At 61.2% G+C, this 109,424-nt stretch carries 106 protein-coding genes, 6 pseudogenes and 1 riboswitch (1 of these 113 running past the window's edge); of the genes and pseudogenes, 44 read left to right on the forward strand and 68 right to left on the reverse strand.

Annotation, left to right across the window (positions count from 1 at the left end; translation table 11 throughout):
- The 4 genes from BLQ92_RS30325 to BLQ92_RS30340 all read right to left on the reverse strand — a co-directional run.
- A protein-coding gene (locus BLQ92_RS30325) for a substrate-binding periplasmic protein (protein WP_090690808.1) crosses the window boundary here: on the reverse strand, positions 1-783 show its 5' portion. 75 nt of this gene lie to the left of the window's left edge; 783 of the gene's 858 nt are visible here — the first part of the coding sequence; the start codon lies at positions 781-783; the stop codon falls past the left edge of the window.
- A gap of 33 nt (positions 784-816) precedes the next feature.
- The gene (locus BLQ92_RS30330; RefSeq protein ID WP_090690811.1) at positions 817-1,605 is read right to left on the reverse strand and encodes an amino acid ABC transporter ATP-binding protein; all 789 of its coding nucleotides are present in this window, start codon (positions 1,603-1,605) and stop codon (positions 817-819) included.
- On the reverse strand, positions 1,602-2,324 hold the full coding sequence (locus BLQ92_RS30335; RefSeq protein WP_090690815.1) for an amino acid ABC transporter permease: 723 nt from the start codon (positions 2,322-2,324) through the stop codon (positions 1,602-1,604). The genes BLQ92_RS30330 and BLQ92_RS30335 overlap by 4 nt, the downstream gene beginning before the upstream one ends.
- 99 nt (positions 2,325-2,423) lie before the next feature.
- Positions 2,424-3,194: an IclR family transcriptional regulator gene (locus tag BLQ92_RS30340; RefSeq protein WP_175772156.1), complete on the reverse strand. Its 771-nt coding sequence runs from the start codon at positions 3,192-3,194 to the stop codon at positions 2,424-2,426.
- A 356-nt stretch (positions 3,195-3,550) separates the two neighbouring features.
- On the opposite strand from BLQ92_RS30340, the gene BLQ92_RS30345 reads away from it, so the two are divergent.
- The 3 genes from BLQ92_RS30345 to BLQ92_RS30355 all read left to right on the forward strand — a co-directional run bounded on the left by BLQ92_RS30345 (position 3,551) and on the right by BLQ92_RS30355 (position 6,058).
- On the forward strand, positions 3,551-3,760 hold the full coding sequence (locus tag BLQ92_RS30345) for a hypothetical protein (RefSeq protein WP_143016696.1): 210 nt from the start codon (positions 3,551-3,553) through the stop codon (positions 3,758-3,760).
- Positions 3,761-4,063: 303 nt separating this feature from the next.
- The gene (locus tag BLQ92_RS30350) at positions 4,064-5,152 is read left to right on the forward strand and encodes an asparaginase (RefSeq protein WP_090690827.1); all 1,089 of its coding nucleotides are present in this window, start codon (positions 4,064-4,066) and stop codon (positions 5,150-5,152) included.
- A 375-nt stretch (positions 5,153-5,527) separates the two neighbouring features.
- The gene (locus BLQ92_RS30355; protein ID WP_090690833.1) at positions 5,528-6,058 is read left to right on the forward strand and encodes a hypothetical protein; all 531 of its coding nucleotides are present in this window, start codon (positions 5,528-5,530) and stop codon (positions 6,056-6,058) included.
- A gap of 30 nt (positions 6,059-6,088) precedes the next feature.
- On the opposite strand, the gene BLQ92_RS30360 is transcribed toward BLQ92_RS30355, so the two are convergent.
- On the reverse strand, positions 6,089-7,390 hold the full coding sequence (locus BLQ92_RS30360; protein ID WP_090690839.1) for a UDP-N-acetylglucosamine 1-carboxyvinyltransferase: 1,302 nt from the start codon (positions 7,388-7,390) through the stop codon (positions 6,089-6,091).
- Positions 7,391-8,054: 664 nt separating this feature from the next.
- Here BLQ92_RS30360 and BLQ92_RS30365 point away from each other — a divergent pair.
- On the forward strand, positions 8,055-8,882 hold the full coding sequence (locus tag BLQ92_RS30365) for a response regulator transcription factor (protein ID WP_175772157.1): 828 nt from the start codon (positions 8,055-8,057) through the stop codon (positions 8,880-8,882).
- 19 nt (positions 8,883-8,901) lie between these two features.
- Here the strand turns inward: BLQ92_RS30365 and BLQ92_RS30370 are convergent, their stop codons facing one another.
- The 5 genes from BLQ92_RS30370 to BLQ92_RS30390 all read right to left on the reverse strand — a co-directional run bounded on the left by BLQ92_RS30370 (position 8,902) and on the right by BLQ92_RS30390 (position 13,590).
- Positions 8,902-9,954 (reverse strand): phytoene/squalene synthase family protein, encoded by a 1,053-nt coding sequence (locus BLQ92_RS30370; protein WP_090690846.1) that lies wholly within the window; start codon positions 9,952-9,954, stop codon positions 8,902-8,904.
- A gap of 127 nt (positions 9,955-10,081) precedes the next feature.
- Positions 10,082-11,119 (reverse strand): phosphogluconate dehydrogenase (NAD(+)-dependent, decarboxylating), encoded by a 1,038-nt coding sequence (gene gnd, locus BLQ92_RS30375; protein ID WP_090690851.1) that lies wholly within the window; start codon positions 11,117-11,119, stop codon positions 10,082-10,084.
- A gap of 78 nt (positions 11,120-11,197) precedes the next feature.
- A complete protein-coding gene (locus BLQ92_RS30380) occupies positions 11,198-11,914 on the reverse strand; it encodes a dienelactone hydrolase family protein (RefSeq protein WP_090690855.1) in 717 nt (238 codons plus the stop codon).
- A gap of 101 nt (positions 11,915-12,015) precedes the next feature.
- Positions 12,016-13,062 (reverse strand): AraC family transcriptional regulator, encoded by a 1,047-nt coding sequence (locus BLQ92_RS30385; RefSeq protein ID WP_143016698.1) that lies wholly within the window; start codon positions 13,060-13,062, stop codon positions 12,016-12,018.
- 36 nt (positions 13,063-13,098) lie between these two features.
- Entirely contained in the window at positions 13,099-13,590 is a 492-nt protein-coding gene (locus BLQ92_RS30390) for an Lrp/AsnC family transcriptional regulator (protein ID WP_090690863.1), read from the reverse strand.
- A 157-nt stretch (positions 13,591-13,747) separates the two neighbouring features.
- Between BLQ92_RS30390 and glmS the strand changes: the two genes are divergently transcribed.
- Complete coding sequence (gene glmS, locus BLQ92_RS30395; RefSeq protein WP_090690867.1) at positions 13,748-15,577, forward strand: glutamine--fructose-6-phosphate transaminase (isomerizing); 1,830 nt, start codon at positions 13,748-13,750, stop codon at positions 15,575-15,577.
- Positions 15,578-15,729: 152 nt separating this feature from the next.
- On the opposite strand, the gene BLQ92_RS30400 is transcribed toward glmS, so the two are convergent.
- Complete coding sequence (locus BLQ92_RS30400; protein WP_090690872.1) at positions 15,730-17,022, reverse strand: D-amino acid dehydrogenase; 1,293 nt, start codon at positions 17,020-17,022, stop codon at positions 15,730-15,732.
- A 215-nt stretch (positions 17,023-17,237) separates the two neighbouring features.
- Positions 17,238-17,576: a hypothetical protein gene (locus BLQ92_RS30405; RefSeq protein ID WP_090690875.1), complete on the reverse strand. Its 339-nt coding sequence runs from the start codon at positions 17,574-17,576 to the stop codon at positions 17,238-17,240.
- Positions 17,577-17,716: 140 nt separating this feature from the next.
- Between BLQ92_RS30405 and BLQ92_RS30410 the strand changes: the two genes are divergently transcribed.
- Positions 17,717-18,790 carry a hypothetical protein gene (locus tag BLQ92_RS30410; RefSeq protein ID WP_143016699.1) on the forward strand — a complete coding sequence of 358 codons (1,074 nt, stop codon included), beginning with the start codon at positions 17,717-17,719 and terminating at the stop codon, positions 18,788-18,790.
- 89 nt (positions 18,791-18,879) lie between these two features.
- On the opposite strand, the gene BLQ92_RS30415 is transcribed toward BLQ92_RS30410, so the two are convergent.
- The 10 genes and pseudogenes from BLQ92_RS30415 to BLQ92_RS30460 all read right to left on the reverse strand — a co-directional run bounded on the left by BLQ92_RS30415 (position 18,880) and on the right by BLQ92_RS30460 (position 24,331).
- Positions 18,880-19,548: a pyridoxamine 5'-phosphate oxidase family protein gene (locus BLQ92_RS30415; RefSeq protein WP_090690882.1), complete on the reverse strand. Its 669-nt coding sequence runs from the start codon at positions 19,546-19,548 to the stop codon at positions 18,880-18,882.
- Positions 19,549-19,648: 100 nt separating this feature from the next.
- Complete coding sequence (locus BLQ92_RS30420) at positions 19,649-19,954, reverse strand: 4Fe-4S dicluster domain-containing protein (protein ID WP_090690886.1); 306 nt, start codon at positions 19,952-19,954, stop codon at positions 19,649-19,651.
- Complete coding sequence (locus BLQ92_RS30425) at positions 19,951-20,271, reverse strand: hypothetical protein (protein WP_090690891.1); 321 nt, start codon at positions 20,269-20,271, stop codon at positions 19,951-19,953. The genes BLQ92_RS30420 and BLQ92_RS30425 overlap by 4 nt, the downstream gene beginning before the upstream one ends.
- A 10-nt stretch (positions 20,272-20,281) precedes the next feature.
- Positions 20,282-20,863 (reverse strand): RNA polymerase sigma factor, encoded by a 582-nt coding sequence (locus tag BLQ92_RS30430; protein WP_090690897.1) that lies wholly within the window; start codon positions 20,861-20,863, stop codon positions 20,282-20,284.
- A gap of 66 nt (positions 20,864-20,929) precedes the next feature.
- Complete coding sequence (locus BLQ92_RS30435) at positions 20,930-21,646, reverse strand: GNAT family N-acetyltransferase (protein WP_090690901.1); 717 nt, start codon at positions 21,644-21,646, stop codon at positions 20,930-20,932.
- Between the two features lie 74 nt (positions 21,647-21,720).
- Positions 21,721-22,140 carry a hypothetical protein gene (locus BLQ92_RS30440; RefSeq protein WP_090690904.1) on the reverse strand — a complete coding sequence of 140 codons (420 nt, stop codon included), beginning with the start codon at positions 22,138-22,140 and terminating at the stop codon, positions 21,721-21,723.
- Between the two features lies 1 nt (position 22,141).
- Positions 22,142-22,531 carry a VOC family protein gene (locus BLQ92_RS30445; protein ID WP_090690908.1) on the reverse strand — a complete coding sequence of 130 codons (390 nt, stop codon included), beginning with the start codon at positions 22,529-22,531 and terminating at the stop codon, positions 22,142-22,144.
- A gap of 250 nt (positions 22,532-22,781) precedes the next feature.
- Positions 22,782-22,997, reverse strand: coding sequence for a hypothetical protein (locus BLQ92_RS30450; protein ID WP_090690911.1), 216 nt, complete (start codon positions 22,995-22,997; stop codon positions 22,782-22,784).
- A gap of 287 nt (positions 22,998-23,284) precedes the next feature.
- Positions 23,285-23,383: pseudogene (locus BLQ92_RS39635) on the reverse strand (peroxidase-related enzyme); the annotation flags it as partial.
- Between the two features lie 90 nt (positions 23,384-23,473).
- Positions 23,474-24,331, reverse strand: a complete 858-nt coding sequence (locus tag BLQ92_RS30460; protein ID WP_090691187.1) for a LysR substrate-binding domain-containing protein — start codon at positions 24,329-24,331, stop codon at positions 23,474-23,476.
- Between the two features lie 116 nt (positions 24,332-24,447).
- Between BLQ92_RS30460 and BLQ92_RS30465 the strand changes: the two genes are divergently transcribed.
- Positions 24,448-25,653, forward strand: a complete 1,206-nt coding sequence (locus BLQ92_RS30465; protein ID WP_090690918.1) for a 2-aminoethylphosphonate--pyruvate transaminase — start codon at positions 24,448-24,450, stop codon at positions 25,651-25,653.
- 101 nt (positions 25,654-25,754) lie between these two features.
- Positions 25,755-26,558, forward strand: a complete 804-nt coding sequence (gene phnX / locus BLQ92_RS30470; RefSeq protein ID WP_090690922.1) for a phosphonoacetaldehyde hydrolase — start codon at positions 25,755-25,757, stop codon at positions 26,556-26,558.
- A gap of 70 nt (positions 26,559-26,628) precedes the next feature.
- Here the strand turns inward: phnX and BLQ92_RS30475 are convergent, their stop codons facing one another.
- From BLQ92_RS30475 to BLQ92_RS30490, 4 genes are all read right to left on the reverse strand, one after another.
- Complete coding sequence (locus BLQ92_RS30475) at positions 26,629-28,362, reverse strand: IlvD/Edd family dehydratase (RefSeq protein WP_090690925.1); 1,734 nt, start codon at positions 28,360-28,362, stop codon at positions 26,629-26,631.
- Between the two features lie 281 nt (positions 28,363-28,643).
- A complete protein-coding gene (gene araH, locus BLQ92_RS30480; RefSeq protein WP_090690929.1) occupies positions 28,644-29,654 on the reverse strand; it encodes an L-arabinose ABC transporter permease AraH in 1,011 nt (336 codons plus the stop codon).
- Positions 29,655-29,675: 21 nt separating this feature from the next.
- The gene (gene araG, locus BLQ92_RS30485) at positions 29,676-31,184 is read right to left on the reverse strand and encodes an L-arabinose ABC transporter ATP-binding protein AraG (RefSeq protein ID WP_090690933.1); all 1,509 of its coding nucleotides are present in this window, start codon (positions 31,182-31,184) and stop codon (positions 29,676-29,678) included.
- A 70-nt stretch (positions 31,185-31,254) separates the two neighbouring features.
- Complete coding sequence (locus BLQ92_RS30490; protein ID WP_090690938.1) at positions 31,255-32,259, reverse strand: arabinose ABC transporter substrate-binding protein; 1,005 nt, start codon at positions 32,257-32,259, stop codon at positions 31,255-31,257.
- 255 nt (positions 32,260-32,514) lie between these two features.
- Here BLQ92_RS30490 and BLQ92_RS30495 point away from each other — a divergent pair, with 255 nt between their 5' ends.
- The 5 genes from BLQ92_RS30495 to yjfF all read left to right on the forward strand — a co-directional run bounded on the left by BLQ92_RS30495 (position 32,515) and on the right by yjfF (position 38,418).
- Complete coding sequence (locus BLQ92_RS30495) at positions 32,515-33,495, forward strand: LysR family transcriptional regulator (protein WP_090690942.1); 981 nt, start codon at positions 32,515-32,517, stop codon at positions 33,493-33,495.
- A 239-nt stretch (positions 33,496-33,734) separates the two neighbouring features.
- Positions 33,735-34,703: an ABC transporter substrate-binding protein gene (locus tag BLQ92_RS30500; protein ID WP_090690945.1), complete on the forward strand. Its 969-nt coding sequence runs from the start codon at positions 33,735-33,737 to the stop codon at positions 34,701-34,703.
- A gap of 66 nt (positions 34,704-34,769) precedes the next feature.
- The gene (locus tag BLQ92_RS30505; protein ID WP_090690949.1) at positions 34,770-36,287 is read left to right on the forward strand and encodes a sugar ABC transporter ATP-binding protein; all 1,518 of its coding nucleotides are present in this window, start codon (positions 34,770-34,772) and stop codon (positions 36,285-36,287) included.
- Positions 36,284-37,321 (forward strand): ABC transporter permease, encoded by a 1,038-nt coding sequence (locus BLQ92_RS30510; RefSeq protein WP_090690952.1) that lies wholly within the window; start codon positions 36,284-36,286, stop codon positions 37,319-37,321. The genes BLQ92_RS30505 and BLQ92_RS30510 overlap by 4 nt, the downstream gene beginning before the upstream one ends.
- Complete coding sequence (gene yjfF / locus BLQ92_RS30515; RefSeq protein ID WP_090690956.1) at positions 37,318-38,418, forward strand: galactofuranose ABC transporter, permease protein YjfF; 1,101 nt, start codon at positions 37,318-37,320, stop codon at positions 38,416-38,418. The genes BLQ92_RS30510 and yjfF overlap by 4 nt, the downstream gene beginning before the upstream one ends.
- 82 nt (positions 38,419-38,500) lie before the next feature.
- On the opposite strand, the gene BLQ92_RS30520 is transcribed toward yjfF, so the two are convergent.
- Entirely contained in the window at positions 38,501-39,421 is a 921-nt protein-coding gene (locus tag BLQ92_RS30520) for a dihydrodipicolinate synthase family protein (protein ID WP_090690959.1), read from the reverse strand.
- A 155-nt stretch (positions 39,422-39,576) separates the two neighbouring features.
- Here BLQ92_RS30520 and BLQ92_RS30525 point away from each other — a divergent pair, with 155 nt between their 5' ends.
- The gene (locus BLQ92_RS30525; RefSeq protein WP_090691190.1) at positions 39,577-40,485 is read left to right on the forward strand and encodes a LysR family transcriptional regulator; all 909 of its coding nucleotides are present in this window, start codon (positions 39,577-39,579) and stop codon (positions 40,483-40,485) included.
- 45 nt (positions 40,486-40,530) lie between these two features.
- Here the strand turns inward: BLQ92_RS30525 and BLQ92_RS30530 are convergent, their stop codons facing one another.
- Complete coding sequence (locus BLQ92_RS30530; RefSeq protein WP_090690963.1) at positions 40,531-41,703, reverse strand: porin; 1,173 nt, start codon at positions 41,701-41,703, stop codon at positions 40,531-40,533.
- 454 nt (positions 41,704-42,157) lie between these two features.
- Here BLQ92_RS30530 and BLQ92_RS30535 point away from each other — a divergent pair, with 454 nt between their 5' ends.
- The 3 genes from BLQ92_RS30535 to cuyB all read left to right on the forward strand — a co-directional run bounded on the left by BLQ92_RS30535 (position 42,158) and on the right by cuyB (position 46,075).
- Positions 42,158-43,066 carry a LysR substrate-binding domain-containing protein gene (locus tag BLQ92_RS30535; RefSeq protein ID WP_090690967.1) on the forward strand — a complete coding sequence of 303 codons (909 nt, stop codon included), beginning with the start codon at positions 42,158-42,160 and terminating at the stop codon, positions 43,064-43,066.
- Between the two features lie 217 nt (positions 43,067-43,283).
- A complete protein-coding gene (locus BLQ92_RS30540) occupies positions 43,284-44,567 on the forward strand; it encodes a dicarboxylate/amino acid:cation symporter (RefSeq protein WP_090690971.1) in 1,284 nt (427 codons plus the stop codon).
- Positions 44,564-46,075, forward strand: a complete 1,512-nt coding sequence (gene cuyB, locus BLQ92_RS30545; protein WP_090690974.1) for a cysteate racemase — start codon at positions 44,564-44,566, stop codon at positions 46,073-46,075. Before BLQ92_RS30540 ends, cuyB begins: the two co-directional genes overlap by 4 nt.
- A gap of 16 nt (positions 46,076-46,091) precedes the next feature.
- Here cuyB and BLQ92_RS30550 read toward each other — a convergent pair whose 3' ends face one another.
- Positions 46,092-46,565: an NUDIX domain-containing protein gene (locus BLQ92_RS30550; RefSeq protein WP_090690978.1), complete on the reverse strand. Its 474-nt coding sequence runs from the start codon at positions 46,563-46,565 to the stop codon at positions 46,092-46,094.
- 156 nt (positions 46,566-46,721) lie between these two features.
- On the opposite strand from BLQ92_RS30550, the gene fabV reads away from it, so the two are divergent.
- Complete coding sequence (fabV, locus tag BLQ92_RS30555; protein WP_090690981.1) at positions 46,722-47,918, forward strand: enoyl-ACP reductase FabV; 1,197 nt, start codon at positions 46,722-46,724, stop codon at positions 47,916-47,918.
- A 39-nt stretch (positions 47,919-47,957) separates the two neighbouring features.
- On the opposite strand, the gene BLQ92_RS30560 is transcribed toward fabV, so the two are convergent.
- Positions 47,958-48,992, reverse strand: coding sequence for a S66 family peptidase (locus BLQ92_RS30560; protein WP_090690985.1), 1,035 nt, complete (start codon positions 48,990-48,992; stop codon positions 47,958-47,960).
- Between the two features lie 275 nt (positions 48,993-49,267).
- Between BLQ92_RS30560 and cobF the strand changes: the two genes are divergently transcribed.
- The 3 genes from cobF to BLQ92_RS30575 all read left to right on the forward strand — a co-directional run bounded on the left by cobF (position 49,268) and on the right by BLQ92_RS30575 (position 51,299).
- Positions 49,268-50,035 carry a precorrin-6A synthase (deacetylating) gene (cobF, locus tag BLQ92_RS30565; protein ID WP_090690989.1) on the forward strand — a complete coding sequence of 256 codons (768 nt, stop codon included), beginning with the start codon at positions 49,268-49,270 and terminating at the stop codon, positions 50,033-50,035.
- 214 nt (positions 50,036-50,249) lie between these two features.
- Positions 50,250-50,765 carry a hypothetical protein gene (locus BLQ92_RS30570; RefSeq protein ID WP_175772159.1) on the forward strand — a complete coding sequence of 172 codons (516 nt, stop codon included), beginning with the start codon at positions 50,250-50,252 and terminating at the stop codon, positions 50,763-50,765.
- A gap of 108 nt (positions 50,766-50,873) precedes the next feature.
- On the forward strand, positions 50,874-51,299 hold the full coding sequence (locus BLQ92_RS30575; RefSeq protein ID WP_090690993.1) for a RidA family protein: 426 nt from the start codon (positions 50,874-50,876) through the stop codon (positions 51,297-51,299).
- A gap of 7 nt (positions 51,300-51,306) precedes the next feature.
- Here the strand turns inward: BLQ92_RS30575 and BLQ92_RS30580 are convergent, their stop codons facing one another.
- The 4 genes from BLQ92_RS30580 to BLQ92_RS30595 form a co-directional block, all read right to left on the reverse strand.
- Positions 51,307-51,831 (reverse strand): chromate transporter, encoded by a 525-nt coding sequence (locus tag BLQ92_RS30580; protein WP_244106114.1) that lies wholly within the window; start codon positions 51,829-51,831, stop codon positions 51,307-51,309.
- Positions 51,831-52,472 (reverse strand): chromate transporter, encoded by a 642-nt coding sequence (locus BLQ92_RS30585; RefSeq protein ID WP_090691000.1) that lies wholly within the window; start codon positions 52,470-52,472, stop codon positions 51,831-51,833. The genes BLQ92_RS30580 and BLQ92_RS30585 overlap by 1 nt, the downstream gene beginning before the upstream one ends.
- 68 nt (positions 52,473-52,540) lie before the next feature.
- On the reverse strand, positions 52,541-55,162 hold the full coding sequence (locus BLQ92_RS30590; RefSeq protein ID WP_090691004.1) for a penicillin-binding protein 1A: 2,622 nt from the start codon (positions 55,160-55,162) through the stop codon (positions 52,541-52,543).
- Between the two features lie 105 nt (positions 55,163-55,267).
- On the reverse strand, positions 55,268-56,191 hold the full coding sequence (locus BLQ92_RS30595; protein WP_090691007.1) for a LysR family transcriptional regulator: 924 nt from the start codon (positions 56,189-56,191) through the stop codon (positions 55,268-55,270).
- 102 nt (positions 56,192-56,293) lie between these two features.
- Here BLQ92_RS30595 and BLQ92_RS30600 point away from each other — a divergent pair, with 102 nt between their 5' ends.
- Entirely contained in the window at positions 56,294-57,169 is an 876-nt protein-coding gene (locus BLQ92_RS30600; RefSeq protein ID WP_090691011.1) for an aldo/keto reductase family oxidoreductase, read from the forward strand.
- Positions 57,170-57,198: 29 nt separating this feature from the next.
- Here the strand turns inward: BLQ92_RS30600 and BLQ92_RS30605 are convergent, their stop codons facing one another.
- Both BLQ92_RS30605 and BLQ92_RS30610 read right to left on the reverse strand, forming a co-directional pair.
- Positions 57,199-57,591 carry a hypothetical protein gene (locus BLQ92_RS30605; protein WP_244106115.1) on the reverse strand — a complete coding sequence of 131 codons (393 nt, stop codon included), beginning with the start codon at positions 57,589-57,591 and terminating at the stop codon, positions 57,199-57,201.
- 123 nt (positions 57,592-57,714) lie between these two features.
- A complete protein-coding gene (locus BLQ92_RS30610) occupies positions 57,715-58,548 on the reverse strand; it encodes an SDR family oxidoreductase (protein ID WP_090691015.1) in 834 nt (277 codons plus the stop codon).
- A gap of 98 nt (positions 58,549-58,646) precedes the next feature.
- On the opposite strand from BLQ92_RS30610, the gene BLQ92_RS30615 reads away from it, so the two are divergent.
- On the forward strand, positions 58,647-59,537 hold the full coding sequence (locus BLQ92_RS30615) for a LysR family transcriptional regulator (protein ID WP_090691020.1): 891 nt from the start codon (positions 58,647-58,649) through the stop codon (positions 59,535-59,537).
- Between the two features lie 23 nt (positions 59,538-59,560).
- Here the strand turns inward: BLQ92_RS30615 and rsgA are convergent, their stop codons facing one another.
- A complete protein-coding gene (gene rsgA, locus BLQ92_RS30620; RefSeq protein ID WP_090691024.1) occupies positions 59,561-60,664 on the reverse strand; it encodes a ribosome small subunit-dependent GTPase A in 1,104 nt (367 codons plus the stop codon).
- 256 nt (positions 60,665-60,920) lie between these two features.
- Here rsgA and BLQ92_RS30625 point away from each other — a divergent pair.
- Positions 60,921-61,103, forward strand: a pseudogene (locus BLQ92_RS30625) (GFA family protein); the annotation flags it as partial.
- Between the two features lie 13 nt (positions 61,104-61,116).
- Here BLQ92_RS30625 and BLQ92_RS30630 read toward each other — a convergent pair.
- Together BLQ92_RS30630 and BLQ92_RS30635 are read right to left on the reverse strand one after the other, a co-directional pair.
- On the reverse strand, positions 61,117-62,883 hold the full coding sequence (locus BLQ92_RS30630) for a CPBP family intramembrane glutamic endopeptidase (protein WP_244896689.1): 1,767 nt from the start codon (positions 62,881-62,883) through the stop codon (positions 61,117-61,119).
- Positions 62,884-63,177: 294 nt separating this feature from the next.
- Positions 63,178-63,744 carry a cysteine hydrolase family protein gene (locus BLQ92_RS30635; RefSeq protein WP_090691027.1) on the reverse strand — a complete coding sequence of 189 codons (567 nt, stop codon included), beginning with the start codon at positions 63,742-63,744 and terminating at the stop codon, positions 63,178-63,180.
- A 411-nt stretch (positions 63,745-64,155) separates the two neighbouring features.
- On the opposite strand from BLQ92_RS30635, the gene BLQ92_RS30640 reads away from it, so the two are divergent.
- Together BLQ92_RS30640 and BLQ92_RS30645 are read left to right on the forward strand one after the other, a co-directional pair.
- Complete coding sequence (locus BLQ92_RS30640) at positions 64,156-66,582, forward strand: penicillin acylase family protein (RefSeq protein ID WP_425194902.1); 2,427 nt, start codon at positions 64,156-64,158, stop codon at positions 66,580-66,582.
- Positions 66,583-66,893: 311 nt separating this feature from the next.
- Positions 66,894-67,712 (forward strand): hypothetical protein, encoded by an 819-nt coding sequence (locus BLQ92_RS30645; protein WP_143016701.1) that lies wholly within the window; start codon positions 66,894-66,896, stop codon positions 67,710-67,712.
- A 4-nt stretch (positions 67,713-67,716) separates the two neighbouring features.
- Here the strand turns inward: BLQ92_RS30645 and BLQ92_RS30650 are convergent, their stop codons facing one another.
- Both BLQ92_RS30650 and BLQ92_RS30655 read right to left on the reverse strand, forming a co-directional pair.
- On the reverse strand, positions 67,717-68,763 hold the full coding sequence (locus tag BLQ92_RS30650; protein ID WP_090691038.1) for a glycoside hydrolase family 191 protein: 1,047 nt from the start codon (positions 68,761-68,763) through the stop codon (positions 67,717-67,719).
- 103 nt (positions 68,764-68,866) lie between these two features.
- Entirely contained in the window at positions 68,867-70,027 is a 1,161-nt protein-coding gene (locus BLQ92_RS30655) for an iron-containing alcohol dehydrogenase (RefSeq protein WP_090691041.1), read from the reverse strand.
- A 241-nt stretch (positions 70,028-70,268) separates the two neighbouring features.
- Here BLQ92_RS30655 and BLQ92_RS30660 point away from each other — a divergent pair, with 241 nt between their 5' ends.
- The 6 genes from BLQ92_RS30660 to BLQ92_RS30685 all read left to right on the forward strand — a co-directional run bounded on the left by BLQ92_RS30660 (position 70,269) and on the right by BLQ92_RS30685 (position 75,721).
- Entirely contained in the window at positions 70,269-71,165 is an 897-nt protein-coding gene (locus tag BLQ92_RS30660) for a LysR substrate-binding domain-containing protein (protein ID WP_090691196.1), read from the forward strand.
- Between the two features lie 126 nt (positions 71,166-71,291).
- On the forward strand, positions 71,292-72,041 hold the full coding sequence (locus BLQ92_RS30665; protein WP_090691044.1) for an SDR family NAD(P)-dependent oxidoreductase: 750 nt from the start codon (positions 71,292-71,294) through the stop codon (positions 72,039-72,041).
- A 116-nt stretch (positions 72,042-72,157) separates the two neighbouring features.
- The gene (locus BLQ92_RS30670) at positions 72,158-73,486 is read left to right on the forward strand and encodes an MFS transporter (RefSeq protein ID WP_090691048.1); all 1,329 of its coding nucleotides are present in this window, start codon (positions 72,158-72,160) and stop codon (positions 73,484-73,486) included.
- 38 nt (positions 73,487-73,524) lie between these two features.
- Positions 73,525-74,370 (forward strand): transketolase, encoded by an 846-nt coding sequence (locus BLQ92_RS30675; RefSeq protein WP_090691051.1) that lies wholly within the window; start codon positions 73,525-73,527, stop codon positions 74,368-74,370.
- Complete coding sequence (locus BLQ92_RS30680) at positions 74,367-75,368, forward strand: transketolase family protein (protein WP_090691054.1); 1,002 nt, start codon at positions 74,367-74,369, stop codon at positions 75,366-75,368. Before BLQ92_RS30675 ends, BLQ92_RS30680 begins: the two co-directional genes overlap by 4 nt.
- 68 nt (positions 75,369-75,436) lie before the next feature.
- On the forward strand, positions 75,437-75,721 hold the full coding sequence (locus BLQ92_RS30685) for a hypothetical protein (protein ID WP_090691058.1): 285 nt from the start codon (positions 75,437-75,439) through the stop codon (positions 75,719-75,721).
- 18 nt (positions 75,722-75,739) lie between these two features.
- On the opposite strand, the gene BLQ92_RS30690 is transcribed toward BLQ92_RS30685, so the two are convergent.
- Positions 75,740-76,453: a YceH family protein gene (locus BLQ92_RS30690; protein WP_090691061.1), complete on the reverse strand. Its 714-nt coding sequence runs from the start codon at positions 76,451-76,453 to the stop codon at positions 75,740-75,742.
- A 194-nt stretch (positions 76,454-76,647) separates the two neighbouring features.
- Here BLQ92_RS30690 and BLQ92_RS30695 point away from each other — a divergent pair.
- From BLQ92_RS30695 to BLQ92_RS30705, 3 genes and pseudogenes are all read left to right on the forward strand, one after another.
- Positions 76,648-77,061: pseudogene (locus BLQ92_RS30695) on the forward strand (RidA family protein); the annotation flags it as partial.
- A 49-nt stretch (positions 77,062-77,110) separates the two neighbouring features.
- Positions 77,111-78,307: an aminotransferase class V-fold PLP-dependent enzyme gene (locus tag BLQ92_RS30700; RefSeq protein WP_090691067.1), complete on the forward strand. Its 1,197-nt coding sequence runs from the start codon at positions 77,111-77,113 to the stop codon at positions 78,305-78,307.
- A 93-nt stretch (positions 78,308-78,400) separates the two neighbouring features.
- Positions 78,401-78,886: a cupin domain-containing protein gene (locus BLQ92_RS30705; protein ID WP_090691070.1), complete on the forward strand. Its 486-nt coding sequence runs from the start codon at positions 78,401-78,403 to the stop codon at positions 78,884-78,886.
- An 82-nt stretch (positions 78,887-78,968) separates the two neighbouring features.
- On the opposite strand, the gene BLQ92_RS30710 is transcribed toward BLQ92_RS30705, so the two are convergent.
- Genes BLQ92_RS30710 through BLQ92_RS30720 form a run of 3 tightly spaced genes read right to left on the reverse strand, consistent with a single transcriptional unit; the run spans position 78,969 to position 80,727 of the window.
- Positions 78,969-79,553, reverse strand: a complete 585-nt coding sequence (locus BLQ92_RS30710; RefSeq protein ID WP_090691073.1) for a YceI family protein — start codon at positions 79,551-79,553, stop codon at positions 78,969-78,971.
- Between the two features lie 30 nt (positions 79,554-79,583).
- Positions 79,584-80,144: a YceI family protein gene (locus BLQ92_RS30715; RefSeq protein WP_090691077.1), complete on the reverse strand. Its 561-nt coding sequence runs from the start codon at positions 80,142-80,144 to the stop codon at positions 79,584-79,586.
- Positions 80,145-80,172: 28 nt separating this feature from the next.
- A complete protein-coding gene (locus tag BLQ92_RS30720) occupies positions 80,173-80,727 on the reverse strand; it encodes a cytochrome b (protein ID WP_090691080.1) in 555 nt (184 codons plus the stop codon).
- Between the two features lie 315 nt (positions 80,728-81,042).
- On the opposite strand from BLQ92_RS30720, the gene BLQ92_RS30725 reads away from it, so the two are divergent.
- The 4 genes from BLQ92_RS30725 to BLQ92_RS30740 all read left to right on the forward strand — a co-directional run bounded on the left by BLQ92_RS30725 (position 81,043) and on the right by BLQ92_RS30740 (position 85,100).
- On the forward strand, positions 81,043-82,206 hold the full coding sequence (locus tag BLQ92_RS30725; RefSeq protein ID WP_090691083.1) for a porin: 1,164 nt from the start codon (positions 81,043-81,045) through the stop codon (positions 82,204-82,206).
- Between the two features lie 244 nt (positions 82,207-82,450).
- A complete protein-coding gene (locus tag BLQ92_RS30730; protein WP_090691087.1) occupies positions 82,451-83,245 on the forward strand; it encodes a MipA/OmpV family protein in 795 nt (264 codons plus the stop codon).
- Between the two features lie 202 nt (positions 83,246-83,447).
- On the forward strand, positions 83,448-84,218 hold the full coding sequence (locus BLQ92_RS30735) for a DUF4118 domain-containing protein (RefSeq protein WP_090691089.1): 771 nt from the start codon (positions 83,448-83,450) through the stop codon (positions 84,216-84,218).
- Positions 84,219-84,272: 54 nt separating this feature from the next.
- Positions 84,273-85,100, forward strand: coding sequence for an alpha/beta hydrolase (locus tag BLQ92_RS30740; RefSeq protein ID WP_090691092.1), 828 nt, complete (start codon positions 84,273-84,275; stop codon positions 85,098-85,100).
- A 42-nt stretch (positions 85,101-85,142) separates the two neighbouring features.
- On the opposite strand, the gene BLQ92_RS30745 is transcribed toward BLQ92_RS30740, so the two are convergent.
- The 7 genes and pseudogenes from BLQ92_RS30745 to BLQ92_RS30775 form a co-directional block, all read right to left on the reverse strand.
- Entirely contained in the window at positions 85,143-85,859 is a 717-nt protein-coding gene (locus BLQ92_RS30745; protein ID WP_090691095.1) for an RES domain-containing protein, read from the reverse strand.
- Positions 85,860-85,871: 12 nt separating this feature from the next.
- Positions 85,872-86,555 carry a hypothetical protein gene (locus BLQ92_RS30750; RefSeq protein WP_090691099.1) on the reverse strand — a complete coding sequence of 228 codons (684 nt, stop codon included), beginning with the start codon at positions 86,553-86,555 and terminating at the stop codon, positions 85,872-85,874.
- 11 nt (positions 86,556-86,566) lie between these two features.
- A complete protein-coding gene (locus BLQ92_RS30755) occupies positions 86,567-87,112 on the reverse strand; it encodes a hypothetical protein (RefSeq protein WP_143016702.1) in 546 nt (181 codons plus the stop codon).
- Between the two features lie 158 nt (positions 87,113-87,270).
- Positions 87,271-88,098: a 4'-phosphopantetheinyl transferase family protein gene (locus BLQ92_RS30760; RefSeq protein WP_090691105.1), complete on the reverse strand. Its 828-nt coding sequence runs from the start codon at positions 88,096-88,098 to the stop codon at positions 87,271-87,273.
- An 11-nt stretch (positions 88,099-88,109) separates the two neighbouring features.
- The gene (locus BLQ92_RS30765) at positions 88,110-88,589 is read right to left on the reverse strand and encodes a hypothetical protein (RefSeq protein ID WP_090691108.1); all 480 of its coding nucleotides are present in this window, start codon (positions 88,587-88,589) and stop codon (positions 88,110-88,112) included.
- A 283-nt stretch (positions 88,590-88,872) separates the two neighbouring features.
- Positions 88,873-89,418 (reverse strand): GNAT family N-acetyltransferase, encoded by a 546-nt coding sequence (locus tag BLQ92_RS30770; protein ID WP_244896687.1) that lies wholly within the window; start codon positions 89,416-89,418, stop codon positions 88,873-88,875.
- Positions 89,419-89,426: 8 nt separating this feature from the next.
- A pseudogene (locus tag BLQ92_RS30775) lies at positions 89,427-89,692 on the reverse strand (class I SAM-dependent methyltransferase); the annotation flags it as partial.
- A 271-nt stretch (positions 89,693-89,963) separates the two neighbouring features.
- Between BLQ92_RS30775 and BLQ92_RS30780 the strand changes: the two are divergent.
- The 3 genes from BLQ92_RS30780 to BLQ92_RS30790 are packed head-to-tail and all read left to right on the forward strand — an operon-like array spanning position 89,964 to position 91,431.
- Positions 89,964-90,515, forward strand: coding sequence for a hypothetical protein (locus tag BLQ92_RS30780; protein ID WP_090691113.1), 552 nt, complete (start codon positions 89,964-89,966; stop codon positions 90,513-90,515).
- On the forward strand, positions 90,516-90,812 hold the full coding sequence (locus BLQ92_RS30785; RefSeq protein ID WP_090691116.1) for a winged helix-turn-helix domain-containing protein: 297 nt from the start codon (positions 90,516-90,518) through the stop codon (positions 90,810-90,812).
- Positions 90,799-91,431 carry a DUF7010 family protein gene (locus BLQ92_RS30790; RefSeq protein ID WP_090691119.1) on the forward strand — a complete coding sequence of 211 codons (633 nt, stop codon included), beginning with the start codon at positions 90,799-90,801 and terminating at the stop codon, positions 91,429-91,431. Before BLQ92_RS30785 ends, BLQ92_RS30790 begins: the two co-directional genes overlap by 14 nt.
- 50 nt (positions 91,432-91,481) lie before the next feature.
- Here BLQ92_RS30790 and BLQ92_RS40840 read toward each other — a convergent pair whose 3' ends face one another.
- The 6 genes and pseudogenes from BLQ92_RS40840 to BLQ92_RS30815 all read right to left on the reverse strand — a co-directional run bounded on the left by BLQ92_RS40840 (position 91,482) and on the right by BLQ92_RS30815 (position 94,211).
- Positions 91,482-91,910, reverse strand: a complete 429-nt coding sequence (locus BLQ92_RS40840; RefSeq protein ID WP_090691122.1) for a rubredoxin — start codon at positions 91,908-91,910, stop codon at positions 91,482-91,484.
- Between the two features lie 111 nt (positions 91,911-92,021).
- On the reverse strand, positions 92,022-92,507 hold the full coding sequence (locus BLQ92_RS30800) for an SRPBCC family protein (RefSeq protein ID WP_090691125.1): 486 nt from the start codon (positions 92,505-92,507) through the stop codon (positions 92,022-92,024).
- Entirely contained in the window at positions 92,504-92,845 is a 342-nt protein-coding gene (locus BLQ92_RS30805; RefSeq protein WP_090691128.1) for an ArsR/SmtB family transcription factor, read from the reverse strand. The genes BLQ92_RS30800 and BLQ92_RS30805 overlap by 4 nt, the downstream gene beginning before the upstream one ends.
- Positions 92,846-92,849: 4 nt before the next feature.
- Positions 92,850-93,311 carry a VOC family protein gene (locus BLQ92_RS30810; protein ID WP_090691130.1) on the reverse strand — a complete coding sequence of 154 codons (462 nt, stop codon included), beginning with the start codon at positions 93,309-93,311 and terminating at the stop codon, positions 92,850-92,852.
- Between the two features lie 129 nt (positions 93,312-93,440).
- Positions 93,441-93,587, reverse strand: a pseudogene (locus BLQ92_RS41270) (DUF817 family protein); the annotation flags it as partial.
- A gap of 135 nt (positions 93,588-93,722) precedes the next feature.
- Positions 93,723-94,211 (reverse strand): GFA family protein, encoded by a 489-nt coding sequence (locus tag BLQ92_RS30815; RefSeq protein WP_090691133.1) that lies wholly within the window; start codon positions 94,209-94,211, stop codon positions 93,723-93,725.
- Positions 94,212-94,483: 272 nt separating this feature from the next.
- Here BLQ92_RS30815 and BLQ92_RS30820 point away from each other — a divergent pair, with 272 nt between their 5' ends.
- Positions 94,484-95,317, forward strand: a complete 834-nt coding sequence (locus BLQ92_RS30820; RefSeq protein WP_090691136.1) for a class I SAM-dependent methyltransferase — start codon at positions 94,484-94,486, stop codon at positions 95,315-95,317.
- An 81-nt stretch (positions 95,318-95,398) separates the two neighbouring features.
- Here the strand turns inward: BLQ92_RS30820 and pip are convergent, their stop codons facing one another.
- The 3 genes from pip to BLQ92_RS30835 all read right to left on the reverse strand — a co-directional run bounded on the left by pip (position 95,399) and on the right by BLQ92_RS30835 (position 101,402).
- Positions 95,399-96,331, reverse strand: a complete 933-nt coding sequence (pip, locus tag BLQ92_RS30825; protein WP_090691141.1) for a prolyl aminopeptidase — start codon at positions 96,329-96,331, stop codon at positions 95,399-95,401.
- Between the two features lie 113 nt (positions 96,332-96,444).
- Positions 96,445-99,051: a valine--tRNA ligase gene (gene valS, locus BLQ92_RS30830; protein WP_090691142.1), complete on the reverse strand. Its 2,607-nt coding sequence runs from the start codon at positions 99,049-99,051 to the stop codon at positions 96,445-96,447.
- A gap of 482 nt (positions 99,052-99,533) precedes the next feature.
- Positions 99,534-101,402, reverse strand: a complete 1,869-nt coding sequence (locus BLQ92_RS30835; RefSeq protein ID WP_090691145.1) for a M3 family metallopeptidase — start codon at positions 101,400-101,402, stop codon at positions 99,534-99,536.
- Positions 101,403-101,663: 261 nt separating this feature from the next.
- On the opposite strand from BLQ92_RS30835, the gene BLQ92_RS30840 reads away from it, so the two are divergent.
- Positions 101,664-102,302: an HAD hydrolase-like protein gene (locus BLQ92_RS30840; protein WP_090691149.1), complete on the forward strand. Its 639-nt coding sequence runs from the start codon at positions 101,664-101,666 to the stop codon at positions 102,300-102,302.
- Positions 102,303-102,364: 62 nt separating this feature from the next.
- Here the strand turns inward: BLQ92_RS30840 and BLQ92_RS40235 are convergent.
- From BLQ92_RS40235 to BLQ92_RS30880, 7 genes and pseudogenes are all read right to left on the reverse strand, one after another.
- Positions 102,365-102,532, reverse strand: a pseudogene (locus BLQ92_RS40235) (DHCW motif cupin fold protein); the annotation flags it as partial.
- Positions 102,533-102,541: 9 nt separating this feature from the next.
- Entirely contained in the window at positions 102,542-103,927 is a 1,386-nt protein-coding gene (gene cysS / locus BLQ92_RS30850) for a cysteine--tRNA ligase (protein ID WP_090691151.1), read from the reverse strand.
- Between the two features lie 234 nt (positions 103,928-104,161).
- Positions 104,162-105,034, reverse strand: a complete 873-nt coding sequence (locus tag BLQ92_RS30855) for a tetrahydrofolate dehydrogenase/cyclohydrolase catalytic domain-containing protein (RefSeq protein WP_244106118.1) — start codon at positions 105,032-105,034, stop codon at positions 104,162-104,164.
- 22 nt (positions 105,035-105,056) lie between these two features.
- Positions 105,057-105,139: riboswitch (ZMP/ZTP riboswitch) on the reverse strand.
- Positions 105,140-105,224: 85 nt separating this feature from the next.
- Positions 105,225-106,487, reverse strand: a complete 1,263-nt coding sequence (locus BLQ92_RS30860) for an NAD(P)/FAD-dependent oxidoreductase (protein ID WP_090691154.1) — start codon at positions 106,485-106,487, stop codon at positions 105,225-105,227.
- An 83-nt stretch (positions 106,488-106,570) separates the two neighbouring features.
- Positions 106,571-106,729, reverse strand: a complete 159-nt coding sequence (locus BLQ92_RS41275) for a helix-turn-helix domain-containing protein (protein WP_208449346.1) — start codon at positions 106,727-106,729, stop codon at positions 106,571-106,573.
- A gap of 304 nt (positions 106,730-107,033) precedes the next feature.
- Positions 107,034-107,492, reverse strand: a complete 459-nt coding sequence (locus BLQ92_RS30875) for an ASCH domain-containing protein (protein WP_090691157.1) — start codon at positions 107,490-107,492, stop codon at positions 107,034-107,036.
- A 94-nt stretch (positions 107,493-107,586) separates the two neighbouring features.
- On the reverse strand, positions 107,587-109,424 hold a 1,838-nt coding region (locus BLQ92_RS30880; RefSeq protein ID WP_244896688.1), incomplete at its 5' end, for a hypothetical protein.

Here is a 109,424-nt window from a genome sequence, read left to right on the forward strand (position 1 = left end):
GTCCGCACGTATTTCATCGAGCGCGCGCGACACGGCGTTGTTCAGATCCACATCGCCCTTGCGCAGCGCGTAGCGGGCATAGCCGTATTCCTGCGGCAGCGGCTTGTAGTCTGTCACCATCTCCATCGCGGCCGTGGGATGCTGCTTGAGGAACTGCGAGATCTTGATGTCGTCTTCCATCGCCACGTCGATGCGTCCGGCGATCAGGTCGGAGAACTCCGCCTCGTTACTCGTATAGAGCTTGAGTTCCTTGAGGTCTTTGCGTTCGCTCAGCAACTGGTGATTGATGGTGCCGCGCAGTGTCCCCACGGTATGGCCGGCAAAGTCCGCCCAATCGTGAATCTTCGCCGGGTTGCCGCGCTGCACGGCAATGCCCGAACCGTACCAGTAGGCAGGGCTGGTAAACGCCACGGCCCGCAAGCGCGCTTCGGTTTCGTGCAGGTTATCCACGATCACGTCGGCGCGACCGGAAAGCAGCGTGGGGATCATTGCGTCGAAGGGCACAATGTTCCAGCTCACCTTGGTAATGCCGAGCCGTTTGGCGACCTCGCGAAAGATGCGTACGTCAGCGCCGTCGAAGCTGTTGGTCTTGTTGTCCTGAAAGGTCGAGGGCGGGTCGGCGGCGATCACGAAGGTAATGCCCTTTTCGACCGCGCGCTGGTATGAACCATCGCCGCCGTCGAAGCGCACGCCGCTAAGCGCAGCGTCGTCTGCGGCCGAGGCGTTGGTACAAGCAAGCAACCCCGCCAGCAGCGAAGCGAACATCAGCGATACCATTCTCATGGAGAGCTCCCGAATCGTTGGTTTTCAGTGTTATTAAAGGCCGACTGCGCCGCCCAGTTGCCTGTTTCGTTCCCACAGCGAGCGCAGAAAATCGCGGGTTCGCGCCTGCTGAGGTGCTGCGAAAAACGCCGCCGGTTGCCCCTCTTCGACAATCCGTCCATCCGCCATGAATACGATGCGGTCGGACACTTCACGTGCGAAACCCATTTCATGCGTGACGACCACCATCGTCATGCCTTCGTCGGCCAGCGTGCGCATTACGCGTAAGACCTCGCCGACCAGTTCCGGATCGAGGGCCGAAGTGACTTCATCGAACAGAATGACTTCCGGCTGCATGGCCAGCGCCCGCGCGATCGCGACGCGTTGCTGCTGCCCGCCGCTCAACTCGTGCGGGTAAGCGTTCGCCTTTGCTAGCAAACCGACCTTGTCGAGCAATGTCTCGGCTATGCAAATTGCATCGGACGACGAAATACCACGTACATGGATGGGCGCAACCGTAATGTTATCGATCACGCTCAAATGCGAGAACAGGTTGAAGGATTGAAACACCATGCCGATCTTCGCGCGCATTGCTTCAACCGTCCAGTCGTTATCGACACGCGGCTTGCCGTTCTTGAGGCTTTGATAAACGGGGACTTCATCAAAGTAGATCGTGCCGCTGTCGATAGTCTCGAGATGGTTCATGCAGCGAAGCATGGTCGACTTGCCCGAACCGGACGGCCCGACCACGCACAGCACCTCACCTTTGGCGACGTTCAGCGAGACGTCCTGCAGCACATGCAGGTCGCCGAAACGCTTGTTGACCCGCTCGAGACGAATCATGGCGTCGCCGCCGTAGCCTGCGGCGAGCTACCCACCGGCCTCACTGCGCTGCCCACGCTCATACGGCGTTCGAGCCAGCGCACCAGCAACGCGCTGGGATAGGAAAACGCCAGATAGATCGCACCGATGATCGTGAACACGGTGACGTACTGGAAGTTGGTCGAGGAGATGATTTGCCCCGTGAAAATCAGTTCTTTGACTGTGACGATCGACACCAGCGAGGTGTCCTTGAAGAGCGAAATGCCGTAGTTGCCGAGCGGCGGAATCACCACGCGGATCGCCTGCGGCAGAACGATGAGACGCAGCATCTTGCGACGCGACATGCCAAGGGCTTTGGCCGCTTCGATCTGGCCTTGCGGAACTGCGGCGATACCAGCGCGATAGACCTCGGCCAGATACGCCGAGTAGTTGATCGAAAGTCCGATCACGCCAGCCATGAACGGATCGAAACGAATGCCGAACGAGGGCAGCACGAAGTAGATGTAGAACAGTTGCAGCAGCGCGGGCGTGCCGCGAATGACTTCGATATAGATCGACGCCAGCGTGTGCAGGATTCGCGAGCGGCCCAGTTTGGCAAGCGCGATGACGAGCCCCAGCGGCAGGCTGATCGACATGATGCAAACGGTCAGCGCCAGGCTGGTCGCGGCGCCTTTGAGCAGCACGGGCAGATAATCGCCTGCGCCGTGCAGATCGAACAGTTCAGAAAATGGCGTCAGCATGAGGTTCCTTCGTGCTTGTGCCTGACGCGCGCAGCCATCCCCCACTCCCACGGGTGCTGTCGCGCGAAGGCAAGTCGCTCGATATATGGCCTGGGTTGTTTATAGCGTGCAGACTTCCGGATCCACCTCTGCGCCCAGCATCCGGCTCACGCGGTCCGCATGTTTGCGAATGGTGCGCCCCAGCTCATGCAGGTCGTCGTCGCTCAAGCCGCTTTTCAGCGTGGTCACGCTGATGGCTGCGACGCCTTCGCCCTCGCGATTGGTAATGGCCGCGCCGATACAGACCACGCCGATGTTGTCCTCTTCGTTATCGAACGCATAGCCGCGCTCGGCGACCAGCAGCAGGTCGGTCATCAATTCGGACGGTGTCACGAGCGTGTGTTCGGTGCGGCGCGGCATGCCGGTTTGCGCCAGCAGCTTGACGACCCGCGCCGGTGGCAGCAGCGCCAGCAGCGACTTGCCGAGCGCCGAGCAATGCGGCAATTCGCGTTGCCCCAGCGCCGAAGCGATCCGCAGGATGCCGGGCGCGTCGACCCGGCTGATGGCCACGGCGTAGCCGTGATCGAGAATCGCGAGACGCGAAGTCAAGCCGGTTTGCTCGGTGAGTTCGCGCAGCACCGGCAGCGCGAGTTGCGACACGCCGATGTCTTCGGCCGCACGATCGCCCAGGTAGACGAGCGAAAGCCCAAGGCGGTAACGGCGCGAGCCTCCGAGTCGCACATCCGTCACGAAATTGCGTAACAGTAGGGTTTGCAACAGCGCGAAGGCCGTGCTTTTCGACACGCCAATCTGTTCGGCCACGGCCGCGACGGTCATGCCGTCGTTGGCTGCCTTCCCCAAGGCCTCGAGGACATCAAGCGCGCGATTCACGCTTCGCAACGCGTATCGGTCCTCGGTAGTTTGAGCTGCATCTGTCATTTTCTATTCTGATTCCGTCAGATTGATGAAGCTACCCCGCTAGCATCCCACATCTCATATTGACAGTCACTAAAGCGGAAATTAACATGAATCTATTACCGAACGAGGTTCGGTATAGCCGAACGATTATTTAGTCAGCATCTGGCGTTCCAGATTTGCGGCGCGCCTCACCACGAATAACAGCGAGAGGAGGCCGATTTCGGGCAGACGGCGCGTTCCGGGGCTTTTGCGCGGCGTCACCCGCCCGGCGGCAAGCGACAATGGGAATAATCTCCGAACGGGGTTTGTGCATTGGCGACCAGTCGAAAATGTCTGGCGCCCATTCTGCGAAACTCGTACACAGCGAAATCATGCACATCCGGCTGGTGATCGAACGCCTGTCCGCGGCGGACCTGAGCCGTTCCGGGCTGCCGCGCGAGTACTGGCGCAAGCGCCTGCAAGCCGTCATGCAAAACCATCAATTATCGCCCGCACAGTTTGACGAAATTGACCGGATTCTCGCGGCGCTAAACGACTAGCGCAAACCCGTGAATTCCTCAGTCTAAAACCCGCAACAATCTTTCCTCGCATTCCATTTCTTTTCATTTCGAAGTCAGTAAATAATACCGCATCCGTCATATGAAATGGCGGCGTAACGGACTTCGCTTCAAGAATGCAGCGCGGCTGCTGACATTTTTAGGTCTGCTCGCTGACATGTCGATGACACAGCGAATTCAACCGTGCCCGCCAAGGTTTCGTTTGGTTGGCGCCATATAAAACCGTAAAATCCGCTGCATTCCAACGCTATCCAGCAACCACGTTGCATGGGACCGGAGACAGAGATGACAGCGCACGCCACCGGCCCCATTGCGGCCACCACCTATCGCGGCGAGGCGATCGAAAACACCCATCGGGCGCATGTCGCGGTAGTCGACGCTCAAGGCCGCCTGCTGTACCAGTTTGGCAACCCGGCACGCCTGACGCTGGCGCGCTCGGCGGCCAAGCCGGCGCAGGCGCTAGCTGTGCTCGAAACCGGCGCGCTCGAACGCTTTGGCTTCGACGAAGCCGATCTCGCCCTGATGTGCGGCTCGCACAACAGCGAGGAACGGCATATCGACCGCGCTCGGCAGATGCTCGCCAAAACGCAGGCGAGCGAAACCGACCTGCGCTGCGGCGGCCATCCCCCTTTGTCGGACGACGTTTACCGGGCGTGGATCAAGCGCGATTTCACGCCAGGCGCGGTATGCAGCAACTGCTCGGGCAAGCATGCCGGAATGCTCGCGGGAGCCCGGGCGATCGGCGCAGCCTTGCAGGACTATCACCTGCCTGAGCATCCGCTGCAGTTGCGCGTGAAGCATACGGTGGCTGAGGTCTGCGATCTGCCGGATGAGGCGGTGCAATGGGCCATCGACGGCTGCAATCTGCCTACTCCGGCCTTCCCGCTCGAGCGCCTCGCCAGGCTCTACGCCAAGCTCGCGGATGCCGCCGCACACTCCACTGAAGCGGCGGGGTCTACCTCTTCACGCACCGCCGCGCTGGCCCGCATCTATCGCGCGATGACTACCTACCCCGAGATGGTCGCGGGCGAAGGACGCTTCTGTACTGCGTTGATGCGCTGCTTCGACGGGGCGCTGGTCGGCAAGGTCGGAGCCGAAGCAAGCTACGGGATCGGCGTACGGCCCAACGAGCAGACGGACCGGCTTGGCGCCAAGGGCGCGCTGGGGATTGCCGTCAAGGTCGAGGACGGTAATAAGACGGTGCTTTATGCGGTGGTGGCGGACCTGCTCACACAACTCGAGATCGGCACGGTTGCGCAGCGTGCCCAGTTCGAATCGTTCCGTGCCCCGCCGATGCTCAACACGATGGGCGTGGAAACTGGACGCATGGTGTTGTCGGTCGCGCTGGAAGCGGTGGGCGACAAGACGGCCTAAGCGTAGCCCAATCGCAACCTAAGCGCGGGTCCGAGTCTGCACCAGGCACTCCGAAGAAAGTGCATGCGCTCAGACGGCGCTACCCTCGCCTCGCGCCTCGCGCGCGAGTAGCGCCGGCATCATTGCTCAGGCCGACGCGCCGGGCAGAAGCACCAGATCGCCAGATCGCCCGACCACCTGCCCCAATTAAGCTTCAGAATGGCCGACAGAGCCGATATTTGGCGCCGCTCGCAGGCAGGTCACGGTGTTACGCTCAAGTGATATCTATTGCCGGTCGAGCGCAAGCCGCAAGGTGGGGGTTGGCTTTACGTCGCAGCAGGCCTTCGGGCAGTAGAGCCAGACTCGGATTGCAGCAAGACCGCAGGAGGCGCCGCGATGAAAATGACCATCCCTTTGGGCCTGACGCTGCTCGCCGTGACCAGCGCCGCCTCAGCATGGCAGCCCGTGGTCTATCCGGTCCGCAGCCAGAGCGCGTGGCAGCAAAGCGCCGATGCTGCCGCCTGCTACGGCGTGGCGAGCCAGCAGACCAAGGTCAACATCACCCAGCAGGCCCAGTCGCCGATGCCGCCGAAGTTCGCATCGGGCGTAACGCTGATTGGCGGAGCACAGGTTTCGCAGCCGCCGCTGCCCGCAAGCGGCGCAGCGTCAGCCAGCGCGACGATGACGGGGGCGGCTCCGGCGGGCGCGATGCCGACCAGTGCCGCTGCAGCAGCGGCCATGGCACAGGCCAGCGAACCGATGCCGAAGACCGACAAGAACGGCATACCCGAGTTGGGCGGCGCCAGCGAACCGCAAACCGCGGCCGAAGTGAAGCCACCGCCCATGCCGCCACCCGAACCGCCGATGACGCGCTACTGGCGCGCCTACGGCGTCTGCATGCAAGGCCGCGGCTACGCGGTGCAGTGACGGGAGGGCGCGCTCAGCCCGCGCATCCGGTCATTCGCCGCTGGTCCACTCCACGTTCGCGCCAACCGAACGCAGGTTCTCCACGAAGTGCGGATGCGCACGGCGAATCGGCAGTGCATTCATGATTTCAGAACGCCCTTCGATACTCGCTGCAACCATCAGAAGCGCGATCGCCACGCGGATGATGTAGGGGCTTTCGACCCGTGCCGGACTCAACGGCAAGCCGCCGAACGTGATCAGCCGGTGCGGGTCGGACAAGAACACGTGCGCGCCGAACTTGGAAAGCTCGACCGACCAACCCATCGCGCCGTCATACACCTTGTTCCAGAACATCGCGCTGCCTTCCGCCTTCACGCCGAGGGCGATGAAGATGGGCAGCAGGTCCACCGGCAGATACGGCCATGGCGCCGCTTCCACCTTGGTGAGGATGTTCTGCGTGAACGGCCGGCGCACGCGCAACGGACCGTCACGCAACGCGCGCGACCAGCCGTCGCGATGCACCACCTCCACACCGAATTTCGCGAAGGTCCGATCGATCAGCGGAAACTGTTCGGGGGCGGTATTGCGCACCACGATGTCGCCGCCCGTGATCGCACCCAACGCGAGGAAGGTGGCGATTTCGTGGAAATCCTCACTAAAGCGAAATTCGCCGCCACCGAGTTTGTGACCGCCCGACACGCTCAGACGCGACGTGCCGATACCCTCGATCGCGACGCCCAGCATGGCGAGGAAACGGCAAAACTCCTGCACGTGCGGCTCGGATGCCGCGTTGACGAGCGTGGACGTGCCGTTGGCCGACGCCGCACACAACACGAAGTTCTCGGTGGTCGTCACCGACGCATAGTCCAGCCAGTGGTGATTCGCGTTCATCTGCGTTTCCGCGCGCACAATCAGCGAGTCGGCGGTGCGTGCCACGCGCGCGCCGAAGCGCTCGAACACCTCGACGTGCGGATCGATCTCGCGCACGCCGAGCGTGCAACCCTTCACGTCGTTCTCCAGACGCGCCACGCCGAAACGCGCCAGCAGCGGCGGCACGAGCATGATCGACGAGCGCATCTCCTCCGGCAACTTGTGCGTCACGGGATCGAAGGTGGTGGCGTGATGGTGCAGATCGAGAACGCCGGTGCTGAAATCCATCGACACTTCGCTGCCGAGCATGCGGAAGATTTCGAGGATCTTTTTGACGTCGGTGATCTCAGGCACGCCGATCAGACGCAACGGCTGACTGGTCAGCAGCGTGGCGCAGAGAATCGGCAGGACAGCGTTTTTGTTGGCAGATGGTTCGATCTCCCCGCGTAGCGGGAGACCGCCATGTACGATCAGGTTCGACATGTTCGGGAAAGGCAGATAGAGGGGGACGTAAGGCCGATATCATGCCACCGCGCGAGGCGCGCAGACGATCGGTTCAAGCTGATTTTTGCGGGGGGGTGGTGGGAGCAGCGCCCTTGCGGCGTGTTCATTTGTCTCTGGCGCCATCGGCCAGAGATGAGACCCGGCTCGCCAGGTAATCCGGTTCTTGCAGCACTGAAACCATCGTTGCATCCACCTTGATTAAGCCACGCATTGCATCGACCGCTATGCGAGCGATGCTCCGCTATCCGAATTAATTTTCAATGGCCAAATAGCAGAGACTTATGCTGAATGCCCCACCCAGCATGCCTTCGATGCACAATGGATTTTAGATTTTACATTCGATATTTTTCGACAAATAATCACAAAAGTCGACAAACAATTTTTTAACGCGTGATAATTTCACGGACATAAAGATATGCAGTTTGGGGAAGGTGGATAAATGGTTCGACAACATACGTCGACGGTTTATCTGAAAGAATTGTAAACCTGAAGATCGAGCGCTCTCGTGAATAGGGGCGCCATGATCTGCGCGGAAGGAGCAGGTATACGATGGACCACCCAGTCTGCACCCGTGACGGGCCGATCAATCCAGCCAAGCACTGGCGATCGCGCTAAAGCACTGTCGCCCCCATTTGTCGCCTATATGAGCAGCGCCTTCGCCAATCTCTGGCGAAGCGTTGAACCTATGTCGCGCAGCCTCTGCACGGCACATAGGCCGCATGGCGTGAAGCCACGCCTGAACCGGCAGAAAATCATTCCGTTGACGGACGCAAAAATGAGAATCGCCATACTGACCGCCCTTGCAGCCGAGGCGGAATTTCTGAAACTTCATCTGGAGGCAGGTCACCACGAGTGCCACCTGATCCAGTCTGAGCATGAGCTGTACTCGACGGCGCTGAAGTGCCCATTCGACCTCCTCATACTTGGCCGCAAGACCGAGGACATGAATCTGGTCGCGATGCTCACACGAATTCGCATCAATCTGCCGACCGGCTTGCCGGTGCTGGTCTGCTCCGACCAGGAAGTTGCGCCCGATCTGCTTTATCTCTCGACTTCGGGGGCGGCCGACGTGCTAGGTCTGCCGACCACGCCTGAGGGGTTGATTGCCCAGGTTGCCGCGATCCTGGGCCGCACGCAGCCGCTTGCGAGAAGCGGCCCCGAGGAGAGCTTCGGTGAGTACCGTTTCGATCAGTCCGGCCAGGGGGTTTTTCTCGCCGGGAATTTTATTGGCTTGACGAGAAAACAGTATGACTTTTCCTTGCTGCTGTTCAGGAACATGTCGCGGCCGGTTTCCATTTCGCATATCCGGCAAGTGGTATGGAATCAGAAAGCCGCACTCGTATCGCGGACCATCGATAGCCACGCCTCCATGATCCGCTCGAAGCTCAATCTTCGGCCGGACAATGGTTACATCCTGAGCAGCGTCTATCGCTATGGCTACATCCTGGAGCAGGTCGGCGAGCTGGTATAGCGTCAAGCGCGCGGCGCGCTCAGCCTCTCAAGCGCGCTTCGATTTGCCCCATCAGCCGCTCGGTCCGGCGGCGCAACAAAGCATTCGAAGCCACCAGCGCGGTTGAGTACGTCATCACCTCGTACACCTTGCTGCGCTGGATCTTCGAGACCTTGGCCGGGTCAAGCCATGCCTCGTTATGCACCAGCAGCACCAAAGTCTCGAGACCAATGAGCACCGGCCACAAACAGGCGAGCCGCAAGCGAACCGAGAAGCGAGGAATCGCCAGCGTGTATTCGACTGCTGCGCGGAAATGGTCCAGGCTCAGCCGCACCAGCTCGAACAGCAGCGGTTGCGCACGCAACGAATTCCCCGGTACCAGCAGGTCTTGCGCCGTCAGATCAAAGCGCTCCAGCAGCGCCACGGGAAGGTAGCAGCGGCCGATCCGCAAATCCTTGCTGCAGTCGCGCAGAACGTTGGTCATCTGTAGCGCTTTGCCGAAACGAACCCCGCGAGCAAGCATGGTTTCGGGGGCGTCTTTGAGCGTCCCCGGCATGTGCGCGTATGTCATCCGCGTCCAGAACTCGCCCACACAGCCCGCCACCAGATAGGTATAGCGGTCGAGTTCAGCCAGATTCTGAAGCGCCACGATCCGACCGGAACGCTCGTCCGGAAACGTACGGAGATCGAACTCCATGCCTTCCGTCAGTGTCGAGACAATGTCGCGGACCGCCTCATGGTCCGCGTCGCTCAGTTGGGCGAGGATCGCCAGCGCCGGTCCGAGCGACTCGAGCAGTACCTTCTCGTCCGACTGCATCTGCTGGCCCGCAACCTCGCCGGACATCCGCTGCAGGAACGCGCCTTCATAGGGCACGCCGTTGACCTGCGCGCGCAGCGACAGTAGCAACTCCAGGCGTTGCTCCGGGGGAATCAGCGAGGTGTCCGCGATCGTATCGGCTGCACGCGCGAGCAGATACGCGAGGCCGATGGGGTCGCGCATGCCGGCGGGCAGGATACGCAGGGTGAGGTAGAACGAACGTGAGACGCCTTTCAGCAGCGGACCCAGAAGGTAGGTCCGAGTAGGATTGAGCATGGATCGATGAGGTCGGTTTGGGACAATTTTGGCGCTGCCCGATTGTATCCTGCCAACCCCGCTCGTCCTGCTGCGGCCCGGCATTCGCCGCAAAGGCCCAACGGGCCTCGCGGCGCACGCCGGTCTTTCAATCCAGCGGTTTGCCCATCTTGGCGGCGGCCTTTTCCATATGCCCGCCGAAATCGTGCCGCATCGCCGACAGCACGCGGTTGGCGAAATCCCCGTCGCCACGCGAACTGAAGCGTGCGAAGAGCGCCGCGCTCAAGACTGGGGCGGGCACCCCTTCGTCGATGGCCGCCTCGACCGTCCAACGCCCCTCGCCCGAGTCCGATACGCGTCCTGTGTACTGTTGGAGGCCCGCATCGCCGACCAGCGACGCAGCGGTCAGGTCGAGCAGCCACGAACCGATCACGCTGCCGCGGCGCCAGACCTCGGCGATCTCAGGCAAATCAAGGTCGTACTGGTAGTACTCAGGGCCGTGCATCGGCGAGGTTTCGGCATCGATTTCGCGGGTCTTTTTGCCTGCGTTGGCATTGTGGAGGATATTCATGCCCTCGGCGTAAGCCGCCATGATTCCGTACTCGATGCCGTTGTGAACCATCTTGACGAAGTGACCAGCACCTTGCGGACCGCAATGCAGGTAGCCGTGATCGGCGGTGCCCGCGTCCGCGCCTCGCCCCGGCGTCGGCACAGCCGCCCCCGGTCCCGGCGCCAGCGTCGAAAAGATCGGTCCGAGCCGCTCGACCACCGCCGCCTCGCCGCCGATCATCAGGCAGTAACCGCGCTCGCGGCCGAACACGCCACCGCTCGTTCCGACGTCCACGTAGTGCAGTTGCTTGCCGGCCAGTTCCTTGCCGCGGCGGATGTCGTCGCGATAGAACGAGTTACCGCCGTCGATCACGATGTCGCCCGGTTCGAGCAGGGGTGTCAGTTGCGCGAGCGTCGCATCGACTACGGCCGCCGGCACCATCAACCACACTGCCCGTGGCTTGGCCAGTTGCTTGACCAGATCGTCGGGCGAAGCGGCGCCCGCGACACCGCTCTGCTTGAGCTTCTCGACCGCCGCCGGCTGGACGTCGTAGACCACGCAGGTCTGACCACCGGCGGTCAAGCGCCGTACCATGTCGGCGCCCATGCGCCCCAATCCAATCATGCCTAGCTGCATCATTCACTCCTTAAGTGCGATACCGCGAGCGATGGCGGGGGCGCAGGTGACTCGCTAGCGCCCGTGAGTCAGTTCAGACTAAGTACGTTGCGGCCACATCGTGCGGCCGAAGAAGGTCAACGTGCGGTCCCAGGCCAGTTGCGACCAGACCGGATCGAACTGGGTGCCTTCGATACGGCCGGGTCCGACTGCCGTTTCGTTAGCGAAGGCGTGATGCGCAAGGTAATGATGCGATTCGAGCTCGACTTTCGCGTCGCGCAGCTTGGCTTCGACTGCCTCGACGGCGGCAGGGGGAAAGAAGACGTCTTGCTTGGCCCAGTGGGCGAGCACCGGAACCTTGATCTTGTCTGCCTGAATGTACTCCAGCGGCGGGCAGCCGTACCACACGACGCCGGCCGACAGTTCGGGAATCTGGCCGAGCGCCAGCAGCGTCAGCGCACCGCCCATGCAGTAGCCGGTCACGGCGACACGGTCCGTCTGTTGCTTCAGGTACTGCACGGCGCCGCGAATATCCTGAGCGGTAGCGTCGCCAAAATCGAGCCCGCTCATCAGATGATGCGCTTCTTCCTGCTCGACCGTCATTTTGCCGCGGTAGAGATCGGGCACAAGCGCGAGATAGCCGGACTGGGCGAGCCGGTCGGCGACGCCGCGAATCTGGTCATTCAAACCCCACCACTCCTGAATCACGACAATGGCGGGTGCGCCCACGGGGTTCTGCGGCTTGGCGAGATAGCCTTCAACGTCCTTTCCATCGGGGCGCTTGAAGCTAATCATGGATCCTTGTTGCTGTTTCATGAGACGGTCCTCGTTTGGGCGAAACGGATAGCATAGCGGTTGTTATCGGCCGGTGCTGGCGGGCCGCGCAGACCATTCGGATCGCAGAAAGAGCGGAGCCGCTAGACAAGCGGCAACCAGATCTCCGTGCGCAGCAGGTCCGGCGGGGTCGCCTCCGCTCTGCTCAGGTTGAGCTCGAGCGGCGGCTCATCGCGAAGCCGCTCGCCGGATGCCGGAAGCCAGTCGCGATAGATCGACTTCCACGTGAGATGCAGCGTGGTGTAGGGGCCAACGTGCGTAAAGACGGCATAGCGGCCACTCGCAACCGCTTGCCACGCCAGCGAACCCGAAAGCTTCACACCGGCAGGCTGCTCGACGTTTCCGCTGCACGTCGCCAGCGAATAGCCGAATACGAGACCGGCAATAAAACGGCAGTGCGGGTCGTCGGGGCCGCGGGGATCGTCGGGCACCAGCGACAGATAGCTCTTGATGTGCTCGCGAAGCCCGGCTCGATCGGCTTCCTGCAGCACTTCGCCATACGCTTGCTGCGCGGCGCGCATCATTGTGTTGTCCACCATGCCGCGCGCCGTGGCGGTCAGCGCGACGATGCCCGCAGGCAAATGGGTCAGACGGGTGACTTGCATGTTGATCGCTCCATTAGCGTTTTTTCGTAAACCCGCTCCCCTGCCGGGGTTCAGCAGATCTTCAAAAGCAGGCGCACCACCTTGGCGCACTGCCGTGGGGGTCGTTCCAAAGTCCCGTCGCATGGCTTTTGCCAGTGCCTGGGCGGACTCGTAGCCGACTGCCGCGGCAATCTCAGCAACGGGCTCGTCTCCGCTCACCAACAGCGCAAACGCGCGTCGCAAGCGCAACCAGGTGACGTAGTCCGCCACGCTGCAATCCATGTAGGCACGAAATACACGGTGGAAGTGGTGCCGCGACATGGCAGCCCGATCCGCAAGGATCTCGGCAGTCAGGGGGCCGTCCAGATGCGTCTCGGCGTAGGCGAGCGCACGAGCGATCAGCTCGCTGTGACGGTCGGGGGTTGAGCGTGGATTGGTTGATGACATGCCGGCAATTCTAGGGGGCGGTGACCAACGCCCGCGTGTCCGGAAGTGCTCGATTGCGGGGACTGCTGCGGAGACGGCTTCGTGGATGCCGAGCGTCACGGCTTCAGGGCAGCGTGCGTCCGCTAATCCGCCCGGCTACTGACTTTTGTCTATCACAGCACGCACCGGTGCATTCGCCTCGAACTTGGCGCGATGCGTCGAGAAGAACGTACGGACGTTGCGAATGTTGGACGAAGCTTTGAACAACCGCCGTGCGAGTTCGTCGTATTCGGGCATGTCCTTCACATCGGCGACGACCACGAAGTCCGGTCCGGGCGAGACCCGATAGCACTGCGTTACCGCAGGTTCAGCGCAGATATAGGCTTCGAAGGCCGCGAAATCCTCGGTCGTCTGACGGTCGAGACTGACCTCGATGATCGCAATCAGCGTGGGGCCGATTTTGGCCTGATCGATGATCGCGATCTGCCGCTGGATCACCCCCACGTCCTTGAGACGGCGCACCCGCCGCAGACACGTAGGCGGCGACGCATGCACTTGCGCCGCCAGTTCGAGATTCGACACCGACGCGTCCGCTTGCAGGACGCCGAGAATTCTCAGGTCGAGATCATCCAGATAAATACCGCTCACCGTCTCTCCATATCAGCCTAGTGTGAAATTAAATTTCACCATGTTCCGTGGATGGCGTCAAATTTCATTTTCTTTATAATTTTGCAATTTAATTTCTTACGGCCACCCCTAACATCGCACCACTGATTCCTGCCACGAACACCTACGGAGAGACGTTATGTGTGGAATTGTCGGTGCGGTCGCACAGCGCAACATCCTGCCGAACCTGGTCGACGGCTTAAAACGCCTCGAATATCGCGGCTATGACTCATGCGGCGTCGCGCTTTATCACGATCGCCAGTTGCTGCGCTCGCGCAGCGTCGAGCGTGTGGCGAACCTGCAGGACGAGATCGCCCGGCGCGGTCTGTCCGGCTACACCGGCATCGCTCACACCCGTTGGGCCACGCACGGCAGACCCATTACTGACAATGCACACCCGCACTTCTCGCCGAATGCAGAAACGCCGCGCATTGCACTCTCGCACAACGGCATCATCGAAAATCACGAGGAGCTGCGCGCAACGCTCAAGCAACGCGGCTACGCCTTTGCGAGCCAGACCGACAGCGAGGTCATCGCCCACCTGATCGACCATTTGTACAACGGCGATCTGTTCGAGGCGGTTCGAGAAGCGGTCGTCCAGTTGCGCGGCAGCTACGCGATCGCCGTGCTGTGCCGCGATGAACCGCATCGCCTGGTCGGCGCTCGGGACGGCATGCCGCTCGTGGTCGGAGTGGGTGACGGAGAGAACTTCCTGGCCTCGGATGCCATTGCCCTCGCTACCGTCACCGATCAAATCGCTTACCTGGAAAACGGCGATGTAGTCGATCTTCAACTGCATCGTTACTGGATTGTTGATGCGGCCGGTCAGCGTGTGGAACGTCGCGTGCACACCGTGGCTGCGCACAGTGGAGCCGCCGATCTCGGCCTCTATCGCTATTACATGCAGAAGGAAATCTTCGAGCAGCCGCGTGCGGTCGCGGACACGCTGCAGGATGTCACGTCGATCATGCCTGAACTGTTCGGCGACAATGCGTGGCGTGTGCTGAACACCGTCGATTCAGTGCTGTTGCTAGCGTGTGGCGGCAGCTATCACGCGGCGCTCACCGCCAAGTACTGGATCGAAGGTCTCGCTGGGTTACCCGTGAGCGTCGAGATTGCTAGCGAGTATCGGTATCGCGATAGTGTGCCCAATCCGAATACGCTCGTGGTTGCGGTTTCACAAAGCGGGGAAACGGCGGACGTGCTCGGCGCCGTGCATGTCGCGCAGCAGTCGGGCATGCATCACACGCTTGCCATCTGCAACGTGCCAACCAGTGCGCTTGCCCGTGAATGCGCCTTGACGTTCTTCACGCGCGCCGGTATTGAAATCGGCGTGGCGTCGACGAAGGCTTTCACCACGCAGCTCGTCGCACTGTTTCTCCTCGCGCTCACGCTTGCTCAATGCCGGAAACGTCTTTCCGAGCAGGAGGAGCAGCAACATCTGCGTGCGCTGCGACACCTGCCGGATGCCATGGCGAAGGTACTCGCGATGGAGCCGCAGATTATGGCTTGGGCCGAGCAGTTGACCCGGCGGCAAGACATCCTGTTCCTGGGGCGTGGCATGCATTACCCGGTTGCAATGGAAGGCGCGCTGAAAATGAAGGAGATCTCTTATATTCACGCGGAAGCTTATGCGGCCGGGGAATTGAAGCACGGTCCGCTGGCGCTTGTCAGCGATCAGATGCCCGTTGTGGCAGTGGCGCCTAACGACCGTCTGCTCGAGAAGCTCAAGTCGAATATGCATGAGGTCAGCGCACGCGGCGGCAAGCTCTATGTGTTCGCCGATATGGACTGTGGCATTGCGGTTAGTTCGGATATCGAAGTCATTCGTCTCACTGAGTACTACGGCTTGCTCTCGCCGATTCTGCATACCATCCCGATGCAGTTGCTGGCTTTTCATGCTGCGCTGGCAAGAGGGACGGATATCGATAAGCCGCGCAATCTTGCTAAGTCGGTGACGGTTGAGTAGGGGGAGTGCCGCCGTTATCGCGGTCTTTGAGAAAAAGAAGCGTGTATGCGTTCATCATGCGGCACTCCGCAGCCCCCCCGCCTTCACAAGGACTTCGCTCGTGAGTCAGTACCGTGCGACAAACATGTCGAGCGGAACCAGCACCACGGTGCCTAATTGAGGTCAAAGTCGGCCGGAACCGGAGCTTCCTTGGCGTAGCGAAAAACGTTCAGATCATCGTGCTGGATAGCAGGCTCCTTTCCGGATACCAGATCCGCGAGAAGCTGTGCCGAGCCACATGACATGGTCCAGCCGAGCGTGCCATGACCTGTGTTGAGATAAAGATTGGGCACCGCAGTGATGCCAACAATCGGCGTGCCATCAGGGGTCATGGGCCGCAGTCCGGTCCAGAAAGTGGCATTCGATGTGTCGCCACCACCAGGGAACAGGTCGTTCACACACATTTCCAACGTCTCGCGGCGAGCCTCGCGCAGACGCTTGTCAAAGCCGACGATTTCGGCCATTCCACCGACACGAATGCGCTTATCGAACCTTGTAATCGCTATTTTGTAAGTTTCATCAAGGACGGTCGAAACCGGCGCACGTGCCTCGTCGATGATAGGCGCGGTGATTGAGTAACCTTTGAGCGGATAGACAGGAATCTTGACGATTCCGGAAAGAAAGTTCGTCGAATATGACCCAAACGCCACCACGAACGCATCGGCATGAATGAGTTTGGCACCATGCCGCACACCAGTAACCTTGCCGCCCTCGACAACGAGACCATCGACCTGAGTGTTGTAGCGGAACGTGACGCCAGCTTGCTCAGCCAAAGCCGCAAGCCGAGTGGTGAATAATTGACAATCGCCGGTCTCGTCGCCGGGCAAGCGTAATCCACCCGTCAACTTATGTGCAGTAGCAGCGAGAGCGGGCTCGATCCGGGAGAGCTCTGCTCCGGTCAGTAACTCGTATGGAACATGGGCCTCTTCAAGTACGGCGATATCCTTGGCCGCACCATCGAATTGCTGCTGCGTGCGAAAGACTTGCAGAGTGCCGCCCGTACGCCCCTCATATTCGATACCTGTCTCGGCTCGCAGAGCCTTCAGGCAATCGCGGCTGTATTCCGCAAGTCTGACCATGCGATTCTTGTTCACAGCGTAGCGTTCGGCAGTGCAGTTCTGCAGCATCTGCCACATCCATTGAAGCTGAAACTGCTTGTCTTCGTCGTCTGGCCTGATTGCGAGCGGCGCGTGCTTCTGAAACATCCACTTTACTGCCTTAAGTGGTACGCCAGGTGCTGCCCATGGTGCTGCGTAGCCAGGCGATATCTGCCCCGCGTTTGCGAAGCTCGTTTCAAGCGCAGGACCTGCTTCGCGGTCGATGACGGTCACCTCATGGCCGGCACGCGCGAGGTAGAACGCGCTCGTCACGCCGACGACACCGCTGCCCAATACGACGACTCGCATAAGTACAGACTCCGCAGCCAAGGTGAACACAAAACAGCTCGAAAATGCTTCAGAGACCCGCCAACCGAGGTTGATACATGGATACTATCTGCGATGTGGCAGTAATCTTTATTGTTTACTGGAACATTTTTGGTCGAATCAACTATCGCCCGGTTGTGCGAGCGTGCTCAGCGTTTCAGAATCGGTAGCGTGAAGTACGACCAACCGGTGTCAACCTACGCTGGGGCGAATATCACCGCGCCAACATCGGCGATGTTCGTGAAGCTTCGAAAAAACCGGTACGTCTGGCCTCCGACTGTCATCCGGTTGACACCCACCTGAGTCAACTCAAGTATCTCGTTGGCCTCGGTCGCCGTGATGGTCCCGAGACTTTTCAGATCCTCCTCCTCGGCCGCCGGGTCGCCCACGTAGACGGAAAAGACCTCCCTATCGCGGCGCATCATGACGACGGACTTTCCCACATCGAGCGAGCGTTCGAGGTATTTGCTTAGCGTCAGCAGCGACCCGCGCACCTCGTCCTGCGGACTGTTAGCGAAACTCGAATCGGTTGTCATCTTGCCCCCGTCATATATGACCGTCCTCAGAAGGAAATCCGCCCACAGGCGACTCCGCTTCCACTATAGGCGTCCTTCGGCGAATTCGGAACTGGCTGGTTGGGATTGAGCGATAAGTCGCCCATGGTACGCTGTGACCTGTGCGGCCTGAACAATGGAATGCGCCCTTATCCGAACAACTAAAAAAAACGGTGGCATCGACGATGTCCAGAATACCGAATGACGGCAACTACAGTGCGCCCCTGAAGACCTACAAAGGGCGCACCACAGGAACCGCGGCCTGTAACGTAAAGGGGGCGTTAAGCTTCGCTCGCGCGAGGCACAGCGGATTCTTTTACAGTCTCGCGAGGTTATTGCGCCTCAAAATGCCGGAGCAATTTACCTACGACGTCGACGTCTATGGCACCAACGGCGCCACGCTAGAAACGTTGAAGCGCGACAGTGCCCTGAGGAATGCCGTAGAGACGTTGCTCACGAGCGGCGCGACCAACGTTTCTCTTGGCGGCTCAAAGATTCGCGCGGAATTTCCGCGGCGCGGTTCCCCGGAGAACGCGGACCAGGTCAAGACGGCTCTCGTTCGTGTGGCACAAAGTCTTGAAATGCAGAGCGGCGGAGTAGTCAACGCCGAAGCCAGCATCGCCAAAGTCTCGCTGCCGTTCATGCTATTCGCCGCGGCTGGGTTTGCGGCGCTGATGGGTTCCGGGTTTTTGAACCGTGGCGCCAGTCTGATAAACATGTTCGACCTACTCCCGGCGGTTCTGGTGACCGCACTTGGACTACTGGCAATCGCCGGGTTAGCAGGTTCGTCCTTCCTGCGAAAACACGCACTGGCAGCGGCAGCACTACCGGTGGCGCTGACGCTGACATGTTTTGCCGTACCGCTGCTGGCCATGGCCGCGTGCTCAATGATCAATATATCGCTGGGGCGCGCACGTCTTCCCGACAGCATCGAACGCGTCACCGGGTATGTCGCACAGTTGCACACCAAAGGACACCCCTGCGTGCTGGAATTCATGCGGCCGTCCGCCCTGGATCTGTATGGAAGGGCGGTCAGGCAAGTCCCGATATCGTGCCTCGGCTACCACGGGCTCAGCGGCGGCGTCACCGCTCTCCACCTCTATGAATTGAGGACGAATCCGGGCTTTCTGGGCGCGCCGTTTGTCGACAGGGAAGAGCAATTGCCAGACGAGTCCGAAGGAGCAGACCCGAATTGAGCGCGAGCTAGTGCCCGAGTTAAGCGCTGCCCGCTCGCTTGCAATCAGGACGGAGACCGCCGGCTGATTGCAAGCACGACGCGAACAACTCAACCAGCGCTACCATCCCGCCATTCCCGCACATACCCCGGCGTTTCTATATCCGCCGCCGCTTCATCCACGATGGGCGCAAGCGGCGACAACGCCATCGGCAGCACGCCTGCCCATACCGCCAGGTCCATATCTTCCTCGTCGTCCTTCGGGCCACCCGTGCGAGTCTTGCAGGCCGCCTCGGCAAGCGAAATACGCAACATCGTCGTTGCCGCCAGTTCTTTAGCGTTGCCTGCCCGCACTTCCTGTGAGCGCCCCGGCGTGATGCCTTCCAGAAAGACATCCAGCGCGGCGGCTTTATGGTCATCGGACACCGCTTCGAAACTGCCGTAAATCACGGCTGAGCGATAGTTCATCGAGTGATTGAACGCCGAGCGCGCCAGCACCAGTCCATCGAGATGTGTGACCGTGACGCAAACCTGTGCGCCGCTTGCCGCCAGCTTTAGCATGCGGCTGCCGTTCGAACCGTGGATATACAGGTAGTCGCCTTCGCGCCAGCAAGCGGTGGGAATGCAGTGCACACCGTGCTCGTCAGAAAACGCGATGTGACACACGTAGGCTTCATCGAGTAGCGCGTGCAGGGTCACGCGGTCATACTGACCGCGATGAGCAACGCGGCGCACGCGAGTGCGCAGCGAGGGAGGGACGTTCGTTTCGGCAGGGGTCATGTTGAGCGCCTTGTTGTTTTTTTAGGAAAGGCGCCTACGATAAATAAAATCGAGGCTCCATGTGTAGACCCACGGAGCGTCACGTTTTTAGAGCCAGCGACTACACTGGCATGCTGCGGGCCAAGGTAATGGCGCGTTCCGGACATGCGGTCACGCACAACCCACAAGACCGGCACGCATCGGCATTCGGCGTGTACGCGACCTTCAAGCCATGCACACGCAGCTTTAATTTATTCAACATACCTAAACTATTGTAGTCTTCGGCGTCGATCTTGCGAATCTCAAACACGTTCTCGGGGCACACGTCCGCACAATCGCCCTTGCCTTCGCAACGCTTGAGGTTGACCACCGGCACAATCACGCCCGGCGCTTGCTTGCAGGCAGCGGCTGTCGAGGCTGTTTTCATGGCTTGTCATCCTGCGGTTTGTCGCGAAGAGGTGCGACGCCCTTCAGGAAATTCTCGCGTTCTTCCGGCGTCATGCGCTCCCAACGGCGCCAATGCCGGGGCCCGCCTCCGTGCCAACCGCCACGGCCGCGAAAGCCGCCAAACAGGATCCGGCTGAGCACCAGCAAGCCAATCGCGTGCAGATAATCAATCGAGCGGCCACCAACGAATACCGCCGGAATCACCCAGTTCCATAGTGCCATCACGATCCATCCAAGCAGCGCAATTGCGACCGGGACCAGAAGCGCTTTGCCGAAGCATCTCATTCTGAATTTCATCGAAACTCCTTTAAATATCCAGTTCGTCATATACGGTCTGCAGGCTGGCGCGCAGGTGCAGCACCGCATAACGCTTGCGTGCCAGCAGCGTGTTCACGCTCACCCCGCTCTCCGCGGCCAGTTCCTTAAAGCTGCGTCCTTCCAGTTCGTGCGCAATGAAAACCTCGCGCTGGTTGGCCGGCAATTCGTCGAGTGCGGCTTGCAGGGCATCAAGCAGCACTGATCTCGCGTAGACCGCTTCCGGCCCGGCATCGTATGAAGGCAAGGCGAGATCCAGCCGGTACTCGCCGGGGTCGTCGTCGGATTCGACGGCGTCCTCAGCGAGCGGCAGTTCACGTTTCTTGCGAAACACATCGATGATGCGATTACGCGCCACCCGGAACAGCCAGGCGCTGACCTGTTCGATCGGCGCAGGGAGCCGGTAGGCCTGCACGAATTCGTGAAGGACATCCTGCAAGATGTCCTCCGCTTCACTCGGATCGCGCACGCGGCGCCGGATGAAATGCCCAAGCTTGCTACGCTCACGCAAGATGGTTGCAGTGAGGTCGCTGTCTCGTTCGAGCATCGGGTCCGGGGTCGGTGGCGGTTCCATACATCGGTAGACGATTCAGGAGCGGGGATATTGTGTCCGGCTCGAAATATCGAGCGGGCCGCTCTTTCAGGCCGCCGGCGGGGTGTGCGGAGTGTTGCGTACGGCCAGCAAGGCCTCGCGATCTTCCTGGAGCAAGGCAAACAGACGCACGTCGTGAAATGCGTCCTTCCAGTAGCCCCATTGCCGCATGACGCCTTCTTCGACGAACCCGAGACTCTTTAGCAGGCCAACCGACGCATCGTTATCGAGGTTCGTCGTCGCCTGGATGCGATTCATCCGCAGGTGGTCGTAAGCGTAGGTGAGCGCGGCATCGAGCGCTTCGCGCATCAGGCCCTGGCGCCAGCATCGGCGTTCCAGTTCGAAGCCAAGACTGGCCGACCTGAAAGCAAAATTGAGCCTGAGCCCGCAGGTGCCGATCACGCGCGCGTCGGCTTTAGCAACGATTGCCCAGCGAATCCCCGTTCTTTCTGCAGTGTCGTGCAGGAGCGTGGTCACTACCTGCTCCGCCTGTTCGATACGCGTCAGCGGCGCCAGGTCGTAGAAACGCATCACCTCCGGATCAGACCAGATTTCGAATATTCGCTGCGTGTCGGCAACGTCGAGCGGGCGTAACTGCAGGCGGCCTGTCGCCGGGAGGTCGAGTGGGGGGAAGGGTTCGGTCATCGGGTCGTCGGACTGGGTGGGGTTGAGAGCACACTCGACCGGCAGTCTGCGGGCGCCCTTCGCCAACGATAACAAAAAAGGCGCCTGAAGCGCCCTAGTCGTAGCGAACTTGCGAGCCATGTTCGCCTTTGTGCTGGCCCGACGAAGCGCGCGAGCTTGCCGCCCTGCTCCCCCACCGCGTCTTCGATACCACGTTACCGCGTCGGCGGCTGCGGGTTATTCGCCGGGTTGGTATCGAACTTGACGACGCTCTCGATTCCCGTGTCCCCGACCAGCGCCAGGAGTTCCGCGTGCAGCGGGTCGGCAAGCGCCTTGCTGTAAACCTCTTCGCCATCAACCCGAAGCGTGAACGAGCGCAGATAGCGCGCCTTCTTCTCCGGCTTCTCGATCGTATCTTTGGTCCACTGATACAGCGGATAGTCGCCGGGGACGAGCCGCTCGGCCTCGCTCACATAGTCGGCGAACGCGTCGAACTGGCACTTCAACGACGCGTTGTGCCTGCGCAGCAGATCCCCCAGCGGCTCATACGAAGTACCCGCGGGATCGCCGCGCAAGCGTTCTGCGAGCTCCGCTGAAACAGCGATCCTGAGTTGATATTGCCAGGTATCCGCCATTTCAGACATCGCCCTTGGCAAAATTCAACTCAACCCCGTTGCCTGCCGGGTCCGAAAAGAACAACTGTTCTTGCCCGGTCACCGGGACATAGTCGTGTGTATAGCGAACCTCGAACTTACGCAAACGTTCTTCAAACGCGGCAAGGTTGCTGCACGAGAGCGCCACGTGATCGAAGGTGTTGACCACATGTGCGGGACGCGTTTCGTCCGGCCGCGCTTCGCTTAAGTGCAGTACGGCTTGTTCGCCGATATAAAGCCAGTAGCCAAAGCTCTGAAACGGCGGTCGATAGCCGGATTGCATTCCGACCACCTCGACATAGAAATCGCGCAACGTATCGAGCATGGCGCGGCTAGCGCGAAGGTTGTAATGACTGAAGCCAAGTAGCGACATGGAATCTCCTGACGGACTGCGATGCACTCGAAGTGTAAACCGAAGGTGCAAACATCGCTTCAGACGAAGCTCGTCGCATTGGCGGCTATGCAGAGAGTAGGGAGTGGGAAGGGATATTACGACAACCGCGAACTATGCGGTATGCGGAGGGATGCGACGATTGACTTGCGATACAGCGTGCTTGATAACCACCTTGCTAAACCAACACCAGACCAACCACTCGCGCGACTGGTCCGGCCACAACTCGAACTCAGGCCTGCGGTGCGGCGTTGTCCGTATCCGACGCTTGCTCGCTGCTTTCGTCTTCTTTCTTCTCGACGAGCGATTCCAGCGCGCCAGCGCCCTTGAAGCCGGCGACTGCGGCGATGCCCTTCGTCAACAGCCCAGCATCCGGATCGACCTTCTCAGTTGCTTCCACTGCTGCAACTGCGCCTGCGATCTCACCTACCGTATCCAGAATTCCCATAACAATCACCGTATATGTTGAACGTCGAAATGAAGTACTTCGCAACCATTAAGGAGGAGTGCCGTAGCAAGCTCCAGCGGCGTGTTGAGCCGGCGATAAGCCTTCACGTGCCAGTCTCGTCGTTAAGCAGCTACCGGGTAGCGTGCCGCGAACGAACCATGACGCGCGCTGATGGCAGGTCGCCGCTCGCCATCCCCGACGACAATAGCATCTCAGAATTGGTGAAGCTGTAAAACATTGTCAAATTCCGACGTTTTAGCCGGTGACCCCTAGACTCTCGCAGACCGTTAAGCCTTCGGGACCCGCCCCATCAGATAGAACTCATCGTTTGGCCGCATCGAGATTACATTTGCCATTCGATTCGACAAGCCAAAGAACGCGGCGATGGGCGTGGCGGTTGTCATGAATGTCTCCGTTCTCGATTAGTCTGCACAATCGATTGTAGCGAGTCGGATTGCGGACGACGGCAAGCGCCGCTAGTCGAGTTCGGTCGCAAACAGCGCGTTCAGCAGATTCGATGCGGGCCGCTCGGCGAGGCGTGTGAGCGACTCGATCATTTCGACCTGGCAATCCTGCAGCGGAATCATTCTGATGCGGCGCGACTCGTTGAACTCGGCGTAGGCGATCACCCCGACGCCCATGCCCTGCGCGATCGCTTCCTCGAGCGCCTCGCGGCCGTCCACATACATCACCGGTTCGACCTGCAACGACTGCCGCACCAGTTCGTTTTCGAGCAACTGCTGGGTGACCGACTGAGCCTCCCGAAAGATCATGGGCTGTTTGACGAGTTCTGCGTAAGTCAGCTTGCGCTTCTTCGCAATCGAACTCGTGGCCGGCACCATCGCCACCAGCGGATCGCGCCGCAACACGCGCGACTCAAGCCGGCTGTGGACCTGCGGCGCGGCGGTAATCGCAGCGTCCACCGTGCTCGACAGGACACGCTGCATGCACTCGGCCGCGTTCGCAATAGAGAGCGTTACGACGATGCCCGGATGCCGCTTGCGAAACGCCCCGATCAGTTTGACCGCGAGGTCGGGTGCGTCCGCCGCGAGCGAGAGTGTGCCGGATGCGAGGCCGCTCGCCGATTCGAGCAATTGCCGGGCATCGCGCTCGCAACTGAGCATCTGCCGCGTCACGCTGAAGAGACGCCGGCCCAGTTCGGTCGGCTCGACGCCACGCGGGCCGCGCTCGAAGAGCTTGACCCCAAAATCCTGCTCGAGCCGCCGCACGTGGTCCGAAATGGCAGGCTGCGTCAGCGACAACGCCTGCGCCGCCTTGGAAAACCCGCCGTGTTCGGCGACCGCATGAAACGCCCGCAATTGCGCGTATTGCATCTGCGCCCCACCTTGCTGATAAGTTTCACTGATACCCACATCGATTATATCGATTTTACCGATGCTCGCGGATTCTGTACTGTGGCAACCACTGAGACCTTCATTGGACATCCAGCATGGACACCGCAGTCGATCATTCCGCTACTTCGTGCGCTGCTCCCGCCAAAGGCGAGCCGTATCTGCTGACGCCGGGGCCGCTCACCACGGCGCTCTCGACCAAGGAAGCGATGCTGCGCGACTGGGGATCGTGGGACGGCGATTTCCGTGCGATGACCGCACAACTGCGCCGCAGCCTGCTGGAGATCGCGGGCGACACCGCCGGCGACTACGATTGTGTGCCGTTGCAAGGCAGCGGCAGCTACTGCGTCGAAGCCATGCTGGGCAGCCTGGTTCCGCGCGGTGGACACGCGCTGGTGCTGGCAAACGGCGCCTACGGTAAGCGCATTGCCACCACGCTCGGTTATCTGGGTCGCCGCCACACCGTGCTCGACAAGGGCGACTACCTGCCACCGCGCGGCAGCGAAGTCGAACGCATGCTCGACGCCGATCCGAGCATCACGCACGTGGTCGCGGTGCATTGCGAAACCAGCTCCGGGATTCTGAACCCGATCGAAGAAATCGCCGCCGCCACCGCAAAAAAGGGCCGCAAGCTGCTGATTGACTCGATGAGCGCCTTCGGCGCCGTCCCGCTAGACGTACGGCACCTGCAGTGCGAAGCGTTTGTGTCGTCGGCCAACAAATGCATCGAAGGCGTGCCGGGCTTTGGCTTTGTGATTGCGCGCAAGAGCGCCTTGCAGGAGGCCAAGGGCCGCAGCCATTCGCTGAGCCTCGACGTGTACGACCAATGGGACGTGATGAACCGCACCGGGCAGTGGCGCTTCACGCCGCCCACGCATACGGTGGCGGCCTTTATCGAAGCACTCCGGCTGCATGCGCTCGAAGGTGGCCAGCCTGGCCGGCTCGCACGCTACGCACACAACCGCGACGTGCTGGTCGCCGGCATGCACGAACTTGGCTTCGAACCGCTGCTCGACGCACACTGGCGCTCGCCGATCATCGTGACGTTTTTTGCGCCCGCGCATCCGGCGTTTCGTTTCGAGCAGTTTTACGAACTGATGAAACAACAGGGTTTCATCATTTACCCGGGCAAGCTGACGGTGGTGGACAGCTTCCGCGTGGGGTGCATCGGCCAGGTAGATGCGGATGTCATGCGGCGCGTGGTGGCGGCTTGCGCTCAGGCGCTGCGCACGATGGGCGTGGAACACGCCGCGCCGCCGAGCGCGGCGCTCGAAGAACGCAAGTTGCTCGCCGAGCCAGTTTGAAATCGACGCCAGCGTTTAAGGCACGACACACGAATCCCACGGCGGACGCGACTCGACAGGTGTTACGTCGCCGCCCAGACTCTTCTCAGGATGCGAAGTAAATGAAACACGTAAAAGCAGTGATTTTCGATTGGGCCGGCACGGTGGTCGACTACGGTTCGCTGGCGCCGATGGGCGCGTTTGTTGAGACGTTCGAACAGTTCGGCGTGTCGATCACCATCGACGAAGCGCGTGGGCCCATGGGCATGGCAAAGCGTCCGCATATCGCGGCGCTGATGGCGCTGCCGCGGGTAGCGCAGGCATGGGCCGACAAGTACGGCCGGGCCCCGAGCGAGCAGGATATCGATGCGGTATATGACGTCTTCGTACCCAAGAACATCAAGGTAGCAGCGAGCTATAGTCAGGTGATTCCGGGCGTTGCGGAAGTGGCGACAACGTTGCGCTCCGAGGATATCCGGATCGGCACGACGACCGGCTATACGCGCGAGATCATGGCCGAGATCACGCCGGGCGCGGCTGCGCAGGGCTTTGCACCGGACAGCCTCGTTTGCACCGGCGATACGCCCGAAGGTCGTCCTTCGCCGTACATGATCTACAAGACGTTGCCGCAACTGGGCGTGTGGCTCGCGAAGAATGCGATCAAGGTCGACGATACGGAAGTCGGCATTGAAGAAGGAATTAACGGCGGGACATGGGCGGTTGGTGTGGCGGTAAGCGGTAACGCGTTCGGGATGGCCGAGGCGGACGTGAAGGCGCTGCCCGCCGAGGAATTTGCGCAGCGGCGTGCGGCGGCAGCGCGGCGGTTGACCGCTGCCGGGGCGCATTATGTGGTCGATAGCGTCGCGGATTTGATGCCGGTGGTGTATGACATCGAAGGCCGCTTGGCACGTGGCGAGCGGCCTTAAGCTCGTGGGGAAATGAGTGGGGCGATACGCGGCGAGACCGGGATGCAGGTCTCGCCGCGACGAGTCTGGTTCAATGCGAATGCCGGGGCACCGCCGCCCCTCGGCATCCAACCAGAAAGTCCAGATCGCAGCCCTCATCCGCCTGTAGCACGTGATCCACATAGAGGCGCTGATAACCGCCGCCCGAAGGAACCACAGGTGGCGTGCGGGCCTCTAGACGCCGGGCCAGTTCCTCATCACTGATATCGACACGCAGCGTGCCCGCATCGCAATCAAGTTCGATCCAGTCGCCGTCCTGCACCGCTGCAAGTGGACCGCCGTCCGCAGCCTCCGGCGTCACGTGCAACACCACCGTGCCATAAGCGGTGCCACTCATCCGCGCATCCGAAATACGCACCATATCCGTCACGCCCTGGCGCAACAGCTTGGGCGGCAATCCCATGTTGCCCACTTCGGCCATGCCCGGATAACCCTTCGGTCCGCAATTCTTCAACACGAGAACGGAGTCCGCGTCGACATCCAAAGCCTCGTCGACGATACGCTCCTTGTAGTGCTCCAGGTTTTCGAAAACCACCGCGCGACCACGATGCTTGAGCAGCGCCGGCGTCGCGGCGGACGGCTTCAGAACCGCACCACGCGGCGCAAGGTTCCCACGCAACACGCGGATACCGCCATCAGCAACAAGTGGCTTGTCTAGCGGCCGAATCACTTCGTCATCCGTAATAGGCGCATCCTTTACGTTTTGCCAAAGCGTTTTGCCGTTGACAGTGATCGCATCCGGATAGGGCAACAGATCGGCTTCACCGAGCCGGCGCAACACAGCAGGCAGACCACCCGCGTAATAGAACTCTTCCATCAGGAACCGGCCGGACGGCATCAGATCCACGATGGTCGGCGTATTGCGGCCCGTATGCACCCAATCGTCGAGATCGAGATTCACACCAATGCGCCCTGCAATCGCCTTCAGATGAATCACCGCATTCGTCGAACCGCCGATAGCCGCATTCACCCGGATGGCGTTGAGGAACGCCTCGCGCGTCAGGATCCTGGAGAGCGTCAAGCCTTCGTGCGCCATCGCAACAATGCGGCTACCCGACATGTGTGCGAGCACATAGCGGCGTGAGTCGACAGCCGGAATCGCCGCGTTATGCGGCAGCGACGTGCCCAGCGCCTCTGCCATGCACGCCATGGTCGACGCCGTCCCCATCGTATTGCAGGTGCCCGCCGAGCGCGACATCCCAGCTTCCGCCGAGAGGAAGCGATGCAGATCGATCTCGCCGGCTTTCAGCGACTCGTGCAGTTGCCACACGGCCGTACCCGAGCCGATGTTCTTGCCGTCGAGCTTGCCGTTGAGCATCGGACCACCCGTCACGACGATCGCGGGCACATCGCAGCTCGCCGCGCCCATCAGGAGCGCGGGCGTGGTCTTGTCGCAACCGGTGAGCAGCACGACCGCATCAATAGGATTGCCGCGAATCGCTTCTTCGACATCCATCGCCGCCAGGTTGCGCGTGAGCATCGCGGTCGGACGCAGGTTCGATTCGCCGTTTGAGAACACCGGGAACTCAACCGGAAAGCCGCCCGCCTCGTAAACACCACGCTTGACGTGTTCGGCGATCTTGCGAAAGTGCGCATTGCAGGGCGTGAGTTCCGACCACGTATTGCAGATGCCGATGACCGGCCGGCCGTCGAACTCGTGATCCGGAATACCCTGATTCTTCATCCAGCTTCGATACATGAAGCCGTTCTTGTCTTGCGTGCCGAACCATTGGGCTGAACGCAGCTTCGATTTCTTGTCGGACATGCTGACTTCCTGAACGCAAACTCTTGAACAAAGGCGTCGACACCAGCTCATCCACCTATGCGTCGACGATCCACCGCGCATCGAGGCGAGAACGCGCCGGCCTGTGCCGTGCGCCGTGTCGCTTGGTGATCGCGGTCCATCTGAGAAAAGTGTACCGGCTGGCCCAATATCCTTCTAATGTTAATTTTTAACCACTACATATCGCTATTGTTATGCTGCGGCGCGGCGTTCATCAGACCCACTCGCCGCCGATTTCAGCAGCGAGCGTGTTCCAGCGTGTCTTAGTGGATGCGCTTGCTGCGACGGTATTGGTCGAACAGCACTGCGAGCAGCAAAATGCCGCCGCGAATCAGGTATTGGTAAAAGGTCGGCACGTTCAGCAGGCTCATTGCATCCTGCACGGAGCCCATGATCAGTACGCCCACCAGCACGCCGGAAATCGTCGCGACGCCACCGGTCAGCGACACGCCGCCGAGCACACACGCGGAGATCACGCCGAGTTCCAGACCGACCGAGGTTTTCGGGTCACCGAGGCTCATCCGCGAGGCGAGCATGACGCCGGCAAAACCGGTCACCAGTCCCTGCAGCACAAACACGGTGATCTTGATCCGGGTAACTGGCAAACCTGCGAGCAGGGCCGCTTCGCTGTTGCCGCCAACGGCCAGCACGTTCTTGCCGAATACGGTTTTCTTCAGCAGAAAGCCGAACAGAACGAAGCCGACGATATTGCTCCAGATCGGGTACGAAATGCCGAGAAACGCGCCGCCGCCCAGCTCGAAGAAACGTTCTTCGGAGATCATCACTGCGTCGCCGTTCGATGTGATGAACGCCAGACCACGCACCACTTCCATCATCGCGAGCGTGACGATCAACGAATTGATCTTGTAGCGCGCCACCAGCACGCCGTTTACGAGCCCGACCGCGCCGCCCGCCAGAATGCCGGCGAGCACACCGAACAGCACGCTATGCGTCGCGGTGATCAAGGTGGATGCAACCACACCCGCAAACGCGACGATCGAGGCCACCGACAGATCCACCTCGCCGAGCGCCAGCACGAACATCATCGTCACCGAGATCGAACCGATCAGCGTTACCGAGAGCAGCAGCCCCTGGATATTGCGTGCGCTGATGAAGTCCGGCACCGTGAACGACAGTGCGGCGAACAGGATGATGAACACCATCACGATGCCGGACTTGTTGATCAGATCCCAGGTTTGCGCGGCACGCGAGCGGGCGCTGACCGTTTCCTTCGGATTGGGCTGATTAGTGACGGGAGTATTAGTGGTTTGCATGTTGTGGCTCGTTACATTCGATTAGCTTGGCAGTGCAAGCTTGATCAGTTGATCGGGCGACGCTTCGGCTTTCGGCAGATTGCCGACGATCCGCCCTTCACGCATGACGATGACGCGGTCCGCGACGCCGATCACCTCTGCCAGGTCGCTCGATACGACAATGACGGTACGGCCTGCTTCGGCGAGTCCGTACAACAAGCTATAGATTTCACTGCGCGCGCCGACATCGATGCCGCGGGTCGGCTCGTCCATCAGAAAGACATCGATCTCCTCCGCGAGCCAGCGCGAGAGGATCACCTTCTGCTGGTTGCCGCCCGAGAGCGTGCCGATTGGCGTGTTGCCGTCACGGGTCTTGATGGCGAGCTTGGCAATGAAACTCGTGGTAGTGGCCGCTTCCTTACGGGCATCGAGGATATGCAGCGCGTTGTGATGGCGGCGGCAACTCATGTTCAGGTTGTCCGACACCGAGGCGATCGCGACAATGCCCTCCTGCTTGCGATCCTCGGGGCACAGGGCGACACCCGCGCGCACCGCATCGCGCGGCGAGCGGAATTTGCGCGCCTCGCCCTTCAATACGATCTCGCCCGCGACCGGCTTTACCGCGCCGTAGATCAGCTTCATCAGTTCGGAGCGTCCCGCGCCCACCAGGCCGAAGAAGCCGACAATCTCACCCTTGCGCGCATTGAACGAGGCAGGCTCCGCCAGGCCCGGCCCCAACAGCCCTTTCACGTCGAGCTGCACAGCGCCGATCTCGCGGGTCCGGTAGCCGTACACATCGCGAATCGAGCGCCCCACCATGCAGCTAATCAACCGGTCGCGCTCGAGCCCGTCGACTTCATCAAACGTCTCGATACGCCGGCCGTCGCGAAACACCGTCACGCGGTCACACAACTCGTAGACCTCATCCATCCGGTGCGTCACGTAGATAATCGCGCGGCCCTCGGCGCGCAACGTGCGGATGATCTTGAACAGTTGCTCAGTTTCACGCGACGAAAGCGAACTCGTCGGTTCATCGAAGGCGATCACGCGCGCATCGCGCATCAGCGCCTTGCCGATCTCGATCATCTGCCGCTGGCCGATCGAAAGATGCTTCACCTGCAAATTCGGATCGATCTTCTCGCCAAGCCGGTCAAGCTCGCTGATCGCGCGGTTCACCAACTGCTTCTCGTTGAGCACACCGAAGCGGTTCGGCATCGCTCCGAGCATCAGGTTCTCCGCGACCGTCAGTTCCGGCACCAGATGCAGTTCCTGATAGATGATCGCAACGCCCGCCTCGATGGCCGCTTTGGTCGTCGTGAACTGCTGCACCGCGCCGCCCAATGTCAGGCTGCCGCCGGCCGGTTGATTGACGCCCGAGAGCACTTTCAGAAGTGTCGATTTGCCCGCGCCGTTTTCGCCCATCAGGCCGTGGACTTCGCCCGTCCGGACGCCGAGCGACACGCCGTCCAACGCGAGCACGCCGGGAAAGCGCACGGTGATATCGTCAAGCAGAAGATAGGGATCGGCGAGGGCCGTGGCGGTGTCCATCATGGGTCAAGCCTCGTGGCAGAAACAGGAAGCCGGGCGTGGCCGATTGAGCGCGACGCCCGGGAAAGAACTGTCAGATACCCAGTTCCTTGCGCACGTCCTGCCAGTTCGCGCGGGTCATCAGCTTGCCGGTGGTCTGGGTGTCGGCGGGCGGCACTTTGCCCGACTTGATCCAGTCGACAAGGTTCTCCGCGCTGTCCTTGCCGTGGTTGGTCGAGCTCACTGCGATCGTGCCGTAGAAGCCCGTCGGCTCCTTCTTCTGGAACTCGGCGAACGCCTCGCCCGCACCGTTGATGCCGACGCCAATCACGTCCGCCGACGGAATGTGCAACTGCTCCGTCGCCCGCACGCCACCCAGCACGGTCTCCTCGTTGAGCGCGAAGATCACCCACTTCTTGATGTTCGGGTGCTGTGACAGCACGGGGGCCGAGGCATTGAAGCCGCCTTCGTCGTCGGTGGTCTTTTGCGGCGCGTCAAAGATGTTCTCTTGCTTGAAGCCGTTCGCCAGCAGCGTCTGCGCCGCACCGTCCGTGCGCAGCTTGGCGGTGGGCAACTCGTAGTTCGTGATGCGCAGCGCCCCCACTTCGTTCGGGTTCCAGCCGCGGCGCTTCATTTCGTCCGAGATCGCCTGGCCGACCTGATTGCCGATCTTGAATGCCGACATGCCGAGGTGCGGCACGCCGGCAAGGGGCTTGCCCGACGAGTCGACGAGCTGGTCGTCCACCGTCACGAACTTCATGCTGTAGCGCTTCGCGCGTGCCTGAATGGCGGGCCCGAGCCGCACATCCGGCGCGCAGATCACGAAGCCCTGGGCGCCTTGAGCGCCGAGGTTGTCGATTGCTTCCAGCACCTTTTCGCCGTCCGGCGTGCCGATGTTGACGACCGAGAAACCGTCTTTCTGGCCAAGCGCCGTCGCCGCCTTCTGTTCATTGATGAACCAGGCCTGTTCCGGCATTTTCACCAGAAAGCCGATCTTGACCGGCTCGTCGGCGTGGGCGGACAGGTGTGTCACAAACGGAACCGCCATCGCGGCGGCGGCGATGGCGGACAAGGTCAGGCGGCGAAGCTTACGGCTCATGGTTGTCTCCTAAGGTGATGGCTTCTTCAAACACGGGCTCGCTGGCCCGTTCATTCCTGCTGCGACGCTTCCATCAAGTGCACCGGTTCCAGGCTCCCGCCCGCCAGATAGCGGGACAGCGTTGCGGCGGGTCGCGTTGCGAGTGGTCGAAGCTTAAAGCACCGATTCGATATCTTTCCAATCCTATTTTTCGCCTTGGCAATATCAGATTCGGTATGACATGATTGGACATGCCAAGAATGGAGACACGACACGATGGCGCAGGCTTACTCGAACTGGTTCGTCCGGGCGCGGCTAAAAACGCGTCAGTTGCTGCTGCTCGCGGCCATGGAAGAAGAAGGCAACGTGCGCCGCGCCGCCGACTTGCTCGGCATGACGCAACCCGCCGCCTCGCGCTTGCTGAAGGAGCTGGAGGACGTATTGGAGGTGCGGCTTTTCGACCGCACGCCGCACGGCATGCGCGCCACGCTCTATGGCGAAGTGATGATCCGCCACGCGCGCATGGTGCTGTCGAACCTGAGCCAGGCCCACGATGAAATTTCGGCGCTGCGCTCGGGATTGGTCGGGCAGGTACAGATCGGCTCGATCGCCACGGCCGCGGCGACGATGGTTCCCATAGCGATTTCGCGGGTCAAGGAACGCCATCCACATCTGCAGATCTGGCTGCAGGTGGAAACATCAGACGTGATGTTGCCGCTCGTCGCGCAGGGCAAACTCGACATCATGATCGGCCGCGTGCTCGAGCGCCAAGGCCAGTTCACCGACGCCGTGCGTTACGAGCAACTGGCCGACGAGCCGCTGTGCATCGTCGCCCGCCCGGGCCACCCTATGGAAAGTGCGAGCGGGCTGACGCTGCGTGACATCGTGAATGCGAGCTGGGTGTTGCACCCGCCCGGCAGCGTGCTGAGGCACCGCTTCGATTTGATGTTTTCGCAGATCGGGCTCAATCCGCCGCAAAACGTCACCAATACCAACAATTTTCTGGCTATCTCGAGCCTGCTTTTGCAGAGCGACATGCTTGCAGTCGTGCCGGAAGAGGTCGCGCGCCAATACGAGGTGTTTGGCGTATTGAAGCGGCTCGCGATCGAGCTGCCGTACCGGATGGATGCATTCGGCATCATCACGCGGCAAACCCAGTTGCTCTCGCCGGCGGCCAGCATCATGCTCGAAACGCTACGCGACGTAGCCGCCGAAATCTATGGTGCATCTGCCGAGGCGAACGCCAGCGCAAGCTAAGTCCCACCTAAGCGGCGACCGTTCCAGTCCCGCCGATTCATATGGGGCTGGGTATGTACTTATCACGCTTCCACCTATACCAGCTCCGGTATCGCCCTGACCAAATTCCTGATTGGACCGTCATCGGGTCTGGCGCTAATCTCCATTGCAGCAAGCGCCGAAGATCCCTAGTAAAAGCAAAAGCGTGATCCATAGCGGCGCGGCTCAACACACCCAATACAAACGAGACGGAGACAGTTATGAGCCCCTCAAGACGTACCGCCTTGGGCGCAATCCTCAGTTCCGCGCTGCTCCTCGCCGTCGGCGCGCCTGCCCATGCCCAGGACAAACAAATCACGCTTGGCTTTGCGCAGGTCGGCGCGGAAAGCGCATGGCGCACCGCCAATACCATTTCAGTGAAAAGCGCAGCAAAGGATGCGGGCATCAACCTGAAGTTCTCCGATGCGCAACAGAAACAGGAAAACCAGATCCGCGCTATCCGCTCATATATTGCGCAAAAGGTCGACGTGATTGCCTTTTCGCCGGTGGTTGAATCCGGCTGGGAACCGGTGCTCAACGAAGCGAAGGCCGCCAAAATTCCGGTGATTCTCACCGACCGCAATATCGACGTGCAGGACAAGTCGCTTTACGTGACCATGATCGGTTCGGACTTCCTCGAGGAAGGGCGGCGTGCCGGCCACTGGCTTGAAGACCACTATAAGAATGACCCGGGTCCGATCAACATTGCCGAATTGCAAGGCACCGTCGGCTCGGCACCGGCCAACGACCGCCATGCGGGTCTGATGGAAGTCATCAAGAACGATCCCAAGTTCAAGATCATCGCCTCGCAAAGCGGCGATTTCACGCTGGCGGGCGGCAAGCAGGTCATGGAGGCGTTCGCCAAGACCTACGGCAAGCAGATCAACGTGGTGTACGCGCATAACGACGACATGGCGCTCGGTGCGATCCAGGCCATGGAGGAAGCTGGCATTCAACCGGGCAAGGACGTGAGTGTCGTGTCCTTCGACGCCACCAAGGGAGGCTTCGAGGCGATGATAGCGGGCAAGATCAACGTCGACGTGGAATGCAGTCCGCTGCTTGGCCCGCAGTTGATGGCGGCCGTCAAGGACGTGGTGGCCGGCAAGCAGCTACCCAAGCGCATCGTCACGAACGAGACCGTGTTCCCGATGAGCGTCGCCGCGCAGATTCTGCCTCAGCGCAAGTATTGATTGGATTGCGGGCGGGTCCGTTGCGCAACGCGGCTGACCTCTATTCCTACTCTTTGGGCCGCGCGCATGACTGCCTCCCCAATACTCGAAACCATTGGTCTCAGCAAAACCTTTCCGGGGGTGAAAGCGCTTCAGAAAGTGGATTTCCGGCTCTTTCCCGGCGAAGTCCATACCCTGATGGGGCAGAACGGCGCAGGCAAATCCACACTCATCAATGTGCTGACCGGCGTGCACACGCATGACGCGGGCGAGATTCGTCTCGGCGGTACACCCGTCGATTTCTCCACACCGCTCGAAGCGGAAGCCGCCGGCATTCGCACGCTGTATCAGGAAGTGAATCTCTGCAGCAACCTCTCGGTTGCGGAGAACGTATTCGCCGGCCGCCAGCCGAAGCGCCGCGGTGCGATTGACTGGAAGTCGATCCGCACGCGCGCCGAAGCCGCGCTCGCCGAACTCAACGTCTCGCTCGACGTCACCCGCTCGCTGGACACCTATCCGATCGCCGTGCAGCAGATGGTGGCGATTGCGCGGGCGTTGTCGGTCGATGCCCGGGTGCTGATCCTGGACGAACCCACGTCCAGCCTCGACGACAGTGAAGTCGCGCGTCTGTTCGACGTGCTGCGTAAGCTCAAGGAATCCGGCATGGCGATTCTGTTCGTCACGCACTTTCTTGAGCAAACCTATGCGATTTCCGACCGTATCACCGTGATGCGCAACGGCGAGCGTGAGGGCGAGTATCTTGCCCGCGATCTGCCGGTGGAGTTGCTGGTCTCGAAGATGGTCGGCCATGACCGCATGACCGAGCGCATGAAGCGCAACGCGACCGAGTCACCGGTGGAGAAAGCGGCCGTCGCGCCCTTCTTCTCGATGCACGAGGTCGGCCGGCGCGGACTCATGAATCCGGTGGATATCGACGTCCAGCCGGGGCAGATTCTTGGCCTCGCAGGACTGCTCGGCTCGGGTCGTACGGAAACGGCGCGGCTCCTGTTCGGCGCCGAACGCGCCGACTCCGGCACGATGACGATCGGCAACAAGCCGGTCAAGCTGCGCTCACCGCGCGATGCGGTGCGCCGCGGCGTCGGCTATTGTCCCGAGGACCGCAAGAAGGAAGGCATCGTCGCCGACCTCTCGCTCCGCGAAAACATCATTCTGGCGCTGCAGGCGCGGCGCGGCTGGTGGCGCCCGATCGGGCGCGCCAAACAACGTCAGATCGCCGACGATTACATCGAACGCCTCGGCGTCAAGGCGCGCGACGCCGAGCAACCCATCGGCCTGCTCTCCGGTGGCAATCAGCAGAAAGCGCTGCTTGCGCGATGGCTGGTGACGGAGCCCAAAATGCTGATCCTCGACGAACCGACGCGCGGCATCGACGTGGCCGCCAAGTTCGAGATCATGGACCGCGTACTCGCTCTGTGTGCCAAGGGACTGGGCATTCTGTTCATCTCGTCGGAGGTAAGCGAGGTGGTGCGGGTGAGCCACCGCATCGCTGTACTGCGCGACCGTCGCAAGGTCGCGGAAGTCGCCGGCCATACGGCGACCGAGGACCAGGTTTATCGCCTGATCGCGGGAGGGGACAACCCATGAGGCGCATCAAGGATCTGTTGCAACATCCGCTTGTCTGGCCGTGCCTCACACTCGTGCTGCTGTGCGCACTGGACCTCGTGCGCAATCCGCACTTTCTTGGCATCACGATGCTCGATGGACATCTGTTCGGCGCGCCCATCGATATCCTCAACCGTGCCGCGCCGCTCGTGCTGGTGTCGCTCGGTATGACGCTGGTGATTGCGACGCGCGGCATCGACATCTCGGTGGGCGCGGTGGTCGCGATTGCGGGCGCCACGGCCGCGAGTCTTCTCGTCGATAACCCCGCGCAGGTCGGCAGCGCCATTCTCGCCGCGCTTGGCGTCGGCTTGCTGGCAGGAATGTGGAACGGCCTGCTGGTGGCCTTCGTCGGCATGCAACCGATCATCGCCACGTTGATCCTGATGGTGGCGGGACGGGGCGTCGCGCAGTTGCTGACGGGCGGTCAGATCATCCCGATCGACGCGCCTGGGTATCTGGCCGTCGGCGGCGGCTATCTTGCGGCCGTGCCGTGCGCGGTGTGGCTCGCCCTGGTGGCGATCATAGCGACCGCGCTGCTGATGAACCGCACCGCACTCGGGCTGTTCATCCGCGCCATCGGTATCAATCCGGTCGCAACCCGGCTGGTTGGCTTGCGCTCAGCGGCCATCGTGTTTAGCGTCTACGCGTTTTCGGGCGTGACGGCAGCGCTCGCGGGCATTCTCATCAGCTCGAACGTGCGCAGCGCAGATGGCAACAATGCCGGCTTGCTGCTCGAACTCGATGCCATTCTTGCGGTCACGCTTGGTGGGACGTCGCTACTCGGCGGACGCTTCAGCCTGGCAGGCACGGTGCTCGGCGCACTCATCATCCAGACGCTTACGTACACCACCTACACGATCGGCGTGCCGCCCGAGGCAACGCTGGTCGTCAAGGCAACGGTGGTTCTGGCCGTGAGCGTGATCCAGTCCGCCACCGCGCGCGCCGTGATCGCAAGGTTCGCGCGGCGCATGCTGCACGGCCCGCTGGTCAAGTCCCTGAGTGAGGTTAGCCGATGAAACTGCTTTTCCAACGCCTGGTCGACCCACGCACCCTGCCGATTGTCGTCACCATCGTGCTGTTCGTGGTGCTGTTCGGCTTCGGCTCGATCATGTACACCGGCTTTTTCTCGCTGCAGGTGCTGCTCGGACTTATCGTCGACAACGCGTTTCTTCTGATCGTGGCGATTGGCATGACGTTTGTGATCGTGTCAGGTGGCATTGATCTTTCGGTGGGCTCGGTGGTTGCGCTTACAACGATCCTCGCCGCCGTGTTCACCGAGCACTTCCATTGGCCGGTCTGGGTGACCGTGCCGCTGATTCTGTTGCTCGGCGCGCTGTACGGTGCTGCGATGGGCGCGCTGATTCATTTTTTCCGTCTGCAAGCATTCATTGTGACGCTGGCCGGCATGTTCCTCGCGCGTGGCGTGTGCTTCCTGATCACGACGCAGTCGATCACGATCAACGATCCGGTCTTTCACGCCATCTCCGGGTTTCACGTGCAGATCGGCAGCGCTTCGCTGAGCTCCGGCGCGCTGATCGCAATCGTGACGCTCGTGGTAGCCATGTTCGTCGCGCACTTCACGCGCTTCGGACGCAACGTCTATGCAATCGGCGGCAATGAGCGCTCGGCGTTGCTGATGGGCTTGCCGGTAGCGCGCACCAAGGTCAGCGTTTATGCGCTCAGTGGATTCTGCTCGGCGCTCGGTGGTTTGGTGTTTACGCTGTACGTGCTGTCGGGCTACGGTCTGCAAGGACAGGGCATGGAACTCGACGCGATTGCCGCGACGGTGATCGGCGGCACCTTGCTCACGGGCGGCGTCGGCTATGTGATCGGCTCGGCTTTCGGCGTGGGGATTCTGGGGACCATCCAGACTCTCATCACCTTCGATGGGACGCTCAGTTCGTGGTGGACACGGATCGTGATCGGCGCGCTGCTTTGCGCGTTCTGCCTGCTGCAGCGGCTCATCGAACGGCATGCAGCACGGCGCAAGTCGGGTGGGACCGGTGCGCATGCAGTTCCGGTCTCCAAGGGAAGGAGCGCCGAGACCGCGCCGGCTGCACGCGTCGAGCAGGGGCCAATGCCAATCAATTGCCGCGGCCGACAGGCGCTTTAACGCTTTAACACTACGCGCGCAGTCGCAGCTTGCCAATGATCTGCGCCGTCCGAGTCCTTGCAACGCGGACGGCGCAGAGTACTTACTTGCCCCAGCGGAGCACGAGCGGATCGAGCCGGCGCGCTGTCTTCAGCAGGCCCGCCCGCATGCCAGGATTCATTGGAGCAAACGGATGACGCGTGGCGTCGGAGCGGATCACGCCGCCCTCCTTCATCAGCGTCTTGCATGCGGCCGGGCCGCACTGGCGGTTTTCGTAGTTGATGAGCGGCAGCCACTGTTGATAAATCTCGGCGGCTTTCTCGGTGTCACCGGCGAAGTACGCATCGACGATCTGGCGGATGCCGTCGGGATAGCCGCCGCCCGTCATCGCGCCGGTTGCGCCCGCATCGAGATCGGGCAGCAGCGTGATCGCCTCCTCGCCGTCCCACGGGCCGACGATCTTGTCGCCACCCAGTTCGATCAGTTCACGCAGCTTCGAAGCGGCCTGCGGTGTCTCGATCTTGAAGTACGAGACGTTGGCAACTTCCTTCGCCAGCCTGGCGAGAAACGAAGTTGACAGCGGCGTGCCGGCAACTGGCGCGTCCTGAATCATGATCGGAATGTCGATGGCGTCCGAAACCCGGCTATAGAACTCCTGAATACCGCGCTCGCCGACGCGGATCGTCGCGCCGTGATACGGCGGCATGATCATCACCATCGCAGCGCCTGCATCCTGCGCGGCACGGCTACGCTCGGCGCAGATATGGGTGCTGAAATGCGTCGTGGTGACAATCACCGGTACGCGCCCGGCGACATGCTCCAGCACCGTCGTCTGCAACACGCTGCGCTCGTCGTCGGTCAGCGCGAACTGCTCAGAGAAGTTTGCAAGAATGCAGATGCCGTTCGAACCGGCGTCGATCATGAAGTCGATGGCGCGCTTTTGCCCCTCGAAGTCGATGCGGCCGGTGTCGTCGAAAATAGTCGGCGCGACCGGGAACACGCCGCGATAGGGTTGCTGGGCCATGGGCTCGTCTCCATTCATTTCGAATAATCAACCAACTATACGACCGCCCAAGCCGAACTGTATAGTGAAACCTTTCCATCAACCGATCGCTTTTGCGACTCACCCGCGAAGGCCTGTCCACCGTGCACGCTACGAAGAACACGCTCGATGTGCTCATGTCGCGCCTGCGCATGAAGCAGTTGCAGTTATTGATCGCGCTCGACGATCACAAATCGCTGCACAAGGCGTCGAGCGCAATGGCGATGACGCAGTCGGCCGCCAGCAAGGCGCTCGCCGAACTTGAAGACATGCTGGAAGCGCCGTTGTTCGAGCGCTCGAAGAAGGGATTGATCGCGAACCAGTTCGGCTATTGTGTGATCCGCTATGCACGCGTGCTCGCCACGGATCTCGCTTCGCTCTGCCAGGAAGTGGCGGAGATACGCTCCGGCACAGGCGGCCGGCTAGCGATTGGCGCGATCATGGGCGCGGTGCCCGATGTGGTCGCACCAATTGTGAGTGAACTGCATGACAGCCATCCGGGACTGTCGATCGAGATAGTCGAAGACACCAGCGCGCGCATGCTCACGCTGCTCGACGATGGCCAGCTCGATCTCGTGATCGGCCGCGCGAGTGTGTCGGTTCAGCCGTCGAAGTATCACTACCAGGCGCTCGACGACGAGCCGCTGTCCGTCGTGGTTGCGTACCATCATCCATCGATGGCAGCCGCTGCGACCTTGGCGGATCTCGCGGATCATAAATGGGTGACCTACCCGAGCCTTATGCCGATGAACGCGCTGCTCGCACGGGAAATGGACCTCGTTGGCCTGCCCATGCCCGCGAACCAGATCTCGACGGCATCCACTTTCGTGACGGTCGCACTACTGCAGCAGAGCACCGACCTGGTTTCAATCTTGCCGACCAGCGTCGCTCAGTTGTTCGAGACACATAAGATGCTGCGCATTCTGCCGGTGAAGCTAGAGTCGAAGTCGCAGACCTTCGGCATCGTGACGCGCAATGGCGGAGTGTTGTCGCCCGCGGCCAGGCAATTCGTGCAGTTGCTACGGGATGCGAAAAAGCGGCGATAGCCGCGGCAAACGCCACGCCGATCGCCGCTAAGTCCGATGTACAGCTTAGAACTTGTGACGGATACCGACCATGCCCATTGCCTGCTTGTTGTTGGACGCGTCGTTGCCGAAGTCGCCCATCGATGCGACAGCGGCCACCACGTCGCCCGTGGTTGCGCTAATCGTATTGCCCGATGCCTTTTGATAACCGGCCAGCAAGTAGATGTCCGTATGCTTCGACAGGAAGTAGTCGGCGCCGAAGCTGATCTGGTTGTAGGCCACCGTGACGTTGTTGCCGTTACCCTTCGTATAGTCGTAGCCTACGCCGACAATCGTCGCCGGGTTGACCTGGTAGTTCACGAAGGCCTGACCCGTGTTGAATTTCGTGTTGTTCTGGTTGCCGAAAGCCGTTGCGTAGTTGTTGTACTGCACGTTGCTATACGACAGGCCGAACGTGAAATTGGCGAACGTATAGTCGCCCGCTGCGCGGATGATCTGCATCGAGTTCGCGGAGACGAAACCGCCGCTGATGGCTTCCGAATCGATTGCGAAGTTGCTCGCATCCGGGTTCAGGCCGTCGAAGGTCGCTGCGGTGCCGTGGTCGCTATTGGCGTGGAAGTAGCCCGCGCCAAAGCCGAACGGACCGTGGTTATACGCAAGAGCCGCCGCGTAGGTCTGACCGCTTGCCGCGCTGCCCGGCACGCCACCGAATGCGTACATGGCCGATGCCTGCAGGCCCGCATAGTTCGGCGTGGTGTACTTGATCGAGTTGTTGGTGCGATAGCTATTGTCGTAGTTATCGATGTCGCCCGGCGTAGCGAAGGTCGGACCGAACGTGTCATCGTTCGTCAGCGGCTGGATCAGGTCGATCAGCGGATCGTACTGACGGCCCAAGGTGACCGTACCGATGCTGTCGCCGGTCAAACCGACCATCGCGGTGCGGCCAAACATGCGTTGGCCCTGGCCAAGACGACCGTTGTCGATGTTAAAGCCGCTTTCCAACTTGAAGATGGCTGCGAGACCGCCACCTAGGTCTTCCGTGCCCTTCAAACCCCAGAGGTTCGGCGACAGATTACCGGCGGACATCTGGAACGTACCACCCGAACGGTTCGCGCCTTGCTGGTTACTGAAATATGCGACGCTAGTATCTACCGCGCCATACAGCGTGACGCTGCTTTGTGCGTGAGCGACCGAGGTCATGGCTGCGAGAGACGCTACGGCAAGAATTGTTTTTTTCATGAAAGTTTATCCGATTGAAGATTCGGGTCTCGATTGACTATCCTGCGAGGTCAGTCGCAAACCGATGGGCTTAATGGGTTTTGAGCCTGTTTTTCAGCGCGAACGTGTTGCAGGGATAACCGTTTCGGATTGCGCCCGGACTGATTGGCTACTGCGGCGCAAATATATCTGATGGTTTGATGGTGAAAAATCGACCCATATTGAAACTCAATCTTTCAGAAAACGAAAATAGCGCGCTGCCATATATGACAAGGCTCTCAGGCAATTTGACACACCCACGATAATTGTTTTTTTATTCGGTGTTGGTTGATTGCCACATGCTGAAAAGACCACTCTACGTGCCGCGGCGCCACACCTGCGCCCCGCACGGTTGGCGACAAAAAATGGCGACGCTAGAATCGGTCGGCCCGGCGTCTGCCATGCCAACCGGTTCACACGCTGTCTAGGAGCTACCGTGGAAGTCAAGTGGATCGAGGATTTCATCGCGCTCGCGCAGCACCAGAGCTTCTCGCGCGCGGCGGAACTGCGCAACGTCACCCAGTCCGGGCTAAGCCGGCGCATTCAGGCGCTCGAACAGTGGATTGGCGCCGAATTGATCGACCGCAGTACCTATCCGCCGACGCTCACGCCGGCGGGCCGGCTCTTTCTGGAATCCGCCGAGGACATTGTCGGCAAGTTGTTCGACACGCGCGCAATCATTCGCAGCGAGCAGCGCATGCCGGGGATCGGGCTGCAGATCGCCGCCGGTCACGCCCTTTCGGTTGGATTTGTTCCGGACTGGCTGCAATCGCTACAAAGCCGCTTTGGCGGGCTGCGGGTGCGCATCGTGCCGACCAACGTCCACGACTCGATTCTGACGCTGGTCAACGGCAACTGCGAACTGATGCTTGCGTACGAGCACCCTGACTTGCCCCTGCACCTGGACGCCACACGCTATCCTCACCTCACCGTCGGGCGCGACGTATTCTTGCCGGTCTGCGCTCCAAACCAGCGATCTACGCCCTCATTCAGGCTTCCCGGGACACCGGGTCGTCCGCTACCGCTGATCGGCTATAGCGCAACCACCTACTTTGCTCGCTGCCTCCATCTGCTGCTGCATCGCGCGAGCAAGAATCCCGCTTTGGTTCCGCACTTCGAATCTGACATGGCCGATGTGCTCAAGAAGCTCGCGCTCAATGGCGAAGGCATTGCGTGGCTGCCAAGAAGCCTGATCGAAACGGAACTGGATACCGGCACGCTAGTGGCCGCCGGCGACCGGACCTGGCAACTCGATCTACAACTGCGCTTGTATCGCGATCGAAACAACGACATGCCGCTGCTCAAGGATCTCTGGGCGTATCTGGAGTCCCGCACGGAGGCCTGAAACGCGGCGAATACCCTTCTTTCGGGGCCTATGCGGCTGCCGCATAGTGCGATGTCAAGACCGCATCACGTTCATTTCTGTCGTCTCTAGTATCCATCCAAGTCTTCTCCTTACGTGAGCCCAAGCAAGCGGAAAGGCGATGGACATGCACGTCCTCTCCTGGAGGAGAACGTGCGAGGAAGGACACCCGTACTAGTCGACGCAGAAAAGGACAGACATGAAAAATCGCCTCACGCTCTATATTGCCGTTGGCATGGTACTCGGCGTCGCTGCCGGGTACGCGTGCCACGCAAACGCCCCCGACGCATCCGCAGCGAAAGCGATGGCCGGCTATTTCTCGATCATCACCGACATTTTTCTGCGGCTCATCAAGATGATCATCGCGCCGCTGGTGTTCGCCACGCTCGTTTCAGGCCTGGCGGGTATGGACAGCGGCCAGGACGTCGGACGCATTGGGCTGCGCACAGTGGCTTGGTTCATCTGCGCGTCGCTAGTATCGCTCGCCTTGGGTCTTGTGCTCGCCAACGCTCTGCAGCCGGGCGCAGGATTGCATATGGTGGCGAACGGCAACGATGTGAACACCGGACTCAATACGGCTGGGCTGAACTTCAAGGACATCGTCACGCACGCGTTTCCGACCAGTCTCCTCGACGCGATGACGCGCAACGACATCCTGCAGATCCTCGTGTTCTCGTTGTTCTTCGCGCTGGGACTCGGCGCGCTGAAGCACGATGCTCGCGTCAAGGTGGTCGTGCAGGCGATCGACGGCATGGTGCCGGTGATGCTGCGGCTCACCGACTACGTGATGCGTGCCGCGCCGTTCGGCGTGTTCGGTGCGATCGCGTCGGCGGTAACACTCCGCGGTTTGGACGTGCTGCTGACCTACGGCAAGCTGATTGGTTCGTTCTACCTGGGTCTGGTGTTGCTATGGGCGGCGCTGATCGGCGTCGGCTATCTGTTTCTGGGCAGACAGGTGGGCGGTCTGCTTAAGGCGGTGCGCGAACCGGCCATGCTCGCGTTTTCGACCGCCAGCAGTGAAGCGGCCTATCCGCGCCTGACCGAGCAACTCGAGAAATTCGGTGTCGACAAGAAGGTCGTGGGTTTTACGTTACCGCTCGGCTACGTGTTCAACCTGGACGGCTCGATGATGTATCAGTCGTTTGCAGCGATATTTATCGCCCAGGCCTTCGGCATCGACATGCCACTGTCGCAACAGATTTTCATGCTGCTGGTGCTGATGCTGAGCAGCAAGGGCATGGCCAGCGTGCCGCGCGGCTCGGTCGTGGTGGTGGCCGCCGTGGCGCCGTTGTTTCACTTGCCCGCCGAGGGTGTGGTGATGGTGCTCGCCATCGATCAGATCCTCGACATGGGACGAACGATGACGAACGTGATCGGCAATAGCGTGGCGACTGCGGTGATCGCGAAATGGGAAGCACGTCGCAGCGACGTCAGCGCTGCGGCGACCGCGCAGTTCGAGCAACTTCAGAGCGAAGTGCAATGACAGCAAGGACGTTACCAGGCAAGCGGGTGTTTGGTGTGATCGGCGGGCTTGGAGCGCTCGCTGGCGCGGATGTGTTGTTCAAGCTGATTCAGGCAAGTAAGGCACGCAGTGGTGCAGAGCACTTCGATATCGTGTTCGAGCAGCATCCGCTTCGCAACGCGAGCGCGTCGCGCGCCGCGACGACGGAGCGCAAGCTTTATATCTTCGACATGATTCGCGATTTCGAAAGACGAGGCGTCACGACGGTTCTGCTGCCATGCTTTTTGAGCCATACGTTCATCGGAGAATTGCAGGAGAACGTCTCGGTGCAGATCGTCGACATGGTCGAGGCACTGCGCGAACATGTGGCGCGTTGTTTTCCTTCGGTACGGCGTATCGGCGTGCTGACCTCAAACTACATTCGCAATGAGCATCTGTTTGAACGATATTTCAGCGCGCCGGAGTTCGAAGTGTTGCATCCGCGTGGGAGCGTATTGGGTGACGTCGATCCTGTAGCCACGGCTGTCTACGGAGACGGAGATATCAAAAGCGGTGAACTCAACGGAAGGCCTGTGGAACAGCTGCGTGAAGCTTGCCTGGATCTGATCGCGCAGGGTGCGGAGCTGATCCTCCCGGGTATCGCAGAGATCGGCCTCGTGGCAGATCAGATCGGGCCGCTGTGTGTGCCAATCGTCGATTCGAATCTTGTGTACGCGCAATATGCGGTAGCGGGTCAATCCGATACCCGCTACCGAATGTTCAAGGTTGGCGTTGTGGGGGGTGTCGGACCCGCCGCGACTGTGGATTTCATGCAGAAACTGGTACTCAGCACACCGGCTACGCGCGACCAGGAGCACATCAAACTACTGGTCGAACAGAATCCCCAGATTCCCGACCGTACAGAGAATCTGTTGGGCGATGGTCCGGACCCGACGGTGTCGTTGTATGCGACGTGCAAGAAGCTGGAAGCGGGCGACGTGGACATTATCGCGATTCCCTGCAATACCGCGCATGCGTTCGTGGAACGGATTCAACCGTACCTGAATGTGCCGATCGTCAACATGCTGACCGTGAGCGTCGAATATCTGCGGGCTGCGTTTCCCGAGTTGCGCGAAGTTGGACTGCTGGCGACAACAGGCACGATCATGAGTGGGGTCTATCGGAAGGCGCTGGAAGCGCGCGGATTGAGACAGGTCGTGCCGAGTGATGCGTTGCAGACCCGTGTGATGAATGCGATTTACGGGGAGCGTGGAGTGAAGGCAGGGTTCTCGGCTGGCGAATGTATCGACGACGTTACTGCGGCTGTGGATGAATTGAGCGAGCGTGGTGTCGAGGTGATTCTTCTCGGGTGTACGGAGTTGCCGCTGCTGCTGCCCAGGCGCGAGGTGCGGTCGGGCAGCGGTGGCGTGGTGCGGCTTGTCGATCCGACTGATATTCTCGCCAAGCGTTGTGTGGCGTATGCGCTTGGGGAGGTGGGGGTGGGGGCTGGGTTGCGTAGGCCGGAAGAACGGGGTGTGGCTCACCGATAGGGTGCCAACCGAGTTCCTATGCGAGATGTAATGCGAAACCCGGCTCGTCCCCAAACAGCAAGTCCATCGAATACGGCAGCGCGAGCGGCGGCATCTCATCTCGACGGAAGTACCGGGTCGATTTGGTTTCGTCGTCCGTGGGAACACCCGAACCGCCGACAATCTCGCATTCAAAAAGCGTAACGACGTATTCCACCTCGTCGCCGTTCGGATAGGTGTAGCGAAATTCTTTGCCACCTAGCACGGCGAGGATACGCCGAATGCGAACCACATAGCCGGTTTCCTCCATCACCTCGCGGATGATGGCTTCCCGAGGCGATTCGCCCAATTCGATGCCACCGGCGGGCAGACTCCATGCCTCGCCAGAGGACTTCTCCTGCAAGAGCAGGCGCCCCTGCGCGTCGCGAATCACCGCACCGACGGATGGGCTCAGGATCAATCCGGGACCTACACGTTTGCGCAGCCAGCCGATATAGCTCTCGTTCTCCATGGCGTTCGTTTCTTCTCTCTGAGATTTGATGCGTTAGTTTGATTAGACCAAATCCGAGACTGCCCCCGCAAGCCTGACGACAGTCACCGCGTTTACAATACCCGGATATCCCAGCTTCCCCTGAACAGTTTCGACACCTCCCAACTCGAGGTCTTCATGATTATCAAACCCCGCGTGCGCGGCTTTATCTGCGTGACTACCCATCCCGACGGCTGCGAAGCCAACGTCAGGGAACAGATCGACTATGTCACGGCCAGCGGGCCCATCGGCAACGGTCCCAAGCGTGTGCTCGTGATCGGCGCATCCACCGGCTACGGGCTGGCAGCCCGCATCACCGCCGCATTCGGTTGCGGCGCGGATACGCTCGGCGTGTTCTTCGAGCGCGCCGGCAGCGACACCAAACCCGGCACCGCAGGCTGGTATAACACCGCCGCTTTCGAAAAGATCGCCAATGCCAAGGGCCTGTACGCGAAGGGCATCAACGGTGATGCCTTCTCAGATCCAGTGAAGCAGCAAACCATCGATATCATCAAGCGCGATCTAGGCCAGGTAGATCTGGTCGTGTACAGCCTTGCCTCGCCCCGACGCACGCATCCTCGCACAGGCGAGGTGTTCAACTCGACGCTCAAACCCATCGGCAAGGCCGTCACGCTGCGCGGAATCGACACCGATAAGGAAGTCGTCCGGGAAACCGTCCTCGAGCCCGCAACGCAAAGCGAAATCGACAATACCGTCGCAGTGATGGGTGGCGAAGACTGGCAGATGTGGATCGACGCACTGCTGGACGCGAAGGTTCTGGCCGATGGCGCGAAGACAACTGCGTTCACCTATCTCGGCGAGCAGATCACCCACGATATTTACTGGAATGGCTCGATCGGCGCAGCGAAGAAGGATCTAGACCAGAAGGTGCTCGGCATTCGCGAGAAGCTGGCCCAGACCGGCGGCGATGCGCGCGTTTCCGTGTTGAAAGCGGTCGTCACCCAAGCGAGCTCGGCAATCCCGATGATGCCGCTGTACCTGTCGTTGCTGTTCAAGGTCATGAAAGAAAAGGGCACGCACGAAGGCTGCATCGAACAGGTCTACGGGCTTTACAAGGACAGCCTGTATGACACGGCGCCACATCTCGATGAGGAAGGCCGTCTGCGCGCCGACTACAAGGAACTCGATCCGGCGGTGCAGAGCGAGGTGCAACAACTCTGGAGTCAGGTCACGAACGAGAACCTCTATGAGTTGACCGACTTCGCCGGTTACAAGACGGAATTTCTACGTCTGTTCGGCTTCGAGATCGACGGCGTGGACTATGAGGCCGACGTCAATCCGGATGTGGCCATTCCGAACGTCGTCCAGGTTTAGGCATGGGTGGGAGGCGTGCCCGCGTTAACAGCGGGCGCGCTACCCCAGCCACTGCTCGACCGTGCCTCCGCCGTCACCCACGCTTACCCGCGCCAACGCACCATTGACGAGCGAAAGCTGCGGCGGGACATGCCCGATATCCATGTCGTAAATCACCGGGCATGGAAGGTCCCCAAGCTCCGATTGGAGCGCATCGACATAGCGCAAACCGTCGCTGCCTTCGTCATCCGCGACGGCATTCCTTCCCATCAGCACTGCGGACACTCCATCGAACCACCCGCATAACCGCAGGCCGACAAGCGCACGTGCCAGCTTCCCAGGTTTGAGCTCCGCGTTCTCAAGATAGAGAAGCGCGCCCTCACCGCCCGCAGCCTCCACAAAGCCCGGCACGTTGCCGAAACGTGTGCCGGTCAGCCGGGAAATGGTATCGATGCAGCCTCCGATCAGACGCCCGGTGAACTCAAGGCTGGATGTCTTCCCGTCCAGGCGCTTCCACGCCGTCTCTTCTTCGAATACGGGGCCGTTCGCAGAAGGCCAACCCGCGTCCTGGCGCTGATGCAGACACGACGCGCGCTGTGTGAACGACGAACCCGGCTGCACAGTCAGCGCCTCCCAGATCGCAGCGGTCACCGAATCGAGTTTTGGCCAGCCGAGCTGCATCAGATTCGGACCGTGCAGCGTCGCCCAGCCGGCAAGGGTCGTAAGCGGCACATGCAGCGTGCTGAGATCGGAGAACCCAACAAACCACTTAGGAGGCAGACGTGCCAACGTCGCGAAATCCAGAAGCGGCAGCAACTCGATCGCGAGCTCGCCACCCCACGGCGGCATCACGGCAGCAACGCCTGGATCCGTAAGAAATCGCATCAGCTCCACAGCGCGTTGTTCGCGCGATGCGCTCGCACTCTTGTACTCCTGACGCAGGCACTCACCCTCCACGACCCGGTACCCGCGCTGGCGCAACATATCGATGGTCCGATCGAGGCGAGGATGCAATGGCTCGCTGACACCGGATGAAGGCGCAGTGATCGCGATGAGATCGCCGGGAACGAGGGGTTTCGGAAAGCGAAGGTGCATGGATTTTTTCTGTGTGTTTGTGGAGCAAGCTGCTGCGTCTTGAGGTGATGTTTTCCGGCTGGGCTGTCAATATCATCATATTGACAGCAATCCGCGATCATCCGCTATAGCCCCAAGGTGCATCTAACAGGATCGACACAGCGCACACCCCACAATATGAATGCTGCAGGCACTGCCTGGTCTAGTAAACTTCTGTCCGGGAGGCTGCCGCGTATAGTCGAGAGCGAGCAACTGCCCCTTCCTTTATACGAGCCCAATCCGCCGGAGTCCACGCGATGAAAAAAATTCTGATTATCGGCATCGGCGCGGGAGACCCTGACTACATGACGGTTCAGGCGATCAACGCGCTCAATCAGGTCGACGTGTTCTTTGTCATGGACAAGGGCGTCGCCAAGGAAAAACTGGTCGCCCTGCGCAAGCAGATCATCGAGCGGTTTATCACCCACCACGACTATCGCATCGTGGAAGCGACCAGTCCCGAGCGCCGGCCTGACGACGGTGACTACCGGTCCGCGGTGGACGAACTGAACCGCGACAAGCAGGCAATCTTCGAGCACCTGCTTGCCGATGAGCTGAGCGAGGGCGAGTGCGGCGCGTTTCTCGTCTGGGGCGATCCGTCCCTGTACGACAGCACGATACGCATCCTGGAGGCCATTGCGCAAGGCGGCAAGCATACGTTCGACTACGAGGTCATTCCAGGCATCAGCAGCGTCCAGGCATTAGCTGCCCGGCACCGGGTTCCGCTCAACCTGATCGGACGCTCGGTCGAGATCACCAATAGCCGCGGCATCGCCGATGGCTTCCCGAGCAACGTCGACAGCGTCGTCGTCATGCTCGACTCGCAAAACACCTTCCGCAAGCTCGCCGACGAGGATCTGGATATCTACTGGGGCGCCTACGTCGGCACGCCCGACGAGATTCTGATCTCAGGAAAATTGCGCGACGTCATGGACCAAATAGAGCGCGTTCGGGCAGAGGCGCGCCGCACCCATGGCTGGATCATGGACACCTATCTGTTGCGCAAGCCCGATAACAAGGTCTAAGACCGTGGAACACCTCGATTCGTAAGTTAAGCCGATTTATGCATGTCTGAATCGTGCTTAATCAGATTTACCGTTCACTCCGACGCGGACAAACTGCATCTGTCGGCGCTTCGAACCGCCCGCCAAGATCGGCGCAAGCGCCATACAACGACTGACGAGGGAGCAACATGAAGACATTGCACTCACCGGCACGCAATCAGGCAGCAAGCTGACTTTGAAGGAAGCGAGCGGCACCTTCAATCTGCACTTTGTGGGCAATGGGTCGAACGGCAGCGCGCCGCTTGATTTCCCCAATAGCGTCGGTCTCGAGGGCACCTGGACCGATGGCAGCAAGACGTTGCCGGTCAAGCTAAGCGGTGGCGGCGATCGGTCATCCGTCGAAACGCCGGCCGGTCCGCAGTACGGTGCGATCACCAGCGAAACGGACCAGGCTTTCGAGGCGCGGGCTCAGGGATTCTACTTTGCCGCGCTTAAAGGCGACGCCAGGACGGCGGCTCGCTATGTCGATTACCCGCTGCGGGTGAACTGGACGCCCACGCACCACGAGCTAATCAAGTCGCCCAAGCAGCTTGTCGACAACTGGAATCGCATCTTCACGCCCAACTACATCGCTGCATTGCGCGACGCCGCGCCGCACGATATGCCAGTCATGAAAAGCGAGTACGCCATGCTCGGAGCGGGGCTCGCCTACTTCAGCGACAAAGGTGTCGAAGTATTGAACGTGCCTTGATGACGCATTGCGCGCGATCACCCCGCCGTCCATGTGGCTTCCCGAATTCGAAAGCCGTCACTATGCAGCGCATAATTCGCTAGAGCATTCCATCAACGGAGTTCAGCAATGGTCGATGCATTCAACCCGCCCGACGTCTGGCCGCCATTCGGCGCCTTCTCGATGGCCGTCATCCAGGGTGATGGCCAGATCGCCCATCTGAAGGGTCAGGTGTCTCTCGATCGACAAGGCCAGCTTGTCGGCCACAACGACATGCGGGCACAGACACGCCAGACGCTGGAAAACATTCGCGCTGTGCTGGAGGCCATGGGAGGGCAAATGGCCGATGTGCTATCGCTCGTCCACTACACAACGGACATTGATGCGTTCATGGCCGCTTCGGATATTCGAAAGGCGTGTTTTGCCGCGCCGTATCCTGTCACGACCACGGTTCAGGTCGAGCGCCTGTATCGTCCAGAGTTGATGATCGAGATCACGGCGGTTGCGGAAATCCCCCGGGACAGGTTTCGGCGCCCTGCTGTCACACAAGGCTGATCCTGACCTACTTCACCAACCCTGCCAACCCCAACGCGGCCCCCGCCGCGACCAGCCAGATGGGATTGAACTTCGTCCGATAGGCGATCACAACCGTCAAAATCGTCAGCACGGCACGACCTACGTTGACATCGACTTCCCGAATGAACACATAGGCCGCACAAGCCAGCAGACCCACTGTCACCGGTGCGAGACCGCGACGAATCGACTTCACGACCAGCGAATCGTTATGCCGCTCGAACCACCCGCTCACAAAATAGGCGAGCACCGCGGAAGGAATAATCATCGCCAGCGTCGCGACCAGCGCTCCGGCCAGCCCCGCGGCCTGAAAGCCGATCAACGAAACGGCCATGCCGTTCGGTCCAGGTGCTGCCTGCATCGCCGAGAAGAATGTGACGAACTGCTGCGCAGTAAGCCAGTGACGCGTTTCGACCGCATAGTGCTGGATATCGGCCAGCGTAGCGTTGATGCCGCCGACTGCGAGCAGCGACCAGAGCGCGCTGTGAAGCGCGAGATCAGTGAGCCGGGACATCATCGCGCAGTTCCCTCGCGGCGCCGTGTTGCCGCTTCGGCTCGCAACGCACGCCACATAAGCCATGTGCCAAACGGACCCAGCACGGCGAGAACGAGCAGCAGCGGCAGTTTCAGCAACGCCACAGCGATGAACGTGGCAACCACCAGTACCAGATTGCGCAGATCGCGCGGCAGGCTGACGAGCAGCTTGAGCACGGTTGCGATGACAAGCCCCGTCGCCACCGGCATCAAACCCGCTAGCAGATGCGACGTGACGGGGGCACTGCCCCAACTTGCGTACGCGTAGCCGACGCCGATCGTGATGATCGTGGGCGCAAGATAAAGGCCACAGACACCCGTGACCGCGCCGAGCGCCCCGTGATACTGCCGGCCGATAATCGTCGCAATGTTCGATACGTTCGGCCCCGGCAGAAGCTGCGCAAGCGGCAGCAGTTCGGCAAACTCGCGGTCGGTCAACCAGCCGCGGCGCTCGACCAGCATGCGGCGCGCCCAGGGCAGCACACCACCGAAGCCGGTCAGCCCGACCATGAAGAACGCGCCGAACAGTTGCCCGAGCGTGGGTCGAGGACGCGCGTCGAGCGGCTTGTCATGCGTCCCGGCATCTGGGCCATTGGCATCATCGAGGATCGGTGCGTTCATTGGCGGGGCCGCTCACGAAGGTTTATTTGCGCTGAGATGGATGATAGCAGCGCCATTTCCCGCTTCGTTCACGGCTTGTTCATGCCCATGCCGGGTGCCGGTTCCGGCACGTCCGGCGTGGGCGTGGGTGTCGAACTCGGCCCTTCCGTTGGGAACCCGCCATTGCCTTGCGGCACACCAGTCGACTCGCCAGCCGATGCCGGATGCGGTAGCGCCGGCGCAGCCAGTCCGTTCGCGCCAGCATTCGACGCAGCCACCGGCCCCGACGCAGCCGCGCCCGGCGCCCCGAGCAACGGCGGCAATTCACGCGGCGCGGACGCCGGAGCCGGAACCGCAGCACCCGCCCCCGATGCCTCGGACGCCGCCGATACCGCTGGCGCCACCGGCTTAGGCGGTGCATGGCGAACCGGCGCCGCAGGCGCCGCTGCCTGCGGCTTCGAACCGCTCAGATAGGCTACCCACGCACGCAGTTTGTCGCGGAACTGCTCGAACAGGCTCGGCTGGACTTCCGTCGCAAAACGGACCTTCGAATCGATCAGCCGGGCACGCAACGCCCGCTGGTAGAAGTCGCCGACGATCGGCAGCGCCGTATGCGCACCTTCGCCCCAATAGCTGCTGCCCAGCGTGACACGTCCGTCGTCGAAGCCGACCCATGCGCCCGCCACCAGTTGCGGATGCATCAGGATGAACCAGCCGTCCGCATTGTCCTGGGTTGTGCCGGTCTTGCCTGCCACATCCGCACGAATACCGAAACGCGTGCGAATCCCCACGCCGGTACCGCGATTGACAACGTCACGCATGACATCGATCAGCGTTCTATCCGCCTCAGCTGGCAACGCACGCTCCGGCGAGGCCGGCTCGAACTGCGCCAGCACATTGCCATCGTGATCCTCGATGCTCGTCACCATGCGCGGCTCGAGGTACTCGCCGTCGTTGGCGATCGTGCTGTAGGCCGACACCATCTCCTTGATCGTCACCGGACTCGTGCCCAATGCGAGCGACGGCACCGGATCGAGCTCGCTGTCGCGCACGCCCATGGCGCGCGCGAGCCGCACCACCTTGTCCGGACCGACCTCCTCCATCAACTGCGCAGTGATGCGGTTGCGGGAATAGGCCAGCGCATCGCGCAGCGTCATCGGCTTGCCGCTAGGCGGGACGTCATCGTTAGGACGCCAGATTTCACCACCCTTGAGCGGAATCTCGACCGGCTGATCGACGAAGGTATCGGTCGGCTTGTCGCCATCTTCGAATGCCGCGCCATACACGAACGGCTTGAAGGTGGAACCGGGCTGACGCCGCGACTGCTGCACGTGATCGAACGGTTCGTCTGTGAAATCGCGGCTGCCTACCCACGCCTTGATCTGGCCATTGCGCGGATCGATAGCGAGGAAACCAGCCTGCACTTCGGTCTTGTCGCGGCAAAGGGTTCGCACAAACGTCCGGTCGGCACTCAGATGCTGGAGCGCGTCCTCGTCGCTCTGGCCGGCTGCGCGCGCCGTCTTGTAATCCGGCGTCTCGCGGATGAACGTCTTGAACAGCTCGTTGCCCGGCGCACAGCCGGAGCGTCCGCTCCAGGCCGAGTTCGCCACCGACTGCAGCGCATTGCCCTGCAGCGCGACGGCTGCGGTCGCCATCGACTGCAGGCGCGAGTCGATGGTCGTATGAACGATCAGTCCATCTGAGTAAATGTTGTAGTCGTTGCGATCCGCCCACGAGATCAGCCATTTACGCAACTGCTGCGCGAAGTGCGGCGCGGGTCCGGGCGGCTCGATCTGCCGCTCGAAATCGACGCGCAGCGGCTTGCGCTTGAGCGTGTCATAGGCTGCGGGGGACAGCTTGCCATACTTGACCATCTGCGCGAGCACCGTATTGCGGCGCTCCAGCGCGCGCTCCGGGTTCAGCACCGGATTGTAGTAGCTGTTGCCCTTGAGCATGCCGGTCAACGTGGCACTTTCCAGAATGTCCAGTTGATCGGCCGATTTTCCGAAGTAAGTCCGCGCGGCCATTTCGACGCCGTACGCGTTGTAGAGAAACGGCACCGTGTTCAGATACGTTTCGAGAATCTGGTCCTTGCTGTAGGTGGCCTCGATTTTCAGCGCGGTGATCGCCTCTTTCACCTTGCGGGATAGGGTCGGCGCCCGGCCGATCTGGTCGGGATAGAGGTTGCGCGCAAGCTGCTGGGTAATCGTCGAACCGCCCTGGCGATCGCCGCCGAACGTGTGCAGCGCCGCCGAGCCGGTACGGCGCCAGTCGATTCCGTGGTGCTGATAGAACCGGTGGTCCTCGGTCGAGATCAGCGCATCGACCATATGCGGCGAGATCTCGGAGAGCGTGACCCATTCGCGATTCGACGGTTTGAATTCGGCGAGCAGCTTGCCGTCAGCCGAAAGAATTTCCGCGGGTTGATCGACCCGCGCCTTGCGGATGTCGCTGATGCTCGGTGTGAACGGGATCAGCACGACCACGTAGAGCAGGAGCAGAACCGGCGGCGTGGCGAGCGTCAGCAGAATGCCGCGGCGCGTCGGATGCCGCACATGGTAAAGCGCGGCCGCCAGCAAGGGCTGGAGCAGGCTCGCGATAAAGCTGATCAGACCGGCCAGAATATGGAAGCAGGTCACCGCTACCCGTGCAAGCCGGCCGCCCCATTTGCGGCAGGATTCACGTACGGACGATACAAATTGGCGACTCACGCTGGTCTCAGCCCATCTTGAAAAGCGTGAATGGTACCAAACCACGTATGCCGGCTGGATTCCTGGCACTGCCCAGGGCCGGGAAGCTTGACAGCCAGTAACCCACTATCGCCGGGGAGCGCTCGTCTCCCCGGCTGACTCGGCCGCCTTCAGAAAATCCACGAACGCCCGCAACGGCGCCGGTAAATGACGCCGTCCGGGATAGTAAAGAAACGGCCCGGAAAACCGCTGCCACCACGGCTCCAGGATCGGCTCCAACGCGCCGCTCTCGAGATGCGGGCGCAGCATGTCCTCGAACAGGTGGATCACCCCCACCCCGGCTACGGCCGTGCTGATGGCAAGCTCCATGGCGGCACCCGGCCTCACCAGCAACGGCCCCGACGGATCCAGCCGTACCACCTCGCCGTCCCGCTCGAAATCCCACGTCGGCTTTGCACCACCGGCAAACTGGCCGCGCAAGCACGCGTGAGAAAGCAGCTCGCGTGGATGCTGGGGCCGGCCATGCAGGTCGAGATAGTCCGGCGCCGCAGCCGTCGCGAAACGCTGCTCGCGCGGGCCGATAGGAATGGCGATCATGTCCTGTTCGAGCCGCTCGTCGTAGCGAATGCCCGCGTCGCAACCAATGGACAGCACATCGACGAAACCGTCTTCGACCACGACCTCCACGCGGATGTCCGGATAGGCTTTCAGGAACGAGGCGACGATGCCTGGCAAGACGATCCGCGCGGCGCTCGACGGCACGTTGAGCTTGAGTGTGCCGGTCGGCTTGTCCCTGAACCCGTTCAGCACGTCGAGTGACGCCTCCATCTCGCTGAACAGCGGCGTCAGCTTTTCGATGAGACGCTGTCCGGCTTCGGTCGGCGCCACACTGCGCGTCGTGCGGTTGAGCAAGCGCAGACCGAGCTTCGCCTCAAGGCGGCGCACGGCGATGCTGAGGCTCGAGGCAGAAACACCGCTGATGCGGGCGGCGTCGCGAAAGCCACCGGCACGGGCCACGGAAACAAACGCGGCGAGATCATTCAATTCCATGACGATTGTTCACAATTTTCAACAACCCGTACAATTTAGATCGGATTTTCTAACAACGCAATCGCGGCCATACTGCGCTCACCACTTGCCGAGGAGAACGCAATGTCCACCATCACCCCCACTTTCACGCTAGCCGGCCGCCCCGTTCGCCGCATGGGCTATGGCGCCATGCAGCTCGCCGGACCCGGCGTATTTGGCCCACCGAAGGATCGCGACGCCGCTATCGCCGTGTTGCGCGAAGCGATTGCGCTGGGTGTCGACCACATCGATACGAGCGATTTTTACGGGCCGCACGTCACCAACCAGATCATTCGGGAGGCGCTGCATCCGTATCCGGCGGACGTGGTGATCGTCACCAAGGTGGGCGCCGTGCGTGGCAGCGACGGTTCGTGGCTACCCGCCGTCGAGCCGGAAGATATCGAACGCGGCGTGCACGATAACCTGCGCAACCTCGGTTTCGATGCGCTAGATGTCGTCAACATGCGCGTCATGGGCAGCATCCATGCCCCCGCTGAAGGATCAATCGGCAAGCAGGTCGAGGCGCTCGCCGAGTTGCAACGCCGCGGGCTAGTGCGCCATATCGGCTTGAGCAACGTGACCTCGGCGCAGGTCGCGGAAGCGCAAGGCATCGCCGAGATCGTCTGCGTGCAGAACCAGTACAACCTGGTGCAGCGCGAGGATGATGCGCTCGTCGACGAACTGGCGGCCAAGGGCGTCGCTTACGTGCCGTTTTTCCCGCTCGGCGGTTTCTCGCCGATTCAATCGTCGGTTTTGTCCGAGGTGGCACGTAAGCTCGGCGCGACGCCGATGCAGGTGGCGCTAGCCTGGCTGCTGCAGCGTGCGCCAAACATTCTGCTGATTCCGGGTACGTCGTCGGTCACGCATCTGCGTGAAAACATGCAGGCGGCGCAGTTGCAGTTGCCGGACGCAGTGCTCGCCGAACTGGATGGGATTGCGAGCGTGGGCGGGCGGCATTGAGACGACGATTCAGTCCGTAGGGGAAAAACTCATTCCACGCTGCGACCGGCGCGCCGCCGGCCGGCAGCCCATTGATAGCGTTGGATGAGTTGAGCGGAGGCAACCAAAGCCTGATGCCTCCACCGATTCTCGGCGGCCCGAATGTCGATATCCTCGCGTGCCAGCGCCTCGGGCGCCCAATACTGTCGAACGTCACCGACTGGAAGATGATCGGTTTCGGATGTGATGGCCCGGAACAATTGAAACTCTGGCTCGTTCTCCGCTCTGGTCCACAGGGCTAAAACGTTCATCGCGCGAGCGGTTTCAATCACACTTAATCTGCCTTCCAACAGATCCTTCGCGCGAGCATGAATCTTCCGGCAGCGCTTGAGCCAGAGCGCCTCATTTCTGATCCCCGCGGGGATCGGGATACCGTGTTCCATTGTCATTGAATGTGGAGTCGCCGCTGCCGATACTCTAGCGCGAATGGGTGCCGGGGTGCACCGGGGTGATCTGTCCGACCTGGACAGCCTGCGCAGCGGCGCCGCCATGTCAGACGGGGGCGCTCAACTCTCCGCGACATCAGCCTCGAGCGCTACGCTCTTCTGCGCCTCGAGTTCGGCAAGACGGACCGCCAACGCCTTGCTGATCGACTGGTAGGCGGAACTGCCAAGCGTCAGACGCCGGGCCGGCCGCTCGGCATCTGACGCGACGATCATCGCATCCACCGTCTTGCCTGCGTCGCCGAGGCGAGCAAACGCGTCAGCGCCGATACGCCTTCTGAGTTCGCCGACAGGCGTAGCGTCATAGACAGGCATCGGTTCCGGGCTGACCAGGTTGGAGCCGAAACTTGTCTCGGTGGGCCCCGGTTCGACGATGATGAAGTCGATTCCAAACGGCGCGACCTCCAGGGCAACCGCTTCAACGAAGCCTTCGATGCCCCACTTGGTCGCGTGGTACAGACTGAAGCCAGGATAGACGCACTGCCCTCCTTCCGAGGAAACCTGCACGATCCGGCCGCCACCTTGTGCCCGGAGGTAAGGTAACGAGGCGCGGATGAGCTGGATCGAACCGGTCAGGTTCGTTGCGATCTGCTTGTCGAGTTGCTCGTCTGTCACCTCCTCGGCCGCGCCGAACAGGCCATAGCCAGCGTTACTGACCACCACATCGATGCGGCCCATTGCTGCGAATGCGCGGGCAACTGTCTCGCGCACCGCGTTGGCGTCGGTCACGTCGAGCGTCAGGACGCGCAGCCGCTCGCCATACTGCGCGGCCAGATCGTCCAACACAGCCGCCTGGCGCACGGTGGCGGCCACGCGGTCGCCACGCGCCAGCAAACGCTCGACCAGCAGCCGGCCAAGTCCGCTGGAGGTGCCGGTAATAAGCCAGTTCTTTGTCATCTCACGCTCTCCCGAATGATTGAAAACCCATTGTAGGAGCGTGCGATTGGTGCGATAAGCCGCTATAGTTTGCATGACCAAGTGAAAAAGCTTCACCAATGGCCAAACCCACTCTCGCCGATCTGAGCGCATTTTCTGCCGTCGCCAGCCACCGCAGCTTCCGCGGCGCGGCTGATGCTCTCGGGGTCTCGCGCTCGTCCTTGAGTCACGCCATGCGCGGCCTGGAGCTTGATCTAGGCGTGCGTCTGCTGAATCGCACCACACGCAGTGTGTCCCTGACGGAAGCGGGCGAGCAGTTGCTCAAACGGCTCACGCCAGTGCTACGCGATCTCGACGAGGCGCTCGACACGGTCGCCGATACGGGTGGGGCCCCTACAGGCACGCTGCGCATCAATGCCAATGAAAACGCGGTACGTTTGCTCCTGAAAACGGTGGTGCCGCGTTTTCTGGCCCGCTATCCAGGCATGGCGCTCGATCTGGTCGCGGAGGGACGCCTCGTCGATATCGTCGAACAGGGCTTCGATGCCGGCGTTCGGCTTGGCGAGTCGTTGCCGCAGGACATGGTGGCCGTGCGAATTAGTGAAGATTTTCGCTTTGTTGCCGTCGCGGCGCCGTCCTACCTTGCCGACCGGCCCGCGCCTGTGACGCCGGACGATCTTGCGCAGCATCGCTGCATCCGCCATCGCCTTCCCAGCGGCAAGCTCTACCGCTGGGAATTCGCCAAGCGAGGACAAGAGGTGGTCGTGAATGTGCCCGGCGTGCTGACGCTTGACCACAATGGACTGATGATCGAAGCGGCGGCAGACGGCTTAGGCATTGCCTATGTTCCTGAGACCGCCGCGCGCGCCTGGCTCGATGACGGCCGGCTAGTCACGGTATTGGATGACTGGTGTCCGGTCATCCCTGGCCTCTACCTTTACTATCCTGGCCATCGCCATGTTCCCGCCGGGCTGCGCGCTTTCATCGAAGTACTAAGGGAATCCGGTTGATTCTAATTTCAGATCTCCCATCCTCATTTCGGATCGCGCTCAAACCGCTCGCGACTGCCACGCCGCGCCGCCCGCTGCTTACCCTCGTCGCGCTGACGTCGCATTGCCGCGGTCTTGTCTTCGAAGAACTCCGCTTCGCGCTGCAACTTCTTGTACGAGTTCAGCCGCCTGAGCGTCAAACGCCCGTCGTCGACCGCTTGCGCGACTGCGCACCCCGCCTCGCCGTTATGCCTGCAATTGCGAAACGCGCACTGGGTCATCAGCAACGCCACATCCTCAAAGGCGTCGCTCAAACTGTCTGCGCTGGCCGCCACGCCCACGCTACGGATGCCTGGCGTATCGATAATCACACCATGTCCCGGCAACATGAACAACGAACGACTGGTCGTGGTATGCGAGCCGCGCGCGCCCTTGGCACTCACACCCAGCGTTAGCTGTCGATGCGAGCCGGTCAAAGCGTTCACGATAGAACTCTTCCCCACCCCCGACGACCCGACGAATACGCACGTTTCATTCTGCGCGATCATGTCATGGAGCTGTGTCACGCCCAGCTCGGTAAACGTGCTCAGCACGCACACGGGAATGTCTGTCCCAAGCTCGGCAATCTGGTCGAGGTAAATGTTGATGTCCGCTGCCAGATCGGCCTTGTTCAAGACGAGGACCGGTGCGATGTGGTTAGCGCGCGCCAGCAACAGAAACCGCTCAAGCCGCGACAGATTGAATTCGTCGGTACACGAGGTAACAATAAAGAGTTTGTCTACGTTGGCCGCTAGCGGCTGAACACGGTCTTCGCTGTTACTGCGCTGGAAGCAACTGGTGCGTTCGAGGATGTCGATAAACTCTACTTCGCCAGTGTTCGTTGGGATGCCGAGCACCCAGTCGCCGATGATCGGCGCTCGATCGCTCTTCCTGGCAAAGATCAAGTTGAAGTGCTGCAATCGCCCTTGTGCGTCGCCGGAAACGACGAAGCGCAAACCGAAATCCTCGGTCACGCGATAGGGCTGGCCAATGCCGTATTGCGCGGCTTGTGTTGCGAAGTGTTCGCTAAAGCCTAACGCGTTTAAAGGCTGAGGACTAAGCGATGCGGATGCGGTGTTTTGATGCTGATTGGTTTCGAGCTTGGTCATGGTCCCAATGCATAGAGGAATTTAGAAGAAAGTCGCCTGAAGCTGCGGTGTAAAGATCTTTCATATCCAAACCTCCTGATTGCAATGAGTACGCCCTAAGCCGAAACAACAACATAGCGCCGAGCAGGGCGGGATGCTGGCGTTAGTACAGAACAGCCATACAAGCCTCGCGTATGTGAGGCCGCCCATCATATCCGAGAATAAAAGAGCCGGTTAGGGAACCGTTGTATTTAAGCGATGCTCCAGAGAGCGCCCCGTATTTGGCATGAACCGGCTCGGCATACATGTGATTCCTAACAGCATTACCGCTCGAGCCGCCGGCGGCGAATTGCCCGATGAACTGAGACCGGCCATGCATCTGTTCTACCGGCACCGGATCGTCGACATTGCTGACGAACTGCCGAAGTACCTGGACGGCTGGGACGGCCCAACCCTGTGAGTGCGCACCCCTACTAAGAAACGACCGAAAACACAAAGATCGCATTGTTGAGCGCATGCAACAGGATCGGCATGGAAAGCCCCTTGGTCTTCCTTGCCAACCATCCTGCAATCACTCCCAAGGCGAACAGAAAAACAAGGTGCCGGCTATCCTGATGCAGGCCTGCAAACAGCGCCGCCTGTAACACGTTGGACCAACCGAAACTGATATGGCGCGATAGTCCGCCTAGCAGGCAGCCGCGGAACACCAGTTCCTCCATGATCGGTACGAACACGGACAGCACCAGTAACGCGAGCGGCGTACCGCCGATCGCCACCGCACCGTGAACGAGTGCGACCGCCCATACGTTGGATGCGGTCTTGGTCACCCCCGCGTGGTGCAGCCAGCCGGTCGCGAGCAGGTCGATTAGAAGTAGCCCTGCTGGGACGATGAACCACTTCAGCTTCCACGAGCCGCTACCTAGCCAATCACGCCAGCTGAGCAGTTTGGCAATCCACGCGAGTCCAAGCGCACAAAACAACAGCGCCCAGAGATAGGAAGCAGCCACGCGGCTTTGCCAGTCGATGCGCGATGCACCGCTTCCCACCGGAGAAATCAATGCCATTCCCGAGTGGAGTGCCGTGACCAGATAAAGCAAAACGAAATAGATGGCGAGTGCTAGCCACGCGTGTCGCAGGCCAATCCGCGCGAAGATAGGAACGGAGACTTTGCCGATCCGTTGACGTACTGTCCCGCGATAGTGCACGGGAAACAGGAGTACCCCGGGGCTAGCCGCGACCAACGCGATTGCGGCGAGCAGGCCAAACGCGAGCGGAAGCAGATCGAGACGGCCAATCAGTGCGGGATCGAGATTGAGAAGATGCGCATACGCGCCGATAAACCCCGCCGCTTTGCCGGTCTTGACGTACTGATCATGAATGACGTCTGCGGCGGCTTTAGCGTTGCCCGAATCGAACGCCACTTCGAGCCGGAGTTGCTGGTTCTGCGGGGATTCGAACTTGTGCGAAGCGGCGTCGGCGGTCAATGCTGCTTCAGCACCCGCAGAGTCGCCGACGTGCTGCAGTGCGCGTGCCGTCGTATATGCATCGATCTTCGGGCCGGCGCGTTGGGCACGATGTAATTCGTCCAACGCCTCGGTGCCAGGCAGTAGCTCTGTCGCGGCTCGGATTCTGGCGTTTTCCTGCCACAACAGCTTCGGCATGGGCGCCGCAGCGAGCAGGTTGGCCGCGTTCTTTGCTTGCCCTGTTTTGACGAGGTAATGCATTGCTTCGACCAGCCGTTCACTTGCCGGATCGAGTCGCACCGCAAGTACCGCCTCCTGCCCCGCCCGCGTGTCATTCTTTGTGAAGGCATAACTACGCGAAAGCGCTGCATGCAAGCGTGCCTGTTGGACTGCAGACCAGTTATTCGAGGATTTGAGCAGCGGCTCACCGTAGTCGATCGCCTGCTTTCCGAAGCGATTTTCAAGCACAAACAGCACGGCTTCCGGATCAGATGAAAACTGCTTCTCCAGCGTCGATTGACAGGTAGCCAAATCCTGCGACGCAACATCGGCCCAGCTCAGATCCTCCGACGCAGCGAAACGCTCGGTGAATTTGCACTGCGCCAACGCGAGGCCGGCGTCCGCGGGGTGCTTCGTCAGAGCTTCACGGTAAGCGCCCAGTACATTCTCGTAGGCACTTTTTTCGCCGTTGACCACTACATCGCTCATGCGGTCAGGAAGACGCAAATCCTCGACGGCCAATCCGCTTGATGGCGCGGCCCCCGCAGGTTCAAGCATCAGCACGGCGCACGCAGCGACGACGATAATCTTCAGGATTCTTAAAAGCATGGTAGGCGCGTGGCGGCGAGTATTGGAATGGTCGACGGCTGCGTGATGGCCTGCCTCGTTATCTCATCTTAAGGCAAGACGCCTACTCACTAGTACGGCTTCTACGCTGGAATCTTTAGAGAAAGTTAAAGAAGGCTTGCTTTTGACAATTATGCACTCAGCATAGCGCATGCTGATTTGCCAGCGCCGCTTTGTAGTTCCCGAGGAGTTGTTCGTGAGTCATTGTGCCGATCAGATTAGTTGCTAGTTCGCGTCGCCCAGTAGCTCATCCGCCGAGACTACCGTGCAATATTCCCCGTCCAGGTTCGCAAGCGACATGGCGTGCACTTCGTCGGCGCTCCGCATCCGGCCTTCCCAATCCATGCGGCCGAATGTGAAACAGCCGTCCTCGACAAGATACGTATCGAAGCCGAGATTACCCGCCATACGAACCGTCGCCTCGACCGAGTTGTTCGTAATCACCCCAACGATTACGAGCGCAGTATGTCCACCTTCGCGCAAACGATCTTCAAGTCCGGTACCGATGAATGCATTGTTAGTGTGCTTCGGGATCACCGTCTCGCCGGACAGCGGCGCAACTTCCGGCTTGAAATCGTTACCGGGCTGACCAGGGCGGTAACGCGAATCCGGCTCGACCGAATCGTGGCGCACATGCCAGACCGGCCACTTCTCAGCGCGCCAGCGCGTCAAAATTCGGCCAATGCGGGCCTCGGCCATGGGGTTATTTCGTACTCCCCAGTCAGGGTGATCGATCGCCTTCTGCAGGTCGATTAAAAGGAGCACGGCCCCGTGAGTCGAAAACGTCCGCATACGCTAAACCCTCCTGAGAATTGTGCAACTGCCGTTCGCCGACCTATCTCCGTGGTATGGAAATAGCCTGCGCCGTCTCAAGCAACTGCTCCCTCAGCACAAACCGAATGGATTCGCTACCGCCTCGCCGGCGATGCGCTGCGGGCCTTTGCGGCAGGGAGTGAAGTCACGATTGAGTAAAGCTTCGCGTGTCTTCACCGAGCCAACCTTGAGGGTGGCGAATCAGGACATCGCATATTGTACGGACCTCAAACGCCGGCCGGATGCCCTCGGACACTGACCCGTGCTATGGTCATACGCGCCCCGGCCGAGATGGTATGCCACGCACGGCCACAACCACGACATCCCTGATCGACGATGACTCGCCCGAGCCTCTCCATTGGAAGACCGCGGTCGCACTGGTTGATTCTTGTGATTTGCGCGATCGCCGCGATCGTAGTCGCGCTGGTGCTGGCATGCTGGATGACGCTGCGTGCCAGCCTGCCGCAACTCGACGGCACGCATGCCGCACCCGCATTGTCCGCTCCCGTCACAATCGAACGCGATTCGCTGGGCGTTCCCACGCTGGCAGGCGCCGCCCGAACCGACGTGGCTTACGCGACCGGCTTCGTTCACGCACAGGATCGCTTCTTCCAGATGGACCTGTTACGCCGCGTCGCGGCCGGCGAGATGGCCGCGCTGATCGGGCCGGCCGCGCTCGAACTCGATCGCCGTAACCGGCCTAACCGGTTCCGCGAACGCGCGCGGATGTTGGTCAACGCGCTGCCCGCTGACCAGCGGGCGCTAGTGGACAGCTACACAGCCGGAGTCAACGACGGACTGGCCGCGCTGAATTCACGGCCGTTCGAATACTGGGTACTGCGCACGCCGCCGCTCGCCTGGCGTCCCGAGGACAGCCTGCTCGTGGTCTACGCGATGTACTTCGACCTGCAATCGCACGAGGCGATCCGCATCCTCTCACGCGCCGCGTTGCGCGAGCGCGTGCCGGCCGATCTGTTCGCGTTCCTGCTACCGGCGAGGAGTCACTGGGACGCGCCGTTCGACGTCGCCAAGCCGCCCGCGGTCGACCTTCCCACGCCACCGGCTACGCGCCCAGACTGGTTGCAGGCGTCGAAATCCGCCAGCGTCCCAGCGCAAGGAACTGAGTTCGCGGAACGCGACCTCATGGAAGGCAACTCCATGGTCGGCAGCAACGGCTGGACGGTGGATGCCGCACACAGCGCACACGGCGGCGCGCTCCTTGCCAGCGATATGCACCTCGGCCTGTCGCTACCCAACCTCTGGTACCGGCTCTCGTTGAAGTGGAACGACCCGGACGGTCAAGCACGGCGCATCACCGGCGTCAGTCTGCCGGGCGCGCCGCTCGTCATCGCCGGCAGCAACGGCCACGTTGCCTGGGGCTTCACCAACAGCTACGGCCGGTTCATCGACCTGATCGAACTCCAACGCAATCCCGCGGATCCACTGCAATACCGGGTTCCCGGCGGGGGCTGGCAACGTGCCACGGTTTATCACGAACGTATCGACGTCAAAGGCGGCAAGCCGGTGGATCTGCCGGTTGCCGAGACACAATGGGGTCTGCAGATCGTGGTCGGCTCGCACGCCTATGCGCTGCGCTGGGTCGCGCACGATCCCCAGGCGGTCAACGTCAACCTGCAGCGGCTCGAAGAAGCCACAAGCGTCGAGGACGCGCTGCACGTAGCGCAAACCAGCGGGATTCCAACACAGAACTTCACAGTCGCCGATGCGCAAGGCAAGATCGGCTGGACGCTTGCTGGACCGCTGCCGCACTGGAGCACGGCCGCAGACGCCTCGAGCGGTTCGTTCGACGACCTGCCGTTCGATTCGGCCACCTATCAGGGCTGGCAGGGCTACCTTGCGCCGCAGGCGTATCCATCGCGAATCGATCCACCGCTCGGCCGTCTCTGGACCGCGAACAACCATACGCTGCCCGACACCGAAGCAGCGCTGCTGGGCGACGCAGGCGCCGACGTCGGCGCCCGTGCAGCGCAAATCCGTGACGATCTGCTGGCGCTGCCACGCGCGGACGAGCGCGACATGCTCGCCATCCAGACCGACGACCGTGCGCTGTGGATCGACAATTGGCGCCGCCTCGCGCTTTCGGCGCTCGACCCCGACGCGCTGCGCGATCATCCGCAGCGTGCGGAATTTCGCCGCCTCGTGCTTGCATGGAACGGCCGCGCCGATGCCGACGCGGTCGGCTACCGTCTCGTGCGAGCGTTCTACTTTTCGCTCTACGACGCCTGGTTCGGCACGCTCGACAAGCAACTCGCAGCAAGTGCCAATACGACCGCCATCAACCCGCCGCTCAGCTTTCGTTCTGCGAGTTCCCGCTACGAGGCGGTCATGGAAGCGCTCGCCGCGCATCAGACATGGGTACCGGACGGTAGCGCCGACTGGCACGCGTTCATGCTCGAGCGTATCGACCACGCCATCGCACAGCTACCGCCGGGCGTGACGCTCGAAGACGCGCGCTGGGGCGATCGCAACCGCGCGGCAATCGAGCATCCGTTCGCGCGAATCGTGCCGGCATGGTTGCCATGGCTGCACGCCTGGCTCAGTGCACCGCAAGACCCGCTGGCGGGCGACTTCAACATGCCACGCGTGCAAACCCCATCGTTCGGCGCCTCCGAGCGCATGGCCGTGTCGCCGGGTCGCGAGCAGAACGGTCTGTTCGAAATGCCGGGCGGCCAATCAGGCCATCCTTTGTCGCCGTATTTCCTCGCGGGACATGAGGCCTGGGTACACGGTGCGACGGCCCCGTTCTTGCCGGGGACTGCGGTGCATCGGCTTGAGCTGGCACCACCGGTCCACTGAGCAGACAGGACGGTCGAACAGTTCTACGTCCAGCCCTTCTGCTGACACCGGTCTGGACGTAGATTTGACCCCGACCTTTTATAATTCTATTTTTTACAAATCCTATTCAACAAATATAAAACGCATTGATTTAACCTTTAACGTACTTTCAACGAAATAACGATACATTCATTTACAAAGTTTCGGCTAAACTTCCGGTTCGCAAGAGGCGATAACGCGTCGCAGCGCTAACCCACATCTGTCATTGCATTCCGGAAAAGGCTTGAGTGATGTCCGATCAGTTATGCGTAATACATGGAAAAGTCAGTACCATGGAGCAGGTTCCGGTGGATCTTCTTGCCGTCCCCGAAACATCGACAGGCACGCTAGTCAAAGCTTTTGCACCTATTCTATTTGCATTAAATGGAAATGGCGCTAAAGCAATAATGAATAACTGGCAGCGCGGTTATCTAATGCGCATCTCCAGTCAGATCGATCAGACCACCAACATCCCGCCTTCCCGAACCAAGGCACCAGAGCCTCAAGCCGAGCAGCCCTATCTGATGGACATCACCATCGAGGGCATCAACTACCGCACCATGCTAAGCGGCCTCTGCTTTAACGAAGGGGATGAGGTCACCGCAGTCGTCGACGAACGAGGCTCCTTACTGGCAATCGCGAGAAAGGATCAGACCGCGATGTCGATCTATGCTGGCTGCAAGAACGGCTTCGCGCAACTCATGAACGATCTGTGGTGGGTCGCAAGGCTGCTGTTCTGGGTGACGATGATCCCGATGCTGTTGGTGAACGTGGGCGAACTCACGCTCAACAGCTCGTGGAACCTGACCCTCTTCCTGATTGTCCTTGCCGGCTCGCCGTTCGTCCTTCTCGCCCTGTGTGCGCTGCTATGCGGGCTCGTCAGACGGAGTGAATTCATGCCTGCGTGGCTCGCGTCGAGCATCTTTGACGCGCTCGGCCGTCACGATCTGGCTACGGTGAATTTCACCGCGGCCGAAAGCGAAGCGCCACATGATGGCAGGAAGCGGCCGGGCGACAAGGGCCGCGTGTTGTATTTCTGGCCGGCGGACAGACCCATGGCGGTCGAGCGAACCAGGGTCCTCGCCGCAGGCAGACAGGTGGAACAGGGCTAGGCCCTCAATTCGTCGCGACCGCCGGCAAGAACGACCACCAGCAAACCTGATTAAGCGCCGAGGTCGCGACCGAAGGAGTCAGCCCGGCGGCCACGCTGGCCTTCCAGTCGCTTTGCGCATCCGTGCTATCCGAGCAACTGCTGACGTAGTCCAGCGATCCGGTAAAGAACGCGCTGCGCGGCAATTTCGCCTCGGTGCTCTTCCACGACTGCAGCGTTTGCAGCAGCGAACTGTCGAGCGAGGGCAAGAACACCTGTTCGGCAAAATCGCCGTCCACCAGCATCGGGAACGACACGCCGCCGCTCGAACCGCTGATAGCCGAGGTGGGAGCACCATTCAGGACGATCGGCGCATTCGGGAATTCCGTGCGCAACTGCGCGACGAGATCCAGACCGCCTTGCTGGCAGGCAGTATTGCAGGGACCTTGAGCCGCGTTCGCGGCGTGGCCGACAATTTCGAAGTTATCCAGCATGAAGCCGTCCACGCCGGTCGCGGCGAGCCGTGGCGCGACGTAGTTCACGATCAGGTTCTGATAGTCCGCGTTGCCGACGTTCATCCAGTACTCGTTCGGGTAGCCGCTGTACTGACCCAATTGCGCGGCCTGATTCGCGCCACAGGAGACGAAGCCGGAAGGCACGGTCGTCCAGTAGGTGCGCCAGGTTTCGCAGGCTCCAACGTTCAGATAGCTGAGCACTTTCGCCCCGTGCGCCTTCAGCGCGGCGATCTGCGCCGGCGTGAAGTTGGGCGTGCCGGTGCCCGGATCCGCGTCGATGACGATCACGTTGAAGCTGGACGCGAGCTGGTCAAGATTGGTTTGGGCGGCGCTGCCGTAGTACACAGCCCACACCGCCGAGGCCGGCAGGTTACGCGCAGCCGCAACCGGTACATTGGTCGACCCCGAAAGGGTAATCGCGCTGCTATTGGATGGGGGGCTGCTGGACGCGCTCGACGAAGCCTGGGCGCCGCCCCCGCCTCCGCCACCGCAAGCGTCTAAGAACGCCACAACAAGGAACGCAACCGCAAAGATCAAGCGAGAGGAAAATGAGCGCATGGGTTAGCTGTTTTGGATTTGCCCGGAGCGTAGCATGCGCGGCAGGCCGCTGCGCGACACAAATGTGGCAGTGCGCGGCGGCGGCCCTTGAAGGTTGGGTGGATCAGAAAGCGGCCGTATAGATGGCCAGCGCATCTGCTTCGGAGACAACCCGCGGGTTATTCACCAGCAAACGCGTCTGCAGCATGGCGTCGCTGGCCATGCGTTCCAGGCCACCGCGTTCGATGCCCACCGCCCGCAGCGTCGCAGGAATACCCGTTGCGGCGATCAGGCACTCGACGTGCTCGATCAGCGCTAGCGTGCGGCTTGCGTCACTACCCGTGGCGGCCGGCACCACGACGCCAGCCAGTTCGGCGTACAGATGAGCCGCCGCCTCCGCGTTGAATCGCAGCACGTGCGGCAGTACGAGGGCGTTGGAAAGGCCGTGCGGCACGTGGTAAATACCGCCAATCGGATAGGCCAGCGCATGCACCGCGGCAACCGGCGAGTTGGCAAAGGCCTGGCCAGCGAACGTCGCGCCGAGCAGCATCGCTTCACGCGCCGCCCGGTCCTGGCCGTTCTCGCAGGCGGCCAGCAGGTTGCGCGACAGCAACTCGAGCGCCTTCACCGCCAGCATGTCGGAGATCGGATTCTTCAAACGCACCGACGTATACGCTTCGATGGCGTGCACCATCGCGTCGATGCCGGTGGCAGCGGTCGCAGCCGCCGGCAAGCCAAGTGTGAGTTCCGCGTCCAGAATTGCCAGATCGGCAATCAGTTGCGGCGCGACGACGCCCATCTTCTTCGCTTCGCCAACGGTGACGATCGAGACCGCTGTGACCTCGGAGCCGGTGCCGGCGGTGGTCGGCATCTGCACGAGCGGCAAGCGCGCAACCTCAACCTTGTTGACCCCGTACATCTCGCTCAACGGCTGTTGCTGTTGCGGCACCAGCACGGCCAGCAATTTCGCCACGTCCATCGACGAGCCGCCACCCAGCCCCAGCACGATCTCCGCGCCCGCTTCATGCGCGAGCGCGGTCGCCTCCAGCACAATGTGCTCTGGCGGATCGGCGATCACGTCGTCGATCACGGTGGCCTGCCAGCCGTGCGCGGCGAGATCGGCCAAAGCGGGATTCAACAGACCGCTGCGATGCAAGAAGCTATCGGTGACGACGCACAAGCGCGTAAGCGCCGGGAACTGCTCGCGCAGCAGACTACCGAGGCGCCGCGCTGCGCCATATTCGACAACGAGCGTCGGCACGGTCTGAAAACGGAACCCGTTCATTACGCAGCCTCCTCCGGCACCATGGAGCATCGATATTAACAATATCCTCTCTGGCGCACTCATCCGGCAGCCGCAGACATCGACTGGCGACACCCAAAAGTCGGCAACTGTGTTCCACTTAAGCTGGATAATTTATTGTCGGCTCCTACGCAGTTGTTGCACTGCGCAATCCCTGTGAATGACAGCGCTGACGGCGTGCGAACAAGGCGGGTTCATCCAACAGCATCTGAAAGAGTTGACTATGCGCATCCCACCGGTGAAAGCCATCATTGCTTTTGAGAGCGTGGCCAGAACGAAGAGCGTCAACCGTGCGTCCGAAGAGCTGGGGCTCACCGCGTCGGCAGTCAGCCATCAGATCAGCAATCTCGAAGCGATCATCGGCCAATCCCTCTTCTATCGATCAGGCCGCGGACTCATGCTGACGCCCACAGGCGAGCGTTACCTGTCCGACGTGACCGGCTCGCTCGCGGACCTGAGCCGCGCAACCGAGCGGGCGTCGAGCCGAACCGACGTCGAAATCCTGCGGGTGCATTCCAGTCCCAGCTTCGGGCTGATGTGGTTGCTGCCACGGCTCGAGTCGTTTCAGGAGGCCAACGGCGACATCCAGTTGAATCTGGCCTGCTCCTTTGAAGACGTATCGTTTACCAGCGGTTATTACGACCTCGACTTGCGCCACGGCTATGCCAACTGGCGCGATCTGGAGGTGCGCACCTTGCGCGGCGAATTCATCGCACCCCTTGCATCGCCTAAATATCTCGAACTCCACCCGGTCAACACACCGGAAGACCTGCTGGAGCACCGTCTGATCTATTCGGAGACGCCGCTCGTGCAGTGGAAACAATGGTTCGGGCGTACCGGGGTTTCCGCCGCGCACAAAACCTTCGATTTCTCGTTCGACCGTTCATACATGTCGCTGGAAACGGCTGCGCTTGGCCTCGGCATTGCGCTCGAAAGCCTGATGCTCGCCTCCGTACGCATCAAGGAAGGCGCGCTCGTGCCGGTATTCGACCGTACTCATGCTGTCGAGGTGGGCGCCCATCATCTGGTCTATCCACCGCAAAACGCAGAGCTGCCGCGTGTGACGCGGTTCATCGCATGGATTGAGCGGGAGATTGACCGGATGGATCGGCCCGCCTAGCAATCCTCAGTGGATTCGAAGCACGTCACCTGAAAATTTCTCAACCATAGTTGAGCGATACGTCGTTGATGCGACCGGCACTGAAGCAGACACTGGGGCCATCACATCGACACTCAGGAGACAACGATGCTGCTCGAAAACAAGGTCGTAATCGTCACAGGTGCGGCCTCGCCGCGCGGAATCGGCAAGGCAACCGCCCAGGCACTGGCCGCCCAGGGTGCGCGGATCGTGATTCTCGACCTGCGCGAAGACGAGGCGAAGCGCGCGGCGGCCGATCTCGGCGACGCGCATCTGGGCCTCGCCTGCGACGTCACGGACAAGGCCGCGTGCCTCGCGGCCGCCAAGGCGACGCTCGTGCGATATGGCCGCATCGACGGCCTCATCAACAACGCCGGCATCACGCAGCCGGTGCGCACCCTGGACATCAGCGCCGAGGGTTTCGACGCCATCGTCGACGTCAATCTGCGCGGCACGCTCTATATGTCGCAGGCGGTTCTTCCGGTCATGAAAGAACAGAAAGGCGGCAGCATCGTCTGCATGTCGTCGGTGTCGGCGCAACGTGGTGGCGGCATTTTCGGCGGCCCTCACTACAGCGCCGCCAAGGCCGGCGTACTCGGTCTCGCGCGCGCCATGGCTCGCGAATTCGGTCCCGACCATATTCGCATCAACTCGATCACGCCGGGTCTGATTCAAACCGACATCACCGGCGGCAAGCTCACTGACGACATGCGTGCAGAGATCATCAAGGGGATTCCGCTTGGCCGGCTCGGCGATGCCGCCGACGTCGCCAACGCTTGCCTCTTTCTGGTCAGCGACCTGTCGACCTACCTCACAGGCATCACGCTCGACGTGAACGGCGGCATGCTCATTCATTGACGACGGCGCTCGCCGCACGCGGGCGTGGCGTCCCAGGCACTCGGGCAAACCCGAGGCCATGGGTGCAACAAGTTGCGTGGGGTGGGAGTAATCGCTCCCACCAACAGGAGACAGACATGAAATCGAAATACACCGCTTCGCCCATCGTCGGCGACGTCTTGCCGCAGACGGACTCGACGAGTTTCGAATCGAGAACCTACGCGAAGGTCAGCCGCCGCCTTATCCCGTTCCTGATGCTGTGCTATCTCGGCGCGTACCTCGACCGGGTCAACGTCGGTTTCGCGAAGTTGCAGATGCTGAACGATCTGCGCTTTAGCGAAACCGTCTACGGCATGGGCGCGGGCATTTTCTTTCTCGGCTATTTCCTGTTCGAAGTGCCGAGCAACCTGGTCCTGCACCGGGTTGGCGCCCGCAAATGGCTTGCGCGGATCATGCTGACGTGGGCGGCAATCTCCGCCAGCTTCGTGTTCGTCAGATCGCCTACGTCCTTTTACGTGCTGCGCTTCCTGCTGGGCGTCGCGGAGGCCGGCTTTGCGCCCGGCGTGATCCTCTATCTGACTTACTGGTTTCCGGCTGCGCGCCGCGCCAAAGCGTTGTCGCTGTTCTTTATGGCGATCCCGTTGGCCGGCATGATCGGCGGCCCGCTGTCTGGCTGGATCATGCACTCGCTGCAGGGCGCGATGGCGCTCTCCGGCTGGAAATGGTTGTTCCTGCTCGAAGCATTGCCGTCGCTCGTACTGGGCATCGCGATCCTGCTGTATCTCGACGACGGTATTGCGAAGGCAAAGTGGCTGACCGCAACGGAAAAGGCGCTGCTCGCCCGCAATGTTGCCGGCGACAACGCGTACAAGATCGCGCACATCTCGGTCAAGGCGTTCATCGGCGACCGCCGCTTGTGGCTGATGGCCGCGATCTATTTCTGCGTCGTGCTCGGCCAGTATGGCCTGACCTTCTGGCTGCCCACGATCATCCGCAAGGCCGGTGTCGCCGATCCGCTGTGGGTCGGTGCGTTCACCGCCATTCCGTATCTGTGCGCCATCATCGCACTGCCGCTGATCGGCATGAGTGCGGACCATCAACGCGAACGCAGGCTGCATCTGGCCATTCCCATGCTGATTGCCGCGACCGCCTTCGCGATACTGCCGTCGCTTGGCAGCGTCCCGGCAGCCATCGTCTGTCTGAGCATTGCAGCAGCCGGCATCCTCTCCGCTTCTTCGCAGTTCTGGTCTTTGCCGACGGCCTTGCTGGGCGGCATGTCCGCTGCGGCCGGGATCGCCGCCGTGAACTGCGTGGCCAACCTCGCAGGCTTCTTTTCCCCAGCCATCGTGGGCTGGCTGAACGACTTCACCGGCAAATCGACCGCCGGCCTGATCTTCATCTCAGTGGCCATCACGCTCGGCGCCGCCCTCGTCTTTCTGGTGCCCGCGAAGTCAGTGAACCGCTGAACCCTTTCGAACCATTCCGACTGATCACAGGAGACGACATGAACAGTCCAACCAGCGCGTCAACGGCAACCCTTGCCGAGCACGCTTACCGTATCCGCAGAAATGCACTGTTAATGGGTGAAGTCCAGGGACAGGGCTATATCGGGCAGGCGCTCGACATCGCCGACGTCCTGGCCGTTGCCTACTTCGGCGCGATGCGCTATCGCCCGGAAGATCCCGAATGGGAAGGCCGTGACCGCTTCCTGCTGTCCAACGGTCACTATGCGATTGCACTGTATGCGGCGCTGCTCGAAGCGGGCATCCTGCCGGCCGAGGAACTCGAGACCTATGGAAGCGACGATAGCCGGCTGCCGATGTCGGGCATGGCCAGCTACACCCCTGGCATGGAGATGTCCGGTGGATCGCTCGGCCAGGGCTTGACCATTGCGGTGGGCCGGTGCCTCGGACTCAAGCGCAAAGGATCGGATGCCTTCGTATACACGCTGTTTTCCGATGGCGAACTGGACGAAGGCGCGATCTGGGAAGGCCTCATGTCCGCGAGTCACTGGAAGCTCGACAACCTGATCGCCGTCGTCGACGTGAACAATCAGCAGGCCGATGGTCCCTCGACGCAGATCATGGCATTCGAGCCGCTCGTCGAAAAACTGCAGGCGTTCGGCTGGTTTACGCAACGCGTCGACGGCAACGATATCGCAGCCGTGGCCGCTGCATTCGATGCGGCGCGCAAGCATCCCGTCGCACAACCGCGCATGATCATCGCCGACACCCGCATGGGCCGCGGCGTACCGTTCCTCGAACAGCGCGAGAAGAACCACTTTATCCGCGTCGACGCACACGAATGGCAACTCGCACTCGACGCACTAGAAGCAGGGAGACAAGCATGAGCGACGCAACGATGAGCAAACCGCGCCTGAAGACCTCGGCAATGATCGCTTCGATTGCTGGTGAAGGACAGATCACTCGCTCCGCGCCCTTCGGTCACGCCTTGGTGGAGCTGGCGAAGCAAAAGCAAAGCGTGATAGGCATGACTGCCGACCTGAGCAAATACACAGACCTGCACATCTTCGCCAAGGCGTTTCCGGAACGCTTCTATCAGATGGGGATGGCGGAGCAATTGCTGATGGGCGCAGCCTCGGGGATGGCGCACGAAGGCGCACAACCTTTCGTCACCACGTACGCGGTTTTCGCCACACGCCGTGCGTATGACTTCATCCACCAGACGATCGCCGAAGACAATCTGGATGTGAAGATCGTCTGCGCGCTGCCCGGCTTGACGACCGGTTACGGTCCGAGCCACCAGGCCGCCGAAGACCTTGCGCTGATGCGGGCGATGCCGAACATGACGGTCATCGATCCGTGCGACGCGCTCGACATCGAGCAGATGGTGCCCGCCATCGCGGCGCACAAGGGACCGGTCTACGCACGCCTGCTACGCGGCAATGTGCCGGCGGTACTCGACGAATACGACTACACCTTCGAGCTCGGCAAGGCGAAGATGTTGCGCGACGGCGCAGAGGTGCTGATCATTTCGTCGGGCTTGATGACGATGCGCGCGCTCGAAGTGGCGAAAGCGCTCGAAAGCGACCGGATTGGCGTGGGCGTGCTCCATGTACCGACCATCAAGCCGCTCGACACGCAGACGATCCTGCGCGAAGCGAAGCGCACGGGGCGGCTCGTGGTCGTGGCGGAGAATCACACGGTGATTGGCGGGCTAGGCGAAGCGGTCGCCGCGGAGCTGATGCGCGCGGGCGTATCGTGCCCGCTCCGTCAGGTGGGACTGCCCGACAAGTTCCTGGCTGCCGGCGCGCTCCCGACGCTGCACGACCGCTATGGAATATCGGCCTCTACCATGGCTGATTCGATCAAGGGGTGGTTGAGCTGATTCAACCTGGGCTGCGGCTGACGCATGCGCTAGACTTGCAATCATCTCGCACGGGACCAGAGACTCCGATGATACGCAAGACTCTCAACGCATCGCAGCTGCAGCAGGAAGTGAACCGGCGACTGCATCGCCTGCAAGAAATCGTCGAAGACGGTGTGAAGATTCGAGTGCCCCGTCCGCAGTTACAGGAGCCGGATAAAACCGGCTGTAACTGGGACATGAAGCACTTCGGTAACGCTGCCGGCTTCGAGCGCGACATTGCCGCAGTGCTCAAAGCGGTACGCGCCGAATACAACCTGAGCACCGAAACGAAAGACACCGGCAATCCGTTCGGCGACTTTCCGGGCAGCTGAGCGGCAGAGGCGTAAGCGTCAGGGCTCGCGCGAGAACTTGTCGAGGCTGATGCCCAACTCCGCCGCCATATATTCGACCAGCGTCTGAAGACGGGCCAGTTCCTCGCCTTGACGCTTCACTTCGGCCTGAAGCGTCTCGACCTCTGCCGATGGCGCCGCGTCTTCCACGACGCCACGCGCGAACTCTTCACTTACGCTAACTTCACCGCACAACACGTGGGTCCAACGATTTTCGCGCTCGCCCGGCGTGCGCGGCAACTTCACCACGCGCGGCGGTTCATTCGCCGCCAGTTCATCGAGGAACACTTCGACCGACGAGATGTCGGCGAAGTCGTGCAGGCGCGAGGTGTTCAGGCGCAATTCCGCGGCTGTCTGCGGGCCACGCAGAACCAATACCGTGAGCAAGGCGGCTGACTGGCTCGGAATGCCCAGTACGCGATTCATGTTGTGTTCGAAGCGCGGCACCCGGCTGCTGCTGCCTTCCAGAACCAGCGACAGGCGTTTCAATCCATCGATCGCAGTGAGCACTTCCGCCTCGCTCACGTTCATCACCGGAGCGCGAGCGGTCTTCTGGTTGCAACCGGCGGTCAGTGCGTTGAGCGAAAGCGGATACGTGTCGGGGACCGTGTGCTGTTTCTCGCTCAGCACACCCAGCACGCGCGCTTCGACGGGCGTCAGTGAGCGCATGGCGGGACGCGGAACGGCGCTGGGAGTGTCGGGAGTGGTATTCATAGCTGGCTTCGCAGAGTGTAGCGCCTGACCGGCCGCCCTGATCGTGAGCCGGACGGGCGTGTCTGGCGAAGACTCACATGATAAACAGATTGACCGCCGCCGCAAAACGCACTCTATCGTTCAACAACGGGTAGCATGACGCACTGCCCTAACGCCTTCGTCGAAAAGCCCATGCGTTTCACGCGTCCGTTGCCGCCCCTGCTGCCAACTACGTCCCGTTCGTGCAGGACGGCTCGTTGCTTTATATTTCCGGCCAGATCTCGCGCAAGGGCGGTCAGCCTGCCTATGTTGGCCGACTCGGCGACAATATCTCCGACGAGGATGGCGTGCAGGCCGCACGACTCGCCGCACTCGGCATCCTGGCGCAGATCGCCGCCGCCACCGGCGACCGGCTCGAGCGCGTGGCGCGCATCGTGCGCCTCGGCGTCTTTGTCGCCAGCACGCCGGAGTTCAATCGTCAGAGCGCGATTGCGAATGGCGCGTCGGATCTGATGGTGCAAGTATTCGGCGACGCCGGGCGCCATGCGCGCGCCGCGGTTGGTGTCGCGTCGCTGCCCGCGGGCGTTGCCGTGGAAGTCGAAGCGGTTGTCTCGCTCAAGCAGTCCTGAAACTGAAGCGTAGTTCCGAACCGTCGCTGCATCACTGGAGCCTCCACACATGCCTGCCCCTCTTACCGATGCCGCCGTGCAAGCGCTGCGCGCCCAGACGCCGGGTACCCAGCACATCACGCATTTCAACCACGCCGGTTCCTCGCTGCCATCCGCAGCGACGCTGGAAGCGATCCGCGCCCATCTGTGGCGCGAAGCCACCATGGGCCCCATGGAAGCAGGCGTGGCCGCACGCGAGCAAACCGGCAGCGCGCGCACGCTAGCCGCCCGGCTGATGAATGCCCAAGCCACGGAGATCGCCTATACGAGCGGCAACTCCCAAGGCTGGGGCAGCGCGTTCGCCGCGCTGGGCACATGGCAGCCCGGCGATCGCATTCTGGTTGCGCGTCACGAATGGGGCGGCAATCTGGCCACCATGCGCCTGACGGCCCAGCGCGCGGGGGTATCCATCGAAACGATTCCTTCCGATAGCAGCGGCGCCGTCGACCCCGGCGCACTGGAGGCGATGCTCGACGAGCGGGTCAGGCTGATCGCATTGACCTGGATGCCGGCGAACGGCGGCCTCATCAATCCGGCGGCAGCGATCGGCCAGATCGCGCGCCGTCATGGCATCGCGTACTTCATCGACGCGGCGCAAGCGCTTGGGCAGGTGCCGGTCGACGTGACCGAACTCGGCTGCGACGTCTTGACCGGCCCAGGCCGCAAGGCCTTGCGCGGCCCGCGCGGCACAGGGCTGCTGTATGTACGCCAGGCATTCCTGGAGCGCCTCACACCCGCATTCGTCGACACCCACACAGCGCCGCTCGATGCCGACGGCGAACCCGTTTTGCGGGCCGACGCAGTACGCCTCGAATCTGCGGAAGTCGCGCCGGCGCTGTTCTGCGGTTTGGCCAATGCACTGCAGGAGGCGCTGGAAATCGGCGTGGAGAACATCCGTGCCCGCATCGACGCCACCGCCCAGACGCTGCGCGCCGAACTGGCGCAGATCGACGGCGTGACCGTACTCGATCAGGGACGCGAACGTTCGGGATTGGTGGCCTTCAACCTGGCGGGCCACGAGGCCACAGCGGTGCAGCGTGCACTTGCCGCGCGAGGCGTGACGATCGGCAGCAACGGGGTCGCCTATACCCCGCTCGACATGAACGCCCGGGGCCTCAGCCAGATCGCCCGCGCTTCCGTCAGCTACCTGACCACCGAGGCGGAGATCGGCAAATTGCTGGACAACGTGCGCGCGCTGCTGCAGTAAGATCGTCGTTCACGGCGCGTCACCCAGGCTGGCGCAGCCGGACCCCACGCGGCGGACCTGCAAGGCGAGCCGATTCAAGGCAAGGAGACTTCAATGGAACGACCCGAGTTCATCCGCCACTGGACCGAACTGGAAGGCCCGGACGATAGCCACTACAAGGACAGCGCGGAACTGCACAGCATTGGCGCGCCGCTTGGCCGCGCGCTTGGGCTTAAGCGCATCGGCATTCACCACGAACGCTTGCTGCCTGGGCGCCGCACCTCTTTCCCGCATGCGGAAAGCGCGGAGGAAGAATTCGCCTTCGTGCTGGAAGGCACGCCGGATGTGTGGATCGACGGTCATTTGCATCCGTTGAAGCCAGGGGACTCGGTCGCGTTTCCGGCAGGCACCGGCATTTGCCATACCTTCATCAACAACACGAATGAGGAAGTGCGGTTGCTGGTGGTGGGAGAAGCCAGCAAGGAGGAGAACCGGATTCGTTATCCGATGAACGAGGCCCATGAAGCCACGCGCCCGGATCGCTGGGTCGACTGGCCAGTGCGTCCGATGGGTCCGCACGACGGCAAGCCACACCGCTAACGCCCAATGCAAACGCCCCGGCCGTCTAAGACCGGGGCGTCAGTCAAGCAAACCCGCCAGCACGTAGCGGGACAATCCTCTCTTACTGCTTCACGCCTTCCGCCTGGATATGCAGGACGGTTGCCATCTTGAAGCCATACGTCTTGCCGAAGTCCACGCCGAAGTCTGCGCGGTCGAACGTTGCCGTCGATTCCGTGCCGCACACTTCACGCTTGAGCATCGGGTTCTGGAAGCACTTGAACGATTCGATCTTCAGGTTCAGCGGCTTCGTCACGCCGTGCAGGGTCAACTCGCCGATCACTTCGACCGGCACATCGCCCTTGAACTTCATCGACGTGCCCTTGTAGACAGCGGTCGGGAATTGCGTGGCATCGAAGAATTTCGGGCTCTTCAACTCCGTATCCAGCGTATCGTTGCCGATGTCCACCGACGACATGTCGATGGTGGCTTCGAGCGAACCCGTCTTCGCTTCGCGGTCGATCGTCACCGTGCCGGTGGCTTTCGTGAACTTGCCGCGCCAGATCGAAACGCCGCCAAAGTGATCGGCTTCGAAGCTCGGCGAGGTATGGGTCGGATCGAGCGTGTAGGTGGTTTCAGCGGCCATTGCGCCAAACGATGCGCCGGCTGCCAGCGCGGCGACTGCTACTGCCAAAAGTTGCTTCTTCAAGGTGATTCTCCAGGTAAGTGTGTGTGCGGCTTATTTCTTGGCTGCCACGATATGAAACTTGATCAGTACTTCGTCGGCCACTACTGAGGTGTCCTTCCATTCGCCCGTGCCGATCTCGAACTGGCTGCGTTTGATCGGCAAGGTGCCGTCGAAGGTTTGCGTCGTGCCTTGCTGGGCAACGGTGACCGGCACCGTGACGGCTTCGGCCTTGCCCTTGATGGTCAGCGTGCCGCTGACCTTGAACTGGTTGCCGCCAGCGGGCGCAATGGCGCTCGAGACGAACGTCGCATTCGGATACTGTGCGGCGTTGAACCACTCCTTGCCGCGCACCTGGTCGTTGTAGCTTTCGTCGCCGAGGTCGTAGCTCGCGGTGTCGATAGACAGCTTCGCGCTACCGGCGGCCGGTTTGGCCGGATCGAAATCGACCTGCGCCGTGAATTTCTTGAAGTTGCCTTCGACAGGTACGTTCATCTGCTTCGAGGTGGCAGTCACCTTGCTTTTAGCGGTGTCGACCTGGGCGTGCGCGACGCCGAAAAACAGCGAGGAAACCGCCGTGGCGGCGAGAACCCATTGACGGAGAGAGGTTTTCATATCGTTGATATCTGCGGTGAGCCTGAGGCTACTTGAGAAAGGGAATCATGCGGGCCAGCAGACCATCACGATCGATGAAGTGATGCTTCAGCGCCGCCAGTACGTGAGCGGACACCAGTGCGAGCAAGCTGTAGTTCAGCCAGATGTGGATGGTCTTCAGCAGTACCTTGAGCGTGGTGTCCGGGCCGATCAGCGTCGGCAGCGGCACGATGCCCAGATACACCACCTGGATGCCGGCCGCCGAGCTGTAGAGATAGCCCGAGATCGGAATCAGGAACATCAGCAGGTACAGGATCACATGCACGGCGTCCGCCGCCAGCTTCTGCAACGGCGCCATACCCGACGGCAAGTCCGGAGCACGGTGCGTGAGGCGCCATGCGAGACGAATGACCGCCAGCGCAAAAACGGTCACGCCAATCCATTTATGCCATGAAAAGTACTTGAGCTTGGTGGGCGTAAAACCGGGAATGTCGGTCATGATCCAGCCGAGATAAAACCCGGCCACGATCATCAATGCGATAAGCCAATGCAGGCTCATAGCGGTCGTGCTGTATCGCTGCTGGAGCGGAGGAACTGTCGTCATCGTCAATTCGGCTGGCGGCTTGAGGGCAGTTCGTCCACGCAGGAGACGAACAGGACTGTGGGTGTAGGACGGATTCTATGAGGGGGGATGTCCGCTGAATAGCGCATCCAAAGAGAACACATCGTTGTTCCAGCGTCACCAATCGCCGGGCGGCTTAGTCAAATCTTCTCGCCATTCACTTTATACAACCTTTTTATCTCGAAGACCGTAGCATCGCGGTTCTTATAACTCAGCCCAACGGCATATGCGAACGCATTGCCGCCCAGGGCAATTGTTGACTCTCGCAGTCCCCGCTACGTCATGGAGCTTAAAAGCATGAAGAAGTCGTTACTGGCACTCGCGCTGCCAGGGGCATTTGCATTGTCCGCACACGCGCAAAGCAGCGTCACCCTGTATGGCGTGATCGACACCGGCATGGTTTATACAAACAACCAGGGCGGTCATAGCAACTGGCAAGAAACCAGCTCGTCCACCGAAAACACGGTGTATGGCTTGAAGGGTACGGAAGACCTCGGCGGCGGTTTGCACGCGATCTTCAAACTGGAAAACGGCTTTAACCTGAATAACGGCAGCCTCTATAACGCCGGCGACGCGTTCGGCGAACAGGCTTATGTCGGTCTGCAGAGCGACCAGTTCGGCACCGCACTGTTCGGCCGCCAGTTCGATACCGTCAACGACGTGCTGGGCCCGATCTCGGCCGCCGGCAACGGCTACGGCGGCAATCTCTCCGCGCATCCGTTCAACAACGATAACCTCGCTGCTGACTCGATGAGCATCAACAACGCGGTGAAGTACACGAGCAACACCTACGGCGGCTTCACCGTCGAAGGCATGTACGCCTTCAGCAACAAGGCCGGCGGCTTCGCCAACAACCGCGTCTATGGGTTTGGCGCAACCTATGCGCATGGCCCGCTGAACCTGGCTGCAGGCTACCTCCAGCTCAACAATGCGGGTGGCGGCGTGAGCGGCACGAATCAGAACGGCGCGGTCGCACTCGGCGACGGCAGCGCGGACTTCGTCGCGCAACGTCAGCGTATCTGGGGCACGGGCGGCAACTATACGTTCGGCCCGGCTACGGTCGGCCTGCTGTGGACACACTCGCAGATCGACAACATGTCGAGCGTGTTTGCCGGCGGCAATGGTTACGCCACCTTGGGCGGCGGCCTGCGCCTCGACAACTATGAAGTGAACGCGCGTTATTCGCTGACGCCGAGCCTGAGCCTCGCCGGTGCCTACACGTTCACCGACGGTTCGTACGGCGACGGCGGCGCCAACGCCTCGCCGGAATGGAATCAGTTCACGCTGCAGACCGACTACACGCTGAGCAAGCGGACCGATGTCTACGTCGAAGGCGTGTATCAGCATGTTCATGGCGCGGCAAGCGGCTCGGTGCTGGGTAGCGCAACGATCAACACGTTGTCGCCCTCGGCAACCGGCACGCAGGTCGCCGTGACGGTGGGTCTGCGTCACCAGTTCTAAGCGTACCGCGCTAGTGCAGGACAGGCCGCGCGCCAGGCGCGGCCTTTCGCATGCCTGACATGCAAACGTTTGCCGAAGTTTGCGCAAGCCTAGAGTGCGGGAATGCTCCGTATGCCTCATAATCACGCGCGCCCTGAATCTTCCGAGCTACGTAGCAAGGCAACCCCGGAGGCCGGCCCGGCGGACCCAAGCGGCAATCCGCACAGTCCCGCCTCCCCGTTTTTCCCCTCTTCGAACTGGCAATATGTTTTCGTCACCCCAACTCGGCGCCGGCCTGATGGCGCTTGCCGGCTTGCTGGCGCCCGTCGCGAGCTTCGCGCAGCAGGTCACGACCAACGCCGCGCCGGCCCCGGACTGGACCGTGACCGTCGGCGCCGAAGGGCAGTGGGAGCCAGCGTATCCCGGCGCGAACTTTATGCGGCTGCGGCCCTTTCCGGCGTTCGACATCGAATACAAGAACCGCCTGTTCGCCAAAGAGGACATGCTGCTGGGCGTGTATTTCATCAACAACGCCAATTGGAGCGCGGGCCTCGCGCTCCAATACGACTTCACCGAGCGCGAGACCAGCGACGACATCCGGCTGCGCGGGCTGCAAAATGTACCGACTACGCCGCGGGCCAAGCTCTTCGTCAACTACACGCTATCGGCGTTCACGTTGTCGACCTCGGCGGCCCAGGATATTGGCGGCAACCGCGAAGGGCTGGTGGTCGACGCCAATGCCACCGCCACGCTGCCGATCGGCAAGAAGCTGTATCTGACCGCAGGGCCGGGCGTCACATGGACTAACGGGACCTACCAGCAAACCTGGTTCGGCATCACGCCCAGCCAGAGCGCCGCGTCCGGCTTGCCCGTGTACGACGCGCATGGCGGCGCCGCCACCGGGTATATCACGGTCGAAGCGGACTATCTGATCACCAAATCCCTGACCGCCACCGTCGAGATGAAATTTGCCCGCCTGTACGGCAATTCCGCCTCGAGTCCGATCACACGCCGGGTTCAGCAGAATACCGACACCTTCGCCCTGACTTATACGTTCTGAGCGGTGCCGCGGCGCGACGATTGTTGAGTACCCCCAACGTGCTGCCGCGCACCGCCCCGCCTAAGCGAGGCATGCAAACCAGGCGCCAGGTACGTCGTTTTCTTGGGACGGCCGCCAAGAGAACCGATCCTGCCGGGCATCGAATGCGATACCATTGGCGCCCGATCTCTAAATTGAAGCGTACCATCAAGCACGCACTGCTGTGAAAATTCAAAACGCCAAACGATGGGCGCCACGCGGTTCCCGAGCCTGGCTCGCCGCGTTGCTGGCCTTGGCGGTGGCAAGCGGGGTACGTCTGCTACTCAGTCCCTTCATCGGCCCGGCCATGCCTGGGGCATTTTTTTGCGTCGCCGCCGCACTCATCGAGTACTTTTTTGGGCTGGGACCGGCCCTGACGGTCATGCTGGTGGGGCTCGTGATTGCGGACTACCTGTTCGTGCCGCCCTATGCCAACTTTACGGTGCTCGATCACAACGACCTGATGCTGGGCATCTCGTACCCGTCCGTGACGATCTTCGTGATCTGCCTGATCGAGCGCCTGCGCCGCGCGCAGTTCCGCGCCGAACTGTTCGCATCGGTTGCCAAATCGCGCTACGAAATGCTGCTGCGCGCCGACAATAGCCGCGCGCTACGGCGTCGCACGATCGACGAGACGCACCGTTTGCTGCGCCATCTGCCGCACTATCACGACACCATTATTCTGATCCAGGCGCTCGACCGCAAAGCCTCGCTGCGCGCCGATGTCGCCCTCGCGAGCGGCGCTGCCCACGTGCTGCCGCACACCTCGGCGCCCGGCAGCCGTTTTTCGGCGGTCCACCCGGCGGATATCGCGCGTCTGCAAAACACGCTGACGCCGGGCAGCCATCGCTTGCGCATCAAGAGCGGGGAACACACCTATAAGCCGGTCGATTGCGTCGGCGAGCGGTTTACGACGCATGCCGGGGACTTCCTGGTGCTGCGGATCGAGGATTGAGCTTTGGATCGAGCCAAACACATACTCCAGGAAGGCGGTGAGCACGCCGTGCTCATGTTGCACGGCCTGTCGAGTTCACCGCTCGAAATGCGCTTTCTGGCGCGCCATTTGAACAACGAAGGATTTACCGCTTTCGCGCCGGTGCTGGACGGCTATAGCGCGGGCTCGACCGAACGCAACATGGAGGCGTGGCTCGAGGCCGCGTTGCGCGAATTCGACGCGCTGGCCGAGCGGTATGCGCGCGTCTCCGTATGCGGCTTGTCGATCGGCGCGGCGCTGGCGCTGGCCGTAGTGAGCAAACGGCCGACTGCCCACGCGGTGGTGTTACTGTCGATCACCCTCTCCTACGACGGCTGGGCGATTCCGTGGTACCGGTTTTTGCTGGGGTGGGCCTATTACACGCCGCTGCGCAGTCGCTGGCGTTACCGCGAAGCGTCGCCGTTCGGGCTGCGCAATGAAGCGCTGCGCGCGAAGATCGCACGCGCCATGCAGCGCAACGGCATTAGCGAGGTGGGGCCGTCGACCATTTCGCTGCCCGCGCTGCGTGAGGCGAGCCGCCTTGCCAAATGCGTGCGGGCAAGCCTCGCAGAGATCTCGACCGACTGCCTGATCATTCACGCTATCGACGATGAAACGGCCAACCCGCGCAATGCGCATTACGTGGCAGCGAAGATTGCCTCGCCGTTTCTGCGCACGATCTATCTCGACGATTCGTATCACATGATCACCTCGGATAACGAGCGCGAGATCGTCGCCGAGGAGACCTCCGCGTTCCTGCGCGAGAGCGAAGCCGCCCGCGGCATCGGCAGCGGCGCGGAATCGCAGGTGGTATCGAAGGCGCTGGCGCGGCGCTTGAGGCAGTTGGCGGCGCTGGGGAATTGAACCGGCGGCGGCGCAAGAGTCCCGCAGGTCCGTCTACGCTTTCTATACAGATGGTTTCGAAGATGACAGCGGCGGTGATACTCGCAGGGGGTCGTGCCTCGCCCGGGCGTATTCCGGCGACGCCAGAAACGCGACCTCTGTGATCTCGATACCGTCCCTGAGTTCGTCGAGCGCGTCAGATAACAGCGCGACGGCCGTATGACCGCGATGCCGCCTGGATGGATAAACAAATCCATCGGGTTTTGTTGCGGCGGCCGGTGCACGCATGGCCAAAAACAACTGGTACCCAAACCACTGCGACCACTCGTGATCGGGGCTCGACAGCTCGTCGAATATTCCGAGGCGGCTCGATGCGGAGCCATTGAGATTCCAAAGCCGAAGCGGCCGGGCAAACCTGAGCTCAGCCAATACCCCGTTCTCGACGGCAAAGGGTTCCAAATAGTACGTACCCGGGCGCGTGACGTCGTTCTTGCAAAATTGTGCCTCCCACATTGCAGTCTCGGCGGCGTGCGCTGTATAGAACCAGGCAAACGGCAGCGCTCCGTCATTCCCGATCAATGCTGCTGGGGGCCCGAAGCGGTGAGCTTGGGTGATCCGCCGGGGAACTACGTTTGTCCGGACGTAAGCGGCTCGGAAAAGCTGCTCGCTCTCTCCAGGTTTTGCGAAATCCGTGGACAGACATTTGATCAGGCTGTCCACGGATGGAAAAGTGCCGCGCAAGTGAGGCGGTGGTTCGAAGATCCGATTCTGTTCTGTCATCGCAATGGCCGTTCAGTCAGCCATGCTTTCTCCTGGTCCGCCAATCAGCGCAAGCACCCTTCGCTGACGCTCGGTTGCGGGCAACGTCAACATACGCGCCTGACTGGGGTGCAGCGACCGCCGTGTCTCAAACTTCGTACCGGCGAGGACCTCGGCTGGTGACAGCTCGTTCAGCTCGTCCTTCGCCGTGACCATGAAAGCATGAACCTCGTTTCTCAACGCCCCTCGGAGTGCGATCAATACGTGCTGCAGCAGGTCGGGCACAGGCTCGACAAACTGCCACGCCGGGAACTCGCGACCATTGGTCTGTCCCGACGGCACGACGCAGTAAAACCTGTTCGCGTCGACAGATCGATAAAGACTCGCGATCGACATGCGCACTTTCCGCTGTTCGATCACCTCCGAAGGCTTCAGGTTGGCCACAGGCAACGATAAGGGCACTGCGCCCGGTGCACCGGCATCTTCAAACGCCATCATCGTAGAGAGGCGCCGCTCTATCACACCACTCACGAGAGCATGGATCTCATGAGTGGCCAGTTCAGGTGCCTGACCGCGCAAGGACCCTTCGATGTCGGAGGCAAAGAGTTCGGCCACGTCACGAGCGGCCTGCTCCGGGTTGAGTATTTGCCCACCCAACAGCACCGCCCGTATCTTGAAATCTGCCTTGCTGTTTCGCGCTTTCGCTGCCTGTGCCATGAGACTCTCCTTCATGCGATCTGGGGCGGCGCGCCGTGCGGGCTCATCCGCTTCGCGTTCGCGGCCGCGCTGCCGGTTTCGCCGCTCGTTTGACTGAGCCATCCGAGGAGCGGCAAACGAGTCTGGCCACGTCGCTCCGCAGTCAGACGCCGCGCAATTTTCGCGCGCAGCAGGATGCTGAGGTGACTGCGTGGCTGTTGCTCCGGTTCAACGGTGTCCGGCGGCCACCGCTCGCTAATACGCAGAGGCCGCCCCTTGGCTAATGCGACGATGACATCCAGGTACTGCTCAACGGCCAAGCTAACGAGAGACTTGTCCGCGCCCAGGTCAGGTTCGCCGAACGTGCCGATCAGGCGCAATGCGTTCGCCTCGACACCCGTGACTCTGCTGAAGATCCAGTCCAGATATTGGCTTGCCCGTTTGGCACGCAAATCGACCACAAGCTCCACACTTGCGGCACGCAGCGCTCGGAGCAGATTTTCTGGATCTAGCAAGGTTTTGCCGTGGGCACCGCGTGGTGCCTGAAAGCTTGTTCCAGATAAGCCGAAGGACCACATGGGACCTCTCCCTCGTTTGTGTCTTCTCCAGAGCATACACCATGTTTTATCAAATTTCTCATATTTATCATTCGTCGCACAAGATTTACTCCCATGCGCCTGATGCTGTTTTTCACCCGGGGCGCCCGTCTGCTGCTCGTGTCGCCGGCACCAGCCGTTCAACTGGCGACCGCCCGCCCGTCGCGCCCCACCCAGCCGAAGGCGTGAACCCGCGTCACCGGTCGAGCCACCGCGGCCGCTGCGCAGATGATGCCCGGCATCGGCAGATCGAGAATCTGCCAGCGCCGGGGACCGGCCGTATCGACGAAGAAGGGACTGGCGTCGTGCCGCAACACCGGCGCATCGACGCTCAGTACGGCCGCGCCGGCAGCCGATGCGAGACTGGCATGGCGAACCACACTGCGTGTTTCCACTGGCCTGAGCGACGGCATACGCCCCGTCAACACCGACTCGCTGGACGCGCCACCGAGTGCGTTGTCGGGCAACGTCGGGACGCTGGTGGCAAGCCCCAATGGGTTGCTACTAACCCCCACCACAATCCAGATCCCGGCATAGGCAATAGCAATCTCGATCGGCTCGCACACGCCGGCGTGGACTAAACGAGGTTGTCCGTCCTCATCGTCCTTGAGTTCGACTTCGCCCGGCACGCAACCGATCATGTCCGCGAGGATTTCGCGCATCACCGCGCGGCCCACTACAAAGCGCTTGGCCAGCGCAGGATTCGGATGGCTCCTGACGCGCGCCAGTTCCGCCTTCGACAGGCACGCATAGGCTGCGTCCTTCGGGATGGACTGCCATTCGGGGCGAAAGCGCCATAGAAGCAGTTCGTCGTCCTTGAGCTGCGGGACACCTGCAGCACGCCGGTAGGCGAGGCGACGAGGAACGAACTCGAAATCGGGAGCAAAGCGCACGGCATGAACCGGCCGTGCGCTACGCGACGGCGCGGCTGTTTCGTCCGCGAGGACTACTGAAGAATTGACCGGCATATCCTGACTCTTCAGTGCATGTAGGTGACGCAGCGAGATCGGACCTGGATCACGAGTCCCGCATCGAGCAAAGCAATCGCGAACCAGCGCACGATCTTCAGCACACCGCTGACGGCCGACTCGGGCAGCCAGTCGTTCAGCAGTTCGATGGCGGCGTCGCCGCGCACCCGCTGCAGCAACGCGATGGTCTGCAGCAAAGAAGCTTCGTCCTTGGCGAGATCGCTTGCGCAGCGGCAACGCGTATCGAGGCGACGGTAGGCGCAACGTCGCAGGAAGCGCATCAGAAGATCGAAATAGAGCATGCCGTCGACGCTCATCCCGGCTTCGGACAGCACGTCGCGCCAGCTACCGTTGCGGCCCAGCGCATCGCACCGTGGACGCAACCATGTGCGGACTGCGTTCAGCACGGTCTGTTCAGCTTCGTCGGCGCGCGAAGCAGAGGGATCGTCCAGCAGCGAATGCGCCACTGAGGATGAGCTATGGAAATTCATTGGACCTCCGTTCAGGGAGAGGCCGGCAGCCGGCACCCGTGGACGAGCGCAGCACCCGCGACGTGCGAGCGGGCAATTCGTCCGGAAGGGATACGTTCAGCGTGTACGAGTAAGACGGATGAAAGCATGCGCGGGTAAATCAAGGTGGTGAGGCATGCTTAATCATCGGACAATTTTGGCATAATTGCAAATGATTCGCATTTGCAATTATGCCAAATGACTAGAAATCGTGAGGAGTGTGGATGGTTGGGGCCGGCGGCGCCGGACTCTGAATCAACCTGCATCAAATCCCATAGCGAGCGCGAAACTCATCCTGAGTCATTCGGTATGACCGGCACGACTCGTCGGCATGGGTGCCGTCGCCGTCCACGAACTTCAGCCCGAGCTTCTCCGCAACGCGGATAGACCCAATGTTCTCAGGATGGATACCGGCGACGATCTGCTGCAGGCGCATGTCCCTGAACGCGTGTTCGACAATGGGTGTGGCCGCTTCCGTGGCATAGCCACGTCCCCATGCGGTTCGATTGAGACGCCAGCCGATTTCGATTTCCGGGCCCACTCCGTCAACCGGAATCAGCAGAATCCAGCCCAAAAACGTTGCGGGCGCATCTTTGACAAAGATCGACCAATAGCCGAAGCCTGGTTCGAATGGCCGCTGGATGCGCTCGCTCAGAAACCGCTCGTGCGCCTGCGGGTCGTGCCACGGACCCGCCACGTATTGCGTGACCTGCGGATCACGATCCATCGCGAGACATCCATCGAACTCAGCCATCGAGCGGGGACGCAGCAGCAGACGGGCAGTGTCGAATGTGGGCAAATGAGGCTTCAATCGTCTTCCTCTTCGAGCATTCGCGCGGAGATATCAACCCCGGTCACGATGGCCGCATCCTGGGCCTTGCAGAACGGACGAACTCGCCGAAACCGCATCCCAGGTCCAGCACATCCAGGTTGGAAAGATCAGGCAACAGGCGATGCAGCGCCGGAATTTCCAGCGCGCCATTCAAACCGGTGTCGCCGTCGCGCAGTGACTTGTAGCCTTCAAAAAAGGTGGTGTCGTCATAAATGTTCTGCGGCGCAAACGCTGACGTCAGATCGTTACTCACGTAGAAAACTCCTCTGCAAGAATGCGCTTTGTGCGGCGCAAGCCTTCGTCTCCGCTTATCCCTTGCCGCTGATACTGCAGGAAGACGAAGTAAGCAACGAAGGCGCAACGATCAGCGGATCGTGAACTGGACGTATCGTAAACGGATTACTCGGCTTCGCCATGCGTACGCACCACAAAATGGCCCTGGCGCTGACATCGGTTCGAAAGACTACTTGCGCGCTTCAACTCTGCCGTATAGAGTTCTCTAAAACAACGCTTCAGGAACCATCATGTCACTCTCCTCTGGGCAGGCATCCCAAGCCTTGCGCGAACTCGAGGCTGTTACACAGCGCAGCGGGCAGCTCTATCGCTACCAACGGTTTGCTCCCATGCTGATCCTCTGGGGCGTGATCTGGCTGATCGGCTTCAGCTCGAGTCACTTTTTCCCCGCCCATGCCTTTTGGGCCTGGATCGCGCTGGACGTCATCGGCATCTCGGGGTGCATTTATCTTGGCCGCAGAGGCAAGCAGGACGCCTCCAATAGCACGTCATGGCGCTGGCTCGCGTCCATCTTTAGCATCGTCGTGTTTTACATCGTTGTGCAAAATATTCTGCAACCGGTTTCCGGCCCACAGTCCGCCGCCCTCATCTCTCTGATCGTCGCGCTGTGCTACTTCCTGGGCGGTGTATGGATAGGGGCGCGCCTCGCCATCACAGGGATTGTCGTTGCGGCGCTTACCCTGATCGGGTTTTACATGTTTCCCGCCTACTTTCTCTTGTGGATGGCCGTTGTCGGCGGCGGCTCCCTGATCCTTGCAGGGGTCTGGTTGAGGACGACCTGAATGGATCAACTGGACGAAACCATCCACCAACCGGTTCGGCTCAAGATTATGGCCGCGCTCAAGGCATTGCCGAACCGGGAAGCCATTGAATTTGTCCGGCTGCGCGCCATCGTGGGCGCAACCGAAGGCAATCTCGGTGCGCACCTCACTACGCTGGAGAAGTGCGGCTACGTCGAGATCACCAAGGACTTCGTCGGCAAGAAGCCTCGCACCCGGATCGCCATGACCCCATCGGGCCGGCGCGCTTTCGAACGCTACGTCGATTATCTGCGCGGCATTCTCGATGGTTCAGCGTGACGCGCTTCGCGTAGCGAATTTTTCTGTGCAATGTCGGGAGATAGCTGTGAGAGACGCCCTGTACGCTCGTAAAGCCGGCCGCGCAGTGGGCCAGATGTTTTTTGCCGGATTCGGCTCCCTTTGGATAATGGGCTGGTGCCAGGGCACACGCGGCACGGATTGGCCGATGCTGGCGTTGATAGCGATGGTCGGCAGTACGCTTTTCTTGTGGGCCTTGTGCGATTTTCGGGCGTACCGACGTGCCGCCGGTACGAGTGCTGATCCGGCGGCCGACAAAGCGAGAAACCGCGTGTTCGGATGGGTCAATCTCGTTCAGTGGAGCGCAGTTTTCGCGGCGAACATTGGCCTGAATGCTGCTGGGCGCCCCGAGTGGGTCGCACCGGCCGTGATCCTGATCGTTGGCCTGCACTTCTTTCCGCTAGCGCGATTGTTCAAAACGCCTTTCCACTACGTCATGGGTATTGCAATGGTGATTGTCGCACTCGCCTACCCGTGGATGGCGGGCGGTGGCGCGGAATATACTGCCGGGGAATTCGCTACTGGCGCGATCTTGTGGTTTGGCGCGCTATACGGATTTCTACGCGATCGGTTTGCCGAGACACCGGCCGTCGCGTTCTAAGCGGAAGCGGGACTGGTGAGCGGATACTCCCTAGCAGGGGCTCGCCTTCGTCAGAACTCGACCAAGGCGAAATCCTCTTTGCCCACGTCGCACAGCGGACAACGCCAATCGGCCGGCACATCGGCCCAGCGCGTTCCCGCAGCAATACCCTCTTCAGGCAAGCCGGCCGCCTCGTCGTAGATCCAGCCGCAGATCACGCACACCCATTGCTTGAATTCGTCGGCGGACACAGCATCATGCGCCCCGGTGGATGAGTCCGCGTCAGTGGACGGCGAGCGGCTCGTGGACTTCGTCTCATCAAGGCTCACAACAAGCGGCGCCGCGGTCCCTGCACTGCTTGCGGCTAACTGCGTCTGCAGCGAGTGGAGAAGTGCTTGCGCCTCTTCCCGCGTCAAGTCGATCCAGTAGGGATCGCCTGCGCCATCGTTGAGCCGTTCGGGGGCAAACTGAATTTCTAAGGCAACGCCTTTTTTGTACATGGCAAATCAAAACGGGGATGAAACCGCGACCCACACGGCGGACGACAATTATCCCCTTGTACGCGCGACACATTCCCTACGCCACAGAGATGCACTGTTTCCTACCGGTAGCTAAAGAGGCGGCGCCTGGTGCCTGACCCGGGTGCTGTACGACCCCAGCAGTACTTGCCACCATTGTCCATGCCGCACCAGGAAAATGCCGTCCGGGAAGTGATGGCGCGCGACGTGCTCTTGCGGCACAGTGTCCCAGCCGCGATGCTCGACAGTCACGCGCGTCTCGTCGCCTACCGCTTCGAAGCGCACTTCCACATGGGTTTGCTGCTCGGCAGAAAAACTCGCCTGCGTCCAGCCGAAGGCGAGCCGCACACCGGGCTCCCACGCCGTGATACGCCCCACTTCGAACACGCTGCCATCGGGTTGCGTCTCGATCAGACGACCCTCCGCCATCCCTTCGAACGACAGCACGCCTGCACCCTGCGGCGTGAACTGGAAGAGCGCATTCGGCTGCCACCACAGCGCGATATCGCGTGTGAAGACTTCGAACGCATGTTGCGGTGCCGCAGCCACGCGGACCGAAACCTGCACGCGCGAGCTCACGGCTGGCGCTCCACATGTGCCTTGAACGCCAGCAATTGCGACGACCACAGATGTTCGGTCGCCTCGAGCCACGCTTTGAGTTCGGTCATCGGCGCGGCTCTCAGGACATAGAGACGCACACGCGCATCGACGCCTTCATGCGACTCTTCGATCAGTTCGCTCGAACGCAATACGCGCAGATGCCGGCTCATCGCTTGCGGACTGAGGCCGGCCGCTTGCGCGAGCTCGCCGGCTCGCATCGGCCGCTGGCTCAGCAGGTCGACCACCTGGCGCCGGCTCGGGTCAGCGAGTGCGGCCAAGGTCCGGTCGAGCGACGCGCTGGCGGGTAGTGCTGCCATCCGCTCACACCCATCCGTCGATCTTCAGGCCAGTGAGTTGCTCGGCCTCTTCGCGCGACATCTTGCGCAATGTCTGGCCGAAACTCCAGACATGCCCCTCGGGATCCCGCGCGGCGTAAACCCGATCGCCATAGAACTGGTCCGCTGGTTCGCGCGTGATCACCGCGCCGGCCGCGCGCGCCCGGGCGCAATGTGCGTCGATACCGTCGTCCAACTGCACGTGCACCGACTGCGTGTTCTTGCCGCCGATAGACTGCGGGCTTGCCATGTCCTCGGCCCATGTGCGGCACACCATCAGATAGCTGTTGCCGAAGCGCATTTCCGAATGGGCGAGCTGGCCGTCGTTATCCGTGACGACAAACTGGCGCTCGAAGCCGAAGGCTTTTTCAAGCCAATCCAGTGCGGCAAACGGGTCGAGGTAGTACACCGCGGCGCCCAGTGACGGACGGCCGAATGCGTCGCTCATGGCAAGCTCCTTTGGTAAACCATCGGGTTTATATTTAACACTATAGTTAAACAAAATGGCATGTCAAGGACGGTGGTGGAGACTACGTTGCCGCCGTGACGGGCACGAAGAGGATTGCGGACGCTTGTGCTATGGCGCCGGCGGCCGATTGACCAAGGTGACAATGACGTAGCTCATGATCGTCAGCATGAACCACGATCCCAGTTTGCTGATCGACACCATGGCCCACCCTTGCATCTGGCTTGGATACAACCAGGCATGACTAAAGGTGCCAAGGGTTTCGGCGACTTAGTCAATACTTGAAACGCATTGCCGTGCGGTCTGAGTGAATGCAGTCACGTCCGCTTCTTCTTGTTGAGTAGGCGTCAAGATTGCTTTTTACCTTTAGTCACTGAAACTACCAACCCCGGGCTACTTCCGCGCCAACAGCGCAGCACGGCGCGCAAGACTTTCCTGCGGCCAATATTCGGACGACTTGTAATACGCCTCCACGGCCGGGATCCCCTCAGGCAGCACCACCCAAGGCTGTTTGGATGCGGTGAAGATGTGGATATCCGGCGGGAAGCGGTCCGGTTCATCGAGCGTGCCCACCCTCACAAAGCGCACCGCATCGCCGCCTCCCGCGTAGTTGCTCCACAGCGCCACGTGACACGTCGGACAGCGGGAGATCTTCTGCCCCCTGCCGCTAAACGACGGTGTGTCGATGCGTTCGATCTCTCCCTGCAATAGCTCCACCCGGTCTGCTTCGATCATCGCATTGAGCGCGAACGAAGCGCCAGTCTCCCGCTGGCACCAGCGGCAATGGCAGCAGTGAACGAACATCGGCCTTGACGTCATGCGGTAGCGCACTGCACGGCATGTGCAGCCGCCTTCATAGAAAACGGACGGGTCGGAAGCCATTTCGCACCTCTCATGCAAAGACGGACAACACCTGATGTCTCCTGCAGGCCAATGTTCCTGATTCACTGCGCATGCGTCAAGGACCGGGCGACGCAGCTCCACAGATAACCGGCAGGCCTCAAGGCCCGCAAAACTGCACATATACCAGGAAACGCATCGCACGCCTCACCACAATTGTCACGCCTCTATCAGCGGCGGATAATTGCAAGCCGCTCGACCTATTCGCCTGCCTCGATGATGCATCACGCATAAATTATCAGGAGTCGCCCCGCATGACTGAGCTTTCCCCCGTCGAGACGTATCTGCAAGACTTCCACCAGCGTCAACCTGGTGCGACGAGCGCCCTGTTCGGCAAGCTTCGTGCCCGCTCCAGCGTAGCCGAATACGCGTCCTCTTATGCTGCACTCGTCGAGTGTGTTCCAGATACTCAAGCGCCGCTAACCGTGCTGGATCTCGCCTGCGGAGACGGTCATCTGCTCAAGCTGCTAGCAGACAGGCAACACCCCTCGCTACGGTTGATTGGCGTCGACATGAGCCAAGGTGAACTGGACGTAGCGCGAGCCACGCTGCCAGGCCATGTCGTCCTGTTGAAGGAACGGGCCCAAGCGCTTTCCGTAGAGACGGGCAGCGTCGACTGCGTGCTCTCGCATATGGCCATGATGCTGATGGACGATATCGAGCAGGTGATCAAGGAAATCGGGCGGGTACTCCGGCCGCAGGGGCAATTTGCGACCGTCGTTGGACGAACCTTCTTGCTCGGTGAAGCGAATCAGGCCTTGCTCAAAGTACTGGTGCCGATTCTCAAGGAAGACGCGTCAGGGCTCCACTTCGGCGACGCGCGGACCCGCACGGAAACCGGGATGACCGAACTGCTTGCGCGCGATTTTACAAATCTGCAGTTCGAAGACCTGGACCTGGATTGGCAGCCGCTTCCCGACGAACTATGGGACTCGCTCACCGAGACCTACGATATTGACCGGCTGTCCGAGCCGGCTAAAGCGCGCCTGCGAGAAGACGCGCTCGACGCGCTCTCCCACCTGCAGCAAAGCGACGGAAAGATTCGCACCGGTTGGGGTGTTCGACTGATCCGCGCACAAGTGAAGTAAGCGTCGCGATTGGCGCATGCGATGTCCGCCGCAGCATCAGCGGACATCGTTCACTTGAAGCCGGTGCGGATACCGGCGCAACTAGCCCGCAAACCGATCCGTTGCCGCGATCAACGCCTGCAGGATGCCCGGTTCGTTGTAGGCATGCCCAGCATCAGGAATGATCTGGAAGCTCGCCTTCGGCCAGGCCTTGGAGAGATCCCACGCAGTGCGGGCAGGCGTCGCCACGTCATAGCGGCCTTGCACGATCACGCCGGGGATGTCGGCGAGGCGATGGGCGTCGCGAATCAGTTGCCCTTCCTCGACGAAGCCGTCATTGACGAAGTAGTGGTTCTCGATCCGCGCGAAAGCGAGCGCGTAGTCGTCGTCGCCGAAGTGCTGCTCGAGTTCCGGGCTGGGCAACAAGGTAATCGTACGCCCCTCCCACAAGCTCCACGCGCGCGCCGCTTGCCGTTTCGCGGCCTCATCGGTGCCGGTCAGGCGGCGTCGATAGGCGGCCATCAGATCGCCGCGCTCTTCGACGGGAATCGGCGCCAGGAAGGTTTCCCACAGGTCCGGGAACAGCCACGATGCGCCTTCCTGGTAGTACCAGAGCAGTTCGGCACGGCGCATCGTGAAGATGCCGCGCACAATCAGCTCGCTCACCCGTTGCGGATGCGTTTCCGCATAGGCGATGCCGAGTGCGCTGCCCCACGACCCGCCGAACACCAGCCATTGTTCGACGCCGATCATCTCGCGCAGCCGTTCGATATCCGCCACCAGGTCCCACGTCGTGTTGTTATCGAGGCTGGCATTCGGCGTCGAACGACCGCAGCCGCGCTGATCGAACAGCAGGACGTTGTAGCGCGCTGGGGCGAACAGGCGGCGGTGATCCGGGCTGCATCCGCCGCCGGGACCACCGTGCAGAAACACCGCCGGCTTGCCGTTGGGATTGCCGCACAGTTCCCAATACACCTGGTGTCCGTCGCCGGTGTCGAGAAATCCGTGCTTGTAAGGTTCGATTGATGGGTACATGAGTCGTTCCAAAGTGTGGATGCGGTATGGGGTGGAGCCGGCCGGCTAGTGAGCAGCATACGCGGACGGTACAGCATCATCCTGGGCTGCTGCACCGCCGCTCAGCCAGCATGTTAAGCCAGCTCGACCCACAGCCGGAAAACGTCCGCGGCACGCAGCTCGAACTGCCTGATCTGCCCGGCGTCGCAAAGGTCACCCTGTGCAAGCTTAAGGTGCTCAAGCTGCTCTCGCGGACCTTCGATCACAACCCGCTTCACCTCGGCCTTCATAGAGAGCCGCGCTTCCGATTTGGCTTTACGGATCTCGCCCAGCACTACGGAGGCCGCCACAGTCATCTCCGGTGAAGCATCGTCGTCCAGACGTCTGGGCGCATTGAATGCCTCTGTGGTTGGCCACGGCGCCGTATGCACCGAAGCCTCCATCCACCACGACCAGCATTCCTCCGCGACAAACGGCAAAAACGGCGCGAACAACCGCTGAAGCACTGAGAGCGAGGCCGCCAGCGCATTGCGGGCCGACTCTGCCCGCGAGCCGCTGCCGTACGCACGGCCCTTCACCAGTTCGACGTAGTCGTCGCAATACCACCAGAAGAAGCCTTCCGTGCATTCGATCGCGCGGTTGTACTCGAATGCCTCTAGCGCGGCCGTTGCTTCTACAACGACCGCGTTCAGCCGCCGCATCATGGCCCGATCGAGTGCTTCGCTAATGGGGTCATCCGGATTCCCTCCGAAGCCCAGCGCAAACTTCGACACGTTCAGCAGCTTGAGCGCCAGCCGACGGCCCACCTTCATCTGCTTCTCTTCGAAGACGGTGTCCGTTCCAGGGCCGCCGAGCGCAGCCCAATAGCGCACACCATCCGAGCCATAGGTATCCAGCAGCCCCACCGGTGTGATCACGTTGCCCTTTGACTTCGACATCTTCTTGCGATCCGGATCGAGAATCCATCCCGACAGCAGCGCGTGCTGCCACGGCACGCAGTTCGCTTCGAAACCGGCCCGCACCACCGTGTAGAAGAGCCAGGTCCGGATGATTTCATGTCCTTGAGGACGCAGGTCCATCGGAAAGACATTCGCAAAGCACCCGTCGGGTTCCTCCCAGCCGGCGGCGATCTGTGGCGTGAGCGAACTGGTCGCCCACGTGTCCATAATGTCCGCCTCGCCCACGAAGCCGCCGGCCTGGCCCCGTTGTGCTTCGGTGTAGCCATAGGGCACATGCGAACGCGGATCGATTGGCAATGACGATATGTCCGGCACGATCGGCATGCTGTAATCGGGCTCGCCCGCAGAATCGAGCGGGTACCACAGCGGAATCGGCACACCGAAAATCCGCTGACGGCTAATCAGCCAGTCGCTATTCAGGCCCGTGACCCAGTGCTCGTAACGCGCAGCCATATGGGCGGGATGCCAGCTCAACTGGGCGCCTCGATCGAGCAATTGTGTACGCATCGCGCTGTCGCGTCCGCCGCTGCGTAAATACCATTGCCGCGTCGCTATGATCTCGAGCGGCTGATCCCCCTTTTCGAAGTATTTGACGCTATGCATGAGCGGGCGAGGCGGAGCGCTCAGGTCGCCGCTTTCGCTCAACATATCCACGATCCGGCTGCGAGCCTGAGCAATCGTGGCGCCCGCAAGCCGCGTATACGCCTGCTGGGCGCGCGGCGAGTCGAGCCAGTCGGGCAGCATCTCATGCAGGCGGCCATCCTTGCCGATTACGCAGCGCATCGACAGGTTCAGCTCGCGCCACCAGATCACGTCGGTGACGTCGCCGAAGGTGCAAACCATCGCGAGCCCCGTGCCCTTCGCCAGTTCGGCCAGCGGATGCGCCAACACCGGCACGTCGACGTCAAAGAGCGGCGAACGCACCGTGGAGCCCACCAGGTGACGATAACGCTCGTCCTCGGGATGCGCGACCAAAGCGACGCACGCGGGCAGCAACTCTGGGCGCGTCGTCGAAATGACAACCGCGTTGCCGCCGCCATCGACGAAACGCAGGTCGTGGTAGGCGCCGGCGAGTTCGCGATCTTCGAGTTCCGCCTGCGCCACCGCCGTCTGGAACGTCACATCCCACAGGCAAGGCGCTTCCTGGCTGTACAATTCGCTACGCTGCAGGTTGCGCAGGAATGCCAATTGACTCACACGCTGCGAACGTTCGTCGATGGTCGCGTAGTTGAGGCTCCAGTCAACCGAGATGCCAAGACGCACGAACAGCTCGCGAAACGCGCGTTCATCGATGGCGGTCAACTCGTGGCACAGCTCGATGAAGTTGCGCCGGCTGATCCGCGCAAACTCAGAACGACGCGTAGCCGGTGTGGCAGGCGCGCGATAGTGCGGATCATAGGCAGCGTCCGGGTCGCAAGTCACGCCGTAGAAGTTCTCGACGCGCCGCTCCGTAGGCAAGCCGTTATCGTCCCACCCCATCGGATAGAACACGCTCTTGCCGGTCATACGCCGATAGCGGGCGATGATGTCCGCGTGCGTATAGCTGAACACGTGCCCGACATGCAGCGAACCCGAGACCGTGGGTGGCGGCGTATCGATCGAGAAAACCGCTTCGCGTGGCGCCGAGCGGTCGAAGGTGTAGGTGTGCTGCGCTTGCCAATGAGCGCTCCAACGTGCTTCGAGTGCATCGAGAGTGGGCCGCTCGGGCACGCTCGCGGCGGCCCGGCGCCGGGGGGAATGACCCTGCTGTGCAGCAAGTAACGTAGGTGGTTGTAATTTCATCTCTGCTTCGGCTTTCGAAGGATAGGCGGATTTCCGCACGATGCGCCGGTCGCAAGAATCCGCGCGACCCCGGCAAGGGTCACGAACGAATCCATCAGGCGTGCGCAATGCGCGGCATTAAGAGCGCTGTTTGATCAAGCGAAAACTTGCGAACGCAGCGCTACTCCGGCGGCGGAATACCCGACGAAGGTTTGCGAGTGCTCAATAGCGCGCGATGCGGCATTGGTCTGTGAAGGACCGAACGGTGCGTAGAAGCGAAGTAAAGCGAGAGATGAAAACGAGAGCGGCAACAGCGGGATGCGCAATACGGCCCGTACCGGCAGAGGGAAAGCAGCGCGTGCTGCGCAGGGGACCGGGCGATCAGTGCGGCATTACGTTTAACGGTGACATAGCATCCTCCGCGTGTGAACGGTAGATAAGAGATGTCTCGACTTGTGATCGAGACATCTTTTTATAATCGATCATCGGCATTCGCACAAGTCTTACGTGCGATTTTGCCAGGCATCCCCCTCGATCCACGCTTCAAACGCCGCGTACATCGCCGGTAGCGATTCCTCGTTGGTGGCAATGCACTGCGCGCCATCAACGATCGAAATCGACGCATCGAGGTCACCCTGAGCCTCGATGGGGGGCGCGGCGCTATCCGTCCGCTTGATGGCATCCTGCGCGCGTGCCCACGCTTCCTCTGGCGAACGATTGCATTCCGCCGCCAGATAAGATGAATTCAAATCCTCGCCCGTCAGGTTCCGCAACGTTCGATCGAGCGACAGACTGTTGCCGGACGCCCAACAACGCTGCGCAAGCAACGGACCCACCGCAGGGTTATCGACGATATAGCCGAGCGAGCGCATCAAATAAGCCCGCGTTTGCGACGCGGCCATCTTTGCCAACAGATAGCCTTGGTAGTAGACCGCCATGTCGTGATAGATAGGATGCGGCATGCTCAGTACATAACCGGTGTGATGAGGCACACCGAGGATACGTTGCGTCAGCGAGCGCGCCAGCTCCAGTACCGATTCGACGGTGCGTTCTCCATCCTCCATGCCATACAACGCCCGCTCGAAATACGTCGGCACCAGGTCGCGTCGTTCGTTATAAGCAAGGAAAATCTGGTTCGACTCGACCCGCGCGCGGATCATGTCATCCGGCATCGGCTCGCCAGCGGCGTTGCGTGCGTATCGTTTGATCCAGCAAGGATCGCCCGGCAGCGCGTCGAAGAACTTCGCCTGAGCTTCGAGGTAAGCGGGCGAGCTAGGCGCGAAGATGTGCGAAAAGCAGGGTGCATTGAGCGCCACGTTCGAAAAATGTGCGGCGTGCCCCGCTTCGTGGAACAGCACGTTAAGCCCCTGCAGCCCTGCACCGGCCTGTCGCGGGCGTGCGGTCGAGGTGAAGCGCACGTCAGCCGGCACCCAACCAGTGTTGTCGTCGTGATAGCTCGCCGTGGGCGACACGCAAAAGCCGGTCGGAAACTTGCCCGGCCGGTCCAGCAAATCGATCTGGATCCGCGCACCGCGATAAGACACGCCGAGACGCCGGAACGACTCGGCCCAACGCTGGAGCGCCTTGCCGAAGGGAAAGTAAGCGTCCGTCGTTTGCGCTGCATCACCACGCATTCTGTACGACAGATTCTGCGGCTGCAGGGACTCCTCGCCGTATTCCGTGGCGAGTCGATCCAACGAAGCGGAGTGCGCGTCGCGTGTATTCCGCTCGAACTCGTCGAAGACCTCGAAGAGCTGCTCCGGGCTCACGCCGCTGTAAGTGCGCAGCCGGTAGTCGAAAAAGTCGCGATAGCCGAGTTCACGCGCCAGGGCATTGCGCTTGGCCACGATATCGAGAAAGCCGTTTTCCAGTACCCAACGTTCAAGCCCATGCAACGCGTCATGCGAACTTCTGCGCGAAGCTTCGTCCGGGTTGCTTGCCAGGTTCTGGCGTAGCACCGCGGGCGAGGCTTCCTCGCTACGTCCCGACACGCCGATATGATGCATCTTGTAGGCCTGACGACGTGCGAACAGATCCGCGTCCATCGCGATCAGTTCGGCCAGCAACGCAGCGGCACGCTCGCTGCCTATCGCATTGCCTTCGAAAGCTGCGACCCAACCGCGCAAGCCGGTCATAAGCGCATCGCGTTCGGCAAACGGCTCTGCGGCCTCAACCGTCGCCAGATGCTCGCGACTTTGCCCAAGACGTTGCGCGTCGGCAAGGAAGGTCCTGCGTGCAAGGCCAGCGGCACCCTGCGCTTCGTGGTCGTCGCTCTGGCCGGTGTGAGTCAGCCAGAACAGATCCCATTCCTTTCTATGAATCTGCAGATAGTCTTGATTGAGCTGATCGAAGAAGAAGCGAGCGTTTTTCATGTGCCGGGCATAGTTGGAGACGCTACTTTACTGCACGGAGAGAGCGCAACGACGAGCGCAACGATAGACTCCGATGCTAGCGCAATCGGCATGCAGTTGACTTGCCAGGCCGCGGCGAGGAGCATGATGCCACCGTGTCATCCGCACGATGCAAGCAGCATGAATTCGTGTGCGGGCCCTACCGAACGCCTGCTGGCGCCCCTAAGACAGACGGTCGAATCAACACACTCCAATCACGCTTTATTCAACGACGCCACAAGTATGAAAACTCTGCTCTTCGATCTGGACGGCACCTTAAGCGATCCGCTGGTCGGCATTAGCCGGTCGGTCAACTACGCGCTCACCTCGCTGGGCTATGCCGCGCTTCCGGAAACGGAGTTTGCACAATATATCGGGCCGCCGCTCGATGACACGTTCAAGCTGGTCACCGGCGCCCCCGACGCGGAGATTCGCCAGTTGATCGCACTCTATCGCGAGCGGTATGCGGAAACCGGTTTTGCGGAAAACACGCTCTACCCTGGCGTCGAAGCCGCACTGAACGCGCTGGCGCAAAAGGGAAGCCCGATGGGCATCTGCACTTCGAAGCTGGCCCAATTCGCCGACAAGATCCTGCGCAGGTTTGGGATACGAGACCATTTCGGCTTCATCAGCGGCGGCGATGTTGGCGTGACCAAGCAACAGCAGATAGCGCGCCTGTTAAGCGACGGCACCGTCGATACGCAAGCCTGGATGATCGGCGACCGCTCGGTGGACCTCATGGCAGCGCATGCCAACGGTATCGAGTCGGTCGGTGTGCTCTGGGGCTACGGTTCGCGTGAGGAGCTCTCGAATCAATTGCCGCGGCGTCTGCTCGAGCGCGTCGATGAATTGCCGACTCTCGCGGATCTCCAGTCAAGCTAGCGGCGACTGCCCGCGCGGCCGCGCTCGACAAATGGCAAGCGTCATGGCTGACGCCTGCCCGCTCAATCAACGATGAATAGTCGGGCGCCCGTTCTTGTGTAGGACTGGTGCGCCTCTGCGTTGTCGCCAACCTGATAGCTCATTCCGGCAGTGAGAGCGAACTTGCGCCCGTCTTCAAGCGTCGTTTCCAGCTCACCTTCCAGGCACAAAAGGACATGTCCTTTTTTACATCGCACCCATCAAGTCACTTGATCGATCGGGCTTAGCCGCTGCCCATCCGTTCTGTCCTCCACCTGCCAGCCCGCCGCCTTCAATCTCTCGCGTAACAGATCGGCTTGCGACCAGTCCTTAACGGCACGCGCCTGCTCGCGCCGCTCTGCTAGCGCTGCGACATCTGCCGGGATCTCAAATGCATCGGCCTGCCAGTCGGCGAGCCGCAATCCGAGTACCGCGTCGAATGCATCGACCGTTGCTCGACGCGCCGCAGCAGGCAGATCGCTTCTGACCAGTTCCCATAGCACGGCCAGTGCGCGCGGCAAATTCAGATCCTGATTCACCTCCGCGTTAAAGCGCGCCAAGAAGCCAGTGTCCGTTTCGCCGCCCGCAGGCCAGCTCGCGTATGTTTTGCGCAACCGGTCCAACGCTGCCTGCGCGGCTTCGAGCGCCTCGTTGTTGAAACGCAACTTGCTGCGGTAATGAGCGCTCAGGCAAAGGTAGCGGTAAGCCAGCGGGTCGATGCCCCGGTCGATCAAGCTCTGCAGACGCAGGAAGTCGCCGCTCGATTTCGACATCTTCGCGGCATCCAGCGTCAGAAAGTGGCCATGCATCCAGAAGTTGGCAAGCCGTGTGCCGTAGCACGCCTGGGTCTGCGCAATCTCGTTGCTATGATGCACCGCGATATGGTCTTCGCCACCGCAGTGAATGTCGAACCATGGGCTCAGGTATTTCGCCGACATCGCCGAGCACTCGATATGCCAACCTGGAAAGCCGCGTCCCCACGGGCTGTCCCATTCCATCTGCCGGGTCGAGTCCACCGGACTGAATTTCCACAGCGCGAAGTCGGTAGCGCGGCGCTTCTCGCCCAACGCGACTCGCTTGCCGGCCTGTAAGCCTGCGTGATCGAGACGCGCCAGATAGCCGTAGTCGTCCTGCTTGCCGGTGTCGAAGTACACGCCGTCTGCGGTCTGGTATGTGTAGCCGTTGCGTTCCAGCTCGGCGATGAAAGCAATCTGCTCCGCGATATGGTCTGTCGCACGGCACCACAGCGTGGGCTCAAGCAGATTGAGCGCCTGCCAGTCGGCCATGAAGGCACGCGTATAGCGTTCCGCGATCTCCCACGCCGAAGCACCTGTCCGCCGGCTGCCCTTTTCCATCTTGTCTTCGCCCTCGTCGGCATCGGAGACCAGATGCCCGACGTCGGTGATATTCACGACGTGCCGCACGTGGTAGCCGTTCAGCGCGAGCACGCGCCGTAGCAAATCCTCGAACACGTACGTGCGCAGATTGCCGATGTGCGCATGGTCGTACACCGTCGGTCCGCAGCAGTACAGGCCCACGTGCCCAGGCTGCAGCGGAGTGAACGGACGCACGGTGCGCGACCAGGTGTCGTACAAGGCGAGAGACATCAGCGGTTCCGGTGGTTGGGTGAGCGGAAAAACAAAAAGGCCACCGGTTTTTCAACGGGTGGCCATCAGGGACTTGCTCGGACGTGACGCAGATCGACGCGCTAGACGCAAGCTCCCTCTGGCAGGCTTTGACAGCATGCGGGCATCAAGCGGACGAGAGAGAGGGAGGCGGCGATCATGAAGACGATGCTAACGCGTGGATATTTTTTGGTCAAATGGTTATCACGACCAGTGCTAAGCGCGGCCTTGTATCGCGCGTTCGGCAGCGTCGACCGTCTGGGCGATTAGGGTGGCAATCGTCATCGGGCCGACGCCACCCGGTACAGGCGTAACCGCAGTGCAACGGCCCGTCAGTCCATCAAGGTCGATATCGCCAACGCCGCCCGGATGGTAACCGGCATCGATCACCACCGCGCCATCGCTGATCCACTGGTTGGGAATGAACCTGGGTTTGCCCACCGCGCCCACCACGATTTCGGCACGCCGCACCTCGGCCTCGAGATTGGCGGTCTTCGAGTGACACAAGGTAACCGTCGCGTTCGCATTCGAGAGCATCAGCGCCATCGGCTTACCCAGAATCGCGCTACGTCCGATGACGACCGCTCGCTTGCCCGCGAGCGCGATCTGATAGTGCGCCAGCAGCCGCATGATGCCTGTCGGCGTTGCTGGACCGAAAGCCGGTTCGCCGAGCGCCATCCGTCCAAAGCCGTGACTCGTTACGCCGTCCACATCCTTGAGCATCGAGATGCGGTCGAAGCACTGACGCTCGTCGACCTGAGCAGGCACCGGATGCTGCAGCAAGATACCTTGAACGTCGGGATCGGCGTTGAGGCGGTCGATCTCGGAAAGCACATCTTGTGTGCTGCTGCTGGCGGGTAACTTGACGAGGCGCGAGTCCATGCCGACGCGACGGCAAGCGTTGCCTTTCATTTGCACATAGGTAGCCGATGCGGGATCGTCACCCACCAGAATCGTGGCAAGGATCGGCGTGCGGGTGCCGTTGCTGGTTTTGAGCGCGGCGACGCGTGCAGACAAGGCTTGCTCGCCTTGCGCTGCGACGGTCTTGCCATCCAGCACTACGCATTGAAGATGCATAAGGGCAGTCATCGGAAGTCTCCAAAGAGAACGATCAAGATGCCCAGGCGAACGGCGATCCAGCCTCTACGCTTCCCGATGGTGATCCATCTTCTCTCGCCAGTCACGTAGGCCGCCATAATAACTCAGGACCACGCTTGCACGACCACGAGGGTCTCGCAGACGAGCGGCATGGTCCCGTCAATCAGCCAGAGTACAGGTCTCACCGCTCCTTCGACTGGACGAGCCACTCGCGGCCCTTCAGCAGGCCATTCCAGTACAGCCACGGAAAGACGGTCGCTTTCAGACGCCAGGCCAGCGCTCGCGGCACGGTGGGATCTAGCGGGAACGTTGGCAACAGTTTGCCGCCGTAGCCGAATTCCGCCAGCACGACCTTGCCCTTCTCGACCGTCAGCGGACACGCACCATAGCCGTCGTAACGTGCCGGCAAGGGTTTACCGTTACGCGCGGCCAGCAGATTTTCGGCCACGATAGCCACCTGCTTTCGAACCGCTGCAGCCGTTTTGGCATTGGGCGCAGAACACACATCGCCAAGCGAGAAAACGTTCGCAAAACGCGGATGCCGCAACGTCGCATGATCCACCTCGCACCAGCCGTTCGCGTCTGCCAACGCGCTGTCTTTGACCACATCCGGCGAAACTTGCGGCGGCACGACGTGCAGCATGTCGTAGGACTTATCGACTCGGGTGACTTGACCCGCCGCATCTTTCACATCGAACGAGGCGATCCGCCGAGCCCCGTCGACGCTCACCAGGTTCGAACGGAATGCCAGCGACGCATCGTAACGCTCGACATACTTCATCAACGCCGGCACGAAGGCCGCCACGCCGAACAGCGCTTCGCCGGCGAGGTGGAATTCAACGTCGATCTTGTCGAGCACGCGCTGCGTGCGCCAGTGATCGCACGACAGATACAGCGCCTTCTGCGGCGCACCGGCGCACTTGATCGGCATGGCCGGTTGTGTGAAGAGCGCCTTGCCGCCCTTCAGCTCGCGGACCAGTTGCCATGTGTACGGCGCAAGATCGAACCGGTAGTTCGACGTCACGCCGTTCTTGCCAAGCGTGTCCTCGAGGCCGGCGATCTTTTCCCACGCCAGCCGCAAACCAGGACAGACGATCAGATGGCGATAACCGACGCGCTGACCGTCGCCCAGCAGAACACGATTCTGCTCGGGCTCGAAGCGCGTCGCGGTAGTGCGCAACCAGCGCACCTCTTTCGGCATCACGGAGGACATCGGGCGCACGGTATCGTCGACATCGAATGTGCCTGCGCCGACCAGCGTCCATGCCGGTTGATAGAAATGCCGCTCGCCTGGTTCGACAATCGCGATGCGCAGATCGCGCCGGCGGCGCAACAAGCTGGCGGCCGCTCCGATGCCGGCAGCGCCGCCGCCTATGATGACGACGTCGAACGTCTCCACGTTGTCTGCTTCAAGCGTGTTGCGCACGGCGGCGTTTTCGGTCATCGGGGTACTCCTTTTTCTGGGGTTACGGGTTTCATATGCCACCGCGCATGCAACGGAAGTTTCAGCGAGTACACCTCGCCTCGCTATCTTGCGAAGCGTTGCCTGTACTCCAGGGGCGTCAGCGAGGTCAGCTCCTTGAACATGCGGCGTAGATTGGAATCGCTACTGAAACCCAGTTCGGTGCTGATTGTACTGACTGGTGACGAGGTGCGAATCAGACTTGAAGTGCCGGGTGAGCCCAGTCTCTACCTGAGCGGTGACACCGTGCTCACGTCCACCGTGAGCGAGTTCGTTGCGCGCCATCGTCCGCAAATCTGCGTCGTACCCGCCGGGGGTGCGCGATTCGATATGGGAAGCGACATCATCATGGGCATCGATGAAGTCATCGAACTCACGCGACTGTCAATTGGAACGGTGGTGGCCAATCATCTGGAAACGCTCAGCCACTGCCCGGTGACACGCGCGGCACTCGCGCTCGCCGCAAGGAATGCGGGTGTCGAATCCCGCTTGCATATTCCATTGGATGGCGAGGTGTTGCATCTACCACTAACACGTCTCCACGACCTCGAAGGTCTCGCAGACAAGCGGCATGGTCTCGTCGATCGTGCAGCCTATCCGCTCACATTCGCGCAGGAAGAATTCCCAATGAGCCTTGCGCCACCAGGCAAGCGATAGATCGCCCTCGCCTTCGCTGGCGGCGAACTCCGCTGTCACTTCGTTGAAGGGAACAATCTCGACGTGCGTGGTCCGGTGAATCATCACCGGACGATTGAAGTAGTCGACCACGATGCCGATGTCCCCGACCGCCGGAATCGCCTCGCCTTCGAATTCCCACGACCACAGCATGCTGCAGGTGCCGCGCTTCGTGCCCTGCAGCATCAGCGCGATGAGTTCGGCCGAGAGCGCTTCGGAATCGCCGAAGCCCACGATTCTGCGATTGCCCTCGGGCACCTTGATACCGCGCTGCGACAGTGTCTCGACCAGGCTCTCGATAGTTGGATTCATAAGGGGCTGCATTGACATACAGGATGGCGAAGGTTCGCAGCTTAACTCAAGCGCTGCGAACCCTGGGGCGAGACACGCCGCGTCCCTTCGTCTGCTATTGCCCGGTATAGCCGACCGGTGCCGTCACGTTGCTCTGCATCACGCTTGCATTGGACGACACGACGTAGATCGGCGACTCCGTCAGTGTCAGGTTCACGACGCCGTTGCTATACGCCACCGAGGAAGGATTGCCCATCATGTCGATCACCGTCACATGGCCGCTCGTCCCCGCCGCATCCACGGTCAGCGCGTAGGAGGTGCTATAGGTCGGGCTATAAGTGCCACCTGAGGTGGGCCAGTCGGCATTGTTGTGCGTCCACAGCGCCGTGATCACGGCCCCGCCGCCCAGTTGCTGGAAGGCATAGCCATAAACCATCGACGGCAAGCCGTTGAGATGCCCAAGGGTCTGCGTGCCGTCGATGATGCGGGTCAGCGCCGCCATGGCCATCGCCTCCGGCTTCGGACTCACATTGGAGGCGCCGTATTGCCCCTGCGGGTCGACGATATCGAAGAAGGTGCCCTCTCCCACATCGGCTGGATAGTCCGCACCGTAGAAGAAGTACGTGACCTGTGCGCCCTCGCCGAGAATGATCAGATGCGCGCGCACGGCGACGGCGGCCTGCCCGTACAACTCGTTCGCGCTCGGATAGTTCGCGCCGTACACCGCGCCCGAATCGTAGCTGATGCCCAGTTCGGTAGACCACAGCCGCATGTTCTGTTTGAACGACTGCATCTCCGAACGAAGCTCACGCATCTGCTGGTCGAGGGCGTTGGCAACGTTGGCCGGATTCGGGTCGGTGTCGTACAGTTCCGGTGGATGTGCCGGGTAGGTGCCGGCGTTGTAGTAGCCATGCGTGGTCACGCCGTCTATATAGCTGCCGAGTCCCAGCGGCACATAGGTTTGCAGATAGCCTTGCGTGCACTCGGTCGTGCAGTTGGCAGGGAACACGTTAGTGGTGCCCATCACCACCGCGTTCGGATCGGTGGAGTGCAGGCCGTTGTATACCGCCGCATACATAGCGACAAAGTTAGCCGTGGAGTCGGCCCATTGCGGCTCCCACGTCACCTGGTAGTAGTCGTTTTGCTGGTTCGGGAAATACGCCTTGCGAATCGCCACCGAGTCGGTGCCGACGCGCGCCATGTAACCCTGGTAATAGGTCTCGCTGGTCGGTGCGTTGGTATCGTCCTGGAAAGCGCCAGTCGGGCTGGCCCATGCCGGGATCCCGTCCAGGCGGATCAGGCGCATGATCTTGCCGCTCGTATAGAACGGGTCGAGATCCGAGAGCGACGGTGTCCACGTATTCGCCGCGTTCGGCTCCATCGCGGAGAGCTGACGGTTATCGATCGTCTGCGAAACCCCGAGGTCGGTCAGCATCGGACCGTTGTCATTGAAGCCTTGCATGCCGAAGCGGTGCTGCTCCTGATGCGCGTAGGTCACAGCCGGAATCGACGCGGACAGATTGGGCAGGATGCCGAAGGTCGCAATCCCGGTCGGCCGGGTGCCGGCCTCTGGCAAGGTGCCGCCAGCACTCGAGAGGGTCGCCGTGATGGCGAAGTAGCCGGAGACGGCGGCAGTGCACGATAGCTTGCTGGTCTGCGCACCGCTCGGGACCGCGAACGAGCCGCTGCCTTTGATGTTGCCGAGTTGATCCTGCATGGACCAGACAACCTTGTCTGCCGAAGGCGCCGACGTGATGAACGATACCTGGAACGCGCTGCCTTCGGCAAACATGCGTGTGCCGTCGGAGGTCGGTGTGTCTGCGGTGATCAGGCCGTTGGTCGTGCCGCCCGCAGCCACGGTGGGCGTCGCGCAGGCGATTGCGCCGGTTGTTGGTGTCGGCGTTGGCGTCGGCGTCGGCGTCGGCGTCGGCGTCGGCGTCGGCGTCGGCGTCG

The sequence above is a fragment of the Paraburkholderia phenazinium genome, from assembly GCF_900100735.1.
In the GTDB taxonomy this organism is placed as follows: Bacteria; Pseudomonadota; Gammaproteobacteria; order Burkholderiales; family Burkholderiaceae; genus Paraburkholderia; species Paraburkholderia phenazinia.

Coding starts and splice junctions, on each gene's coding strand:
- BLQ92_RS30610 (WP_090691015.1), bottom strand. CDS start 58,548: ATGACAAAGAACTGGCTTATTACCGGCACCTCCAGCGGACTTGGCCGG.
- BLQ92_RS30460 (WP_090691187.1), bottom strand. CDS start 24,331: ATGCAATACGCGCAATTGCGGGCGTTTCATGCGGTCGCCGAACACGGC.
- phnX (WP_090690922.1), top strand. CDS start 25,755: ATGAAACACGTAAAAGCAGTGATTTTCGATTGGGCCGGCACGGTGGTC.
- BLQ92_RS30435 (WP_090690901.1), bottom strand. CDS start 21,646: ATGGCTCGCAAGTTCGCTACGACTAGGGCGCTTCAGGCGCCTTTTTTG.
- BLQ92_RS30700 (WP_090691067.1), top strand. CDS start 77,111: ATGCCTGCCCCTCTTACCGATGCCGCCGTGCAAGCGCTGCGCGCCCAG.
- BLQ92_RS30745 (WP_090691095.1), bottom strand. CDS start 85,859: ATGACAGAACAGAATCGGATCTTCGAACCACCGCCTCACTTGCGCGGC.
- BLQ92_RS30405 (WP_090690875.1), bottom strand. CDS start 17,576: ATGACAACCGATTCGAGTTTCGCTAACAGTCCGCAGGACGAGGTGCGC.
- BLQ92_RS40840 (WP_090691122.1), bottom strand. CDS start 91,910: ATGTACAAAAAAGGCGTTGCCTTAGAAATTCAGTTTGCCCCCGAACGG.
- BLQ92_RS30520 (WP_090690959.1), bottom strand. CDS start 39,421: ATGGCCCAGCAACCCTATCGCGGCGTGTTCCCGGTCGCGCCGACTATT.
- BLQ92_RS30440 (WP_090690904.1), bottom strand. CDS start 22,140: ATGGCGGATACCTGGCAATATCAACTCAGGATCGCTGTTTCAGCGGAG.
- BLQ92_RS30380 (WP_090690855.1), bottom strand. CDS start 11,914: ATGAAACAGCAACAAGGATCCATGATTAGCTTCAAGCGCCCCGATGGA.
- cysS (WP_090691151.1), bottom strand. CDS start 103,927: ATGTCTCTCGCCTTGTACGACACCTGGTCGCGCACCGTGCGTCCGTTC.
- BLQ92_RS30720 (WP_090691080.1), bottom strand. CDS start 80,727: ATGACGACAGTTCCTCCGCTCCAGCAGCGATACAGCACGACCGCTATG.
- BLQ92_RS30670 (WP_090691048.1), top strand. CDS start 72,158: ATGAAATCGAAATACACCGCTTCGCCCATCGTCGGCGACGTCTTGCCG.
- BLQ92_RS30330 (WP_090690811.1), bottom strand. CDS start 1,605: ATGATTCGTCTCGAGCGGGTCAACAAGCGTTTCGGCGACCTGCATGTG.
- BLQ92_RS30835 (WP_090691145.1), bottom strand. CDS start 101,402: ATGAAAAACGCTCGCTTCTTCTTCGATCAGCTCAATCAAGACTATCTG.
- BLQ92_RS30655 (WP_090691041.1), bottom strand. CDS start 70,027: ATGAACGGGTTCCGTTTTCAGACCGTGCCGACGCTCGTTGTCGAATAT.
- BLQ92_RS30860 (WP_090691154.1), bottom strand. CDS start 106,487: ATGACCGAAAACGCCGCCGTGCGCAACACGCTTGAAGCAGACAACGTG.
- BLQ92_RS30355 (WP_090690833.1), top strand. CDS start 5,528: ATGAAAATGACCATCCCTTTGGGCCTGACGCTGCTCGCCGTGACCAGC.
- rsgA (WP_090691024.1), bottom strand. CDS start 60,664: ATGACCAAGCTCGAAACCAATCAGCATCAAAACACCGCATCCGCATCG.
- BLQ92_RS30425 (WP_090690891.1), bottom strand. CDS start 20,271: ATGAAATTCAGAATGAGATGCTTCGGCAAAGCGCTTCTGGTCCCGGTC.
- BLQ92_RS30560 (WP_090690985.1), bottom strand. CDS start 48,992: ATGCACCTTCGCTTTCCGAAACCCCTCGTTCCCGGCGATCTCATCGCG.
- BLQ92_RS30675 (WP_090691051.1), top strand. CDS start 73,525: ATGAACAGTCCAACCAGCGCGTCAACGGCAACCCTTGCCGAGCACGCT.
- BLQ92_RS30360 (WP_090690839.1), bottom strand. CDS start 7,390: ATGTCGAACCTGATCGTACATGGCGGTCTCCCGCTACGCGGGGAGATC.
- BLQ92_RS30740 (WP_090691092.1), top strand. CDS start 84,273: ATGTTGCACGGCCTGTCGAGTTCACCGCTCGAAATGCGCTTTCTGGCG.
- BLQ92_RS30715 (WP_090691077.1), bottom strand. CDS start 80,144: ATGAAAACCTCTCTCCGTCAATGGGTTCTCGCCGCCACGGCGGTTTCC.
- BLQ92_RS30815 (WP_090691133.1), bottom strand. CDS start 94,211: ATGGCTTCCGACCCGTCCGTTTTCTATGAAGGCGGCTGCACATGCCGT.
- BLQ92_RS30660 (WP_090691196.1), top strand. CDS start 70,269: ATGCGCATCCCACCGGTGAAAGCCATCATTGCTTTTGAGAGCGTGGCC.
- BLQ92_RS30645 (WP_143016701.1), top strand. CDS start 66,894: ATGGAGCAGGTTCCGGTGGATCTTCTTGCCGTCCCCGAAACATCGACA.
- BLQ92_RS30575 (WP_090690993.1), top strand. CDS start 50,874: ATGGTCGATGCATTCAACCCGCCCGACGTCTGGCCGCCATTCGGCGCC.
- BLQ92_RS30475 (WP_090690925.1), bottom strand. CDS start 28,362: ATGTCCGACAAGAAATCGAAGCTGCGTTCAGCCCAATGGTTCGGCACG.
- araH (WP_090690929.1), bottom strand. CDS start 29,654: ATGCAAACCACTAATACTCCCGTCACTAATCAGCCCAATCCGAAGGAA.
- fabV (WP_090690981.1), top strand. CDS start 46,722: ATGATTATCAAACCCCGCGTGCGCGGCTTTATCTGCGTGACTACCCAT.
- BLQ92_RS30350 (WP_090690827.1), top strand. CDS start 4,064: ATGACAGCGCACGCCACCGGCCCCATTGCGGCCACCACCTATCGCGGC.
- BLQ92_RS30505 (WP_090690949.1), top strand. CDS start 34,770: ATGACTGCCTCCCCAATACTCGAAACCATTGGTCTCAGCAAAACCTTT.
- BLQ92_RS30725 (WP_090691083.1), top strand. CDS start 81,043: ATGAAGAAGTCGTTACTGGCACTCGCGCTGCCAGGGGCATTTGCATTG.
- BLQ92_RS30705 (WP_090691070.1), top strand. CDS start 78,401: ATGGAACGACCCGAGTTCATCCGCCACTGGACCGAACTGGAAGGCCCG.
- BLQ92_RS30345 (WP_143016696.1), top strand. CDS start 3,551: ATGTCTGGCGCCCATTCTGCGAAACTCGTACACAGCGAAATCATGCAC.
- BLQ92_RS30525 (WP_090691190.1), top strand. CDS start 39,577: ATGTCGCGCCTGCGCATGAAGCAGTTGCAGTTATTGATCGCGCTCGAC.
- BLQ92_RS30450 (WP_090690911.1), bottom strand. CDS start 22,997: ATGGGAATTCTGGATACGGTAGGTGAGATCGCAGGCGCAGTTGCAGCA.
- BLQ92_RS30445 (WP_090690908.1), bottom strand. CDS start 22,531: ATGTCGCTACTTGGCTTCAGTCATTACAACCTTCGCGCTAGCCGCGCC.
- BLQ92_RS30490 (WP_090690938.1), bottom strand. CDS start 32,259: ATGAGCCGTAAGCTTCGCCGCCTGACCTTGTCCGCCATCGCCGCCGCC.
- BLQ92_RS30465 (WP_090690918.1), top strand. CDS start 24,448: ATGGACACCGCAGTCGATCATTCCGCTACTTCGTGCGCTGCTCCCGCC.
- BLQ92_RS30855 (WP_244106118.1), bottom strand. CDS start 105,034: ATGACTGCCCTTATGCATCTTCAATGCGTAGTGCTGGATGGCAAGACC.
- BLQ92_RS30635 (WP_090691027.1), bottom strand. CDS start 63,744: ATGCGGACGTTTTCGACTCACGGGGCCGTGCTCCTTTTAATCGACCTG.
- BLQ92_RS30760 (WP_090691105.1), bottom strand. CDS start 88,098: ATGCCGGTCAATTCTTCAGTAGTCCTCGCGGACGAAACAGCCGCGCCG.
- gnd (WP_090690851.1), bottom strand. CDS start 11,119: ATGCAGCTAGGCATGATTGGATTGGGGCGCATGGGCGCCGACATGGTA.
- BLQ92_RS30365 (WP_175772157.1), top strand. CDS start 8,055: ATGAGCAGCGCCTTCGCCAATCTCTGGCGAAGCGTTGAACCTATGTCG.
- BLQ92_RS30680 (WP_090691054.1), top strand. CDS start 74,367: ATGAGCGACGCAACGATGAGCAAACCGCGCCTGAAGACCTCGGCAATG.
- BLQ92_RS30820 (WP_090691136.1), top strand. CDS start 94,484: ATGACTGAGCTTTCCCCCGTCGAGACGTATCTGCAAGACTTCCACCAG.
- BLQ92_RS30550 (WP_090690978.1), bottom strand. CDS start 46,565: ATGGAGAACGAGAGCTATATCGGCTGGCTGCGCAAACGTGTAGGTCCC.
- BLQ92_RS30595 (WP_090691007.1), bottom strand. CDS start 56,191: ATGGAATTGAATGATCTCGCCGCGTTTGTTTCCGTGGCCCGTGCCGGT.
- valS (WP_090691142.1), bottom strand. CDS start 99,051: ATGAAATTACAACCACCTACGTTACTTGCTGCACAGCAGGGTCATTCC.
- BLQ92_RS30730 (WP_090691087.1), top strand. CDS start 82,451: ATGTTTTCGTCACCCCAACTCGGCGCCGGCCTGATGGCGCTTGCCGGC.
- BLQ92_RS30875 (WP_090691157.1), bottom strand. CDS start 107,492: ATGAATCCAACTATCGAGAGCCTGGTCGAGACACTGTCGCAGCGCGGT.
- BLQ92_RS30765 (WP_090691108.1), bottom strand. CDS start 88,589: ATGAATTTCCATAGCTCATCCTCAGTGGCGCATTCGCTGCTGGACGAT.
- pip (WP_090691141.1), bottom strand. CDS start 96,331: ATGTACCCATCAATCGAACCTTACAAGCACGGATTTCTCGACACCGGC.
- BLQ92_RS30690 (WP_090691061.1), bottom strand. CDS start 76,453: ATGAATACCACTCCCGACACTCCCAGCGCCGTTCCGCGTCCCGCCATG.
- cuyB (WP_090690974.1), top strand. CDS start 44,564: ATGACAGCAAGGACGTTACCAGGCAAGCGGGTGTTTGGTGTGATCGGC.
- BLQ92_RS30685 (WP_090691058.1), top strand. CDS start 75,437: ATGATACGCAAGACTCTCAACGCATCGCAGCTGCAGCAGGAAGTGAAC.
- BLQ92_RS30840 (WP_090691149.1), top strand. CDS start 101,664: ATGAAAACTCTGCTCTTCGATCTGGACGGCACCTTAAGCGATCCGCTG.
- BLQ92_RS30585 (WP_090691000.1), bottom strand. CDS start 52,472: ATGAACGCACCGATCCTCGATGATGCCAATGGCCCAGATGCCGGGACG.
- BLQ92_RS30805 (WP_090691128.1), bottom strand. CDS start 92,845: ATGGCAGCACTACCCGCCAGCGCGTCGCTCGACCGGACCTTGGCCGCA.
- yjfF (WP_090690956.1), top strand. CDS start 37,318: ATGAAACTGCTTTTCCAACGCCTGGTCGACCCACGCACCCTGCCGATT.
- BLQ92_RS30755 (WP_143016702.1), bottom strand. CDS start 87,112: ATGTGGTCCTTCGGCTTATCTGGAACAAGCTTTCAGGCACCACGCGGT.
- araG (WP_090690933.1), bottom strand. CDS start 31,184: ATGATGGACACCGCCACGGCCCTCGCCGATCCCTATCTTCTGCTTGAC.
- BLQ92_RS30665 (WP_090691044.1), top strand. CDS start 71,292: ATGCTGCTCGAAAACAAGGTCGTAATCGTCACAGGTGCGGCCTCGCCG.
- BLQ92_RS30650 (WP_090691038.1), bottom strand. CDS start 68,763: ATGCGCTCATTTTCCTCTCGCTTGATCTTTGCGGTTGCGTTCCTTGTT.
- BLQ92_RS30510 (WP_090690952.1), top strand. CDS start 36,284: ATGAGGCGCATCAAGGATCTGTTGCAACATCCGCTTGTCTGGCCGTGC.
- BLQ92_RS30630 (WP_244896689.1), bottom strand. CDS start 62,883: ATGCTTGAACCTGCGGGGGCCGCGCCATCAAGCGGATTGGCCGTCGAG.
- BLQ92_RS30790 (WP_090691119.1), top strand. CDS start 90,799: ATGGTTCAGCGTGACGCGCTTCGCGTAGCGAATTTTTCTGTGCAATGT.
- BLQ92_RS30335 (WP_090690815.1), bottom strand. CDS start 2,324: ATGCTGACGCCATTTTCTGAACTGTTCGATCTGCACGGCGCAGGCGAT.
- BLQ92_RS30370 (WP_090690846.1), bottom strand. CDS start 9,954: ATGCTCAATCCTACTCGGACCTACCTTCTGGGTCCGCTGCTGAAAGGC.
- BLQ92_RS30580 (WP_244106114.1), bottom strand. CDS start 51,831: ATGTCCCGGCTCACTGATCTCGCGCTTCACAGCGCGCTCTGGTCGCTG.
- BLQ92_RS30415 (WP_090690882.1), bottom strand. CDS start 19,548: ATGACCCCTGCCGAAACGAACGTCCCTCCCTCGCTGCGCACTCGCGTG.
- BLQ92_RS30420 (WP_090690886.1), bottom strand. CDS start 19,954: ATGAAAACAGCCTCGACAGCCGCTGCCTGCAAGCAAGCGCCGGGCGTG.
- BLQ92_RS30500 (WP_090690945.1), top strand. CDS start 33,735: ATGAGCCCCTCAAGACGTACCGCCTTGGGCGCAATCCTCAGTTCCGCG.
- cobF (WP_090690989.1), top strand. CDS start 49,268: ATGAAAAAAATTCTGATTATCGGCATCGGCGCGGGAGACCCTGACTAC.
- BLQ92_RS30785 (WP_090691116.1), top strand. CDS start 90,516: ATGGATCAACTGGACGAAACCATCCACCAACCGGTTCGGCTCAAGATT.
- BLQ92_RS30810 (WP_090691130.1), bottom strand. CDS start 93,311: ATGAGCGACGCATTCGGCCGTCCGTCACTGGGCGCCGCGGTGTACTAC.
- glmS (WP_090690867.1), top strand. CDS start 13,748: ATGTGTGGAATTGTCGGTGCGGTCGCACAGCGCAACATCCTGCCGAAC.
- BLQ92_RS30430 (WP_090690897.1), bottom strand. CDS start 20,863: ATGGAACCGCCACCGACCCCGGACCCGATGCTCGAACGAGACAGCGAC.
- BLQ92_RS30530 (WP_090690963.1), bottom strand. CDS start 41,703: ATGAAAAAAACAATTCTTGCCGTAGCGTCTCTCGCAGCCATGACCTCG.
- BLQ92_RS30400 (WP_090690872.1), bottom strand. CDS start 17,022: ATGCGAGTCGTCGTATTGGGCAGCGGTGTCGTCGGCGTGACGAGCGCG.
- BLQ92_RS30600 (WP_090691011.1), top strand. CDS start 56,294: ATGTCCACCATCACCCCCACTTTCACGCTAGCCGGCCGCCCCGTTCGC.
- BLQ92_RS30495 (WP_090690942.1), top strand. CDS start 32,515: ATGGCGCAGGCTTACTCGAACTGGTTCGTCCGGGCGCGGCTAAAAACG.
- BLQ92_RS30615 (WP_090691020.1), top strand. CDS start 58,647: ATGGCCAAACCCACTCTCGCCGATCTGAGCGCATTTTCTGCCGTCGCC.
- BLQ92_RS30605 (WP_244106115.1), bottom strand. CDS start 57,591: ATGGAACACGGTATCCCGATCCCCGCGGGGATCAGAAATGAGGCGCTC.
- BLQ92_RS30540 (WP_090690971.1), top strand. CDS start 43,284: ATGAAAAATCGCCTCACGCTCTATATTGCCGTTGGCATGGTACTCGGC.
- BLQ92_RS30750 (WP_090691099.1), bottom strand. CDS start 86,555: ATGGCACAGGCAGCGAAAGCGCGAAACAGCAAGGCAGATTTCAAGATA.
- BLQ92_RS30780 (WP_090691113.1), top strand. CDS start 89,964: ATGTCACTCTCCTCTGGGCAGGCATCCCAAGCCTTGCGCGAACTCGAG.